Source organism: Gaoshiqia sp. US2 (assembly GCF_059705485.1).
Window position 1 is genome coordinate 5,882,055 of record NZ_AP048550.1, and the last position, 115,343, is coordinate 5,997,397.

Below are 115,343 nucleotides of genomic sequence, written 5' to 3' on the forward strand. Positions count from 1 at the left end.
AGCCGCGAGGCATCAAGCATATGTAAATAATAATAATAGTCTTTATTTTGGAAGGCAGGCCCGGTAACCGACCGGAACATCCCGGGAGCATCCAGTTGATTTAAACCGTACAAAGCGCCGTTTACACACATCACCCGGTTTTGTTCCGGAACTTCGTCCACATTAAAATCGATCTGCATATCAAAGGCATTGATAATTTCTCCCCGCTGAATTTCTTCGGGGAATGCCACCGAGGCTCCATAAACACTGTTGTAAAGAAAGTAGGCCATCGCAATCTCGTTTACCTCCGACAAAGAATTGTATCCGCCCGGTCTCCAGTAATCTTCAAAAAACTGGTTGAGCGCATTGTTAGAAGGAGCAAACAGGCTGTAGGAGGCGTAGGACAGTAATGCGACCGAACGATAATCACCCACCGGCCACTCGTTAGCAATGTTGGGCAGCGGATCGTGGTTATGAAAATAAAGGTCTGTGCCGTTTCCAAAGTCAATAGTCAACTGTGGATCGAATGTATAAGAAGTGTATTGATCATACAATTCCAGGTAGATTGAATAATCAGGACGTTTCTTTAACTCATTATAGATGGTTTCCAACGGCTCAACCACCTGATCAACCAGGTACAGGTAACCATTATCAGCCACAACGCTGTACTCGGTAACACTGGCGTTCGATACATTAAAACCGTCGCCGCCCGTCCAGTCTGAGTTGGGATAGAAATATTCGTAGTTGTAACGGGCATTGATCTTCTTGGTTTCAAAAAGCTTATACGAAAAAACCGGCAGCATCCGTTCGTTGTGGTAAATAGTAATCTCCATCCCATTGGTATCGATGGCCGTAGTGGTCGCATCGTAGCTGCGGGTACGATGTTTATAATACAGACCTGCCATCATTTTCTTTTCTTCTTCGGTTGCACCGTCTCCTTCGAGCGGGCGAAAGTTGACCAGCATATCCTTGTTGTAGGAATAATACATCAGGTGAAAACCAATGATCTTCCGTAATTCATCGGTCGAAAAATCTTCAATAGAAGACTTTCCATTTTCAGAGAGATAAGCAGCGAAGGCGGCATCATTCGGCGCCATAACAGTCACCAGGCTTTTGCCTTCGAGGATGGGTTTGAATCCTGCCAATTCGACGCCTTTCAGAAAAACAGCATAGTCACCCCTGGCTTCCAACACTTCCCAGGCGCTGCCTTTCAGCCATTCAGGAACTTCATAATGCTTATCCATCTGATCCTCACAGGCATTGAATACCAATAAGACTATAAATATCCAATACAGCTTTTTCATGAATTTCATTTTTCGCATAATCATTTAAAATTTGGAGTATTAATTCTACCGCTGGCCGAGCAGAAATACAATGCAGTCGGTGTGGCTTCCCTTATTGGTCGGGTGAAAAGCCGTTGTAAAATTCATCATTGAGTTGTTACAGGAACCTGATTGATAATCATACGTTTCGGAAGGTGATCTTCTGAAGATGGAACAAGACAAGTCGCTTAGAGCTCGTTTGCTTTTCGTTTCGTTTTTCATAAAATTTAGCGTTTATTGGTTGATATTTATCCTATAATCTTCAAATACATTGTCCTACCATCTGCCCAACCACGATTGTAGTTGTGCGCGTAGTTCAGTTAGTTAGCTTAGTTCAGAAGCGGAAAAATTTTGATTAACAAATATAGGAGGCGATCTCTATCCGGATTCCCATAATTTTGTACACAATTTACAGGACAAACTGTTTTTTTGCGGTAAGAAAGAAGGAAAAACGCAATTGACCCGATATCCGATAGTTTATTATTCGATTCAAGGTCAACTCACTGAAGAGATATGGAATATCCATTTATTCTCAAACGGTGGCCACACGCAGATGGCCGCCACGTGTTATTTGGGGTGCGACCACCGGTCTCCCATGCAAATGAATGGCGTAACTTGCGAACCGGCACCCGCAAGAACGGACGTTGATTGCGAATTCGATATACGCGAACCGGCAGGAGTGAATATTCCGCGTGAAGCACAACAGCATAAATCGGGGTGGCATTAGTGTAATGACAAAAACGCAGACACTGACAGGTGATTTATCGCTGCCGTTTTTGGTACTCCGAAGGACTTTCGCCAAAGTGTTTTTTAAAAAGCTTTCTGAAATAATCAGGCTCATTGTATCCAACCTCGTAGGCTACCTCGGCCACGGAAATATCAGGTTTGGAAAATAGTGCGGCAGCCTTTCTCATCCGCACAATGCGTACAAAATCTTTGGGTGAATAACCGGATATCCCCTTCATCTTCTTGTAAAAAACGGTACGTCCGAAGTTGAAATGTCCGAGCAAATTGTCGATGGAAAACTCTGGATCGGCCATATTTTCTTCAACCAGTCTAACCACCTTCGAAAGAAATTCCTGGTCAGCGGTCGAACCGACCAGCTCACTTGGTTCTGTTTGCAGGTCGCGGCTAAAGCGTTCTCTCAATTGCTTACGCTGCTTGAGGATATTTTCAATCCGCTTTTGAAGATATAACATATTGAAGGGTTTGGTGATGTAATCATCCGCACCTGTTTCGATACCTTCAATTTTATGTTCTTCCAGCGATTTGGCCGTCAGCAGAACAATAGGAATGTGACTGGTGTGAAATTCGCTTTTCAATAATCCGGTCAGTTCAAGTCCGTCCATCTCGGGCATCATGATGTCGCAAATAATCAAGTCGGGATTTTCTTTTTTGGCCAGTTCCAACCCTTCGCGACCATTTGCCCCTTGAAATACCCGGTATTTCAGTCCGAGTTGCGTACTCAGCCAGCTTCGCAAATCCGGATTGTCCTCCACCACCAGCAAGGTCTCTTTTTGTACCATATTGGCCTTGGTGTGAGTTTCGGTCACCTCGGCGCTATCGTCTTCGGCCACGCTGATGTATTGATGGGTATAATCCAAATCGGTTTTGCCCTGCGCAGACTCCGAGATGCTTGTTTCGGCAGCAAGCCAGGGAAGGGTAACACAAAAACAACTACCTTGCCCCACAGCGCTTTCTACCCGGATAGAGCCGTTTTGCAGTTCCACCAGCTCTTTGGTGAGCGAAAGCCCAACGCCGGTACCTGATTCATCTTTCCATTGCGAACCCCCTCCAAAACTGAACCTGTCAAAAATTCGGGGCAGGTCTTGTTCGCGAATACCTTCGCCTTCGTCCTTCACCAAAATATTCAGATTTTTTGCCTTTAGGTCGTCCTCCAGAACCAACTCAATCTGTTTCCCGCTGGCAGTGTGCTTGAAGGCATTGGATAACAAATTGAACACAATCTTTTCGAGTGATTTGTAATCGAGCGAGGCCTCTACCGAATCTGCTTGGTGTGTATACTGGAACCTGATTCCTTTTCTTTCGGCCAAGGGTACAAACGCGAGATAAATTTCATCCAGAAATCGCACCAGGTCATCCGAGTAACGGTTTACTCTGAAAAAACCTTTCTGTATCTTCCGGAAATCCATCAACTGCTCGATCAACTCCAGCAGCCGACGAGTATTACGTTTCACCATCTTCAGTGGCGGGACCACATTTGGCGGCAGGTTTTTATCGGCCAATAAATCCTCTACGGGTCCCAGAATCAGGGCAAGGGGTGTTTTAAACTCGTGAGAGATACTGGTATAGAATTTCAGTTTATCGTCGGCCAACTGCTTTTCAAAAACGACCTCATGCTTCAGGCGGATTCGCTCAAGAATGAAGCGGCGGGCCAAGAGGAAAATACCGATGCCCGCAATCAGGTAAAGCAGGTAGGCCCAGCCTGTTTCCCATGGTGGCGGAGCAATAGTCAGTGCCAGTACCATTTCAGGATTTACCCAAAGTCCGTCGCTGTTTGACGCTTTCATTCTGAAAAGATACTCCCCGGGCAGCAATTCGCGGTATATGGCCTTGTTCAGGTTACCGGAATTGTTCCAGTTTTGTTCATAATCATCGAGTTTAAAGGCATACTGGATTTTTGAAGGTTCTTTAAAGTCGAGGGCGGCAAACTCAAGGGTGATAAAGTTCTCGTTGTATTTTAGCCTGAGTGACTGAACCGAATCGCCAAGGATTCGGCGTGCCGCATTAAGCTTCTGCTGATTCGTTTCTCCGTTAATCAACAGGTTGGTAAGCACTACCGGAACTTGTCTTTCTTCTTTCCGGATGACATGGGGATCAAACCAAACCATATCGGAGATATGCCCGAATAGCAACAATCCTGAAGATGTAAAAATGCCCGGTCCTTCGGAGAAGGAATTCTCTCCCAGTCCATCGGAAGCATAATAATTCTCAAATGTATGCTTGTCAGGATGGTACTTGCATAATCCAAAGTCGGTTCCGATCCACAGGTTTTTGCTGTCATCTTCCACCATGCTCAATACCAGGTTACTACAGAGGCCATCGGCTTGTCTCAGTTGTTCGAAGCGAAATGCACCCTGTTCTGATAAGAGCAACTTATTTATACCTCCGCCATAGGTTCCTACCCAAATATGGCCTTCCGAATCTTCATAAATACAAATGATATCGTTATATGAAATACTGCCATGAACCGAGGTCTTTTCTATTTGCTGAAATTTTTTATTCTCCGTCCAGATATATTCCGACGACAAGAAATTGAGGCCGTTGGCGGTTCCAATCCACATATTCCCCTGCTTATCTTCCAGAAAACAACGCACCCGGTTATCCGATAAGGCATACCTATCGCTCTTATTCTCGAGGTAGTGTAAAATTTGCTGATTCTCCTTCAGGGGATTCAGGATAACATTGACTCCCCCGTGATACAAGGCTACCCACATTTGCCCGCTGCGATCTTCATGCAAATCGAATACGGCATTAAATGACAGGTTCCCGCCTACGTTGGTATTTGAACTCAGGTGTACCGTTTCGAAGGATTTGGGCATCGGCTGACCAGCGGATGGCAAGTTTGTTAAAACATAAATTCCGTCGCCTTTCGTCCCGACCCAAATGTTATGCTGCCGGTCTTCCTCAAAAGCATACACCCCGGTCGAGATTCTTTGACCGGCCAGCAAATTATTCAACTCAAACAACGGTTGCAGTGCCTGATTATAAACGACCACCTCTCCCCGTTTATTCCCGGTCCAAATCCAATTCCGGCTGTCTTCAAAAACGGCTCTGACCTCGCCCTGAAAGTCTGTATTCACGATATGGCTATTCCTGCTTTGAAACTGATTTTGCTGAAGATTGATTTTATTAAGTCCCCGTTTGTAAGTTCCGGTCCACAAGTTCCCGGAGCGATCTTCATAAATTGACAGAACCAGATTGGAAGATAAGCTTCCCGGGTTATTTTCTTCATGCAGATACTGCTCAAAATGGCCGGTTTCACGGTTAAAACGAGAGATGCCTCCCCCGTAAATACCTAACCACAGGTTACCGTTATGATCTTCCAGAAATACCTGTTTTTCACCTTCAAGAATAGCTAGTCTGGTCTCGGGCTGAAGCGGATAATAAGTAAATTCTCTGGTCTCAGGTCGAAACCGGGTTACACCACGTTGATTGGTTACCAACCAAAAATCGTCGTACCGGTCATGATACATTGACGAGATATAGTTGTTGTTCAGCTGGCTGTTCCGAACTACAAGATAAAAATTCTCTCCTCCGCCTTCATCAATCAGCCACATACCGTCCCGGGTGCCAACGCATATCTTCCCCGACTGAGTTCCTTCAATAAAACTGACTCTTCTGTCCCGACTGGCAAAATTGGCATTTTTCCAAAACAGGGAGATTGTATCGTTTTTTAACCGAAAAATTTCACTCCCCTGGCAGCCGATCCAAACGGATTGCCCGTTTTCATATAAGCACAAAACACTATAGTCAGGCTCTGAAAGAAAGGTTTGTATCCGATCCGCTTCCTTTTCCGGCAAACGATCGTCGGGCAAATAACAAAGCCCTGCAAATGTTCCGATCCATACGCCTCCGTTTTTAGCTGATTTCACAAAATTGAGCTTGTCCGAAGGCAAACTGTTCGCTGAATTAAACAGGCTTAATTCAAAATCAGGTGACGTGGGAGAAGAGATAATCCGCGCACAACCGTTTCCGTTCAGGTAAAGCCACATCACCCCGGGAGACGATTCGTACATGAAGTGGATGGTGTTTCCGGCGCTGTTTCGCCCAAGTATCGTTGGAAAATTGAGAAATGTTTCTGTTTTCGGATCAAAGCGATGCGCCTGATCTTCATATGTCATCAGCCAAATATAGCCCAGTCCGTCCTGGTGGATTTCCCGGATTTTGTTGTTGCTGATCGATGTTGTATCTGAGGGGACGTAGTTGAATGTTTTAAATTGTTGCCCGTCGTAACGGCAAAGTCCATTCAATGTTCCAAACCACAAATATCCCTCCTGATCCTGAAAGATCGTACGTACTGAGTTGTTGGCCAGTCCGTTTTCGACAGTAAGTTGCTCAAATACAAAACGATTCTGCCCTCCTGCCAAATAACTAAAAAATAGTATGAAGAAACTCAGATAGTATTTCACACGTCCGCCCGTTTAAATTTATATTTGATCAGTGCAGCTAAATTAGAAATAAATATGAAATGAACATGCAGCATACGAGCAGTAAGCCTCAAGCGATCACATCCGTATAGATACAAAAATAAAAAGCCTTATTTATCAAGAAAGTCTCCGAAAGATGAACTTCGGGAGACTTTCTTCTGCTATTTTTTAACCGGCACGACCGGCATTGCTATGACAAAATGCCGTTCGGCATCACTTTCGGTTATCGGATTACCATCCCGGATTCTGCCATTCAGCTTTCTCCGCAGGTGTCAGCAACTGGCCGTCTTTTCTGACCTGATCAAGGAAGGTCTGCGGAACCGGACGAAGAAGAAACTTTCCGGCTGACACATCTGCCTGAAGCTGCGAAGCCGCGTTATCCAGGTTGAACGGTATCGTCCGTGCATGCAGGGTCTTGGTCCGTGATAAGTCCTCCCAGCGAACGAACTCGCCCATTAACTCGCGGCTTCGTTCGTTCAGGATAAAGTGCACGAATTTTTCGGCTTTTGAGCTGGCGCCGAACACGGAATAAGGAATTCCGGCATCCGAATCGCCATCAAAAGCAGCTTCGGTAATTTCCATTTGGGTTTTGGTTTCGGTGGTAGTGCCTGCCGCAACACCGGTAGATTCGTAATAGGTTCCGCCTTTAAAATACGGGTTGGTTCCATTTGCATTTGGGTTGCGGTTTTCGCCAGCAGCATAACCTGCACGGCGGCGAAGAGTGTTAATGTATTGAACCGCGTTGCCATAATTACCACTGCGCCCGTAGGCTTCGGCAACTATGAGATAAGTTTCGCCAATACGCGCCAAATAACCGTCACGGACACCGTTGATATCATTTTGGTTTCCGGTACGGTGCGGGTCCAGGTATTTATCGAGGCCTGCAAACTGGGTAACATTCAGGTTCGAAGCCTGACCGCCGCCTGCCGCGGTATAATAACGCAACCAGTAGTTTGGATAAGTACAGCTTGCATGTTGGGCTGTGTACCGGGTATCATTCTTGTCATTGATGATAATTTTAATACAGGGCGTTTCTCCTTTGATATAGGTCTGTGTATTTCCGTCGATATCAATCCCGTTTCCCCCGTTGGAACTGATGTATAAGGTCCGGAACGTTTTCCAAAAGCGGGAATCGTTCACCCGGTCAAACACATCGTAAGCATAGTTGGTTGGACGAAGACGCTGGTAAGGACGGCCATACTGAATCACCCGGGTCATCCCGGCAATGTTGTTTTCGTAACGCGGCAGGTAGTAAAGATGTGTACGATTACACAAGCGGTCGAACTTTTCAGGGTTGTTTGAAAATTGCGCGGCCAGCAGAATTTCCGGGTTTCTTTCGGCAGCGCCATCAGGTCCTTCTTCCAGGAAGTTCCAAAAATCGTAGTAATTGTTTGCCAACTGCCGGTTGGTGCCTTCATCCTGGTTAATCACTTTTAAGCCGTATTCAATCGCTTTGGTCAGATCGTTCGATTCGGTAATATCTGCATGTTTCTCACTGGCGCGGAACAGGTAAACTTTCGCCAAAAAATGCCATGCTGTTGCTTTTGAAATCCGCCCGTCGGTAGTTGTGGCCGGAAGCAGCCCGGCGGCTTCAGTCAGGTCTGAAATAATCTGAGCAAATACATCCTGCTTAGTTGCCCGGGTAAACTCATATTCTACCCCTTCGGAAGGAGTTAATTTTAAGGGTACCCCCCCGTATTGATTTACCAGGCGGAAATATAGAAAACCCCTCATAAAATGGGCCTCACCCAAAAAGGTGTTTTGTTTCTGTCCGGACTGAAGGATTACCGGCGACTTGGCGATGAGCATGTTGGCCGTGTTGATATTGCCGTAAATGGCATCCCACCAGTCGGACAGACCTGAAAACAATGGCCTTGGGTCGACAGCGCTCATAGTTGCCGAATAGTCGTTCATGTAGCGATAGTCGGTACCGCCGCCTACCTGAAATTCATCGGTCCCGTAGTTCGACATTGTATAGGCATGTTCTTCGGCAAAGAAGAACCGGAGCGATTGATACAAGGCAACTTCCAGGGCATCCAGACCGGCTTCGGTGTCAAAATAAGCCGTCGTCAGGGAGCTAACCATTTTTTCTTTCAGAAAATCATCGGAGCACGATGGGCTGAATAACAGCATGATTGCGGTAAATAACCCGCTATATAAGATTTTAAACAGTTTATTCATGATAAATTAAGTTTTCGGGTTAATTAAAATGCCAGGTTAATACCAACGACCCAACTTCTGGTAGAAACCGAAGTGGCCCTAAAGTTATTGTTTGCATCGTTTACATAACCGTTTGTGAGGTCGCCATCCAAAAAGTCACATTTGGAATAGATCATAAACGGATTTAATGCCTGAACATAGACTTTTGCCGATGAAATTCCCAGATTGGAGGCCAATCGTTTGGGTAAATGATATCCCAGGCTAATATTCCTCATTTTGATGAACGAACCTTCCTGGTAATTCATCGAACTATAATATAAGGGTTGCCCTCCATTATTGTAATCGGCTTTGGGGTAGGCATTCGTTGGATTGTCGGCCCTCCAGTAATCGATGTTCCGGCTTTGGTACAAACCCTGCATATCGGCAGCGCCTCCGTTCATCAGGAATCCCCAACGGGCATAAATAAAGAAACTCAGTTCAAGCTCTTTATACTGAAACGTGTTGGTCATACCCGCGATCCACTTTGGATTGTATGACCCAAGGACTTTGCGGTCGTTATTGGCATCGATTTTATAGTCATCGTTCAGATCCCTCACTTTCACGTCGCCTGCTTCATAGGTATGCCCGTTCGCATTGTATTTTGCCATTTCGGTGGCATCCGAAGTTTGCCAAATGCCAATCTTCTCGTAATCGTAGGCAACATTGATATCTTCGCCGATAAACCAGAGGTTGGTGATATCGTCTTCTTTCCCTTTTGACAGTTCCTCGATTTTCACCTTGTTGGCAGAAAATGTCAGATCGGTATTCCAGTGAAAATCATCCCGAACCAGGTTCCGGGTATTTAGCGTGATGTCAATACCCCGGTTCGACGTTTTACCAACATTGGCAAAGGTAGATGTATAACCGGTGACCGAAAGGATGCCCATATTCATCAACAAGTCGTTCGTCTTTGATTGGTATAAGTCAATGGCTCCGCCCACACGGTTGTTTACTGCCGAAAAGTCAATCCCGAAGTTGAATTGCGTGGTCTTTTCCCATCCAAGCTCTTTGTTTGCCATCTTCGGCGGATTTTGCAGCATGTAATCAGATGCATAGTATCCTGACTCGTAATTGCTGAAAAACGGGTAAAAGATGTGAGCAATGCCTCCCTGCGTAGCATAAGCATCAATGGCAGCGTTACCGGTTGTACCTACCCCAAAACGAAGTTTTAACTGGTTGATCCAATCGGCATCCTGCATAAATGGCTCCTGTTCCATACGCCATCCGATGGCCGCCGACGGAAAGAAATCCCATTTGTGTCCATCGGCCAATTGCGAAGCGCCGTCCCAACGGCCGGATACAGTCAGCAAATATTTACCGGCAAATCCGTAATTCAATCGCCCCATGTACGATGTCAATGCAGTGCGTCTGTATGTAGAACCTTTGCTCTTCAAATCATTTAACCCAAAAGCATACCAGAGCTGTTCGTCCCATTCCAGGTCTTCAGCTGTCATGGTATATTCTTCGAAGCGTGAATCGGAAGCGGTTTGCAATAAGGTAAGACCGACATCATGCTGCCCGAACGATTTGTCATAATAGATCAAATTATCAAGGGTATACGAGAAGTTTTGGCTGGGCCTTACAGATGTATAATTTACACCGTTGCCGGTCCCTTGCAGGATAGAAGCAGCGGTACGAAAAACGCCCTGACGGTACTGATGGAAATCAGGTCCAAAATTGATCCGGTACTTCAATCCGTCCAACAATTTCAGTTCGGCGAAGAAGCTTCCCAGTGCACGCAGGGTTTTACGCTCATCAATCACATTTTTGTATTCTTCAATCGGGTTGACCACATTGGTAAAACCACCCGGCAAATAAATCCAGTTCCCTTCTGCGTCGTAGGGTTCGGCAAAGGGGTACATTCCCATGGCTGCCGAATAAATCGCCGTAGCAGCGCGCGATCCGGTTCCGGTATAACCGTAATTCTGAATCGCCCACGAACCGGTTATATCGGCTCCCATTTTAAACCAAGGGGTAGGCTGAATTTCAACCCCCACTTTTGCCGAATACCGTTCGTAGTCCTGGCCTTTGTTTGTCCCGGTTTGATCCAGGTAGCCAAAAGAACCGTAGGCTTTCATGGTTTCGGTACCGCCACTGGCACTCAGGGTATGTTCGTTGGTGATTCCGGTGCGGGTGACATAGCCCGCCCAGTCGGTGTTCGGAACCTTACTGGCATCCCAGGTTCCCCCGGCCCATCCTTTTTCGATGTTTGCCCAAGCGGTTGGGTCTCCCGATCCATTGAAAATCTGAAAGTCCTTGTCGCGGTTGGGTTGATCGGGATACTGCCCTGCTTCACGGTAAGCATTTCTCTTGTAGTCGATGTATTGCTCCGAGTTCATATAGTCGGAGTAATCGTGCAGGTTGCTCACGGTGAATGTCCCATTATAGTTTAATGTTGTTCTCCCTGCTTTACCCTTTTTTGTCGTAATCAATACAACACCATTAGCGCCACGGGAGCCATAAATAGCAGTTGCCGAAGCATCTTTCAGAATATTAACCGATTCAATATCCTGGGGGTTAATGGCATCAATACCGCCCGATGACAGGGGAATCCCGTCAACCACATACAAGGGGTCGTTGCTGGCGGTGATTGAGCGGACACCCCGAATCCTCACCGAACCAACCTGGCCCGGCCGTTCGTTGGAAGTAATGTCGACACCGGCCGCCCGGCCCTGCATCCCCTGAATGGCATTGGTTACAGGCATGGCTGTCAGTTCGGCGGCGCCTACGCTAACCACGGCCCCGGTCACGTCGCTTTTCTTTATGGTACCGTAACCAATGGCCACCACTTCTTCAATCCCGATCGCTTCTTCTTCCATAACCACCTGAATATCCGTTCTGCCGTTGACCGCCACTTCCAGCGTTTTCATCCCGACAAACGAAAAAACAAGGATGGCATCCGACGATACATTCAATAACACAAAATTTCCCCTGCCATCGGTAATGGCGCCTCGGGTTGTTCCCTCTACAACCACGGTTACACCGGGGATGGATTCGCCCAAACTATTGGTCACTTTACCTTCTACCCGAATCTCATTCTGTTGCATCACCGTACCTGCCTGGCCGAGGTAGCTAAGCGGGGAAAGTACAATCTGACGGTCCCTGATCAAACAATTGACCTTTTCATCGGCAAACAGTATATCAAGAACCTCCTGAATGTTTCTGCCGGTTACATCAATGCTTACTTTTCGGTCAACATCAATGAGGTCGCCGTTATACAGAAAATAAAAATCACTTTTATCCTCTATGACTTTCAGAACTTCCTTTACCGTTGTATTTTCCATTTTCAGGTCCAGCTGGTTCTTTTGCGAGTAAGTCTTTAGTGCAAATGCCGGTGTGATTAAGATTAGTCCAAAAATTGCCACTAATTTCATCATAATAATAAATTTAACCCAAGGATGATATATTCCATCTGCCTTGAGGCTATTACACAATTTTTTCATAAGTTTGAATGATTTTAGATTAAAAATTAAAAAACAACCGTCACAAACGGTTAATTTTCAGGGTAGTTGGGGAACTACCCTGTTTTTTTAGCTCATCTCTGCTTCATAGGCTTTTCATTTTTTTCCTTTGTCTGGATTTTCGCATTCGGTTTGGCCCGAATAATAATTTGTGCTTTGGTAAAATCGCTGTCCCCGGTAAATTCCCGTTTCACCGAAGTAAATTCAATGGGAGCAGACAGACTGAGAAGTTCCATCACCTGCGACAGGTTCTCATTGGTAAATGTCGCCGTGTAACGATAGGTGTCGAGCGAGTGGTCGGCCAGTAGGATATCAGTATTAAACCACCTGCCGAGTTTTAAGACTACCTCGTGAAAAGGGGTTTCGTTAAAGATCAGTTTCCCCTCTTTCCAGGCAATCACATCGTCAGTATTCACCCTGTTTTTGCTTATTTGATGAAGGTTTTTTTCGAAATTTAGTTGCTCATTGGGCTCGAGAATATACCCCTCTCCGTTTCCTTCCCGGTTGGTTACTTTCACGCTCCCCTCGATCAAAGTTGCTGAAATCCGGCTGTCGTCGCTGTAAGCAGAAAAGTTAAATGCAGTTCCCAAAGCCACAACCTCCATAGCGTCTGACTTTACCACAAAAGGTTTATTCTTATTTGGGAACACCTCAAAATAGGCTTCCCCGTCCAACTCAATAGTGCGGGTATCTCCGGCAAAAACAGAAGGGAATTTGACAACGCTGGCCGTATTCAACCAGACTTTTGTTCCGTCGGGCAGAAGAAGACGGGAACGGACTCCCGGCTGGGTTTTCATTTCCTGGATTACCTGTACCGATGCAAATTCCTGCTTCATTTTTACATTCAGAACATAATGCCATCCCCCGAAAAATAAGGCCGGCAACAGTAAAATTGCCGCAATTCGCTGGATCGCAGTCAGCATCCTGATCTTCCCGGCTTTTCTGATTTGATTGTCAACCGAAATTTTTCCTTCTTTCAGATTGAACCGCTCAAATAATTTCAGGTCGTCCGACAACTTGTTTATTCGAATAATTTGCTCATAAGCGAGTCTGTTTTCATCCACTTTCAACCAGACTTCGGCCCAAGCCTTTTGCTCCTGGTCGGCCTGACCATGTAAACAGGCAAAAACGTAATCGGGTATTTGATCTTTCTCTTTCATTCATGCAACTTTCAATTAAGATGACGGCTAACTGAATGCTGCCCCTAATGAAAAAGCAGAAAAAATTATTTTAGAACCGGCTACTTAAATATAAATAATCGCTGAGGCCGTGCCGAAGTGAGGTAAGTGCCTTACTGATCCGGTATTCCACCGTTTTGACCGAAATATTCTCCTGATCGGCAATTTGCTGGTAACTTAAACCGGTAAAACGGCTGAGAATAAATGTTTCTCTGATTCCATCAGGCAGCCGTTTGATTTCATCGTCAATCCGTTGTTTTAATTCCTGGTCGAGCAACGGAAACTCCGCCAAATCAACTTCAGAAAGGATCGACAACTGCTTATCGGCATAGGCCATGCGTATATTCTGGTAAGACAGGTGGTCGAGACAGCGGTTATGGACCGACCGGATAAAATATGATTTTACACTAAGCCCAATTTCAATGTTTTTCCGGTTCTCCCACAGCCGGACAAAAAAATCCTGAACAATATCTTTTGAAACCGACTCCGAGCCTACAATCTTGATGGCATATACACAAAGTCCCTGGTAATACCGTTCAAAAAAATACTCAAAAGCCCGACTCTGCCCTTCTTTCATTTTTTCGAAGAGGACAAGTTCTTTCAATTTAGTATCGGTTAAATTACCCATTGGCCAGGAAAAGATTACAAAATAGGAAACAATATAAGTATTTCCCGCCATTCCAGGTGCAGACAGTTTTATTTTTTGCCGGGGCCGCTAATTGCCGAAAATTCAAATAATCTACCCTTCCGTTCCATAAATACAATTAAAACAGGCTATTAAAAGCTATTCAACCTATTTTATTTTTAATCTGAACATGGTAACTTGTATGAAAATTCTAAACGCCGGAGTCATGCATTTTCAGTACCTCAACCTAAAAAAAAGTAGGGAGCATTTGCTCTGCAACGAAAAAACAATCCCCTCTTCTCCCGGCAGGCGAAAGTTTATGAAGGCGCTTGGGCTTGGCGCCCTGGCCTGGAACCCGCTGGTCGATTCAATCAAATTGCTGTCGAAAGATGCGTTTGAAATCAAACAACGAAAGCAAAACCTGTTGTTTTACAGGAACAACCAGCTGGCATGGGAAATTTCCGACCGCATTTTCGAAGCCGGATTTTCAACAAGTTTCCGGCAACAGGATGACCATTACTTTATTGAAGCTTCCGGTTTAACATACATCAACACCACGCTGGAACTCTCCGTGCAGGCCGAAATTTACTTTGAGCATGGTTGCTGGCTGATGAAACTCCGTGTCCCGGAACTGAACCTGAGTACCACGCTCGATTTGTTACACTGGCTCGACGGGCATGCAACTATTTATACCGATACGGTACTGAATAAAACAGCGGCACGAATAAACCATGACGACGAAGTAACAATCTCCGGTAATTTTCACCTGCGAATAAACCATCAATGGAAACTTGATCTCGAAGGCAATCAGGCAGTTTCCTTCACCTATCAGTCGCAGCAGCTGCAAACCAGCCACCTGAGTCTGATCCCGGCTGAGTCCGGCGAAAACTCATTCCCCGGACAACCTCTTAAGCGGGGCACATTGCTTCGGTTTGATGAATTTGCCGCATGGGAACGACTGGTCTCAACGCTGAATTCGGAAAAGGATATGCAACTGTCAGCAACCGATAAGCCAACACTGCACCTGTTCATCGGAGATGAACCCCTGATGTGGGTTTCTGAAAAAAAAGGCTGTTTAAGCTTAGTTTCTCATGGCTTTCAGGAAGGAAATTTCACCTTTGATAAATATTTTTTCTTTGCCGAGTATTTAAAAGATGCCAGCCCAAAGATTTACTTTTCGGCCAGCCTGCCCAAAAGCGGGCAATGGCTAAGCAACCAACTGGGGGCATTCAAGTTTGAACCATCGCGCGAAATGCCCGATTTTGAAGCTTTCGGCGCCGGAAATCAACTATACGGCGAAGTTCTTGAGCCAAGGCTTCACGCGTTTAAAGCACATCTTCCCGACGGAACCAGCCTGGGCTCGGTCTATGCCGATTCACCGTCCATCCGCATCAATTCGCAAGAGCCGGTAAAAAGAGTGACAACACCCGCCCGTCAACGGGTGACGGTACCAGCCACAACCACCGATACGAAAAACGAAGAAAAACAGGAGCCTGCAAGCACTCCAACCACGACCCAACCAACCGGTAATATGACCACGGTTCCCCAGGAACCTGTCCGTCCGCAAATAACCAACCAGCCGCAATTGGATATCCAGGTAAACAAGATCCGGTTTCGTCCCAAACGGGCATTGACAGTCAGGGTGCTGCGGCCGGAAGATATGATTCTGCTGGAGTTTGAATTTCACAACTTCAACTACACCAACCGCGGGCAAGCCCCTTTCCTCGAATTGGATGACGCGAAGAAAAACGGCGTGGTTATTATTTATTTTACCAGCCAGCACACCCTCGAAGAAGCCTTTTTCGAGTCGAACCAAATACCCGGAACAGGAACCAACACCGAAGTAGTTTTACCCGCAAAACATTTACGGGCACGTCGCAGCCGCCTGGTTTACGAACTACCGGCCGGACACGGAGGTTTCCCGCTGACCATGAGCGAACTGCTGGACTGGTCGAAATTTAAATTACGGGTGAACCCAAGGGCCTGGATAAAAATTCCACAGATTAGCCGTCTGAAAACACCGGTCTTCTTAACCGGAAGAACCGAGGCCGTCAAAACACCTACAAGCAGCAAGTACCTGGATACTCAATCGAAAGATTATGCCATCAGAATGGTGGAAAGTTCAAAAGTGAAAGCAGGTCAGCGGATGGTTTACCAGGAAGACCAGCTCTCGAAGGTACTGCAACCCGCCGATATGCAAACAGTCCGCCCGGCCTTCAACGTGGAGACCCTAAAGAATGTCAGCCTGAAAGTAGGACCTGTCCCCGAATTTGATACCTCCATTGAGGCCCCTACGCTGATGTATATTTCCCCGAACCAAACCAACGACTTCTTTCACCAAAAGGAATTGCAGTTCAGGGATACCGCCGAAATGAAACTGGTGAGCCAGGACCGGCAAATCATGTCAACCGAATTCCGGGTACTCGATCCACTGTCGACCACGAAAGGACAGGTCGCCGAACTTTGGCACACCACCCTGGGGGTACGGCTGAACGGAGGAAAAGTAAGCCGGTCACTTGGCGACTTCAAAACCATTCGCGCCTTGTGGGCCGACGAAGCCAACGAAAAATATGAAACAGCCCCGCCACTCGGCGAACCGTTCATGGCTTCGCTCGATGCCAGCGACCGGCACATTTTGGTTCACACCACCTCCAACTACGCCATCCCCGGCTACTCGCCCAAAGCAGTGCCGGTAAAAAATCTGATGCTGACCAGCCTGGGCGCTTACCTCGACTGGCATGCTTTTTTTGATGTTCCTTCGCCGGCCGACGATGTGCTTAGTATTATTGAATGGGAACATTTCGCCACACTGGGCCGCGACCACTATGTAAAAGTGGTGCGCGAAGGTTACCTGTTCCCCTTCGGACACCGGGCTGCCCTGGTAAAAGTGACCGAGCGTAAATTTCATCAGCCCACGAAATCGGCGGTTAACCGGCAGCGCATGTATATTGTCATTCTTGAAAAAGAAGTGCTGTACTCGCGCACCGACCCGCAGGGAAAATTCATTGAATTCCCGTTCCAGGCGGTTCGGGTCAATACGACCAAAACGCCCGATATTGATAACCCGGCTGATTCAACCATTATCAATGTGCCTCCTGCCGGCGGTGCGGTAAAGATTTTAAATTTCGCCAACCGTTTCGGAGGAAGCGCCAACACCAGTTACAACTTCTACATCAATGTTGGTAATAAAGGGTTCCCGTTTGACCTGGTTGTGACAGATAAAGAAGGCGCTGAACAGCAAATACGTATGCCCCTGGCCTTTTTGGAAAACCGGGTAGCCCGCAACATCAACCTGATGCAGCAAGTCATTAATCAATACAATCCGAACAAAACCTATAACGAAGTCAGTTTTGCCGGACAGGAGATTGCTTATGCCGAAAGTCTGGTGGATGGCGACACCACGCTTGAAACCGACCTCATGGCTTTCGGTGCCCAGACCTACGCGGCAAGCGGCGTTTCCGACATTAAGTTTCACCCGAAAATGCAGGAGGCTAAGGTTTACCTCAAGCAGGTGGATGAAATGACCGGGGTACGCAAGCTCACCGGGATCGGGCTGGAAGATGACAAAAACGGCGGGATGGTATTTGCCCGCGTGGCTGGCGCTCTGCTCGACTTCTCGGGCGATTCGGGCAAATCGGGCGGATTCCTCTCCCCAAACATCGAGATTACGGCCCTCAGCAAATTGCAGGGACCAGTTGGCGGGGCCATCGACGATATCAAAGACCTGAACTTCCTGCCGGAGAAGTTTTTTAAAGCGCTGGACAGCTTCCCTGCTGCCAAAATTTTTGGCGTCATCAAAATATTTGACCTGTTGGGCGACCTTGACCTGGGCGGGGCTTTCGATGGCTTGATCAATACCATCAACTCCACCAAACAACAAATTGAGGACTTCAAAAATCAAATCCTCTACCTGGAAAACCTGGCCCGCGAGACCAAAGAAAATGTGGACAGCCAAATACAGGACCTTCAGCAACAAATAAAAAACAAGGTAACGGAACTGCTGAATGCCCTGAACGGGAACATGCCCAAAATACCAAACCTGAAGACCTATGTGACCAACGATGCTTTTTATGCCGAGTACAAATGGCAACCCGAATTCAAAAACAGCCCGATTGTCATTATTGAGGATGTGTTGCAGGTGAATGTGGCCGACCGGAATAAGGCGCTCACCATCACCACCAAGTTCGAAAAACCCTTCGATGCATCCAAACCCGCCAAGGTTAACGGTTCGGCCCGTTTCGAAAAATTCGGGATCGACCTGGTACCCTTGCTGGCTGTTAATTTTAATTTCCTGGAATTCAAAACCGGGTCGTCGCAAAAAACCGATGTAAAAGTCGATATCGATAAAGACAAACCCATCGAATTTAAAGGTGCGCTGAGTTTTGTCAACAACCTGCAAAGCATTATCCCCAGCGGCGGTTTTTCGGACGACGGCCCCTTTATCGAGCTGAAACCGACCCAGGTTACTGCCGGCTTCAACATCAGCATTCCCAACGTGGAAGTGGGTATTTGTATGATTTCGAATATGAGCCTGGGTGCGCGGGTTACCCTGCCGTTTACCGGCGCGCCGCTCACGATGGGCTTCAATTTCTGTACACGTGAGAACCCGTTCCTGTTAACCGTCTCCTGTTTCGGCGGCGGCGGTTTCTTCATGATGGTCACCACCCTGCGCGGTTTGCAGTCAATCGAAGCGGCCTTCGAATTTGGAGCAGCCATGTCGCTGAACGTGGGAGTGGCTTCCGGTGGCGTTTCGGCCATGGGCGGCTTCTACTTCAAATTTGAACTGGTGATGCAGGAAGTAAACGGCGAAACCGAAGAAATCGGTTTAACAACACTCACCGGATACCTGCGCATCAACGGACATTTATCCATACTTGGATTGATCAAGGTTTCGTTAGAGTTCTACCTGGCTTTTACCGCCGTGTTCAAGGGCGACAAAGTGGAGAAACTGGAAGGCATTGCCACCCTGAAAGTGAAAGTAGAAGTCCTGTTCTTCAGCAAAACCGTTTCGGTGACTGTTCGTCGCGAACTGAAAGGCGCCGATGCCGATCCGAAGTTTATTGAAATGATTGACCAGGACGACTGGCAGGAATACTGCCTGGCTTTCGCCAGTTAATTTGATACATGTTGAATTTCGAAAAAACAAAGATATGCCACAGGAAATCATATTTACCACGTTGCCGCACCAGCGAACCAAGGTCAACGGTGAAGACATGCTCAAACTTTCGGTTTTCGTTTCCGTCAAACTAAGTACACCGCACGACACGACGCTCGGCGAGTTTGAAGACATTATGGCCTGGCCTCAAAAAGCGCTGAATGCGGGGTTTAAGTTTCGGCTGCAAAACGGCGCCTTGCTCGATGCCCAACTATTGGCAGACCAACTGGATCCGGAACTGTATCAGGTTATTTTCCACAAAGACATCAAAGTGGATGATTTCAAAGAGGAAGAAAATCTCTCTACCCGAAAAATTTATTCCTTCCCGATGAAGCATGTGCAGGATTTTATCCTGAAAACCTACATGCAGGAAGCCGTGATCAATCCCACGCAAAAGGTTACCCCCGAAAAATTTGTCGATGAATTGAACCTGGGCGCTATTTCGCGGATCAAACTCAACCCGCAGACCATCCAACAGGTAAACCAGCCCAGGCGCACAGGCGCCCTGAAGGCACAGAGCCTGATGATGAAGCAGGTGGACACCGACAGGCAGTTGCGGGCCACGATTCAACAAAACAAATTTAAACGTTTTGAGAAGCAGATGGATCCGAAAAACGACTTCACCCAACTACGCCAGTTTCATAAGGTAGACAGGCAGGTAGGGCCGAAACTGCAAATCCAGCTGAAAAAGCCAAGCTTCGAATTCCACGATATTTTGTCTACCATCACCAGTTACCCGCAAATCATGCGAAAACTGGGCATTGTGCTCGACTTCGTCATCCCTTACAACGCATCCATCCCGAACAAAGGAACCATCCAACTGGTTCCCGAAGGATTGGTTTTCGATGAAGAGGGAACCACTGTTTCTATCCCGGCAACAGCCTACGAGATTACCAACCCGGGGTTTTACATTGGCGACAAAAACGACTCCATCTTCAAACAGGGATTTGTAAAAATTAACACCGACAACTTTGCGGTGGTGCAGGTTGACGCCGACGGCACAGCGCTGAAAACATCGAACATGGCCGAAAACAAGGTCCAGGAAATTGCCCGTTTTTACGAGATACGGGCCAACCTGTCGGTCAGCGCCATGCTGAAAGTCAAAGAAATGGAAGAAGTTGAACCGCCAAAGGATGAAGGGCTCCCCTTTATGCGCTCGGCAGGCATTGCCATTACCAAAAACGGGATGGCAGAGCACTTGTTTACGCGGGTGCAAAATAACATTCAGATCAAACAATCCTTCGTCAGCGCTTCTCCCCAGATCATGCAGATGCAGCCTAAAATGCAGATTCAGGGCGTTGTCCCTCAAACCATCCAATTGAAGGTGAAAGCGCCGGTTAAAGTTCTTTATTCAGACGATGTCATCCAGGGATACCAAATGGACATTGCTTACGATGACGATCCAAATAAATGGCATTCGCTACACCAGCGGCAGGATGAATACGTTTGGTACGACGAACAAAACAATCCGCACCCGATTGAAGGCATTCAGCCGGATGAAGGCTGCATCCAACTTGGTCTTGCCGAAGACCCGGAAAACCCCGACGATGTGTTTGTTTCGGAAACCCTCGCACGCTGGGAAGGCTGGAGCCTTTCTGTCCGAAAACCCGGCTATGCCATCAACGATTCTGAAGATTACGAGTTGCAGGAGGGCGAAACCCAAAAGAAAGACTTTGTTTACAAGTCGAAAACACAGGAGGCGCAAAAATATGCCTTCGACCCGGACCTGGATTTCCGCATCAATGCCCATTCAAAAATTGTTGCAGGTACACTGCCGAAACTCCGCTTTGGCAAAGACTACCGCGTACGCATCCGGGCGGTCGACCTGGCCGGAAACAGCGTCCCCTTGCTGAGCCAACCCGAAGCTCCAGGAGAAACCATCCGGTCCAACATCCGTTATATGCGTTACGAACCGCTGGCCAGCCCCATCGTGCTGGTGGGTAACGAACTAAAAGACGGCGAATTTCTGGAAAGCATGGTTATCCGGTCAAACTACGATCAATCGGTTGGCGAATACGAAAACAGCCACCCGGTTGACGGGAAAAAACTGGACGATCATTCGTTGCGCTACCTATTGCCACCCAAAAACAGCCAACAAATAGCCGAAACACACGGGATGTTCGAAAAAGCCTTCGGCAACCCGGATTTGGCAAAAGAGATTTACCAGATCATTACGTCACACGAAGGCCTATATCAGCAAGACGAAAAAAACAAGGAAAAAATTTACAAACCTTCAGAAGTTGAGATTATTTACCTGCCCGACCCAATGGCCGCCGGTGTGGCATTATTTCTGGCAGAAGATTGCGAAACTACCCATACGCAGGAATTCAGCCCGCGTATGTTCAGTTTCTTTTCGAATGATGAACTGACACCGAACCAAACCAACTCGGTTGACAAACCCGAAGACTGGTACCATGCAAAACACCTGCGCATCCGACTCGAAGAGGGCCCGACAGAGGCCAAATGGAATGCCGGCCAAAGGCAACTGACCATTTATCTTCCCAAAGGATTGCGTACCCGGATTAAATTCAGCACATTTTGGAGGGAAAAAGATTTGAAGCAACTTTCGGCCATCTGGGAAATGGTCAAAAAAGCTTCGCCGGGGAACCAGGCTGAGCTGGAAAAGCTGGCTTTCAGCGGCCAGCACTGGATGGTTAGCCCTTCGCGCGAAATGGAACTGGTACACGCTCTGCAGCAACCCCTGGAAGAACCGGTCATTCAAAATTTATTGCCCAACCGCGATTTTTCGGACACCACAGCCGACATCAACATCCGATTCAAAATACATGGCGAAAGCACCGAAAAAGTAGAATTGCAGTCGCGCTGGACTGAACCTATCGATGATGGAATCTCGGTAAAAATAAAAGAACGGCAGGGAACCAACAGCATTTCCGATGTGCTGGTAAACTATCAGGACGAAATTATTACGAAAGGAACCATTCCGGCCCCCGAAGTTCTGGTCAGGCCACAAGTGCAAAACCTGCAGGTAGCGCCAATCAAAAAATTTGAAATGCGTACGAAGGCCGATTTTGAGCGGGACCCGCAACCAGGCGCCGTGCGCTTAAACAACCTGTATAAAACGCAGACCGTTTCGTACCAAAAATTTGAAGTGGAGAAGCAAGCAGCGCCTAAGACCCTGGTTAACCAGGTGAAGTTTGATGTACAGGAATACAAGTTCAGCTTTGTCAAACAAATGATGTTCCGAATCAAAGCGCTTGAACAGCAGTTTAGCGACACCAAACACCGCTGGGTAGATTACCGTCTGGTAGCCGCATCGCGCTACCGCGAGTATTTTGATAAAATACTGGCATCCAACCCCGAGCTCTCAACCACCCGGGAAAGCAGTTGGATGGAACGGGTAAACATTCCCAGCACCGCGCGGCCAAAAGCCCCGGAAATCGATTACATCATCCCGACCTTCGAATGGCGGAAAACCCAAACAGCCGATGCCGTGCGCCATCAACGGGTGGGCGGCGGACTGCGTATTTTCCTGAAACGGCCCTGGTATTCTACCGGCGATGATGAAATGTTAGCTGTCATCCTGCCCGACCGGACAATCAACACCGGCATGTTAGCCATGCGAGCCCCGGGCTATTCCGACTATTACACCAACTGGGGGATCGATCCAATCCTGTATTCCGTGCAACCTGCAGGTTTTTCACCAGCTGACCAGGATTTCCGCATGAACCCCGTGATTGATGATGACCTCCAATACCCCGACCGGAATGCCAAGGCAAAAGCCGTAGCCTACCCGGTTCACTTTGACGAGGACCGCCAAAGCTGGTTCTGCGATCTCAGTATCAATCCCGGCAACATGTATTTCCCCTTTGTAAAACTTGCCCTGGCGCGTTACCAACCCTATTCGGTGAGGAAAGACAATGAGGATGTTTGCCTTTCACCGGTTGTGATGGGACATTTTATCCAGTTGATGCCCGACCGGCAAACCACCATCCGGTTTAAGCGCGACGACCTCAACTCGAAATTCACGGTAACGGTTGAAGGGCCGATTTACAACGACCGCCTGGCCAAGTACGGAAACTATAACTTCCTGCGTATCAGCTTTCAGGATTCGCGGATTGCCCAGCCAATCTTTGGCACGGTAAGCGACGGCACCAACGACAAGGACCTGAACGAGGAGGGTGTTGAAATCCCGATCAACGCCCGGATCATCGAAAACAACCGGTTTAGCATCAGCCGCGAGTTTAATTTACCGAGAAAGTATAAAACAGAAGCCTTCCAGATCGTTATTGAAGAATACGAGCGTGGCCCGAACAAAATAGGCGGCCTGCCTGCCGCGTACCAGAACCGGTTGGAACAGTCGGAAGAAACCGACCGCCTGATTTATGCCGATGTATTTAATATTAACGCCCGGGAGAAATAAAAAGATTGTTTCATTAGCAACCGGTATTCGATCCTTAAAACATTAAAATCCGATGTGTGAAAGAAATCTCACGCATCGGATTTTTGTTGATGGTACAGACGAATCCACTGGCCCCGCGTTAAGCATAAAAAGGAGATCGGTATTCGTATGCCCTTGGGTAATGTCAAAAGAAATTATATAATTTTACAGACAAATTTTTGTGACGTGAGCAAAACTAAACCAATAGGAATAAATTTCGAAACACTGGAAGCGGATTACCTGCCACACGTGTCGGTTGACTGTGTTGTGTTCGGATTTCATGATAACCAACTGAAGGTCCTTCTTTTAAAATCAAGAATGATTGATGAGTGGAGCTTGCCCGGAGGTTTCGTGGCTAAAAATGAAACACTTGAACAGGCAGCTGCGCGTGTATTACAGGAACGTACCGGACTGAGTGAGATTTTCCTGAGCCAGTTTCATGTATTCAGTGATCCCACCCGGGCTAATCCGGCTCTGAAACAAGATAAACTGGAAAAAGCCGGCATCAGCCTGAAAAATTACGAATGGCTTTATCAACGGTTTTTATCGGTTGGTTTTTATGCGCTGGTGGAATTCTCCAAAGTAGAACCTCAACCGGATGTTTTCTCAGACCACTGTGAATGGCACAATATCGACCAGCTTGGTTCGCTGATGATGGACCACCGGCAGATTCTTGAAAAAGCGCTCGTAGCCATGCGACTCCAGCTTCGCTACCAGCCAATCGGCTACAACCTGCTGCCCGGGAAATTTACCATGCCTGAATTACAAAAGCTGTACGAAACCATTTTGGGCAAGGAACTGGACCGCCGGAATTTTCAACGAAAAGTATTAAGTTATAAAATCCTCAAAAGACTGCCCGAACGACGACTGGGTGTGGCTCATAAATCTCCTTATTTATATACGTTTGATATCGAAAATTACAACAGGGCCCTGCAGGACGGATTAAGCGGCGACTGGTAAGCTACTGACATTCTTTTTCTTATAATTCTTTTCCCAAATAAATAACAAAAACGGGGATGTATTTCCAAATAAATTCTACATTTGCGGTGGATTTGGTTCTATGGATCCGGCAACTGCCGGATTCGGATGAAAAGGGAATCCGGTGTAAAACCGGAGCTGTACCCGCAGCTGTAAACCTTGTATAATCTTTCTGAACCCCAGCCACTGTCAGGCAGCTGCCTGACGGGAAGGCATCAGAAAGTAAGGTGAGCCAGAAGACCTGCCAAAGTCCGTAATTTATATGAACAATAGCTTCGGGAATAAAGCTGGTGAAATCTAATCGTGTATTTTTCACAAATTTTATCCTAAGCTCATATTCTGTTTAAAGAAATGAGACGGTTTTTTATTATTGCAGGAATTTTATTCCTCTTCTTGAATGACGCCTCTGCCCAGGAAGAAAGTGTGACCGACACCATCCTGTTGCACGAGGTCACTTCGTATGCTACGGTAAAAAAATACCAGGCAGGGGCAAAAGTCGAATCCATACCAAGCGCCCAAATTGATATTGTACAAGCCACCAGCCTTGATCAGTTATTGATGCGATTTACCCCTATTTACCTGAAATCCAATGCTGGGGGTTTATCTACCATTCGCATCCGCGGAACAGCTCCTGATCATACCTCGGTTAATTTTGGCGGTATTAACATCAACTCCCTGACCTTAGGGCACTCCAACATGTCGAAGGTGCCGGTTTACCTTTTTGACGGACTTGAATTGCAGTACGGCAGTTCATCGGCCGTTAACGGTTCGGGCTCCATTGGCGGTGCGGTCCACCTAGGCTTGCACAACAATTGGACGGATGGCGCCCGGGTTAAAGCAACTGTTTCCGAAGGCTCTTTCGGTGAACAATTGTATGGCACGAAAGTGTTCGTTGGCAACGGCAAGTTCGAGTCGGTTACGCGACTGTATTATTTCATGTTGAAAAACGACTTTAAATTCATTAACCCCTCCGACAATAAGCGCTATACGCAACGCGGCGCCATGATTGAAAACATGGGCTTGATTCAGGAACTGAATTACAAGGTCAACGATAAAGAATGGTTCAAATCCGCCTTGTGGCTTGAACACGACTGGCATCAGATTCAGTTGCTGATGGATGAGGTAAAATCGGATAATGCCCGGCCTGAAATGCTCGATAACAAGCATATTCGTTTTTGGTCGGAGTACGAAAACAGCAAGCATACCTTCAACTACAAGGCTGGTTTTGGTTATGTACACGACATGCAGTTATACAATGCCAACCAAGGTGCGAAAATTGGTACCGACCGGTTGATTGGCGAACTGGAAGGCAACCAGGATTTTGGGGTGAGATTTGGATACAAAGCAGGCGTCAAATACACTTACCTTAAACCCAATGTGTATGCCTACGATAAAGATGTGATTGATTATGAGCAGCAGGCCGACTTCTACCTGTCGGGCTTTTATATGCCGTGGAACAAGCTTAAAATGACTCTAAATCTGCGCCAACAAGTTGTTACCAACTTCGAAGTGCCGTTTACGCCTTCGCTGGGTGCTGAATATCGCTTGTTTTCGGATGAGGTTTCGGTGATGAAACTAACCGGAAGTGTTGGACGAAGCTACCGCATTCCCACCTTTAACGACCGCTTTTGGGCTGTTGTGGGCAACCCCGGCTTGAAGCCCGAAGACGGGATGAACTATGAACTGGGGTGGCAATACCAATTTTGTACAACTGCATTCCAAACCGACTTGAAACTGAACGCTTTTTATCTGGATGTAAAAGATTGGATTGAATGGGCCCCGGCCAGCGGCGGATGGGAACCCTTCAATAAATCGCGGGTTGTTAGCAAAGGGGTTGAAGTATCCTCAAACACAGATGTTTTTATGGATAAGTTTCATTTCAACCTCCGGTTGAATTACAACTTTAACCCAACTGAAATTAAGGATGATGAAAACACTGATTTAATTGGCCGTCAGGTGGTTTATGTTCCCAAACACATAGGCAACGCGTTTCTGAATGTTTTATATGAAAAGTGGAGTGTTTTTGCAGATGGTAACTATACCGGCGAGCGGTTGGCCAATTACTCGGGCAATATTTTCAACCCCAAAGGCGAAATGCTGGACGATTATTTCCTGATGAACTGCGGCTTGTCGCGCAAGCTGAAGTTGAATAACCACCAATTCAACCTAACCTTTGCCATCAATAACCTGCTAAACAAGGCTTATTACAACCAACCGGGTTATGCCATGTGGGGGCGTAGCTTCCGTTTTACTCTTTCAACCGATTTAAATTTTAACAAAAACTAAATAATGAACATCATGAAAAAGTTATTCAAATTACTCCCTTTTTTGTTTTTAACGATAGCTCTTTTTAGCTCCTGTTCTGATGATGATGATAATGGATTATATCCAAGTGAATTAACCAAAGGCGCTTATGTACTAAACTATGGGGGGTACTCACAGAATACCTCTTCGATTACAAAATATGATTACGAGAACGACGAACTGACAGCATTCTACTACCAACAACAAAACGCAGGTAGCAAAATTGGTTCGGCCCCGCAGTACATCTACGAATACGAAGATCGTTTGTACCTGATGAACAACAACCCGGACCGTGTGTTGGTGGTTGACCCGCTTTTTGTGGCACAGGATACCATAACCACTTACATTGAAAAACCCCGTTATTGTGTTGCTAATGGTAATTACCTGTATATTTCGTGCTGGGGCAACGAGTTCGACTATGCCAATGGCGTTCCTGGAAGCTACATCGTTAAATACAACGTGGTTACCAAAACTGTTGAAAAGAAAATCGCTTTGGCCGGCGGGCCGGAAGGCTTGGCTATTGCGAATGGAAAATTGTATATTGCGTTGGGCTACGCTAAAAAGATTGCGGTAATGAACCTGACAACAGAAGCAATTTCGTATATCACGACAGATGCAGTATCAAGCTATTTTGTGAAAGATAAAAGCAATAACCTTTATGTAAGTTTAGTTAGCTCCTGGTCGGACCCTTCAACCGAAACGGGTTTAGGCTATATAAACACCACAACCGATGCAATGACCTTGTATCAACTGGATAATGTAAGCACTTCGTATGCTTCTGTCATGTCATTCAGCAAAGACTATACTAAGTTATATGTGATTGCCGCCGGTTACGATGCCAACTGGAATATGGTTGGTGGCGTCCAGGTATTCAATACAACATCCAAAACTTATGAAACAGAACCACTGGTTCGCGGCCTGACCGGTATCAACGGTGTTTCGGTGAACCCGATTGACGGCAGAACTTATGTATTTGTTAACAAAGGGAGTACGGTAAATGGCGATATGATGATCTACACAACCGACGGTGAACTGGAAACAACAAAAACGGTCGGTTCTGCTCCAGCAATGGCTATCTTCCTTGATTAGTATAAGTTAATTTTCAACTAAAATGGCAACAATAACCTTAGTCACCGGTGGAGCCCGCTCTGGCAAAAGCAGTTTTGCCCAGCAAATGGCCGAAAGCAAAAGCGACCGGCCTGTGTATCTGGCCACGGCCCGCATTTGGGACGAAGATTTTGCCATGCGCGTAAAACGGCACCAGGCCGACCGCGACCAACGCTGGCAAACCGTGGAAGAAGAAACAGTTTTGTCGAAGCATGATTTCGCGGGAAAAACGGTGTTGCTCGACTGTATTACGCTTTGGCTGACCAATTTCTTTCACGCTCACCAGTATGAGCCTGAAAAAACCCTGGCGGCGGCCAAAGCCGAATGGATAAAATTTACCGCCCGGGATATGGACCTGATCGTTGTTACCAACGAACTGGGCATGGGCGTTCATCCCGAAAATGAAATGGCGCGTAAGTTTGCCGATTTGCAGGGCCGGATGAACCAGTTGATCGCCCGGCAAGCCGGTACGGTTTACCTGATGGTTTCAGGCATCCCGGTGAAGATAAAGTAATGAGTAGCGAGTAGCGAGACACGAGTAATCACGACCCGCTACTTATTACTTACGACTTACTACTTACGACTTATTACTTACGACTCAATACTTTTCAAATGACAACTTCATTAACAGACCAACTTCAACGTAAAATCGACCTGAAAACCAAGCCTGCGGGAGCTTTGGGACAGCTCGAAGAAATTGCCCTGCAATTGGGCCTGATTCAGAATACACTTTCTCCCAAACTCGAAAAACCAAGCTTATTGGTTTTTGCTGCCGATCATGGTATTGCCGACGAAGGTGTAAGCCCGTATCCGAAAGAGGTAACCTGGCAAATGGCCATGAATTTTTGTACCGGGGGCGCTGCTGTCAGCGTTTTTTGCCGGCAAAACGGAATTGCCCTGAAAGTGATTGATGCCGGTGTGGATTTCGATTTTCCGGCAGGAAGCCCGATTATTGATGCAAAAATTGCCCGTGGCACCAAAAATATGCTGAATGAACCAGCCATGAGTTTAAGTGAATGCCGCCTGGCCATGAACCGCGGCGCAGGCTATGTCCGTCAGGAAGCTCTGGGTGGTTGTAACACCATTGCCTTTGGCGAAATGGGTATTGGAAACACCTCTCCCTCGTCGTTGTTGATGCACCGGTTTATGAACCTGCCGGTTGAACAATGCACCGGCAAAGGAGCCGGCATGGAAGGTGAAAAACTGGATCACAAAACTGCCATCCTGAAAGCCGTTTCGGAAAAGTACGATCCGCAAACGCCCGAAGAAACGCTGGCTACCTTTGGCGGATTGGAAATAGCCATGATGACGGGGGCTATCCTCGAGGCTAAAAAACTGGATATGGTCATCCTGATCGACGGTTTTATCGCCACGGCAGCCACGCTGACAGCCATTCAGTTTGATGCGGCTGTCCGCGATAACTGCATCTTTTGTCACGCGTCTGAAGAACGCGGTCACCGACTGATGCTGAAACACCTGAATGCAAAACCGGTATTGAGCCTTGACATGCGCCTGGGCGAAGGTTCGGGTGCGGCTGTAGCCTATCCGGTAATCAAAGCCGCCGCTACGTTTATCAATGAGATGGCCAGCTTTGAAGATGCCGGGGTTTCAAATAAGGAGGAAAAAAGTGCAAAGTCCGTGCGTTCATAAGTCCACAAGTTTTTCCGAACTTGAAACTCATATTCATGAAAGAACAAATCAACCTGTTATTGACGGCAGTCATGTTTTACACCCGCATTCCGGTACCGAAGTCGCTGGCTTTCTCCAACGAACGGCTGAACCGTTCAACACGCTACTTTCCGATGATTGGCTGGATTGTCGGGGGGATCGGCGCGGCGGTATTTTACGGGCTGAATCTGTTGCTGCCGTTTCAATTGGCTGTTTTTTTGAGTATGCTGGCTACCATTTTTGTGACCGGCGCTTTCCACGAAGATGGCTTTGCCGACTTTTGCGACGGCTTTGGCGGAGGCTACACCCGCGAAAAGATTTTCACCATCATGAAAGACAGCCGGATTGGCACTTACGGGACCGTCGGCCTGATCGGCATGTTGGGAACCAGGTTTCTGGCGCTGCAAGCCTTTCCTCCCGCAACCATCCCTTTGGTTTTAATTGCCGGTCATGCTCTCAGCCGTCTGATGCCGGTGCTGGTCATTTTTACCGGCACCTATTCGCGCGAAGATGAACTCAGTAAAACCAAACCGATTGGCAAACGCGGAAAAAACTCCGACCTGGTACTGGCTGTTGTCTTCGGACTAGTCCCGTTGGCGTTGTTCCCCTGGCAGTTGATGGCTGTCGCGTTGCCGGCATCGGCGCTGATCACCATTCTTTTCAAAATGTATATTGACCGAAAAATTGGTGGCTATACCGGCGATTGTTTGGGCGCTCTGCAGCAAATAACTGAAGTGGTGTTTTATATCTGTTTGCTGGGGGGTTTTTGAATGTTAAATGGTAACGAACCCGAGTGGATAGGATTTTCATTGGAGGTAATCTGTTAAAAATCCTGAAGCTGGATAATTGATTCTGTACAAATTGTCCCGATTATCCCTATTAACGCTTCAGAGCAAAGGAACAGCCCTATTTAAAATTTAATTATCGTTCGATTTATCTTAAAAATACCTTTGGAACTTGTTATTATTCGCCATACGTCATACACGCGTTGATGTGCCTGCCGGAATTTGCTACGGACAGAGCGACGTACCGCTTGCCGGTTCATATCAGCAGGAGCTTGAACAGCTAAAAGCAAAGCTTGCCGGATTAACCTTTGGCACCGTTTTTTCCAGCCCGCTCATCCGCTGCCGTCGTTTGGCCGAAGATCTGTTTCCCGAAGAGGCGATCGTCTTTGATCACCGGTTGAAGGAACTTAACTTTGGCCAGTGGGAGCTTCAACCATGGGAGCAGATTTATGCGACTTATGAAGGAAAACAATGGATGGACAACTACCTGGATACACCCTGTCCCGGGGGCGAATCTTACCTGGAGTTCCGGCAACGGGTCAGTTCATTCTTAACCGAATTGAAAACGCCACCACCCGGTCAGGTAGCCGTGGTTACCCATGCCGGGGTGATTCGCCTGATAAAATCCATTCTGAAGGATCAATCCATGGACGAGATTTTTACCACTTTTGCACCTGAATATGGCGGTGTTTACGAATTTAAAATCAAATGAAACATCAACAATTAAAGCCGATCCTGTTTGTTGGCACAGGTTCCGATGTAGGCAAGTCGGTGATCAATGCTGCTTTTTGCCGGATCTTCAGACAGGATGGTTATCACCCGGCGCCATTCAAAGCGCAAAACATGTCGCTGAATTCGTATGCCAGCGCCGAAGGACTCGAATTGGGGCGAGCCCAGGCCATGCAAGCCGAAGCCTGCGGCATTCCCTGCCTCAGCGCGATGAACCCGATCTTGCTTAAACCTACCAGTCAACAAAAAGCGCAGGTTATTTTAAACGGCAAACCGCTGGGAGATCAAACAGCGCAGGAGTATTTCATGAAGACCGATCGTGATTTTCTGTTTGCCGAAGCGATGAAAGCCTGGCAGTCACTCAACGAAAAATATAACCCTATTGTGATGGAAGGGGCCGGGAGCATTTCTGAAATCAATCTTTGGGATAAGGATATCACCAACATGCGTGCGGCGCTTGAAACCGGTTCGCCCACCGTCCTGATTGCCGACATTGACCGCGGCGGTGTGTTCGGCAGCGTGTACGGCACCATCAAATTGCTTCCCGATGCAGAGCGAAAACTCATCAAGGGTATTCTCATCAACAAGTTTCGCGGAGATATCAGTTTATTCGAAGAAGGACGCCACATGTTGGAAAAGCTGACCGGAGTGCCGGTTATCGGGGTGGTTCCTTATTTTAACGACATTCATATCGATCAGGAAGACAGTGTGGTCATCGACTACAAACGCGGTGGCGTGAAAGATGGTAACAAGCTAAATGTAGCCGTGGTGCTGCTGCGGCACATGAGCAACTTCACCGATTTTAACATGCTGGAGCGCATGCCCGGCATCAACCTGTATTATTCGGCCAACCCCGAAGAGATTGTCAAGGCCGACATCGTGCTGATTCCCGGTTCGAAGAACACCATTTCAGACCTGGTGTATCTGCGCGAACGTGGGCTGGCCAAGGCAATCATCCAGGCTTCGGAAACCGGAAAAGGCATTTATGGCATATGCGGCGGTTACCAGATATTGGGTGAAGGAATACGAGACCCTGATCATGTGGAGGGCGAAATTGAGGCCATTCCCGGACTTGGTTTACTTCCGGTGACAACGACCCTGACCAAAGAAAAACGAACGGTGCAAACCCGCTTTAAGTTCAGGGATCTGGCCGGAGAGTTTACCGGTTACGAAATTCATATGGGCGAAACGCGTTTGTCCGACGGCGAACCGCTCTGCGAACTGGCCGACGAAACCCGGGACGGCTGTTTTGTTTCGCCCAAACTATGGGGAACCTACCTGCACGGGATATTCGACAACAGCACGGTGGTGGAGAAAATCCTGAAAGCCAATCAATTGCAAGCCAAAGTAGCTGAATTTGATTACGCCGCTTTCAAAGAAGAACAATACGACAAGCTGGCCGCGCATGTGCGTGCGCATGTGGATTTGGAATATGTGTATTCGGTTTTAAAAGAAAAAAAGTAAGAGAGATGAGCGTCATCCCGAACTTGTTTCGGGACCTGCATTATTTGCAAACAGATCCCGAAACAAGTTCGGGATGACTCGTAACTAAAAAGATGGCTTTTATTTATGGACAATTTTTACTTCATCTTACTCCCCCTGTTCATCGGTTTTGCACTCGACTGCCTGCTGGGCGACCCACGCTGGTTGCCACACCCCGTGCGGCTGTTCGGCCGGCTCATCAGTTGGTTTGAAAAGCGCTTTAACCGAGGCAGCTACCGAAAATTGGAAGGAGCCTTCACCTCGGCTTTGCTGGTTGGAGGCAGCTGGTTGTTTCTTCATTTCCTGGTTGATTACATAGAAGCGCAGCCCGCCGTTTTTATCGTTGTGGCCTCGGCCGGTGTTTTCTTCGGTCTGGCCAACCGCAGCCTGATTTACGAGTCGTGGCTGGTGATCCGGGTCCTGGAGCACGATGGGTTGGAAGCCGGGCGCAAACAGCTGAGTTTCATTGTTGGCCGCGATACCACCCAACTGAATGAGCAGCAAATCCGCACAGCCGTGTTGGAAACCATGGCCGAAAACCTCAGCGACGGGGTGATTGCCCCCCTCTTCTACTATGCCCTGGGTGGCATTCCGACGCTTTTTGCCTACAAAATGGCCAGCACCCTCGACTCAATGATTGGCTATAAAAATGAACGGTTTAAAACCTATGGCTGGTTTGCCGCCCGGCTCGACGATCTGCTCAACCTGATTCCGGCTCGCTTAACGGCCTTGCTGATGGTTTTGGTTAGCCTGAGTTGGAGCGGCCTCGCCCATGTTTTTCGCTATGGCCGTCAACATGCCAGTCCCAATGCCGGTTACCCCGAATCTGCGCTGGCCGGCATCCTGAAATGCCGCTTTGGCGGGCCCAACGTGTACCACGGCCAGCTGGTCGAAAAACCCTACATCGGCCATCAGCTGAAAACGATTACTTCCCGCGACTTTTTGATGGCGGCTTATGTGAATACGGCAAGCACGGTGGCGATGGTGGGGGGAATTGTGGTGGTATACTGGTTAATCTGATTTTTTGCCCGATTTATTTGCCCTCAAGCCAGACGGGCTCAAACTTTTCCAACCGATGAAAAATTTGCAAAGATCTGTATTTTGCCGGTCTCAGAAGTTCGGATACCGTTTATTTGCATTTTCTTTGCACCAAAATCGTTATTCATGTCCAATTACTCCCACCTCATATTCGACCTGGATGGTACGCTGATTAACTCAAAAACCGGCTTATACAACTCGCTGAGTTATATGCTCAGGGAAATGCAGCTCGATCCGAAAGGCGCAGCCTGCATCGACCAGATGATTGGCCCGCCCATCCAGGATGGACTGAAGCAGGTACTGGGATTTAACGACAGGCAGGTAGAATTGGGAGTCAGGTTATTCCGCGAATATTACAGTCAAAAAGGTTTATACGAAGGCGAACTTTATCCGGGAATTACCGAACTGCTCGAAGAGTTGCAGGCGCAAGGCAAAAAGCTGTTTATCGCTACTTCAAAAAAAGACCGCTTTGTTGAAACGGTGTTACGCGAGTTTGAACTGGACCGTTACCTGACCGATTTTCAAGGCGCCGGAGACGGCGCTCTTCATACCAAAGCAGAGCTGATTACCCGTTTAATGGACCGGAACCGGTTGACCGCATCGAAACAGATCGTCATGATTGGCGACACCCGCTACGATATTACCGGAGGAAAAGCCAATGAAATCAGCACCATTGGCGTTGGATACGGCTTTGGCAATTCTGCCGAAATCAAATCCCTCCAACCCGACTATTATGTCGAAGATGTTGATGAATTAACCGAATTACTGGCGGTTAAGTATGAATAATCTTCAGCTGTTCGATAAAAAAATCAGAGGCTTCTTTATCTTTTATGTTGGCCAGGCTCCAAAAGCTTTTCGATTGTTTCTCAAGATCGGCAATGATGATTTCCAGGTACTCAACCGAATTAGCCGGAGGCAGAAACTGGCGAATAATATTTTTCAGCAATAAAATGCCCAGCAAAGTCAAAATAGGAATATACCAAGTGAATGAAAAGGCGCCGACGAAAAAGAAAAGGATATTCAGGATCGCGCTGACCATTCGTTTTGTTTTTTCCTTTCTGGGCGTAATGGCCGATTGAAGCCCGTGTACATTGATTGTTTTCATGTAATGGCTGATCCGCTTATTTGCGGATAAACTATCCAGGATATTTTTGGTTGAAGTCAGCTTTAATCCCCAGTATTGGGTTGCATTCCAATAGGCTGATTTGTAGGCAGCAAAAATGCTGAATATGAGTGCCGCGAAAAAGTAAATAATCATGCCCATAATGTATTCTCCATTAGTCAAGGTGATGGTTGTTAAGATCAGTTGTTAAAAATACGAACCGACGAATTTAATAAAAGTCAACCAGAAGAATACATTTGAAACGGTAAATCTGCCGTACAATTGCGGTAAACTGCATTTTTTTGATCCAAAACAGGCCTTGATCTAGTAAGTTGATTCAAACTGCCGTAGAAAACGCACATCATTTTCAAAGAAATGACGGATATCTTTAATCCCGTATTTCAACATAGCAATCCGTTCGATACCCATCCCGAAGGCGAAACCGGTATATTTTTTTGAATCAATTCCGCACAAATCAAGCACATTGGGGTCAACCATGCCGCAGCCCAGAATTTCGAGCCAGCCGGTGTATTTACAAACATTACACCCTTTACCCCCGCAAATGGAGCAGCTCACATCCATCTCGGCCGAGGGTTCGGTAAACGGGAAGTAAGAAGGGCGCAGACGAATTTCGGTCTTCTCGCCAAACAGCTCGCGGGAGAAATAGAGCAAGGTTTGTTTCAGGTCGGCAAACGAAACATTTTCGTCGACATACAAACCCTCAATTTGGTGAAAAATGCAGTGTGCACGGGCCGAAATAGCCTCGTTCCTGAAAACCCGTCCCGGGAAAATGGCCCGGATCGGCGGTTGGATTTTTTCCATCACACGGACCTGAACTCCGGAGGTATGCGTGCGCAACAGCACATCGGGATTCCTTTGGATAAAGAAAGTGTCCTGCATGTCGCGTGCCGGGTGGTCGAGCGGAAAATTCAGCGCTGTGAAATTGTGCCAGTCATCTTCGATTTCAGGTCCTTCGGCCACCGTGAACCCCAACCGGGCAAAAATTTCAATGATTTCATTCCGTACCAGAGACAAAGGATGGCGGGTACCCGGCCGCATGGGCTCAGCCGGCATGCTCAGGTCAAGTCCGCTTGTTCCCTGATCAGCATTTTCAAAGCTTTCTTTCAGTTCGTTAATTTTTTGAAGGGCATACTCCTTTAACTCGTTAATTGCCTGACCGATGGCTTTTTTCTGTTCGTCGGGAACCTGTTTAAAATCGACAAACAACTGGTTTAACAAGCCTTTTTTACTCAGGTATTTAATGCGAAGCTCTTCAACATGTTCTTTGGTTGAAACACTTACCGCCTCAATTTCTTCTTTTAATTGCTTAATCTTTGCTAACATCTTCGAATGCTGTAGAATGGAAGCGCAAAGATAATCATTCGGTTGTAAATACTCAGAAACTGTTTCATTTTTATCGGGTTGTTAACCAACAAAAGCTGATTCATTTCCTTGAAAAATCTCATCTGAATCAGCTTTTACCCAATCTTTCCGCTGGCCTATTTAATGATCCTGATTTTTCGAACCCGGATATCTTCCAGTGGCCGGAAATCACTGTTCACCTCCACCCGGCTGATTTTGTCTGCCACCTCCATTCCTTCGAGCACTTCGCCAAAAATCGTATAAGTCCCGTCGATATGGGGGGCGCCACCAACTGTTTTATACACTTGCCGCTGTTGGGCGGTAAAAGTATGCCCGGTTTCTTTTTCAATATCATCCAGTTCGTGATCGGAATACGTTCTGCCGGTGATCATATAAAACTGGGAGCCATCGGAGCGGAGTTTGCTGTTTCCCCGGTCGGGTTTACGCGGAGAACCGATCATTCCTCGTTTGTGGTAAAACTGTGGAACAATGTGTGCAGGCAGCGTATAACCCGGGCCTTTCCAGCCAACAATATCGCCTTTTTCGGCGTAGCGGGTATCGGCAGCGCCGCTTTGAATACAAAAACCATTGATGACCCGGTGGATCAGCAAACTGTCGAAATAGTTTTCACGGACAAGTGCGATGAAATTGTCCCGGTATTCGGGGGTTTCGTTGAATAACCTGATTTTAATGTCCCCTTTGTCCGTTTCGATCAACAGTCCTTTTATTTTGCTGTTGGCTTCGCTGATTGCTTTATCGCCCGAGGTTTTTAAAGCGCTTAACGGCTGAGGCACAGTTCCTGCCTTTTTCAGCAAACCGGCAATAAAGGTTGAAGGAATGACGAAATGCTGGCTTTCATAATCAACAACCTCCGAATAGCCGATCCCGATGGCCATCCCGGTCGACGAAAAAACCGGGGTTCCGTATGTTTGCGCCCGGAACTGATTGGACACCCGGTAGCGCATGCTTCCGCCAACACGACCGTATTCGTTTACCTGCCCGCGGTGCAGCGGAAGCGCATTCCCCTGTGGCCTGGTAAGGTAAATCGTTTTGGACAGGCTGGACACTTTGTCGGGATGAAGCGGAATTCCTTCGCGTTTTATCCCGTCAACTTTCAGCAATACAAAATCGTTGATCCGGTCTACGGCCAGAAAACCGGCGACCTGGTATTTATTTGTTTCGTCAAGCGGGGTAACCAACGCCTCTGTTGCCCCCAGAATGGGCGATAAACGACAGACCAGTACGTTTGAATCAACAAAAAAAGCCGTTTCGCTTTCCAGTAAACGACCGTTGTCAAAACTTTCGAGTTTGACAATCGACGGAACAAAAGCAAGATAATCAGTCGCCGGTTCTGCCACCTTGTTTTTTTGTTGTTCCGTTTCTCCGTTGGCGTTATTCCTTTTTCCTCCTCCCGAAGAACAGGAAGCCAACAGAAATAATCCCCCTATGATATACACCAGTCTGCTCATTTTATGATTGTTACCCGGATTTTCACATCAGTCAGCGGGCGGTGGTTTTCATCCGTCTTTAGTTGGGCAATCTTATCGATGACTTCAAAACCGGAAATACATTCGCCAAAAATTGTATATTTTCCATCGAGATCGGGATAGCCGCCAACCGTGGTGTACGCTTTCCGTTGTTCTTCGGTAAATTCAAGCACATCCGGATCAAGGCGGTAGCGCGAATCAATATCTTTCTTCACCTGGCTGGCCAGTTTCCGGAATTCCTCTACCTGGTTTTCGGTTTTTAGTTTCTTCAATTTCTCGCGGATGTCGGGGGTATAAATCTGGTCGGTTATTTTCTTTCGGATCGGGCGGTTAACGGCAAGCTCCAGCGTGTCGAGTTCTCCTTCGGTGAATACCTTTCCCTTAATGATGAAAAACTGGGAGATATCTGACTGTTTAAACGGGTTAACCTCGTCGGGTTGGCGCGGAGCACAAAGCGCCCCTTTTTGATGAAAATGCGACCGGATGATCTCATCATCTACCGTATGGTCCGGGTCGCCGTAACCAATCCGCTTTCCCGGGGCAGCATTGCGCGATGACTTTGAACCTCCCTGGATCAGAAAATCCTGAATCACCCGGTAAAACAAGGTACCGTCGTAATAAGCTTCATTGGCCAGTTGGATAAAAGCATCCCGGTGTTTGGGCGTATCATTAAAAAGCCGGAAGCGCATGGTCCCCAGGTTGGTCGAAATTTCGGCGATGCGTTCATCCTGGGCTTTCGCGGGAAAACACAACGCGGTAAACAAACCGACAAATAAGGCAAATACTCTCATCATTTCACAATTTTCACACTCATCTTCAGATCGGCAAGAGGCCTGTTACTCTGGTCGGTTTCCACAGCTGCAATTTTATCGAGCACATCCAGCCCCTCCACCACTTCGCCAAAAACGGTATAACTCATGTCGAGTGAGGGGTATCCCCCGATGGTGGTATACGTTTCGCGTTGTTCCGGACTAAACCGGTACGCTTGCATTTTCCCGGTTTCGGCATTGGCCTCTTCCCTGATTTCGGCAACACGCACTGAAAATTTATCCTGATCACCTGCCTGACGTAACTGGTTCAGTTCATCCTGATATTTTGTAAAAACGCCCCGGACGATTTCCTGTTCTTTTTTCTGGTTAATCTGTAATTCCAAGGTATCCAAAGCCCCTTCGGTAAATACTTTTCCCTGTACAATATAAAATTGTGAGCCGGAAGAGCGTTTTTCGGGATTGACCTGGTCTCCCTGCCGGGCAGCGGCCAGCGCTCCCTTTTTATGAAAAAATACCGGATTGATTTCGGCCTGAATGGTATAGCCGGGATCGCCGGCTCCAAGCCGCTGCCCGGTTTGGGCATTCCTCGAATTCGGATCGCCGCCCTGGATCATAAAGTGATGAATTACACGATGGAAAAGCAGATCGTCGTAAAAACCTTCTCCGGCCAGTTTCAGAAAATTCTCTTTATGCAGGGGCGTTTCATCGTAAAGTTTCACTACAATATTCCCGAAATCGGTTTCAATCCTGACCAGGCTACCATCGGGTTTTTGCCCGGCATTTCCACACGAAAAACTAAAGATTGCTGATAAGAGCAAAGCCATTCCGATATATTTTCCCATAATCTCTTGATTTATCGCAAATATAAACATTCTGTCAGGTTGAAAAACGGTTTCTTTTTATGAATGAAACGAAATATTATGCAATCGCCGGAAAAACAGTAATTTTAACCCATCTATTTTTTAGTGAACGAGGATGAACACCATAATTGTTGATACGAATATCCGCATCGAAGGGATCCGGGTTACACATACTTTCCAGGTTTATCAGGCCATTGATCAGAATCGAGAATTTCTATCGACCTGGCTGCCCTTTGTCAGGCAAACCCGTTCCCAGGATGATACCGAAGCCTTTATCCGGTCGGTTCTGGCTGAGCAGGCAAACCGGAAAGAAGAGGTTTTTGTAGTGTGGTATAACGATTATTTTGCCGGTTTGATTGGTTTAAAAGACACCGATCACCTGAACCAGAAAACAGAAATCGGGTATTGGCTGATTGAAAAGATGACCGGAAAGGGAATCATGACCCGTTGCGTGAAAACCCTGACGGATTATGCGTTCTCCACCATGAAGATGAACCGGGTTCAAATAAAATGCGCCATTGGTAACGATAAAAGTTCGGCGATCCCAAAACGTCTTGGATTTCAGTTTGAGGGTATCGAGCGAGCAGGCGAAAAGCACACAGACCGTTTTCTGGATCTCGAAGTTTACAGTTTATTAAAATTGGAATGGGACAGAAAATAATTTTCACAAATATCAATATGCTGTTTTTTTGGATGATTTTATATCAAAATAACCTATTTTACACCACTAAATAGTTATTTAGAAAATAAACTGAGGTATCTAAGCATAATTCAGTCCGTTAAAACATGTTAATATCCCATGAGCCGACAAACTTTTTATAGGTAGAATCGTTTAATGTTTTGTTCGATTTTTTAATTTTAGCCTGATTTTTATCAACATGAAGGCAGAATTATGTTGAGCACCAAATGAAAGCAACATGGAAAACAAAACAATCAGAAGAACTTTGTATAAAGTTTTAAGGAAAACAGGAGTGCCCAGGGACGAGATTGAACTGGACGCTTCATTTCAGGAAGACCTGAAATTTGATCAGGTTGATTGGGCTTTATTTCTATTTTATCTGGAGAACTCGTTTAATATTGCGATTAAGGATGAAGAAGTTTCCAGACTATACCAGATTAAAGACTCAATTGAACTGGTAGCCGGCAGAGCATGAAGCAGGGTATAAATAGTTTCGTTTACCGGAAGAGGACATTTTTAAAAAGAATGTCCTCTTTTTTTATCCCTGAATCGTATATTTACCCGCATAATTAGGTGAAGCTGCCGCGTACCTATATAAAAGTCCTCATCTTGCTGTTTTTCCTGCTTTTTTTCAATCAAAATCCCAACAAATTGGGATTGTTACAACCGATCGGGCAATCTATTTTTGACCTATCGTTTAATTCATCCTGTCCGGAAAGGATGTTGAGCGTAAGCCATTAACCCGATTTTCAATTCTGTGGCAGCCGGTAATCATCGGCAGTCACGTTAAATTCATGCAACTCATTATGAAGAACGTAATCATTGTCATGCTGTTATTGCCATGCTGTCTTTTTGCCTATCCCGAAAACGACCCGACTACCAGAAAACCGGACACCATGTTGTTTGGCGATGTAAGATCTGTTGACGGGCATATTCCTTTTGCAAGCATTCAAATAAAGGGAACGACCATTGGCACTGCAGCCGACCTCACGGGCCATTTTAAGCTGGTGGCGGCGCCTGTCGGAAAACAAACGGTCATTATTTCGGCAATTGGCTACCGGACACGGGAATATGTAGTTGAACTGATTTCAGGAACCGGCGTCACCTTAATGGCCGAACTGGATCCCGACCAGATTGGCCTGGAGCAGGTGGTTGTATCGGCCAACCGGAGTGAAAAATCGCGCCGGGAAACAGCGACCATCGTGAGCACCATTAGTCCCCGCCTGTTTGAACGCACACAAAGCGTCACCCTGAGCGAAGGCTTGAACTTTACGCCGGGCGTACGGATCGAAAACAATTGCCAGAACTGCGGCTTCACCCAAATACGAATGAACGGGATGGAAGGTCCCTATTCCCAGATCCTGATCAACAGCCGTCCGGTATTCAACGGGCTGGCCGGTGTTTACGGACTCGAGCTGATTCCCGCGAATATGATTGACCGGGTGGAGGTTGTGCGGGGAGGCGGTTCGGCTTTATTTGGAGGAAACGCCATTGCCGGAACCATCAACCTGATTACCAAAGAGCCTGTGAAAAACGTGTTTTCAGTCAATTCATCGGCATCGGTTATCGGGGGAAACGGATTGTCAGACTCCAACCTGACGATGAATGGTTCTGTGATCAGCGATGATTTTCGCACCGGGATGAGTTTTTACGGATTCAAACGCGGCCGCGATCCGTACGATGCCAATAACGACGGATTCTCGGAAATATCGAAAATTGAAAATGCCACTTTAGGCGGAAGTTTGTTTCACCGCATGGGCACACGGGCAAAAATAAGCCTCGACTATTTCTACACCAACGAGTCGCGAAGAGGAGGAAATGCCTTTGACAAGCCCAACCATGAAGCCGATATTTCGGAAGCCGTTGATCACCGGATCAACTCGGTCAACCTCAGTTTCGACAAGTTTATGCGCGAACATGACAAGTTAAGTCTTTATACCGCTTTCCAGTCGGTTGACCGCGGCTCTTATTACGGCGCCAATCACGACCTGTCGGCCTATGGTCATACAAAAGATTTCTCCTTCTCGGGCGGCACCCAATACCATCGTGATGTAGAAAGATTGTTGGTTTCTCCCTCCGAATTAGTCATGGGGTTAGAAATGACCACCAACCGGCTGAAAGACAAGAAACTGGGTTACCTCGACCTGGAAACCATGGAACACACCGGCAATACCCTGATTGCCAATCAACACATCAGCACATACGGCTTTTTCGTTCAGAATGAATGGGTAAGCAATCAACTCCGGTTCGGCATCGGATTCCGCGCCGAACATTACTCGGTTGGTGACGATGAGGAAAACCGCGAAACAGCATCCGGCGATGTTATCAGCCCGCGAGTCAGTTTGCTTTACAACCTGAGCAAGAAAATACAGCTTCGTTCTTCCTTTGCCAAAGGATACCGGGCCCCTCAGATCTTCGACGAGGACCTGCACATCGAAACCTCGGGCGCGCGGCGGGTAACACATGTGAACGACCCTGGCCTGAAACAGGAAAGCTCCAACAGTTTTACCGTTTCGCTCGATTACACCGAAACCTTCGGTAAATACCAAACCCAATTCCTGGCCGAATCGTTTTATACCAAATTAAACGATCCGTTTACCAATATTTACGGAGATCCCGACGACGAAGGAAACGTGATTTACAGCCGCACCAACGCCGAAGACGGCGCCGTGGTAAAAGGAATCAATTTTGAGCTGAACGCCTCCGCCGGCGCCCGGTTTGTGATGCAATCGTCGCTAACGCTGCAACAAAGCAGATACGAATCGCCCCAGGAGTTTGACGAATACCGGTTCTTCCGCACCCCCGAAACTTACGGTTACCTGAGTCTGGCGTACTCCCCCAACCCCCTGTTCCGGGCATCGTTAACCGGGAACTACACCGGAAAGATGCTTGTCCCTTATTTTGAAAATGCTCTTGATCATCCTGAGAACGGGCAGTTAAATAAAACCGATTCTTTTTTTGACCTGGGCGTGAAGTTGTCCCGCGACCTGAAGATCGGCGATGAATTATCCCTGCAACTATACGGCGGGGTAAAAAACATCCTGAACTCATTCCAGGACGATTTTGACTATGGCGACGACCGCGATCCCGGTTATATTTACGGCCCGCTTGCTCCGCGAACCTTCTACCTGGGAGTGAAAATCGGCAACATTTTTTAACCAATTGCTGTAAACAATAATATTTGAACGCCCGCAAAATAATGCTAATTTTGTGGGCGTTATCATATTTCAAAACTATTGCTATGTCAGACCCAGTAGCCGTGAAAAAGAAGTTTTCGTTAGGAAATACCGATAAAGAAAGAAGAAATAACCTGATTGTCATTTTTCTGACAATTATTTTAATCGTTGTGATTGTGCTGCTTTTCATCCAGCGAAACGAGCATAAATCAATTCTCGGGTCGCTGAATGCAGAAAAAGATTTGATTCAGTCGGAACTGAACAGCATGGTTCAAAACTACGATTCGTTAAAAACGGATAACGACACCCTCAACTCCCAATTATTTATCGCCCAGACCAAAGTAAAAGACCTGCTCCTCGAGGTAGGCCAAATTAAAAAGGCCAGTTACGAGCAGATTTCCCGTTATCAGGATGAAGTTGGCTCGCTGCGCCGCATTATGCGTAACTACATCGTTCAGGTTGACTCGCTGAACCGCCGGAATGAACAACTGATGGCTGAAAATGTCCAGGTAAAGCAAGAATACAAGGAAGTGGAGTCACGGAATATTGCACTGGAAAAGGAAAAGCAACAACTTTCCCAAAAAGTGGAACGGGCCGCGATGCTCGAAGCCCTGAACCTGACCGTTACCGGAATCAACAAAAAGGGAACCGAAGTGGCCAGCCGCGACAAAGCCGAGAAGCTGATGATCAGCTTTACCCTAAGCAAAAACATTACCGCCAGGCGAGGAGCCAAAAATATTTATGTACGCATCCTTCGTCCCGACCAAATCTTACTCATCAAATCTAAAAACGATCTTTTTCAGTATGAAGATCTGAGAATCCCGTACTCGGCAATGCGCGAGGTGACTTACGAGGGAAATGAACTGCCGGTAAACATATTCTGGGACCAGGAAGAAGGAGAACCTTTTCTGTCGGGTACGTATACCATTGATATCTTTGCAGATGGAAACAATATCGGTTCAACAACATTCGCGTTCAAAAAGTAAACTATTTTTTTAAGAGCTTATACAAAACCGTCTGCTCACACCGTTTGTTCCTATGAAATGCGCCTTTAAGCGGCCTAAGTTCAATCCAAACATTTGCTCACGATGTTTCGGTTTATCCGATTAAAACATTTAATTGAATTTTAAATTTTGTGTCAAATTTTAAAATGAGAAAACATGAGAACAAGTAGAACCTTTATCGTAGCCCTTTTATCTGTCTTACTGTTAAGCGGATGTGCTTCCATGAACAACGCGCAAAAAGGAGCGGTGATCGGAGCAGCCGGCGGCGGTGTTTTAGGCGCCGTGATCGGGAAAGCCTCGGGCAATACCGCCATGGGAACCGTAATTGGCACTGCCGTTGGTGGAACTACCGGCGCAATTATCGGTAACAAGATGGACAAACAAGCCGAAGCCATTCAGAAATCAGTGCCCGATGCCAAAGTGGAACGGGTTGGCGAAGGCATTATGGTCGAATTCGACAGCAAAGTGCTGTTTGCGCTGAACAGTTTCAACCTGACCAGCGATGCTTCGGCAAACCTGGATAAACTGGTAACGGTTTTAAAAGAATTCCCGGATACCGATATCGAAATCCAGGGACATACCGACAGCAGCGGTTCGGAAGAATACAACCAGAAATTATCTGAACAACGCGCCGGCGCTGTGTCTTCTTATTTGCTGAAAAAAGGAGTTGGCCAAAGCCGCATCACCACCAAAGGATACGGAGAATTAAGCCCGAAATACGACAACGCCACTGAAAGCGGAAGGGCCCAAAACCGCCGGGTTGAATTTGCCATTACCGCCAACGAAAAAATGATTTCCGATGCTAAAGCTGAAGCAGGCGAAAAATAAGATTACCTTCTAAGTGAAAAAATAAAAATCCGGTTTGTTCAGGCAAGCCGGATTTTTATTTTTTTAAACAGACCGGTAAAAACCGTGATATTTTTTAGCTTTTCCGGTTTTCAAAATCCCTACTTTTGGGTTAACCATCAACGAAGAAAGTTATGTGGATGCTTTTTGAAAACCAGTCGAACCTATACCGAAAATACGTCAACATCAAAAACCGCGACACTTATCCATTCTAATCGCCAGTACATTTTACACCCCGATTTTTTCATCCTAAAACCGATTAGAAATGGACTTACCTTTTGCCGAAGATTACAAAATTAAAATGATAGAACCGATCCGCCGGAGTACCCGGGAGGAGCGCGAAGAATGGATAAAAGAAGCCGGTTATAACCTGTTTAACCTGCGAAGCGAACAAGTTTACATCGACTTACTCACCGACAGCGGAACCGGAGCCATGAGCGACCGCCAGTGGGCAGCCCTGATGACCGGTGACGAAAGCTACGCCGGTTCATCATCCTACTATCACCTGAAAGATCAGGTCAGGGAACTTTTCGGATTTGATTACTTTTTACCGGTTCACCAGGGCCGGGCTGCCGAGAATGTTCTGTTTTCTGTTCTGGTAAAAGAAAATGACCTGGTTCCCGGAAATTCGCATTTCGATACCACCAAAGGGCATATTGAGTTCAGAAAGGCGCAGGCCATTGACTGCACCATTGCCGAAGCCTTCGATACCACCAGCCTGCATCCGTTTAAGGGGAATGTCGATTTAAACAAGTTGCAGCTTGTACTTGAAAGTTACCCCCGCGAACAAGTCCCCTTCATCCTGATGACCCTCACCTGCAACAGCTCGGGCGGCCAACCCGTATCGATGGAAAACCTGCGGCAGGTAAAACAACTGGCCGACCAATACCGAATCCCGCTGGTCTTTGATTCGGCGCGTTTTGCCGAGAATGCCTGGTTTATTCAACAACGCGAAGCGGGGTACCGGCAAAAGTCCGTCAAAGAAATTGTGCGCGAAATGTACAGCCTGGCCGACGGAATGACCATGAGCAGCAAAAAAGACGGCTTGGTAAATATTGGCGGGATCCTGGCCATGCACCGCAAAGACTGGTTTGAGCAGGCCACGGTTTTCACCATCATGTACGAAGGCTTTGTGACCTATGGAGGCATGGCCGGCCGCGACATGAATGCCCTGGCCGTTGGACTGGACGAAGTTACCGAAAGCGCCTACCTCGAAAGCCGGATCGGGCAGGTGCAATACCTGTGGAACAAACTGGTTGACGCCGGAATACCGGTGCAGCAACCTGCCGGCGGACATGCCGTGTTTGTTGATGCCCGGCGCTTTTTACCCCATGTGCCCAAAGAAGAATTTGTGGCCCAGGTGTTGGCCGTCGAATTATACCTGGAAGCCGGCGTCAGAGGGGTTGAGGTGGGAACTCTGCTGGCCGACCGGAACCCCAAAACACACGAAAACCGTTACCCGCCTGTTGAGTTCCTGCGGCTGGCCATTCCGCGGCGCAGCTACACCAGTAACCACCTGAACGTGGTGGCAGCCGCGTTAAGGAACATTTACGCCCGACGAAACAAAATTAAACATGGTTTCCGTATCGATTGCGAGGCGCCGGTTATGCGGCACTTCACCATACGCCTGAAACCGATCGGAACATAAACACCAAACCCGGGGAAAGGTCAAAAGCTGCGCTCATTAACCAATTCACCCGAGGCATCGTACTTTTTCCAGGTTCCCGATTTCTCGCCGTTTTTGTAGTACATCTCGTAAATCAGGCGGCCTTCATCGTCCCAGACCGTCCATTTGCCCTCTTTTTTGCCGTTTTTATAATTGGCGACAGCCACTTTCACGGCCTTTTCGTTGTAAGTGATCCAGGTTCCGTCCATCAGGTTCTTCTTGTACGAACGGATTTCGCTTAAGCGCCCGTTCTCAAAATAAACACGGACTTCCCCGTTTTTCAAACCTTTTTTCAGGTTGAGTTTGATTTTCGTGTTCCCGTTGTCAAAATACGTGACATAAGTTCCCGTGTAAGGCTTTGAACCGGCATAATAAACTCCTTCAACCTCAGTGACCTGCTGTGCACGGGCAGCTACGGTAAAAACCAGGAACAAGCCGAAAATCAATATCCATTTTTTCATGAAGACCTCCTCTTCTGTTACGCGTGTTGTTATTGTGTGATCTGGTAAACCAAAAAAAACCGCCTCTGCTCTCAGAAGCGGTTGCCAATCTTAAGTATATGAAATAAAACCCGGGACCTCAATTTGAAGACTTCAAACTAAGATTGACCTGGTTTGTGTCGAGACTTAGCTCAAGTTCTTCAACTGATGTTTTCTCGTATGAAATAAATGATGCTGTCAGATGATACGTTCCCGGCTTTACATCTTCGAAACTGTACTTGCCGTCAAAATCGGTGTAAACCACCTGGTCGGTTCCTTCGAGGCTAACTTTTACGCCAACTAAGGCTTCGCGGGTCATTTGGTCGGTTACTTCTCCGCTGAAGGAAACCAGTTCAGCTTTTTCAGAAGAAGTTTCGTTTTTGTTTTCCTTGTTTCCGGCGCCTGCAAAAGCAACAACGCCCATAAAAAGAATGCTTAATAACGTGTGTTTCATCTTTCTGTTGATTTTATAACAAAGAAAGATGGTTCGGGTTACGCCTGAGTTACAGAACCATTAAAATTTGATTAAAGTAATCCGGTCAAAACCTCCAGTTAGCCGTTATGGCCGTTCCCAGCGACTGGAGCCTGACCCGGGCATACCCGATATCATTCAGCGGGATTTTCAGATAAGGTTGAAAACTAATGCTCAGTTTCGAATTTAACCGCCGCTCATAGTTTGCCTGCAAATTGATTACGCTCAGCCAATGCTGGTTTTCGTTAATCAAACGAAGGTCATCCAATTCCGCTCCGTTCCGGTAAGCATAGTTGAACCGGTAATCTTCCCTCAGCATCAGATAGGATGATATTCCCGTACCCAGGCTGATGGTGGTTTTTTGCCTGTCAATCACCGTATAATTGAGGTTGAGGGGAATGTCAAGCACACGGCAATCGGCATCAACGGATTGGGGGTCATGCCCCGACGAACCATCACCCGGATTATAAGAGCTGCTAAAGGCGGTTTCGTACAGTTTTTTAGCGTAAAGCGCGCCGGTGCTGACACTCCATCTTTCTGTCAGTCCAAAGGTTAGCAAAAGGCCAAAATCGCTGCCCATTTGTCCGTCATTCAGGTTGTCGACCCCATTATAAGCCGGAGCCACCAGAAGGCTCAGGGCCAGCAAACGATGCTTCTGCCCGGTCTTTTCGGGCTGAACCGGCACTTCGGGTGACGGAACTTCCCGGATCTCGTCGGACCTTTTACCGGGCAGCGCAGGTTGCCGGTCAACTTGTTCGTCCGAAACAATTGGCTGTTCATCTGAATGAACGGGATCTGAGGGAGAACGAGGTTGACTTTCAGGGACGGTGGTTTTTACAGGCAACCCGGCTCCTGTTTCCGTACCGCTTGTCGGCCGGTCAATTTCCCGACTTACTTTTTCCGCCGGCTTTTCGGCAAGAGCCTGTTCAGCAGAAGGTTGAGGAGCAATCCGGTTTAACCCGACGGATACGGAATGATCGGCACGGCTGTCGCTTTCCGCTTTGTCCTGATCTTTGGACGAGAGCAGCGGTTGAGATTCTTCTTCCGGTATTTCCCGGTCGTTAGGCTCAATTTCGGTGTGTTGGACGGGTGGGGCTTGCTTTTCAGGCCAGATCCACCACACCGAAAAGGCCAGCAACAGAATTGCCGCGACTCCGCCAAGCGGTTTTAGCCAGAAAACCGCTTGTTTCTTTCCGGCATGCCGGTCCAGCCGTTGTTCCAGCTTGGCCCAATCGCTTTCCCGAAAAGCAACCGGGTCCGCTTCCCGGGTTAGCCCTTCCCTGAACAATTCGTCGATCTGTTTACTCTCGTTTTTCATGCTTACCCCATTTTGCGCGAAATATCCTCCCGATAGCGCCTGATTCGCCTGGTCTGACTTTATTTTTTGATATTATTAGCATAATCATAGAATACGGACGGGTTAACATCTGTTGCAGTTTCTGACGGGCCTTATGCAGGTTCGACCGCGATGTTCCGGCGCTGATGCCAACCATTTGGGCGATTTCGTCGTGCGAATAACCGTCAACGGCATACAGGTTAAAAACAATACGGTATGCCGGCGGAAGACGTTGAATGATAGCAAGTAAATCGTCGTATTCAAGTTTATGCTCAATGGTGGTCTGATTTAAAGCATCGTCGGTTTTTTCCAACCGGCCCATCTGCGACCATTTTAAGTTTGCCCGGTAGTAATCAATGGATGCATGATAGATAATTTTGCCCAGCCATGCCTTAAACGGCCACTGATCATCGTATTTTTCGATGTTTGTGAAAGCCTTAAAAAAACCTTCATTCAAAATCTCGGAAGCTTCGTCCCTGTTTTCGGCAAAACGTAAACAAATTTTCATAGCAAACCCATATAACCTTTGATAGAGCAATTTCTGACTCTGCCGGTCATGTTTCCTACATCCATCGATCAGTTTCTTTAACTCTTTTTCTGCCATTTAAGGAACTACAATCTGATATTATCGATTATACTGGTTTTTGCTGTGATTATGCTCAGGTTCTCCAAAAATTTAAAACAATAGTTGTTTCAATTAGTTCTGCATTCGGTCCAATATCCTGAAGGTCCGGGTAATGCTAAACCCCCATCGAAAACCTCCCTTCCCCCACGAACTGCTGGTAGCCGGAATAAACTGGTTTTCCAGGATGGCGGTAGAATTCATAAAACTGAGGTTGAACACGTGCCCTCCGGTTTCAATTTCAAGGCCGGCGCCCAGGGGATTATAAAAGCGAAAATCCTTTTCTATGCGGAAATAGTCTTTACTCGACTGGCTGCGGAAACTGAGAAAATAGTCGATCACTACAGCCATCCGGGGGCTGACTTTCATCCGCCCTCCAATTCCCAGGGCAAACAGGTTGTTCATATCCATATAGCTGACATAATTCCTCCTGAGATAGGTTGGCGACAAAGCCAGCGACAGGTTGTCGCTGAATTTCCGGGCAATGATCATTTGCGCCAGGTAGCTCATCCGGTCGTCGAACTTCTGAAAGTTGGCATCTGATGTGCTCAGGTCGTGCTTTTCGGTGGCCGAAACGACGCTGTTGCCAAAGAGGGTGACCGAAAAGGGCATCCGGTCGTTGCCCGTTTGCCGCAGTAAGCGGTATTTAGTATGGATGTAAAAGAGTTGGTTTTGGTCGGTGCTCGTGCCGTTGGACGCCCCTTTCGCCCGGCCAAACCCGGCGCTCAGCCTGTCAGATATGCCGTAATCAAAGCCAATCAGGATGTCGGTGGAATTATCGAGGCCAAAAAAACTTTTAGTCCCCCCAAAATCCCCGGCAATATCGCCGAAACGATGCATGACAACAAACAGCAAGTCGTGTTTATGGATCGTTTCGTTGGATTGTCCGTTAATTATCCGCGGCGACTTAAACGTTGCGATGACCGGCAGGTCCCTTTCCCTGGCCAGGGAATCGCCGAACAACCGGCCCAGGTCGTCCTGCGCGGTCGCCGGTATCGTACTGATACCGATAATTAAAGATAAAATAAAAGTGCATCTCATGTGTTTATTGTTTTTGTTCCTGTGAGGGTGTAAGGCAATTTTCACCTGCTTTGATTTGAAGCAGGGTGATAACTGGCCGAAACCGTCACTTCCACCACTTCGGCAATGTTTTTGATTACCAGGCGGGGTATTTTTATTTGATGGTCGGCCAGCCTGACCGGGAAAGTGGCATTTGCAGTGACTTTTCCACCTGTTATCTTCAGTTGACCTTTCACCGTGTAGTTTCTGGTCACGTTATGAATGGTGAGATCGCCCTGTACGGTGATCGGGAAAGCGCCATCAGTTGAAAGGTCAACATCTTCATTTAAAAAACCTCTGAATTCGGCATACGGATATTTGCTGCTTTCCATATAATTCTCATTAAAGTGCTCCTGCATTAACCTCTTTTCAAATTCAAATGAACGGATCGCCACCCTGAAATAAACCGATTTTGAGCCAAAGTCCAGTCCAGATACGCCGTCGTTGCTTAGCGCTGTAATATCCTCTATCGGAGCGCTGGAGAAAAAGCGTAGAGTCACATCGTGCGAAGTCACGATTTGCGCCGAGGTGATCCCAATTGTCGCTGCAGACAAGATAGCGGTTACCCATGCTTTCATCGATTACTCTTTCAAATTTCAGTTTAGGGGTGCACAGTTTTTTATCCAGACGTCCAACGAATCCCGGATGGCTTTCGGAAGGGGAGCATTTCCCTGTGGCATGTCTGCGCCATCCTGGATCACCCGGGCAAAAAAAGTATTTCCGCCGGTATAGACCTTTACGCCATTGTAATTGGTGAAATCGCCCGGACCTGCAGAATTACCGGTATGGTGGCACGAAATACAATATTTGTCGAGAATGACTTTTACGTAGTTGTTATAAGTGACATTCATGTCCGGAAATTGGGGGGTACAACCTGCCGGCCCCGGGTCGTCGGGCATTTCAGTTGCCTCGTTCTTACAGCCAAACATAAAGGCGGCCCCGGCAATCAAAAATAAAATCATTCTTTTCTTCATGTGGTTATTGTTTAGAGGAATTCCCCGGCCTCGGGGTCAAACCAGCCGGGGCCGCCAGTAATTCCGTGGTTAATATCCTCCGGGATTGGGCGACGGGTTCGGGCTGCTGCTCTTGTTTAAGCGCGCGATAACCTCTCCCCCGGGATAATCCTGGGTATGAATCTGTGCATAAATTTTGCCGACAGTCAAATCGCTGGCCTGTTGGGCATTTAAAGTAACCTTTCCCGACACCGTCCCTCCTGTTCCCGTCGGAAATCCTTCAATTCCGGCCATCACTGGCCCATTGTTGTGGAAGTGCATGTTAACCGCATCTGACCCTAAACCAGTCCAGGTGAATGAATAAGACAGTTCAAGGGTGTTAGGGTCAAAAGTTGCTGTAGCAGTACCCGTGGCTGATGTCACCACTTCATCCGACGACTTGACAAAGGTGCCTGAGTAATTAACCTTTGCGGGCAGTTTCTCATCATCGTCATCATCTTTACACGACGAGAACCCGACAAAGGCCAAAAGAACCATGAAAACCGCCACTTGCAGTTTACGGTTCAGAAAATGGATTTTTGTTTTCATAACTTTTAAATTTAACACGTTAATAAAAGATTAACAGACCTTTTTCTCTGTTTTATTTCTCCGGTTGGTGGCCATTCTTATTAAGAGATACGGAACGAAAATCAGGAATGCTGCCTGCGAAGAATATTTTTTTGAGAACATACCGATCTGATTGAAATCGTATTCATTCAGGAAGTATTCCATCAGTCATTCAAAAAATAGGGAATTCTCCTTACCTCAGGGGCGCAAACAGCAACGAACTTTGTATCAGTAATTTATTAATCATTTAAAATGAGAGGATCATGAAAAAAACAAGTGTATTTTTATTGGCAGTATTTTTCTTTTCTGCATTTGTAAGTTTAACAACAGGATGGACGCTTCATCCGGGCTCAGGTAAAAAGCTTTACATCGATGTGCATCATTTAGGGAAAGGGAATGTTACCTTGAACTTGCTAAAAACGCTGACTCATTAAAGGTAGAATCACTTTCACTTTTAGACAAAATAGTGGTTCTGGTTGTAAGACAAAGTGTTTCTAAAGAGAACATTTTAAAATTTGATGGTACAGCTTTACTCATTCATACGATTAATAACGGAATGATTGATAAAAGCAGTATGGGGAGTTTTACAATTGGAGACATAACAGTTGATAACAATTTTGCCAAAGGACAAATAATCGCTTACGGAACAGAATCACCTTTTTCTTTAAACTTTTATAAAGAAGACGGACAATGGAAATATGACTTGACATCTTCATTTCCAATTGCGATTCTGGTCCTTCAGAAATTGGTAAAAGAATTAGGTAAAAAAGATTCATTGATACAATATTTAGTGCAGAAACAGAAAATACACCAGGTCAAAATGTTTGGAGACCGATTAAATAAAGTAAAAAACGTAATTCATTAATTTCAATTACATTGAGCCTGTTGTGCATACTTATAATTACCTTGATAAATATTAAAATGACAAATCAATATTTATCATCGGACGGAAAAACACAAGCGCTATTCGGGATAGTCGAAACACTTAGTTACTCGTATAAATATTGGTTTGTTGGATTAAGTTTAGGTTCAATTATCACTTCGATACTTGGCAAAAGAAAAAATGAAGGTAAACGGATTTTTTGGATTTCCATGAGCTTGGATCCAATTTCATTGATAATAATATTTACTCCAGTCTGGAAACTGATATTCTGATAAGTGACATTAAAAAATTAATGGCCCTGTAATAAATTAGGACCCTGAGCGCTGCGCAGCGCCCGGTCTGCCGGTTCGATGATTGAACTACACCGCTCTGAAAAGCCCAATTTGCAATACTTTTTCATAATTTTGTGCCGGGAATTAAAAATATCTGAATGAAAAGCCTGGTCGTCTTATTTCTTGCCTTTTCCACTTTTAACGTTGTATTCTCCCAAAACAAGGTGAATTTCGAAGTTACAGATAATTTGCAGAACCCGCTGCCGGGTGCAAATATCGTTGTCAGGGGAACCGCAACGGGCACCGTGACCAATGAAGAAGGAAAAGCTCAATTTGCCAATCTTCCCGACGGAAAAACGGTGATTGAAATTTCTTTTATCGGTTTTGAGAAAAAGCGCCTGATCCTTAATTTCCCTGCTGACCATAACAAAACGATTAAGGTTGAATTAGAGGAAGGGGAAGAACTGGAGGAAATCGTGATTGCAACGACCCGTTCGTCGCGAACGATTGAAGACGTCCCCACCCGGATTGAAGCCATAACCGGAGAAGAACTGGGCGAAAAAGCCGCCATGAATTCGAGCAACATCGGGATGCTTTTGCGGGAAACAACCGGGGTGCAAATGCAGCAAACTTCTTTAAGCTCAGGAAATATCAGCATTAAAATACAGGGCCTTGACGGGCGTTACACTCAAATATTAAAAGATGGATTTCCACTCTACGGCGGTTTTGCCGGCGGATTGTCCATTATGCAAATTCCCCCGCTTGATTTAAGACAGGTCGAGCTGATTAAGGGGAGCAGTTCGACTTTATATGGAGGCGGGGCAATTGCCGGCCTGGTAAACCTACTGTCGATTGTCCCCAAAGAAGAGCCCGAACTAAGCGCCATGCTTAGCCAAACCAGTGCGTTGGGCTCAACAGCGAATGTGTTCTACGCTCAAAAGTATGCGAAAACAGGAATGACCATCTATGGTTCGGCTTATAAGCAGCTTGCCTATGACCCGGATGATGATGGTTTTTCTAATATTCCGGACGTGAAATCTTTCAGTATAACCCCAAAATTCTATTATGATATCAGCAAAAATTCAGAGTTGAATTTTGGGCTGAGCGCCACCTTTGATGACCGCACCGGGGGCGACATGGAGGTAATTAAGAACCGTGCGGATAACGATCATGTTTTTACCGAGAAAAATACGTCCGAAAGGTATTCAACCCAGCTGATGTTTCGAAACACTAAAGACGAACGCACGATAAGCCTAAAAAACAGCCTCAGCTACTTTAACCGTGACCTGACAATTCCCGCTTATCAATTTAAAGGAAACCAGCTTTCGGGTTTTTCCGAATTGCTTTATGCCATTCATAAAAAAGACAAACCAGACTGGCAGTTTGGCGCAAACCACTACTACGAACGGTTTCGCGAAGAAGGTATCCTGACGGATTGGGACCGCAGTTACACTTACAACACATTCGGGGCCTTTATTCAGAACACCACCGGTTTAAATTCAGCCTTAACGCTTGAAAGCGGGTTCAGAACCGATTATGACCTGGATTACGGAGCCTTTTTCCTTCCCCGGGCTGCTTTGCTTTTTAAGGCAGGTAAAAAGCTTACAACGCGTATCGGAGGGGGCATGGGGTATAAACTACCTTCTGTTTTTACCGAAGATGCTGAACGTTTGTATTACCGGAACATTTTACCCCTGATAACCGGCGGGTTAAACCCGGAAACATCCGTCGGCGGAAATTTTGATCTGAACTACAAAACCGTGTTCTTCGACAAACTGACTTTCTCAATTAATCAGCTGTTTTATGTAACTCAATTAAAAAATGCCCTGGTGCTGCGGGAAGGCGACCCCGGCAATGCGTATTATTATGAAAATGCTGGTGGAGATATTTTAAGTTCAGGATTCGAAACAAACATAAAATTAACCTGTGGCAATTTTAAATGGTATCTCAACTATGCTTTGGTTAGTACCGAACTTAAGTATGACAATATTAATATACAAAAGCCGCTTATTCCAAAACACAATGCCGGAACCGCTTTAATGTACGAGAAAGACGAAAAATGGTCGATAGGGTATGAACTGTACTATATCGGTTGGCAATTCGACGAACTGTACCGTAAAAAAACCGACTACTGGGTGACGGGTTTCATGGTGATGAGGCATTTCGAAAGAATATCGGTTTTCATCAATTTCGAGAATTTTACCAACACCATTCAATCCAGGTACGAGCCGTTGGTCCTGCCTCCGTACAACCATCCGGAATTCCCCGAAATCTGGGCTCCTTCCGACGGGTTTGTTTTTACCGGAGGTGTAAAGTTTCAACTGTTTTAGCCCCCGGAATAAGCGTAAATTGGCAATTTATGCCAGTGGGTGAAACTTTTTTATATTAGCCACTTTATCCAACTAAAAAGTTCCGGCCCAACATGACCGGAACTTTACAAATTTACGGGAATTGAAGCCTCTTACAACTTCAATGTTTTAGTATTCTTTCAAATTAGGTTAGAATGATGTAAAGCCGGTCCAGGCAAATACAGACGTGTTGGCGCCGGTGTTTGCCCCGCCAATCGTGATATTTGCGGTACCTTTGCTTTCGGTTGTAAATGTTAATGTGTTGGTAACATTTATTGTTGAATTTGGATTACCGGCGCCAGCGTTGTCGGTCAAATCAATCAGGTCGGTTACAGTGCCGCTTCCTTTTATCAGGCAGTTGGTGATAGTGGCTTTCGCGCCGCGACGAATTTTTAACCCATCCTGCATTTCATAGCCCGAATTGTTTACAATTGTGATGTTCGTCATGGTAAAATCAGATTGTCCCACATGGTCGGCTCCAAGGCCGTCAAAGTTACCATCGGCTTCCACGCCGCGCGGGTCAGATTCGGTACTGGCATAACCAGCTAACCAAATGCCATAAGCATTGTCCAACGTACCCTTCCAGCCCTGGGTCACGTCAAACATATCATCGTCTGAATTAACCACCAACAGGTTTTTCACGTTTACGGTTCCGCCGAAAAATTCGATCCCGTCGTCTCCGCTATAGGGAATATAGACATTTTCGATAACCGTACCATTTCCAACGGCATTCAGCGTCAGCCCGTTATGTTCAACATTTGCACTTGAGCGGGCCCCGGTGTAAGCAATAATCACATATTTTAAAATACCTGAATTGTCGGCAGCGTCAGTGCCTCCGTATTTGTAGGCGTTATCAACTTCGGTGGTGCCTTCGGTCCCGGCAGTAGCCCCCGAAATTGGCGCATATCCGTTAATGATCAATCCGCCCCAGTCGGTTGAAGCAGGCACCGATGCAGCAGAGGTAAACATAATCGGCTTTTCAGCAGTTCCTTCGGCCATAATTTTAGCGCCGCGTTCAATTAAAATGTATTGGTCAAACCCTTTTTTGGCTTTGATGACCGTACCGGCAGGAATGGTTAAAGTAGCGCCTGACTTTACATGCACAGAACCTTCCAGCGAATACTCAACAGAAGCATCAAGTGTTTTGTTAGCGGTGATATCACCCTTAAGAACATGATCAACTACTTCGATCGGATCATCATCTTTATCATTACAAGCGGTAAAAAACAAGGTTGCCAAAGCAACGGCATAAAGTAATTTTTTCATTTTTTTCTGAATTAAAATGTTACGTGTTATTAATGGTTAAATTTTTCATGTGCATTTTTACAGTTCATAGGAAATCCCGAAGCTGATGAAAATGCCTTTTTTATAAGAACTCAGAACAACAGGCCCGCCATCTGTGCCGTTTGCCTGTCGGGTAAGACGAAAATCAGGATCCAGCAGGTTTTTACCTTTCAGCTTAAGCTCCCAGTGTTTGTTCAATTTTGCCGTCGAAACAAAATCAAGCGTGACGACTCCGTCTTCATAAATATCCTGATAGCCGTTGGCTCCGATGGTATAAATCCGGTCGCTGTAATAATTTAAAACCGCTGAGTTGATCAACGAAAAACCATTTTTCTTGACCTGATAAGTTAAATCGGTATTGACAATCACAGGAGCCGCCCCTTCCAGTTCAGAAGTTCTGTTGGTGAAACTTAAATCGCTCCGTAAGGTGACATCAGTCAGGATATAAGAACCATTGAAGCCGGCCGACAATTTTGTTTCGTTGTTGTCATTTCCCCGGTTGGTTTTAAAAATATTTTTCCTGATTTCCAGTTCAGCCCCGTTAATCGTCGCGTTGTCAGCAATATTCTCGTAGGTAAGAAAACCCCCGGCGCTCGCTATTTCAACCCGCGAAATCGGGTCGCTGATAAACTTGGAGAAGCCGGTCAGTGAAATCAGCTCATCGGACGACAAATAATAGTCGTATTTCAAATCCAGGTTATAATTGACAGACGCTTTCAGGTTGAGATTGCCCTGAGATTTAAAACTAACGTCGATATACCGGAAAGGAGAAATTTCTTTATCCTGAGGCAAGGTGTAAGTACGGCTGGCCCCCAAGCGGAATAAGCTTTTTTCAGTCAGGTCGTATTTCAAATTAAGGCTCGGAAGAAGGTACAACTCGTCAATGGATACCGTTCCGACACTCCCCCCGCGATTGACATTATAATCCACGTCCAGGTTCACCTGGTCCACGGCCATTCCGGCAACCCCGGTCAATTTTTCATGAAAACGGTAAACGAGTTCGCCAAATACGCTGTTAATAAATTTCTCAACCTGATATTCATCCCGGTTTCTGTCTAAAAGAAATTTACCATCAGCATAATCGGAAACGCTTGTTCCAAGGTTCTCGTGGTTGAAGTAGTCATCAAGAGTCACCTGACCAACAGGAAAACGTTGGGGAGTCGTAAAACTATGATCATATTCAATGGCTTCAAAATTCCGTTTCACATAACTGCCCGAATAGCCGGCCGTAAAAGAATACCCGCCCGAAAAGTCATGTCCAAGGGCTAACCTTGCATGCAAACCATTTTCCGAGAGTTCGGAAAAATAACGCTGGTGCCTGCCGGTGCTTCCCGTTGGCCTCAGTTGCCCGTCGCCCAGATCCGACAGGTAATTCATCCGCCGGTCCGGCTCGGCGCCCTGCACAAAGTTATAAGACAAGCCCGCATCCAGTTTCCAGCTTTCAGACAGCTCCCATTTCGACAATAACTGGTTCACAATAACCCAGTTGTCGTTGATTTGCTGCCTCCTTAGCAAGCCGGTTTCATCCGGAGAATCCTGAAAGGCGTCATTTTGCTTTCCGAAATATTCTCCAACATATTGTTTATTGGTATGAACATACAAGCCGTTAAAAGAAAGGCTGTTGTTTTTAAAATGATAATCGGCGTTTACCAATCCCAAGTAGGACGAAACCTGGTTATATTTATTATAGTCCAAATCCTGAACTATTGTCCCGGTGGTACCGGTATTTCGGGCAAGTCCTTTCTGGTAGTTGAAATCGGTGGAATATGATCCGGTAACAACAAAGCTGAAAGGATTTTTATTTGCCCCGACAGAAAACCGCTTGCCGCCGGAAACTACAAATCCCCGGTTTAATAATGGCGAACTTTGTTCGGACGGGTCGAGTGAATTATGAAAACGATATTGAGACAAGTCGGTCGGTCCCGGAGTTTTGCCGGCAAAACCAAAAGAGTTTACACCATCTGCTTTCAGAAACTTTTTGCCGATGGTTTGGTCATTCAGCCCCACCGAAAGCTCAACCGTGAATTCTGATTCGCCTGTGAGTTCTTTTGATGCGATGTTAATTTCCGCTCCGCCTACATCACCGGGAGCGCCGGCTCCAAAAACTTTATTTACCCCCACCGAGCGGATCATTTCAGAAGAAAACATATCGAGCGAAATGTTCTTGTACTCGGGGTCTTCCGAAGGAACCGGAAACCCATTCAAGGTGGTAATGTTGTAACGGTCGCCTAATCCCCTGACAAATACATTCTTAACGCCTTCCTGTTTCGAAATACCCGAAATTTTGGTAACCGCCCCTTCCGCATCGCTAACCCCCTTGCGGGAAATTTCCTGCGCGCCAATACCCTGGGTGGCCAAAATTGAGTTCTTCTGTTCAAGAAGCAGGATACTCTCTGATTCGCGGTTTACCTTGGCAACCACCTTCACATCGCCAAGTTCAACGGTCGATTCTCCGAGCTCAATGTTTAACGTAAGGGTATTTCCCTCGGTAACTTTTACATTTTCAACATATTCTGTCTCGTAAGAGATAAACGAACAACGGACTTTGTAAGTCCCCTGACTGACATTGTTCAAAATAAACATGCCGTCAAAATCAGTAATTGTCCCGGTTGTGGTTCCTTCGAGCAGAATTGTTGCTCCAACTAATGGCTCTTTTGTTTTTTTATCTTTAACCAAGCCTTTCAGCGTACCTTTTTGCGCCGTTGCTGCGAACGAAACGGCGACAAAAAAATAGAAGCATAGTAACTTTTTAATTCCCATAAATCTGTTTTGTTTTCCATCGCGATTGATGACAATACGAAGTACGGGCAATCGGATTACACCCTGATTAAACTTCATTTACGCTTGTGTTACATTGTGGTAACAAAACGATTATTCCGGAAATTCGGAAAACGGGCATATCTAATTGATATAAAAAAAGTTCCCGGACCTGATCGGGGTCCGGGAACCTTATTTCTGTGCTGTTAAAAAATGATTGCGCCGGGCTATTCCTTGGCGAGCGAGAAGAGAAATTCGAGGCCGCCTCCTGCCCGGTTCCTGACCGAGATTTCGCCCTTGTGCAGGTGAACGGCATTTTTTACAATAGACAATCCCAGCCCGGTTCCGCCGCTATCGCGGGTTCGGCCTTGGTCGATGCGGTAAAAGCGTTCGAAAATCCGGGGCAAATGCTCTTCGGGGATACCTTTCCCGGTATCGGAATAACTAAAATAGTAGAACTTCTCATCTTCGAGGTACTGACGGATATAGACAGAGACGTTCTCGCCGGCATAGTTGATGGTGTTCTCCATAAAGTTTTGGAAAATCGACGACAACAGGCTGTCGTTTCCGTAAACACTCACCTTCTCGTCGATGGAAAGCTGAACAAGAATATTCTTCCCGTTTAAGCGCGATTCGAGGTTTTCAATCACATCTTTCACCAGCGGACGCAGTTTGTGTCTTTTAAACTCGAATAGGTCGCCGGCATCTTCAATGTTGTTCAACAGCGAGATATCGTTGAGCAGGTCATTCAGCCGTTCGCTTTGCAAAAATGCCCGTTCAATAAAATAATTCAGTTTTTCGACAGGCAGGTTTTTGTTGTTCAGCATGGTTTCGAGGTAACCTTTGATCGACGAAAGCGGTGTTTTCAGCTCGTGCGCGATGTTCGAAGTCAGTTGCTGTTTCAGCAGACGCCGTTTCTCTGGCCGGGTCACATCTTCAATCAGCACTTCAAAACTTTTATCGGCAAAAACAATCCCCTGCACCTTAAAATACATTTCATTTTTGTCGATCATGATTTGCACATGCGGCAGGTTCTTCTGGCTGATGATCACGTCCGTCTTCAGGTATTTATCAATCTTCGCGATCAGGGGTTTAAATTCTTCGATTTCAAACAAAGCATCGGCCGAAATGGTCGAATGCTCCGAAATCAGGTTAATGTATTGAATAAAATGGCTGTTGGCCAGGATCTTTTCTTTTTTGGCCGAGAAAAAGGCAATTCCTTCATTCAGGGCATACAGGTGGTTCAGCAAACGTTCTTTCTCTGCTGTCAAGTCGTCTTTGGCGTGCTTAAGCCGATCGTAAATATGGACGATCTGGCGGCGGATATCGCCAAACTCCGAATCGGGGAAACTGAGGTTGGGATCGATATCTTCTTCTTTTCCAGCCCTGACTGCAAAATCGCGAAGTTTGGTAATGAATTCTCCCAGGCGGCGCGTGACCAGGTGCAGCATGAGCCACATGATCAGGAACAGGGCAATCATAAAAAAGATAAACAGCCGTTCGGTTTTCAGAAAATTCCTGATCTCAATATCGTAAACCACGGCGCAGCGAACGAAATAATCATCAAAATAGCGGGCATAATAGTAAAAGTCCTGCCCGGTAGAGGCCGAATGGCGAATGTTGCCGCCTTTGCCTGAATAAAGGGCTTTCTGAATTTCGGGACGGAAGAGGTGATTTTCCATTCCGGCAAGATCAGCCACAAAATTGTCGTAAACCACTTGTCCTTTTTTATCAATCACCGTTATCCGGGTATTCGCTTCCGGGATCAGGTAAAGGATCGAATCTACCTGCTGAAAACCGCCTGTTTCTTCGAGCTGATGGTAATCAATAAACCGGTGGGTGATTTCAACGATATTTTCCAGCGAGTTTTCCAACTGGACCGTGCGGTACCTTTTTTCACGGTTATACTGAAAGATCAGGATCAGGATGGTGAAGAAGGTAAAGGCGGTGAAAAAGTAAATAAAAATTCGCTGCTGGTAGGTTTTTCGCTTTAACACGGGATTGAATTTTAGCTGTTTACTACTTATTTTTCAAAACAATAACCGTAACCCGACCTGCCAATAACGGCGGTGCCATAATCGCCTATTTTCTTTCGCAGGCGGGCAATGTTTACATCCACGTTTCGCTCGGTCACAATCACATCGTTGCTCCATACGCGGTCGAGAATCTCCTGGCGGCTAATAAACCGTCCCTGGTTTTTCATTAATAAAACGAGAATTTCATATTCTTTCCGGGTCAGGTTTACCGGTTCATCATCAATGGTCACCAGCTTCCGCGTATGATCGATTTTAAGCCCGTTACTTTGGATAATCGCCGAGGACCGTGAAACCGGCATTCCGCGTTTAAGCACGGCGCGGATCCGCACGGTCACTTCTTTGATGGAAAAAGGCTTGACGATGTAATCATCGCCCCCGACATTGAAGCCGGTAAGCAGGTCGTTCTCCGAATCTTTGGCCGTCAGAAAGATAATCGGGACATCCAGTTCCCGTTCTTTTCTGATCATATCGGCCATTTTGTAACCCGACATTCCCCCCATCATCACATCCAGCAAAATGAGGTGATAACTTTCCAGCGGTTTGGTGAGCGCCTCTTCGGCCGAGCTGGCTACATCGATCTCAAAACCCTCGCTTGCCAGGTTGAACTGCAGGATTTCGCGCAGGTCCTGCTCATCGTCAACAACTAATATCCGGGGTATAAAGTCCATTTTACTCTTCGAGTTTATGGTGTCTGATATCTTTTCCGTCGATTGAATAAATTGCCGCCTCCGCGATGTTCGTGGCATAATCGCCAATTCGCTCCAGGTTCGACATCATTTCTTTGATCGTGATAATGCTGGTCAGCAAATGCTTGTTCTTTTCAGCCGAATCGGCTTTATTAACCAGTTTCTTCAGCATTTTATTGTTGATCTCGTCCATAATCGTGTCGTTCTTAATAGTCCAGATCGCCAGTTCCCGGTCGTCGTTGGTAAACGACAACACCGCTTTGCGAACCATTTTGGCGCTGAGTACGGCTGTATTGGTCAGTACTTCATGGAAACTGTAATAAATTTCGGGCGTTTTAATTTTCTGAAGGAATTCGGTAATGTTGATCACCAAATCGCCAATCCGCTCCAGATTAAGCAGAATGCGGTAGCAGGCAAAAATGCGTCTCAAATCGGAAGCAACCGGCTTGTGTAGAACAATGACGTTCACAATTTTATCGCTAAGCTTTACCTCCATTTTGTCAATCTCTTTTTCATTTTTCTTGATGAAGGATAAGGCCTCATCCGGGATCTTCAGCTCGCGTGAAGTAACAAAGTGCTCCATGTAATCCACCTGTTCGAACACCGTGTTGGTCAGTTTTTCGAATTCAACCAGGATTTCCTGTATCGCGTCGTCTTTTTTTATGCTCATAATCTGTTCATTTTAATTTAAAACCATCAGCTACCTGTTAGCCAAACTTACCGGTAAGATATTGTTCGGTTCTGGGGTCTTTGGGGTTGGTAAACATGTTTTTTGTTTTACCGTATTCAACTAACTCTCCAAGATACATAAATAATGAGTAATCTGAAATTCTGGCAGCCTGCGACATATTGTGGGTTACCAGGATGATGGTGTAATGTTCTTTCAGGGTGACCAGTAAGTCCTCAATCTTTGAAGTGGCAATGGGATCGAGGGCCGATGTGGGTTCGTCCATCAGGATGATTTCGGGCCCGAAAGCCAGCGCCCGCGCAATGCAAAGCCGTTGCTGCTGCCCGCCCGAGAGAAAGGTTCCCTTTTTGTGAAGCGAATCTTTTACCTCGTTCCACAGGGCCACATTGGTTAACGAACGTTCCACCACCTGGTCTTTCTCGCTCTTTTTCAGCCTGATCCCGTTCAGCTTGTACCCGGCAATCACATTGTCGTAGATGCTCATGGTCGGAAAGGGGTTGGGCCGTTGAAAAACCATGCCCATTTGCCGCCTCAGCTTGATGGCTGGCATATCGTAAATGTTTTGGTCGTGCATCAACACCTGCCCGGTGGTGCTAATGTTTTCGTACAATTCGTGCATACGGTTCAGGGCACGGAGCAGGGTGCTTTTACCGCAACCCGACGGGCCCATAATGGCCGTAACGGTATTCTTGCGGATATCCACCGTTACGTTTTTCACCGCCATGTTTTTATCGTAGGCCACCGAAAGGTTTCTTACGGATAACGCCGGATTCTTAATTTCAGCTATGGTACTTATCGTGTTCATGTTTATTTTCTTTTGGCCGCAAATTGTTTGGCAATGATGTTCAGCGCCAGAACGATGCCCATCAGCAACAGGGAGGAACTCCAGATCAGGTCGATCATATTCGGATCGTTGTAAAACTCCCAGATTAACAAGGGGATGGCGCTGGTTGGCTTGCTGATATCCAGGTTTATCGTTGTACTACCCAGGGCGGTGAGCATCAGGGGGGCGGTTTCGCCCATGATCCTTGAAATGCCGAGCAAAATACCGGTGAGCAGTCCGCTCAAACCGGTTGGTATCAACACCCTCAGAATGACCTTATAATAAGGTGTTCCCAGCGCCAAAGCTGCTTCTTTCAGGGTATCCGGGATCATTTTCAGGGTTTCTTCGGTCGAACGCACAATCATGGGCAACATCATGATTGCCAGAGAAACACTGCCGGCCAGGGCCGAAAAGCCCATTGTAATGTACTTCACGACCCAGAGGTAAGAAATCAAACCCAGCACGATGGAAGGAACACCCTGAAGAATATCGGCGATATTCCGGGTCAGGTTGGCCATCAGTTTTCCCTGGTTCTCGTACAAATAAATTCCGGTTAAAACGCCTGCCGGAATGGCAATCACCGAGGCCAGTACAATCATGATCAGCGTTCCGGTAACCCCGTTGGCAATTCCGCCGGGGATTCTTTCGCCGTTGGCAACCGCCGTCATGGCCGCAAAGGTATCGGGCGTATTTTCAATCAGAAAATTCAGGCTGATTTGCCGGTAGCCTTTCACGATCAGTTTTGAAATGATCAGGATAATCGGCGAAATCGTGACGATTGAAAAGAAAATGACCATCGCCAAAACGAGCTTGTCTTTCCGGATCCGGTATGATGAATGGTCTGTATTCATTCCTGTTAAGTCATTTTTTTAATGATTAGTTTACCCACCGCATTCACGATGCCGGTAATCAGAAAGAGCAGCAAGCCGATGGCGATCAGCGAACTGAGTTTCAATCCGTCGGCCTCGCCAAACTGGTTGGCAATTACGCTGGCCATGGTATTGCCGGTGGCAAACAGACTATCCGGCACCTTATTGGTATTCCCGATCAGCATGGTTACCGCCATCGTTTCGCCCAGAGCCCGTCCGAAAGCCAGAATATAACCGGCAATAATGCCTGATCGGGCGTTTGGAATGGTCACGGTTTGAATCACCTCCAGCCGGGTGGCCCCGAGCGAGTATGCCGCTTCTTTCAGGTCGTTTGGCACCATCGCGATGATCTCGTTGCTGAGCGATGTGGCATAGGGTATAATCATCACGGCCAAAATCAGGCTAGCCGTAAAAATCCCAAAACCCTGACCGCCGAAGCCCATGCTGACAAGGAGCGGACGGAGCACATAGAAACCCCACAGCCCGTAAACAATCGACGGGATGCCGGCCAGCAGGTCAACCAGCAGGCTCAACAAGCGGGCCACCCGCGTCCCTCTGAAATATTCGCCCAAAAACAAGGAGGTGGAGAACGAAAGCGGTAAACAAATCAACAGGGCAGCCAGTGAGGTAATCAGGGTTCCTGCAATAAAAGGTAAGGCGCCGTACGACTCTCTGCCGCTTGTTGGGTCCCAGTCGCCCGAAACAATAAACTTCAGGCCAAATGTTTTAAAGGCCGGAATTGAACCTCCCGCAAGCGAATACACCATGCCGCCTGCCAACAGCACAATCAATACGGAAACGGACAGTAAAACGGCTTTGGTGATCTTATCGCTGTTCATGGATTGGGTGTAAGTGTTTTGAAATTTTATTCACCGGGCAGCGTTGACTTACCCGGTGAAATATTCAATGCAATCAGTTTATTGTTGTAAAAGCGGTTTTCCGTTGTAGGTAATGGTCCGCAGAATTGCTTTGGCTTTTGTCACCGTGGCATCGGGCAGAGGCGCGTAATGGACTTTCTCGGCGTCGGCCTGCGCTTTTTCGCTCACCACCCAATCCAGTAATTTCACCGTTTCGCGGGCCTGGGCTTCAGTCCGCTTGCCATAAGCCTGTTCTTTGTAGAGGATAATCCAGGTAAACCCGCTGATCGGATACGACTCCGGATCGGCTGAATTGGTGAGCATCACGCGGGTATCTTCGGGGATTTCGCCCTTCGCAGCGGCGCTGATACTGGCAATGGTGGGCAAAACATAGGCTCCGCTGCTGTTCTCCACTTTTGCCGTCTGTATTTTTTGTGCGAAAGCAAATTCGGAACCGATATAACCGATAGCTCCCTGGGTTTGGCTGATGGTTCCGGCCACGCCCGGGTTTCCTTTGGCTCCCATACCAACCGGCCAGTTTAGCGACTTGCCGGCTCCTACCTGATCGGCCCACCGTTGAGATATTTTGCTCATGAAATCACTGAAAATCTGAGTAGTTCCGCTACCGTCGGAGCGAACAACCACCAGGATGTTGATGTCAGGCAAACTGACACCCGGGTTATTTGCCCTGATCTGCGGATCGTTCCATTTGGTAATTTCACCCATAAAGATTTTTTCCAGCAAGCTGTTCGATAATTTCAACCCGTCAATACCGGGCAGGTTGTAGGCCATCACGACAGCCCCCAGGCAGGTGGGAATATGAACAACTTCGCCGGGCATTTCGGCCAAATCATTGTCTTCGAGGTAACCGTCGGTGGCACCAAAATCAACCACCTTGTCTTTTAAACTGCGGATACCGCCTCCCGAACCAACTCCGCCGTAGGTAACCGGGATATTGGTTTCGGCAGTGTAATTCTTAAAAACCAGGTTGTAGTAGGGTAAGGGAAAAGTGGCGCCGGCAGCAGTAATACTTACCTTGGCGGAACCTTCGGCCTGTTGGGTTTTTTTGGATGAATTCTGGCAGGCGCTGAATATAGCGACAGCCAAAACAAAGGATAAGATAATTCTCATGGCTATTAATTTTTTTTGGTTAAAATTTAAATTCACAATTTAAAATGAAGGTAGAACTAAATTCCTGGCTACTGCTTGCCGGGTTCCATCCCTGAAAGTTAGGCGCAATCTTTACCCCTTTCACGGGTGCATATTCAACACCGGCGATAAACAGCTCGCCGTTTTTTGAAAGATTCCATTTTTCTGTTTCGCCGGTCAGGGTGTTCGAGTTCAGCTTATCGTAACGGCCAAACACCTTTACTTTTTTCGAAGCTTTCACCGTTGCATAAAAAGAAGTCCCGTACAAATCGTGGTCATCTTTAAAACTCTGATTAAACTGTTGGTTATATTCGGCACCAAGCGAAAAGCGCTCCTCCTGATACCCCAAAAAAGTTGTAACTGAAGAAAGCGTATGCTCTTTCGCGCTAAAATCGTAATAAACCCGGCCGGTAAGCTTTTTAACCGGGCTTATGGTAAGACCAAAACCGGCGCGCAAAACGCTGTCGGACTGGAGTTTTTTGTAGCCCTCGCCGTTAGCGACAATCACATCGGCGCTGATAAAATCGGAAAATTTATACGCTGCACTGATTCCCAGGTCGGCGCTCGAATTAAATTTATACTCGTCCTGAAACGATTTCGCCAGATACCGATACCCCCATGCATCTTCCTGCACTTTAAACTGGGTGGTCGGTATCAAACCGAAATTCACCGAAAATTTATCCAGTTTATAGGTAGCAAAAGCATTTTTCACATAAGCCGTCATTTGCAGGCCGCCGACTCCCGGGTCGCCAATATCGATGGTTGCTTTGGCCGAAAAATTCTTGCTGAACTGGTAGTCGTAACCCAGGTAGAGCCGGCTCAGCTCGAAAGCCGAAACCGATTCGCCGTCTGAAACGGTGGTGTGGTAATTACTGAAAATTGTCATAAATGGTTTTCCACCCGGTTTAAACTCTTCTGTTGTTTGAGAATGGCCCAATAATGTCATGCACAGCATGACCAATGTCAATACACTAATGCGTTTCATATACTTAAGATGTTAAATTACGTTTATTTCAAGTGACTGAAATTCCCCGCAAATGAATACTGAAATCGTTACAGCGCCATTAATAAATGATTACAATTCGGTTAATTTACTAATTATTCATTAAATCTGTGCCATACAGATCGGGTTTTTATACTCTGTTTCAAAATGTTACAAATATTTCAAAACGATTACATCCTGTTTTTTCAAATATTCTCTATCTTGTGGGGTCTATCAATTAAATAGTCTGTATAGTCTGTTTGGTAGAAAAATGTACAACAACATCTCAAAGCTAACAAATCATGATTAAGAAAAACTTAAGATTTTCGGGATTACTCGTGATCATCCTGCTTGTATTGACCGGGGTTTTAAAAGCCGAAGTGAAATTACCGGCCATTTTTGGTGACCACATGGTGTTGCAACAGCAAAGCGATGCCGCCATTTGGGGAAAAACAGGCCCGGGCAAGGCGGTCAGAGTGCAAACTTCATGGGATAAAAAAACCTATTCCACCCAGGCCGATTCGCAGGGAAACTGGAAAGTAAAGGTGAAGACTCCCGCAGCAGGAGGTCCGTTCAATATAAACATCTCCGACGGGCAATCACTGACACTGAAGGATGTTTTAATTGGCGAAGTTTGGATTTGTTCAGGACAATCGAACATGCAAATGCAGATGAAAGGTTACCGGAACCAGCCTGTTCTGGGAGCCAACGAAGCCATTGCCACCTCAGCCAATCCGTCCATCAGGTTATTTACCGTGGAACGGGTTAAAAACCTTGAACGGCAAACTGATTTTACCGGCGAATGGCAGACTTGCGAGCCGGAACATGTTGCCGAATTTAGCGCCACCGCTTATTTTTTCGGAAAGATGGTGCAGGAAGCGCTGGGTGTTCCTGTTGGACTCATCTGCTCGAGCTGGGGCGGCACCCGTATCGAACCCTGGATGAGTGAAAACGGGTTTGACAAATACGATTGGGTTAGCCTGCCCGATAAACAACAACAGGGCGACTTTTCGCAGCAAACGCCCACCGTGTTGTTTAATGCCATGATTGCCCCGATGGTTGGCTATGGCATTCGCGGCGGATTGTGGTACCAGGGAGAGTCGAACCGAAACGAGCCTGCACAATACGAAAAACTGATGGCCGGCTTGGTTGAAAACTGGCGCGCAGAATGGGGAATCGGCGAATTCCCGTTTTACTACGTGCAAATTGCCCCCTTCGACTACGGGAAAAACGGATTAAACTCGGCCTACCTGCGCGAAGCCCAACTGAAAGCCTCAACAGCCATTCCCAACATGGGTATGGCTTGTTTGATGGACTGCGGCGAAAAAGACAATATTCACCCGGCCGATAAAAAGGCCGCCGGGCAACGATTGGCCTACCTGGCGCTGGCTAACACCTACGGCAAAAATGGCATTGAATACTCCGGGCCGGAGCTGAAAGAGATGGCAATTGACGGCAGCCTCGTGAAGCTGACTTTCAACCACGCCCGCAATGGGTTGACCACATTCGGCAAAGAATTGGTCAATTTTGAAGTCGCCGGAGAAAACAAGCAATTTTATCCTGCCCGTGCCTTTATTACCGGCGAAGGAATCACCCTGATCTCGGAGCGGGTGCAGAAACCGGTTGCCGTCCGCTACGCGTTTAAAGATTTTGTAGTGGGCGAGTTGTATAATACCGAAGGACTTCCCGCCTCGTCGTTCCGAACAGATGATTGGGAGATGAAATAACGCCAGGATAATCTTAACCGGAAAACGAAAGCAGCAGAGGCGTAAAAATGATCAACGCTTTTGCTGCTTCTTTTTTTTAGAACCTAATATGAAAAAACCGCCTTTGCGTACAAAAGCGGTTTCGGTATATGGGGTAAGTTGCCGATCTGCAGGGCAGTACTGCAACTTACGGAAGCGCGCCAACATGAGTTGGCACGACTGTTTTTATTTCCAGCGTAGTCATGCTGAACTTGTTTCAGCATCTGTGTCTAATTTCTGCAGACCCTGATCCGGCAATTGCCGGACAGGGTGACTCCCGTTTCCGGGGTAGTTTACCGCACTTCCGATCCATTTTTCACCTTGTTCACCGGCGAGACAAACTTCAGCGATCCGTCGGCATCTTCAGCCATCAGAATCATGCCCTGCGACATAATTCCTCGTAACTCGCGCGGTTCTAGGTTTACCAAAATAGAAACCTGTTGCCCGATAATTTCTTCCGGCTTGTAATACTCGGCAATTCCCGACACCACGGTTCGTTGGTCCATGCCGGTATCAATTTTCAGTTTCAGCAGTTTTTTGGTTTTTGGCACGGCTTCGGCTTCCAAAATCGTTCCGGTGCGGATGTCCATTTTCATGAAATCGTCGAACGAACAGTTTTCTTTGGCCGGTTTGGCCGTTACCTGGGCGGCTTCATTGGCTTTTTTGGTAGCCTGTAGTTTTCGAACCTGCGCCTCAATGGCGTTGTCTTCAATCTTTTCGAACAGCAATTCCGGCTGGTTGATTCGGTGTCCGACAGCCAGCAGATCGGTGCGGCCCAGTTCGCTCCAGTCGAGCTTCCCGAGATTAAGAAAACCACGCAGCCTCTCCATACTGAAAGGCAAAAAAGGTTCGAGCATGATGGTCAGGTTAGCCGTAATCTGAAGAGCAACATTCATCACCGTTTTTACCCGGTCAGGATCAGTTTTCACGACCTTCCAGGGCTCTTCGTCGGCCAGGTATTTGTTGCCCAGGCGGGCCAGGTCCATCGCCAGTTTCAATGCCTCGCGGAAACGGTAACTGTCCAGGCTTTTTTCTACTTCTGCTTTCAGCTTCCCGATCTCTGCCAAGGTTTGTTTGTCAGTCCCGTTCAGTTCTCCCAAAACCGGAACTTCTCCTTCGTAATAATTCCGGGTCAGCACCAGGGCGCGGTTTACAAAGTTGCCCAGGATGGCTACCAGTTCATTGTTATTCCGAGTCTGGAAGTCCTTCCAGGTGAAATCGTTGTCTTTGGTCTCAGGGGCATTGGCTGTCAGGGTATATTTCAGCACATCTTCCTTGCCCGGAAACTCATCCAGGTACTCGTGCAGCCAGACCGCCCAGTTGCGCGAGGTTGATATTTTATCGCCTTCGAGGTTGAGGAACTCGTTGGCCGGGACGTTCTCAGGCAAAATATAGCTTCCCTCAGCCTTTAGCATGGCCGGGAAAATGATACAGTGAAAAACGATGTTGTCTTTGCCGATGAAGTGCACCATTTTACACTCGGGGTCTTTCCAGTATTTCTCCCAGTCGGGAGTCAGTTCTTTGGTGGCCGAAATGTAGCCGATAGGCGCATCGAACCAAACGTACAGCACTTTACCGTCGGCGCCGTCAACCGGAACCGGAACGCCCCAATCGAGGTCGCGGGTAACCGCTCGTGGCTGCAGGCCGCTGTCGATCCAGCTTTTGCATTGCCCGTACACATTGGTTTTCCATTCTTTGTGCCCTTCCAGTATCCATTCCCGCAACCAGGGTTCGTATTCGTCGAGCGGCAGATACCAGTGTTTGGTTTCTTTCAGCACGGGCGTGTTACCACTGATCATCGATTTCGGGCTGATCAGGTCGGTCGGGCTGAGCGAGGTGCCGCAACTTTCGCACTGATCGCCGTATGCTTTTTCAAACCCGCATTTTGGGCAGGTTCCCACAATGTAGCGATCGGCCAGGAATTGTTTGTTATCCTCGTCGTAATACTGTTCCGATGTTTGTTCAACAAACTTGCCGTCGTCGTATAATTTTTTGAAAAATTCCGAAGCCGTTTCGTGGTGCACCCTGGCGCTGGTACGCGAATACACGTCGAACGAGATACCAAAGCGGGCAAACGAATCTTTAATGATGGAATGGTACTTGTCAACCACATCCTGCGGTGTTACCCCTTCGTTTTTGGCTTTCAGGGTGATGGGAACGCCATGCTCATCCGATCCGCCGATGAACAGCACATCTTCATGCTTTAAACGAAGGTAACGGGCGTAAATATCGGCCGGTACGTATACTCCGGCCAAATGGCCAATGTGAACCGGCCCGTTGGCATACGGAAGCGCGGAAGTGATTAACGTACGTTTATACTGGCTCATTTTATACAGATTTTCAGTGATTTCAGTATTTGATTTTTTGTGGGCAACAAAGATAGTTGTTTTTTTATGCTTTCCCTATCCCTGAAATCGCGATACGGGTAAAAAATCGACCGCCTGTTTGCTTGATAATTGAATGATTCTGTGTTAACTTGATTCTTTTTTAATCACTCATCATCAAAAATTCAATTTATGAGTTTAATGAAAGAATTTAAGGCTTTTGCGATGCGCGGAAACGTGGTCGACATGGCCGTTGGTATCATTATTGGCGGCGCTTTCGGAAAGATTGTCGCTTCCTTTGTAAACGACGTGCTGATGCCTCCGATTGGTCTGCTACTGGGAGGCGTCGATTTTAAAGATCTGAAAATCGTACTCCGCGACGATGTGCTGAACGAAGCAGGTGAACTTGTTACCAAGGGGGCAACCCTGCTTTACGGCAACTTCATTCAAACAACCATCGACTTTCTGATCATCGCCTTTGCCATTTTTATGATGATTAAAGCGATGAACCGCATGAAGAAAAAAGAAGAAGAACAACCAGTGCCTGCACCTGAACCTCCTGCGCCTACCAAAGACCAGGAACTGCTGGCCGAAATCCGCGACTTACTGAAAAAGTAGCGGCTAATCATGCAATAGCAAAAGCATTCCTGTTAACGGGGGTGCTTTTGCTACGCAATACTTCTTTGAACACCGCTTTGATCAGTTAAAAGTTATTCTTGGAAAAGTAAAATCGAATTCAGAACTCAGTCAAGAAGAAAAAGATCTTATCGACAAAATATTACTCGAACGATTTGTTGAGCATCCACAAAAGGTCATTGGAATATTTTTAAACGACTCCCGTCGTCGGGATTTCCAATACATCTCTTGGTTTCGCCCCGAGCGGTTTTGGTTCCCAACTACGTACCGTTTTGTTTCAAAACCCGCTGCGCCTCTGTAATCCACTCAATGCTCCATTCAACATATTCTTTCTGACTCGAAAAACTGTCCCATCCCGGCTTATTGATATTATAAGGAGGATCGGCAAATATTAAATCAATTGAGTTCGAGTCAAGCTGTTTTAGATACTTGATTGCATCGTAATTGTACAATTCCCCAAAATCAGTCTTTAAGAACGGTTTAATCGCCTCTTCCGTTTTCAGTTTCGTTCGGTATTGAAGCTCAGGTTGCATTTCATCCGGATCCCGTTCCAAGTCATGTTTCTTTTTCGTTAAGAAACAGTTAAAATTAAGTGATGCTTAATTTATTAATCATTGCTTAATTATATTTGCAGCGTTCGATATCAGATATCTCTTTCGGCATCAGTCGATCGTGACTGTGTACAGGGATATCACGAGAAATAAATTTTAAAATCAGATAGATGGAAAATTTGGTTGTTACCTGTGTGCAAAAAGGGATTACCCTTCCGGCGGAACTTGAAGATATCCTGAAAAACGGTAAAAGCATGACTGTTTTTAACAGCACGGATGAGCTGGCTGTAGCTGCTACCGGTGGTGTAGCGAATCATGAATTTGTTGTGTCGTACGAAACAGAAGGACTGGGTGTAATCTCCGAAGCGATTGTACACCGGGTGAGAAATGGTATTTCGGCCAATTACACCGATCCGTACATGCGGCGGCGCGACCCCGACACGATGGCCATTGCCGATGATCAACCCTCGGATAAAGAGCGCTTTGCCGACAAATACAACTATGCTTTTGATGATTTGCGCAGCTTAACGTTCGACTGGTTGAAAGAGCAAGACCTGGCCATGTTCTTTTTCTTTGCCGGACGCGATGGCATTGGCGCCGGCGGAGTGGCTGTTGCTCCGACCAATGCTGCCTTTTTTGCTATGGGCCTGTCCATGCTGCAGCAAATCATTCCGATTGACGAGCTTCCTCATGGGTTCGAAATAAAATCGGTCATTTATGTTGCCCCCCCATTTCGGCATACGCATTTTAACGGCAAACAAGTGGTGGTACACAATCGACTGGAGCAGGTACACGAGATGTTTTCGTACAACCTGTACCCTGGCCCAAGCGCGAAAAAAGGATTATACGGCGTTCTGCTGAGCCAGGGCGAAAAGGAAAACTGGGTGACAACCCACTGCAGCACCGTGCAGGTAGTGAGCCCTTACGACAACATCACTACCTTCATGCACGAAGGCGCCAGCGGCGGAGGGAAAAGCGAAATGCTCCAGCACATCGTGCGCGAACAGAACGGGCAAATCCTGATCGGTGAAAACACAAAAACCGGCGAACGAAGGCTGATCAACATTCCCTTGTTTTGCACATTCAACCCGGTAACCGACGACATGGCTCTGTGTCATCCGTCCATTCAAAAGAAAAATGGCCGGCTAAGGGTCCTCGATGCCGAGAATGCCTGGTTTATTCGTGTTGACTCCATTAATCAATACGGCGACGACCCGTTCCTCGAGAAAATTACCCTGAACCCGCCCAAACCGCTTTTATTCCTGAACATCGACACCACCCCGGGATCAACCGCCCTGGTCTGGGACCATATTGAAGACGCCCCCGGAAAAAAATGCCCAAACCCCCGGGTTATTTTGCCACGCGAAATTGTTCCGGGAGTAATGAATAAACCGGTTTCGGTTGATGTTCGCAGCTTTGGGGTACGTACCCCACCCTGCTCGGCCGAGGCGCCCTCATACGGTATCCTTGGCTTATTCCACCTGCTGCCGCCGGCGCTGGCCTGGTTGTGGCGGCTGGTTTCGCCCCGCGGACACGCCAACCCCAGCATTGTGAGCAGCGGAGGTATGGAAAGCGAAGGTGTTGGCTCTTACTGGCCGTTTGCCACCGGACAAATGGTTCATCATGCCAACATGTTGCTCGACCAGATTGCAACCACCCCGAGGGTTCGTTACACCTTGACCCCCAACCAGTACGTGGGTGTGTGGAAAGTTGGGTTCAAACCTCAGTTACTCATGCGCGAATACCTGACCCGCCGGGGCGACGCCCAACTGCGACCCGATCAGTACCAGCCGGCAAGATCGTCGCTGCTGGGCTACGAGTTAAATTACCTGACCATTGAAGGAGCAAAGATTCCTTCGCGTTTCTTGCAGGTTTATCGTCAACCCGAGGTAGGCGAAGAAGGCTACGACGCGGGACACCGCATCCTCATGGAGTTCTTCAAAAGTGAAATAAAGAAATATGACACCCCGGCCTTGTCGCCTTTGGGAAAACGGATCATCGAGGCCTGTCTGAACGATGCAACCGTGGAAGACTACGCTTCGCTGCTGGGCAGATAAAAACCTATGAAACGAATGGTATTGACAGGGCCTGTATCCGTCATGATATTTCTGGGGGGTATTTATGCGTGGAGTATGTTTGTACCTCCATTGCAAAATGGATACGGGCTCACAGCAGCTCAAACACAATGGGTCTTTGGGACGGTTATCGCCTCGTTCACCACCGCGATGGTCGGCGCCGACAAATTACTCAAAAGAATTGGCTTCAGGGGAATGATTCTGGCAGCAGGCACGCTGTTTGCCGCAGGATATGTGCTGGCATCCCATCCGGCAGGTCGTTTTGAAACCATTTTTATTGGTATTGGTCTGTTAAGCGGTAACCTGAAATTAATCGGAGAAGGCGCTTATGCCGACCGGCAATTGTTATTGGCCATCGTGTTGTTTTCGCTGGCAAACTTCAGCGGACGTCTTGCTTGGGGGTGGGTCAGCGACCGGTTTTCAACATTCGTCTTGTTGTCGATCGCTTTGGTAGCGCAGGGATTGTCTACCTTTCTCCTGGGACACTTCCGTTTTCCTGTCGCCCTGTTTTACCTGTTGGTGATGACCACTGGCCTGGGCTTCGGCGCCAACTTTGTACTTTTTGCCCGCGAAACAGCGCACGAGTTTGGGATTCACCGGCTGGGTAAAATCTATCCCTTCATTTTCCTGGGCTACGGCCTGGCGGGAATTTTTGGTCCGGTTACCGGCGGCGAGTTGTTCGACCGCTTTCAAAACTTCAGTCTGTCAGGTTCCATTTCACTGGCTGCAAGTATTCTGGCTTTGGGAGCATTCAGACTACAGCTGGTGTTGGTGAAAAAGAGAAACGAATTAAACGCAGTCGAAACCCGGCTTTAAAAAAGGAAGCTGGAATTCAGCGAAAAAAATTTAAACATAAGAATTATGAAACGCTTAGGCGAACGAATAAAAAAGAAACGCGAGACGCTTCATCTTCAATTGAACGATCTGGCAAAACGGGTAGGAATCAGCGCCAGCGCATTATCGCAGATCGAAAAAGCCAAGGCTTTTCCCACGATCGTGACCCTTAAAAACATTGCCGACAGCCTTCACACCACGGTGGGCGATTTGATTGGCGAAAATGAAATGCTTTCGCAAAACCCGCTGATCACTTCCGACGAAAGAAAATTTGTTAAGAAGAATACGGCCGGGAGCGAACTTTTCCTGCTTTCGCACCACGATCCGCTCAAGCAGATGGAAACCTACCTGATCCGATTTAAAGCAGCATCCGATATTTCAGAGTTATTTGCTTCCAGCGCCGGGCAGGTATTTTGCCACGTGTTGAAGGGCGTTTTCGCTTTTCATCTGGATGACGAAATATACACCTTAAATCCCGGCGACAGCTTCTACTTCAACACCGTATTGGAGCACCAGGTAAAACTGATTGGAGGAGAACAGGGCGAATTGTTGTGGATAGTTACTCCTCCCAATGCCTGACATTATTTTCAGGAAAGCGTATTTTCACCGGCCGGAAATCATTTGTATCTTGCCTTTTATAAACAAGCAAGTCATGACCGGATTTAACAATGGTGTTTTTCAGGAACTTTCGGAGATCAGCATTCCCGTGACCAGCCTTTCGGTAAACCGGGGATACGGAGCGTTTGAGTTTTTTGAAGTTATCCGTCGTAAAGCTTTCTTCGGTGACCGCCATTTTGCCCGTTTTACAAACACGCTGAACATTCTGAAGTTAAAAACCGAGTTTCAGGAACGTCTGCCGGAGATTATCGCGGCGTTAATCAGCTACAACCAGGCCGATGATTTTTACATCAAGCTGTTTGCCTTGCCACATACGCCATGTACCGACGGCTTTTACCGGGCGGCGCTGTATATCTTCCCTGCTCGGATGCCACTTTTCGAAACCTCGTTGTACGAAGAGGGAGCCAGCCTGATTACGAAAAATTTTCAGCGCTTTTTACCCGAAGCCAAATCGACCAATTACCTGGCCGGGCAATACTGGATGGACGAACTGACTGATAACCGGGTGGTGGACATCCTTTACCACAACGGAAAAACAGTTCAGGAAAGTTCGCGCGGAAATTTGTTTGCCGTAAAAGAAGGAAAAGTAATCACTCCTGACAAACACATCCTGAAAGGCGTTACACGTAGTTTGGCGCTCGAAATTCTGAAGGAGCAACAAATCCCTCATGCCGAAACGGACCTCGGCCTGGAAGCGCTGTTTTCGTCCGACGAAGTATTCCTGTCGAGCACCACCAAACACATTCTACCGATAACGCGGATTGACGACTCGGTTATTGGCAACGGAAAGCCCGGCGTGATCAGCCAAAAGATCATGACTGAATTTCAACGGATAAAGGAACAATTCACCTAAAAACAGGGCATAAAAAACCCGGCATTTCAGCCGGGTCTGATTTATTTGTTTTGCAACGATTATAAGCCAAACCGTTGTTTTATCTGCCCGATATAATCCAGTTTTTCCCAGGTGAAAAGTTCTACTTCTTTTTCAACTTTTCCCCAATAAGGAGATTCAAATAGTTTCACCACTGTTTGGGGTGTACGCCCCATGTGCCCGTAAGCCGCTGTTTCGCGGTAAATCGGGTTCCTCAGTTTTAAGCGCGCTTCGATAGCGGCCGGGCGCAAGTCGAACAATTCCTTTACCTGTTGTGCAATGGAGCCATCGTCCAGCGTTACTTTCGCGGTGCCGTAGGTATTTACAAAGATACCCACCGGATGCGCCACACCAATGGCATAAGCCAGTTGAACCAACACTTCGTCGGCCACACCTGCTGCCACCAGGTTTTTGGCAATATGGCGGGCAGCATAGGCTGCCGAGCGGTCTACTTTCGACGGATCTTTCCCCGAGAAGGCACCGCCACCGTGCGCGCCTTTGCCGCCGTAAGTATCCACAATAATTTTCCGTCCGGTGAGCCCGGTATCGCCATGAGGCCCGCCGATAACAAATTTGCCGGTTGGGTTCACATGGTAAGTTATATCCTGACCAAACAAGGCTTTCACCCGCTCAGGTAGTTGGGCAATGACACGGGGCATAAGAATTTGAATGACATCGGCCTTAATCTTTGCCAGCATGGGCTCATCGGCGTCAAACTCATCGTGCTGGGTCGAAACCACGATGGTATCTACCCGCTTGGGCGAGTTATCGTCGTTATATTCAATGGTAACCTGCGATTTGGAGTCTGGCCGCAGGTAAGCCATCTCGTTCCCCTCGCGCCGTATCCGCGCCAACTCCATCAGAATCCGGTGCGACAGCTCGAGCGGAAGCGGCATATAATCGTCGGTTTCCTTACAGGCATAGCCAAACATCATACCCTGATCGCCGGCGCCCTGTTCCATTTTATCCACCTTGTCAACTCCCCGGTTAATGTCGGGGCTTTGTTCGTGAATAGCTGTCAATACCCCGCACGAATCACCATCAAAACGATAAGCGGCCTTTGTATAACCAATCTCGTTAATCACTTTACGGGCAGTTTCCTGCACATCAACGTATGTTTTCGATTTCACTTCGCCGGCCAACACCACCTGCCCGGTGGTCACCAGCGTTTCAATGGCCACTTTTGACTCGGGGTCAAAGGCCAAAAATTCATCCAGCAACGCATCCGAAATCTGATCTGAAACTTTATCCGGATGTCCTTCAGATACCGATTCACTTGTAAATAAATAGCTCATACTTCAATTTGTAAAATTAAACACCCACCGCAATCAATCCAGTTGATTATCAGCAAATAAAAGTATGTGGAGGAGATTGAATTGAATTGAAAAATCAAAGCGATTACTTTAGCATTTTTTTTATGTGGTTGCAATCAATCTCAAATCTGTCCACAAATTACGATGCAAAAATAATATCTTTTTTGAGGATTCAAAACAGTAAAAATCAGAACATTTAAAAAAGGATCTCAATTTTATCTTATCCTTCTGTTTCTAAAATAAAAACATTGTGATAAATTAGACGGACATTTATCATCGGCTTTTTATTTGCCATGATTTAACCAAATTACCAACTATTTAAACAAACAACAGCTATGAAAAAGATCGTCCTGTTCGCCTTCATGGCGATGATCAGCACAAACTTATTTTCGCAGATGGAAAAAGGGAGCCTTACTTTTCTTTTGGATGGGCATTATATGAAAACCAGCTCGTCAGCCGGCGTAAGCACCAACTACACCGCCACCGACGGCGATTATGTCAGTTTTGCCCCGTCCGTAGCCTACGGCCTGACCAACCACCTGACTATTGGCATTGGAGTAGATTATGAACGCGACAAGGAAGAACGATACAACCATCTTTATTTCAACCATTTTGCTCAGGCCGAAATGATGCATATCAAATCAAAGGCCCTTCTTCCGTCGCTTTACCTGGGCTACCATCATCCGCTAACTAACAAGCTGTTTATTGGTTCAACCATGAAATTCAGTTACGGAGAAGTCAAAACGTCCTACCAAACCACCTATGCCGGTGTGGAAGAATTGACTGTCATTGATGAGTTGAACGAAGCGCCGAATATCTATGTCAGATCCATTGAATCGGAAACAAAAACAGATTATTTTCGTGTCAGGCTGTACCCGGAACTGACTTATTTTTTAAGCGAACGTTTTGGTCTGCTACTGGGGCTGGGTGGTATTGAATACTCCCTGCACGACTGGGAACAAGATACTTCAAGCTGGCAGGTCAATTTTAACCCGTCGTACTGGAGGCTGGGCTTTAAGCTGAACCTGTAAAAATCTATACCCGTACCGGTTTATCAAATCGTTCAACCTGCAACTTTCCCGGGAAGACATTCCGTGGTTATGAATTTGAATTTTGGGTCAGCTCCCGAAAGATACTTTCGAGACTGGCCTGTTTTTCGTTTAAGGTAAGGATGATTAACCCGTTATCAACTGCAAAGCGAAAAAGCGCGGGCCGGAGGTCGTCGCCATCGATGGCCGTAACGAGAAATGACCTATCGCCAAGCTGATCGACAGCTCTCACCGAAAGCTGCCTGCTGATGAGTGATGTATCGACAGTTGTACTGAACTCGACAAACACCTGCTGCCCCGACAGCAAGTTCCCGGCTTTTACCTGTTCAACCGGCCCGTCGGCAATCAACCTGCCCTGGTTGATAATGATTACCCGGGTGCAGATGGCTTCCACTTCCTGCATGATGTGCGTGGAAAAAAGCACTGTCTTCTGACGGCTGATTTCACGGATGAGCGAACGAATCTCTTCGAGTTGATTCGGGTCCAGCCCGGTCGTCGGCTCATCCAGAATCAGAATCGACGGATCGTGAATCAACGCCTGGGCCAGCCCTACCCGCTGCCGGTAGCCTTTCGAAAGCGCTTTGATCTTTTTATGCCCTTCGGGGCCAAGACCGGTTTTTTGCATCACCTCCTCCACTTTCTTACGTTTCTCCGAAAGATGATAAAATCCCGCGATAAGCGTCAGGTATTCCCGGATGTACAAATCGGTATAAAGCGGATTGTGCTCGGGGAGATAACCAACTTCCATCCTGATCTGATGATTTTCGGGAGTAACCTGCTGACCGTTTATAAAAACAGAGCCATGATCGGGAGCCAGGTACCCCGTTATAATTTTCATCAGGGTTGATTTTCCTGCGCCATTCGGCCCCAGGAAACCAACCAACTCGCCACTCCTGAGCTCAACGTTAAGCTCGTCGATCGCTTTTTGCTTTCCGTAAAATTTCGAAATACCTTGAATCTGAACAGACATGTCTCGTGTTTGATGTTCAAAAATAAAGAAAACCGGCGTACGACAAGGGATTTCATGCCGTAAAATTATTTTTGAGAGAAAGCGACGAAGCAAAAGTTGCATTTATTTTGGATAGCGACTAACAAAGAAGAACCAAAGCGATATCCGATCTGATTTATTTTGGTATTTTCAGCGCGCTGAAAAAAACATGACTATCCTCATTTTATCTGTCTAAATCAGTTTAAATTAGGGGCAGGCATTTTTTATTCGTTAACTTTAATTTAACTTTGTGGCTCTTCTAAAATTGCTTGACGGAAATGGAAGATCGGAACTTTAATTACATAAAAGATTTGACCAGGTACCAACGCCAACAAACATCCAGTGTTCAGATTGGTAAAGTGCCTATTGGAAGCGCTTACCCGATTCGGATTCAGTCCATGACCGACACCGACTCCAAGGATACCGAGGCTACGGTTGAGCAAATCATACGGATCATAAAAGCAGGCGCCGACTATGTTCGGGTGACGGTGAAAGGAGTTAATGATGCGGAAAACCTGAGAAATATTAAGCGCGAGCTGGTGGCACGGGGATACGAAACGCCTTTGATCGCCGATATTCATTTTAACCCGAAACTGGCTGAAATTGCTGCAAAATACATTTCCAAGGTACGCATAAACCCGGGAAATTTTTACGATAAGCGGGCCCGCTTCGAACAGCATTTATACACCGACGAGGAATATAAAGAAGAACTGATCCGGATCGAAGAACAGTTTATCCCATTTCTGGAAGTTCTGAAGCAAACCAACACCGCGCTGCGAATCGGCGCGAACCAGGGTTCGCTGTCCGACCGGATCATGAGCCGTTACGGCGATACGCCTGCCGGCATCTCCGAATCGGTTATGGAATTCCTGCGCATCTGCAAAAAAGTCGACTATAAAAATGTGGTGATTTCCATCAAGTCGAGCAATACCCGTATGATGGTGTATACCGTTCGCCTGTTAAACAAACGGATGCGGCTGGAAGATATGGAATTCCCGCTGCACCTGGGCGTAACTGAAGCGGGAGAAGGGGAAGACGGCCGGATCAAATCGGCCGTTGGCATCGGGGCCCTGCTGGCTGACGGAATTGGCGATACCATCCGCGTTTCGTTAACCGAAAATCCGGAAAAAGAAATTCCCGTAGCCCGGAAAATGATCGACCACATTAAAACCTACCAAAACCACGAACCCATTAAAGCGCCCCTGTTCGCACAAACAAATCCCTTTGAGTACGAACGCCGTTCGGTGCGGCCGGTCATGAATATGGGCGGAAAACAGGTTCCCGTGGTTGTAGCCGACCTGCGTAACCGGAACCTCTCGGAAGTGTTGCCCATGCGCGGCAAACAAATCCCCGAATATTTTCTGAAGAAAGACCATATTCTCGATATCGAGGGAAATTCATACCCGATCCTCGACCTGGAGGAATACCTGTTCGGCGGAAGTCATTGGGGACAAATGAAATTTATCCGGACCAATAAAATGGAATTCGACCGTTTTATGTCCGAAAACCCCGAAATTATTACCAAACTGAAGCAAACCCGTAAAACGGTCCTTATTCTTGAGAGTTTTAACAAGAATCCGCTGGCTGAATTACGCGCTTTCTTTATGGCGCTGGAATCGCATATCTGGAAAGTGCCTGTCATTATTTTAAGAAGTTACAAAGAAAACCGGCTCGAAGATTTGCAAATAAAAGCATCCGTCGACCTGGGAGGTTTACTCATCGACGGTTACGGCGACGGCATTTGCATCACCAACGACAGCGACAACATCACCTTTACCGACCTGAAAGACCTGAGTTTCTCAGTTTTACAGGCAAGCCGCATGCGCGTGACCAAAACCGAATTTATTTCCTGTCCCGGTTGTGGCCGCACCTTGTTCGACCTGCACGAAACCACCCTGAAAATAAAGGCGCACTTCAAACACCTGAGCCATCTTAAAATCGGCGTTATGGGCTGCGTAGTGAACGGGCCGGGTGAAATGGGCGACGTAGACTACGGTTTTGTTGGCGCCGGACCGGGCAAAATAAATCTTTACAAAGGGCAATCGCTGAAAAAAAGGCATATCCCCTTCGAAAATGCGGTTTACGAACTGGAAAGCCTCATCAAAGAAAACGGCGACTGGAAAGAACCGGAAGATCATTCCTGAATTTTTAATTCCGCCCTCGGGTGATGAAAATCTGATTCAAAAAAAAAAAGCTGTGGCCCCTGACCAGCAGCTTTTACAAACAGTTACATTGCTCCTTCAATTGGCAGAAATCCGGAGCCACTGAAGCCAGGGAGGTGTCCCGACGGGACAGCGTCTTTACCCCGAAAACTTCGGTTACCGGCAGGTCTTCTGGCTTACCCGATTCCAAACACCTTCCCGTCCGTCAGTTGACGGACAGTGGCATAACATCCGGAATCATTTAGCGGGTTTACAGCTGCGGGGACAGCTCCTGTTTTTCACAGGATTCCCTTTTCATTCGAACTGAATAACAGGATCGAAACCGGTAACATGAGTGCAATAATACGGATATTTTCACCACCCGAAGTTAAGCCGAACTTAAATTTTTAATTCTTTTTAAGAGAAATTTGCCCTTCTATCGGCCCGATAATCCTAACTTTGGCAAAAATGAAATTATTCGCGTCATGAAAATAAATCTGCTCCTCATCTTTATCTGCCTCCTGATTTTAGGCTTATCATGCAAGGAAAAAGGCTACCCTAAACCCAAAGATCTGATTGGCGAGAAAAAGATGGTAGACATTCTTTATGATATTCATATGTACGACGCCATCGATGATAAGTATAAATATCAGCGGTTCGACAGCCTTAAAATCGACTCCAAACAACTTTATCAAACCATTTTGAATAAACACCAGCTAACGGATTCGTTGCTGGCCCAATCGCTTATTTATTATTCGTCGCGGCCAAAGGTTTATGAAAAAATTTACGGGAAAGTGATTGAACGGTTCAATTTGCAACAGGAAGAAATGAAGAAGCTCGAAAATATAAATGTAATAGAGCCTTAAGCCGCTGCATCGCCGATACCCGAATCAGTACAAGAGCCTGTTTCCTGTCAAAAGTGAATCCAAACCTTGCATTTAATCAGGTGAAAAAATTTGCAGCCCATATTGTTTTCCCGGTCAATAGCCCTCCAATAAACAAAGGCATTGTTGAAGTTGACCGGGACGGAACCATCAGCCGGCTCATCGTGCCGGAGGACGGACTGCGGGAAATGGCCGGTATGGAGTTTCATAACGGAATTATCTGCCCGGCATTTGTCAATTTGTTTGAACGGATGGAATTGCCCGATTTTTTTTCGCATTTCCCCGAACTAAAAGAATTTGAATTCCTGGTCCCTGCAAAACGCCCCGACGACCGGGATATCCTGAACTGGATGAAGTCCATTCAGTTGCAAAGCGCTGCCTTCACCCTCGAAGAACTGATTTACCTTTTTACCCTGAAGTCGGCCCGGATTGCCGGCCTGCAAAACGAACGGGGAACGCTCGATTCCGGCAAAAAGCCCGGACTGCTGCTCATCAGCCAGATGGATTACCGCAATTTGCAACTGAGTGAAAACAGCCGGTTGAAAAGACTGATATAATCCGTATTTTTGCCCGAAAGTTTAAAAAATGTCCACCTTCCTGTTTGATAAGATTATTTTTGGCCCGGTAAAAAGCCGCCGGTTGGGCGTCTCGCTGGGTATAAACCTGCTTCCTGTTGACCGTAAAATCTGTTCGTTCGACTGTATTTATTGCGAATGCGGCTGGACGCCCCGCAAGCGGGAAAAGAAATCGACGCTGCCGGGCAGAGATGAAGTTGCTGAAAAACTGGAAGGACAGTTACAATTAATGCGCGCCTCCGACGAACTCCCGCATGTGATCACCTTTGCCGGGAACGGGGAACCAACACTTCATCCTGATTTTCCGGGGATCATTGACGATACCATCCGTTTACGCAACCAATATGCCCCGGATTGCCGCATCGCCGTGCTGTCGAATGCCACCATGATTCATCGTGAGCCGGTATTTCAGGCCCTGCTTAAGGTGGAAGACAATATTCTGAAACTTGATTCGGCTCTGCCCGAAACCGTTGAATTGCTTGACTGTCCGATCGGACATTTCAAACTGGATGAAGTCATCAGTAACCTGAAACGTTTCGGCCGGCAAGCCACTATTCAAACCCTGTTTATCCGGGGAGAATTTAAGAGCCGCCAAATTGACAATACCAGCGAAGAGGAACTCTCGGCCTGGCTGAAAGCGCTGGAATACATCGGCCCGAGGCAGGTGATGATCTATACAATCGACCGCGACACTCCCGCCCAGGGACTGGTAAAGATTCCCCTGGACGAACTCAACCGCATTGCCGCGCGTGTGCGTCAGGCCGGTTTTGACGTGCAGGTTTCGGGTTAATTTAAGCTTGTCCGGGTCCATTCGGTTGAACGCCCCAACCATTTGATGCCCACCACGTAGCCTTTCAGGTATAACTGATCTGTTTGACCGGTAAACCAGCCATAACAATCGTAGGTTTTACCCGATTTCGGATCGTAGATTCGTCCGCCCTGCCATTCTTTTTTCTGTGCATCGTAAGTTAATCCCGATAAAATCTGCATTCCGATCAGGGAGCGGTTGCGTAAGGTAACGTCCGGATTTTTGTCGTCATTCGGAGCCTGCCCGTTTTCGTATTTCTCGGGAATCATGTACACAATCGTGCCACAAAATTTGCCGTCTTTTTCAACGATTTCAATTTTCGAGGTCTTTTCATCATTCCACCAAATACCGGTAATGCTCCCGGCAGTTTGAGCGGTGGCTGTATTCAGCCATAAACCAAACAGAAAAAGGATCAGAATTTTCTTCATAAAATGAGTATAACGGGTTATTACCGGCTAAATATAGTAAGATTCCGGATTGAAAAACCAGGAGGTGATTAACTTTAAATCAATGGCTTACTGATAACACACGAGCGAAACATAATCGACCACTTTATCGGCAGGACGAACTTCACCCGAGTTTCCCCGTTGCAATACGCGGATCTCCGGATGCGGGGCCACCATCCGGGCATAGGCCACCAGCGTCATCACCGGGCCGTATCCGCAGGCCGAAACCTTGTATTCTTTCACAGCATGAAAAATACCGGCTGTATCCAGTTTCAGAATCCGGTCAATCACATGCTGGTCTTTTTCGTAGCCGGTTGCAGCTGTTTCATAGTGCGAGAAATCTGACGAAGCAATCAGCACGATTTTCCGTCCCGTTTTCTTTTGTGCCTGATGTATCCGTTTGGCAAGTAAACCGGCGCTCTCAACAGTCTGGCTGTTCATGGTAATCATCACCACCCGAAACGGTTCCCGAAGAAAAAACTGTAACAGCGGGAGCTGAACTTCGCCTGAATGTTCGAGGGCATGAGCTGATTCATTAGCCGGAATATCCAGCGCCTCATTAAACTCCCGGTCTATCTCAGCTTTTCCGAGCGGCGTTTCCCAGAAACCGGACAGACTGCAATTAAACTGACCAGATCCGTAACCCGTATGATTGGGATTGACAATAATCACCGTGTCCACCTGTTGATGGCTTTGCTGAAGAAGGGCATAAAAATAAACAGCATGATAAGCAGAATAAACATAACCGGCATGGGGTACAATGCCCCCAATCAGCTGATTGTTTGCCAGTTCGAACTGGATTTGGTTTTTCCCGGCCTCAAAAGCATGTTGAATGAACTGGGTTAAGGCCGTTTTTGATTTGGGGTAGAATGTACCGGCAAAAACGGGCTCACGAATGGGTGTTCTCATAATTCATGTATTTTATTTCGTGTAATGCACAGTTTAAACAGTGTCCTTCTGCGTCCAGTCCGGTCACAGCTGTCAGGTAAAAATTACGCTCGATCAGCTTACGCCCGCAAGCCGAACAAAAGGTATCGGCATGGTCGCCTGCAGGCAGGTTACCCGCATATACATGGTGCAGGTAATTTTTCGCCACATCGTATAAGCGAAACAGGATCTCAGCAGGCGTCGGTGGCAAACTCAGCCGGTATGCCGGAAAATACGCAGAAAGGTGCAGAACCGTTGATTTTCCGGTTTCTCCGGATATCCACCGGCACATCTCGCCGAACACCGTTTCATTGTCGTTCAGTCCCGGGATCAGCAAATTGGTCAGTTCCAAATGCGAACCGGCTCGACTGATCCGACGGATCGTTTTCAGCACCGGGTCAAGCGTTCCCTTGCAATACGCCCGGTAAAACTTTCCGTCAAATGCCTTCAGATCAATATTAAAGGCATCCATGTACGGCAACAACCGGTCCAGCGGTTCGGGCTGAATGTACCCGTTGCTGATCATGGCAGTCACCAGCCCGGCCTTTTTAGCCAGGACAGCCGACCTCAGCATAAATTCGTAATTCACTACCGGTTCGTTGTACGTGAAAGCAATTCCCAGGTTGTGCCCGGTAAACAAGGCTGCCTCCACCAGCTTTTCAGGGGTAACGCAAGTTTGTTCATCCGTGGAAACCATCGTTTGTGAAAGATGGTGATTCTGACAAAATTGGCAGTGAAAATTACAGCCGTTTGTTCCAACCGATAAAATTTTTCCTCCCGGGTAAAAATGGTATAAAGGTTTTTTCTCAACCGGATCGAGCCTGATGGCGGCAAGCTTGCCGTAAACCTCCGAAATCAGCCGGCCCTGCACATTCTTTCTGACAAGGCAATCACCATACGCATTCTCTGCAATACGGCATTGCCTTGGGCATAACTGACATTTCACGGCATGGTCGTTCAGGCGGATATAAAAATCGGTTTCGTACAAAGTCATTGAGTACTTTCCTTTCCGTTGCATACTTGCCTATACGAGTAATCCGGATAAAGGGTATTTTTAATGACGGACGCGATGGGGACAATGGCTGTTCTCCCTGATAAAAATCCTGTTCTTTCCGGGCTTTCTGCTTTATGTTTGTGATCAAAAATCAGTTGGATGAAAACCTGGTTAATCATACTGATACTTTCGATCCCGACGCTGCATGGTTTATCGCAGGAGCAGAAATTCACCCTCGAAGCCGAGCTGCTTTTTCACAGCCGGCATCTTTGGCGTGGCATGCAGTTTGGCAACAGCCCCACGGCTGAGCCATCAGTCACCCTGGGTAAAGGACGGTTTTCGTTTAACCTGTGGGCTGCCAAAACCTTCGACGATTCGTATGCTGAAATCGATCTGATTCCCTCGTTCCGGCTTAACGGGATGGAAATCAGCTTGATGGATTATTACAACCCGGTACCCGGGACAGACAATCATTTTTTTAACTTAAAAGACGGGCAACACCGGCATTCCACAGAACTGGTGATCAGCCTTGAGCGAACAGAGAAGTGGCCGGTACGCAGTTTGGCAGGCGTCTTCTTTTTTGGAGATCAGAATCCCGACACCGGTAAACCATATTATTCAACCTATGCCGAATTGGCCTGCCCGTTTCGCGCCTTAAGTTTGCAGGTTGAACCCGCCGTTGGATTAACAACCCACAAAGGATACTATGCCGATGAATTTGCCGTCATCAACACCGGCATTAAAGTCAAAAAAGAATTCCGGATTAGTCAGTCGTTGACTGTTCCCCTCCGGCTTTCGGCAGTCCACAATCCTTATCAGGACAAGCTGTTTTTCTCAGTGGCAGGCGGCATCAGGCTGCCATAAACCAAAGCCAGGCCTGCGGAAAAATTCATTTGTCTGTAATGATTTTATTAACAATCTTACCTATCCATTGTTAGTGCAAAGGAAACCAAACCTGCGGGGAAGCAGGCAGGACCATCTTTCTGTAAATATTATTTGACTGATCATTCAATACTTAACGGGTGATGAAGAAATTTAAACGGATACACACAATCGCATGGCTGACATTTTTTGCTATGTTAGCTGCTATGACAGCTTACAGCCAGAAAAGCCGGGAAGAAATTCCGGATAAACATAAATGGAACATGACTGACCTCTTTGCATCGGACGAAGCATGGCGCGAGGCCGTAAATGAATTGACCGTACGCATGGATCAGGTGGAACAGTTTAAAGGAACCCTGACTGGCTCGGCCGGAAACCTGTTGAGAGCGCTGCAATTTAACAGCGAAATTTCAAAAGAAGCGTCGAAAATTTATTTGTACGCCGGCATGAACTCGGACCTTGACACCCGAAACATGAAATACAACGGCATGAAGCAGGAATTGCAGCAACTGTTTTCAACCTTTGGATCAAAAGCAGCCTATATGGAACCTGAAATTCTGACTACCGACTGGTCAACCATCGAACGGTTCATAAAGGAAGAGCCCAAACTCGAAATGTACCGCATGGCCTTGGAAAATATGTTCCGCACGAAAGCCCATTCGTTAAGTGAAAAAGAAGAACGGATCATGGCGCTTGCCGGCATGGTGACTTCGGTCCCGCAGGCCGTGTACGGAACTTTTTCGAACGCCGAAATGCCCCGCCCCGAAGTGACGCTCTCGAGCGGTGAAACCATCGAAATCGGCAGCGCCGAATACAACCGTTTCCGGGCAGCCGCGAACCGCGACGACCGCCAACTCGTTTTCGAAACGTATTGGGCCAACTACGACAAGTTTAAAGCCAGCTACGGCGAAATGCTCTATGGAAGCGTAAAAACCCATATTTTTAATGCCCGCGCCCGCCATTACCAATCGTCGCTTGATGCAGCGCTTTACCCGAATAACATCCCGGTGGAGGTGTACCATTCACTGGTTGACAACGTGAATAAAAACCTGCCGGCTTTTTACCGTTACCTGGATATCAAAAAACGGCTGATGGGACTGGATACCTTAAAATACCTCGATTTGTACGCGCCGTCGGTAAAAGATGTCGATTTAACTTATTCGTACGACGAAGCTGCCCGGATTATGCTGGAGTCGCTAAAGCCGCTTGGCAAGGAGTATGTAAACACCGTGAAAAAAGCCATCGACGGAGGGTGGATTGACGTATACCCCACGCCGGCCAAACGTTCGGGGGCCTATTCCAATGGTTCTTTTTACGATGGTCATCCTTTCATTTTACTGAACTACACCGATCTTTACGACGACGTGAGCACCCTGACCCACGAACTGGGACATACCATGCACAGCTACTTCTCAAATAAAACCCAACCCTACCCCACTTCCCGCTATGTGACCTTCGTGGCCGAAGTGGCGTCGACCTTTAACGAAGTATTGTTGTTTAATTACATGATTGACCGGGTGAAAGACGACGATATAAAACTTTCTATCCTGATGAACTGGCTCGACCGCTTTAAAGGAACCCTGTTCCGCCAAACCCAGTTTGCCGAGTTTGAGCTGAAAATCCATGAGGAAGCCGAAAAAGGAAAGCCGCTTACCGGAGACACCTTTTCCGAAATATATACCGACATTGTAAACCGGTATTACGGCCACGACCAGGGCATTTGCCATGTCGACGATTATATCCGAATGGAATGGGCTTTTGTCCCGCACTTCTTCTACAACTTCTATGTATACCAGTACAGTACCTCGTTCACCGCATCGATATCGCTGGCCGAGAAGGTCATGAGCGGCGACCGGGAAGCCCTGAAAAAATACCTGGCCTTCCTGTCATCCGGCGGTTCGGATTACCCGATTGAACTGTTGAAGAAAGCCGGCGTGGACATGACGACTTCCGAGCCGTTTGAAAAAACCATCGCTTCGATGAATAAGGTCATGGACGAAATTGAAAAGATCCTGGATAAACGAAAGTAACCTGGCGCCTAAGCTCCAACCTGTCAAACTAAAAGTGCGGTTTGCTTCCGGTCTCCGGCCTCCGTTAATCGGTATTCAGCAATCAGTGATCCTTCGGGTATAAATATCTTTCTGTTTGCCTTGCCTTGCGTAGCACATGAAGCCCGACCGCTTTTTGCCATGCCGGTGGCTGCGCCTTTATCATTGTTTGCCAACCTGACCCCAGGGTGTCTCCGGGGAAAGCCCGACCCAGCCTTCCCAATCTCCTCAATCTTTTCAATCCCGTTAACCCTCTGCGTTAAAAAGTGGCTGAGTACCAAAGTAAATGGCGACTTTCTCAGAACCCTGGCATTTGTTAATTGGTCATTGGAGCTTGCAGCTAAAAAGTACCTGAGTAAAACCGTAACGGAATACTGGTACTGAATACTGGTACTTTTTAGCTCCATGCTCCATGCCGGATTTCCGCCTTATTTCGTGTGGGTTAAAATCAATCTTTCAGTCCGCTGCGTTCCAGCAGGGCATTGATGGTTGGTTCCTGTCCGCGAAAGCGTTTGTAAAGAACCATCGGATGCTCGCTTCCGCCTTTTTCAAGAATATGAGTCCGGAAAGCATCGGCTGTTTTTTTATCGAAGATCCCGTTTGCCTTAAAAACCGAGAAGGCATCGGCGTCGAGCACTTCGGCCCATTTGTAACTGTAGTAACCGGCATCGTACCCCCCGGCAAAAATATGCGAAAATGAGGTGCTCATCAGCAATCCATCTACCGGATCGAACAATTCGGTGGGCTGCATAGCTTTTGTCTCGAAGGCGGTAATGCTTTCTTTCAGGGGAGCTTCGAGCGAATAGTAAGCCAGATCGAGTATCCCAAAGCTTAACTGGCGTTCAGACAAATAACCGGCCTGAAAGTTTTTGGCAGCGACCAGTTTATGAATTAAGTCTTCCGGTAATTTCTCACCGGTTTCATAATGGGTGGCAAAACGGTCGAGCCATTCTTTTTCGTAAGCCCAGTTTTCGTGCATCTGTGACGGAAGTTCTACAAAGTCCCAAAATACGTTGGTGCCTGAAGTTCCGCTGTACCGGCACTGGCTGAGCATGCCGTGCAGGGCATGGCCAAACTCGTGCAGGAAGGTGGTTACTTCATCAAACGTGAGCAGCGACGGCCGGGTGTCAGTGGGTTTGGTAAAGCTGGTGACAATGCTGACATGCGGCCGGATATTTAGACCATCTTCCATATACTGGTCGTGGTAATCTGTCATCCAGGCGCCCGACCGTTTCCCCTCGCGGGGGAAGAAGTCCAGGTAAAGCACCGAAATGAATTCTTCTTTTGTGTTATACACCTCGTAAGCTTTTACATCCGGATGATAGACGTCAATGGCATTATTCTCTTTCAGTTCAAGCCCGTAAAGTTCGCGGGCCAGGTCGAACACGCCGTTAATCACGTTTTCGAGTTTGAAGTAGGGTTTCACTTCCTCTTCATTAAAACCATAACGGGCGTTTTTCAGTTTTTCGGAATAGTAAGTCCAGTCCCAACGCTGAATTTTTCCTTTAAAACCGGTTTCTTCGGCGAACGCCTGAACTTCGGCAAATTCTTTTTCAGCAAAGGGGCGCGAAGCCACATGTAACTCGTTCATAAATTCGGTTACCCGCTCCGGCGTTTCGGCCATCCGGCGGTTCAATTTAAAAGCAGCATGGTTGGGATAACCCAGCAGTTTGGCTTTTTCCAGGTTCAGGGCCACCAGTTTTTTGATGATCTCTTTATTATCGTACTCGTTATCCTGGTTTCCTTTACTGCCGAACGCCCGGAACATTTTCTCACGAAGTTCGCGGTTATCGGCATATTTCATAAAAGGGACGTAACTGGGGTATTGCAGGGTAAATACCCAGCCTTCCTTGTTTTTTTCTTTTGCCGTTAAAGCCGCCGCTTCGCGGGCAAAGTCGGGTAATCCCGACAAGTCGGCTTCGCTGGTGATGTGTAGTTCAAAAGCATTGGTTTCGGCCAGCACGTTTTGCTGAAACTGTAAGCCAATCTTACTCAGCTCCGTAGTGATTTCGCGGTAACGTACTTTTTGCTCCGGGTTCAGGTTTGCGCCGTTCCGCACAAAACTCTGGTAGGTATTTTCGAGCAGGGTTTGCTGTTCAGCATTTAAGCCCAGCCTGTCTTTTTGCTCATAAACCGCGTTTACCCGTGCAAACAAGTCTTCATTCAGGCTGATGTCGTTACTGAACTCCGACAACATCGGAGCCGCTTCCTGAGCAATTTGCTGCATCTCGTCGTTGGTTTCGGCCGAGTTCAGGTTAAAAAAGATTTTGCGGATGATCCCCAGACGCTGGGCGCCCCGGTCCATGGCTTCAATGGTATTTTTAAAATCAGGAGCCTGCGGATTTTCGATTACCGCCTGAATTTCAGCTTTTGCCTCAGCAATGGACGCTTCGAAAGCCGGCAGGTAATGTTCGTTCTTTATCAGGGAAAAAGGAGCCGTTTGATACGCGGTGTGAAATGGTTCCAATAAGGGATTTTTCTTCGTCTCTGCTTGTGTTGTCATCATCGTTGTCATCAGTATTAGGGCCATGAACACCCTGTAATTTGTTTTCATCTCCTTGTTTTTAAGTTTTCAGTCTGTTTTCAGGATATGTTTCCATATACCTCAGAATATTACAGAAAACTCTTAAAATGGTTCACCGGTTCTATTTTTTCTTCTTCTTTTTCTTCTCCACCGACCATCCGAATTTACCGATTGGATCGCCCATTTTGAAATAGTGACCGTGCACATAACAAACAGGATCGGACTTTTTCAGGCTGAAGGCGCCGGTTTCCGGATCAATAAAACGATCGTCGGCCATCACGTTCACCACTTCCGAGATAAACATGTCGTGTGTTCCAAGCCGAATAATTTCTTTCACCTTACACTCGATACTGACAGGCGCTTCGGCGATAACGGGCGCTTTAACAATACTGGCCGGGATAGGTGTCAGCCCCGTTTCTTTCCACTTATCGAACTTGGCCCCCGAACGAACGCCGCACCAGTCGGTCGCCCTGGCCAACTCTTCGGTGGTGAGATTGATGACGTACTCGCCGGTGCGTTTGATAATTTCATACGAGTGCCGCGACGGACGGACCGAAATGTAACACATGGGCGGATCGCTGCAAATCGTTCCAGTCCAGGCAACGGTTAGCAGGTTATATTCTTCGGGTGTTTCGCCGCAGCTGACCAATACGGCCGGCAGCGGGTAAATCATGGTTCCGGGTTTCCAGTTTATTTTTGTCATTTCAGGATATCAGTTTCGGGCAGCAGGTATCTGCAGATATACCCCGCCGCAATTTTTATCTGCCGCAAAGGTAGAAAAATGAAAGTGGATACAGAACTGAATGAAAAACGGGTTTGGGGTCAGGAAAAAGATTGTTCACAAAAACTATTCTTCAGAGAAACCCAGTTCGGCCGCAGCCTGCCTTAAAAAATCGCGGGTATAATAATCGTCGTCAACCACCCGCCCGTCCCAGACCACCAAATCGAGGTCGATGCAGCGCGGCCCGAATTTAGGCTGGCTCCGATCGCGGCCCAGGCGGTCTTCCACCTGCTTCAGGTAGCGCTTGAAGTCGTCGATGGGTAAATCGGTTTCGAGCTTTACCGCCCCGTTTACAAACCAAGGCTGATCGGTGATCCCGATCGGTTTTGTTTTAATGAGTTTCGAAATGCCCAACAGGGTGGTTTCCTGTTTCAGGATAGCCAACATGCGTGAGATATGTTCATCCGGTTTGATGTTTGACCCGATACCGATAAGGGCGGTATGCTTGTTTTCGCCATTCATGCCGGTGACCTGCTTGCTTCCATTTCGAACGATACCGATTCAGCAAAACGCAGGGCATGGGGTTTGTCCACCTCAACCTTTGCCCAAACAACACGTTCGTCTTCCATAATCATATCCAGCAGGTTTTTAGTCAGCACTTCCAGCAATTTAAACCGCCCGTCCTGAACAAAACCGATAATTTTCTTGGTGATGGTTTTATAATCGTAAATTCCCTCCGGTTCGTCCGACAGCAAAGCCTCTTCGGGAATGACTGCCTCGATTTCGAGGTTAATCACCACATCCTGCTTGTTGACCAGTTCATCGGGATTAAACCCGATGTAGGTACGAATGAGCAGATTTTTGATACGAATTTTCGCCATCTTTTCTTTTAAAAAATTTATCCAAGATTTTCGCCTCCATCGCAGAACAACAACTGCCCGGTGAGGAGTTCATTATCTAAAATATAATCCAGGCTTTTCAGAATAGAATCCACTCCGGCCGGTTTTTTCATCGGAATATGTTTTGCCAGGTTGAGCAAGTACGCCTCATCCTGGTCTTCGGGAGGAAGCGTAACCCCCGGCGCAATAGCATTCACCCGGATTTCGGGAGCAAACTCCAGGGCAGCCATTTTGGTGAGTTCCCAAAGCGCCTTTTTCGACAGGCTGTAAGCGGCATGGTCCGACTTGCTGCTGGTAATGCGGGTATCGAGCATATTGATGATCAGCCCCGACTCAACCAGCCGCCCAAACTCTCGGATCAGTAAAAACGGAGCACGGTAGTTAATCATCATCTGGCGGTCGAGCAGATCAAAATGAGTTTGCGTGATTTTACCTTCCTCAAAAATGGAGGCATTGTTAATGAGCAAGTTGAGTTCGCCGAAAACCCGGATCACTTCGGGAATCAATCCTTCCACGGCAAAGGGATTTTGCAGGTTCGACTGGAAAAGCACAAAAGTTTGAAACTCGTACTTTTTCTGAAGTTCTGCCAGTAACTTCTCCGCATTCTTTCCTGAATTGTTAAAATGCAGTGCTAGGTTCCAGCCACGTTCAGCGAGGTGGAGCGCCATTTCACGGCCAATTCGTTTTGCAGATCCCGTTATTAATGCTGTTTTTTCCAAGATGGTATATTTTTCAGTTTAAGCGAACAAATTTATACACGAATAAAAAAGATAACCATTTTAAGTTAATTTCTTTCTATACCTAAACGGCTATTTTCACAATCAGTTCATTTTCGGCCACCAAAATAACTTAAAAAACATTTCACAAAAGAAAAATGAGCCTCGGTGAAACCAATTTCCCCGTATTCTCGAAATAACAGATAGAAATCCGTTCATTCTAAAACATACCGTCATGGAAGATAAATTAATCACCATCGCCCTGTTGCCTTACTCAAAAGCTGAAATTTTACGTTCGCTTTTGGAAGCTGAAGGGATTGACTGCACCCTGGAAAACATCAACCTAATTCAGGGGGCCGTAGCCACGGGAGTGAAAGTCCGTATTTATGAAAAGGACATCAAAAATGCCTACCCTATTTTAGATCAGATGCTGGGAAAGGTGACCAAGATTAAGCAAAAATCAGAAAATACCATTCTCGTCCCGGTCGATTTTTCCAGCTATTCATTTAAAGCAGCGCTGATGGCTTTTGAAATTGCCCAAAAGCTGAAATCGAAGCTCATTTTCTACCATGTCATTCAACAACCCGATTTCTTTTCCATGCCATATTCGGATGTAGTTGCTTTTAACTCGGGTTTGTACGAGCATTTGAAAGAACAGGAACAGCTTGCCAATAAGCAATTTAAAACCTTCCTGGAAAAACTGACCGATTACATTGGAGCCAACACCTGGAAAAGTATCAAATCGGAACATATGATCAAGATGGGATACCCCGAAGACGATATCCTGTATTTTACCGACAAACATCCGCCGCGGCTGATCGTGATGGGGATTAAGGGCCCGTCGGAAGAAAACCTGGATATCATGGGAAGCACCACGGCCGGCGTCATTTACAAATCGAACGTTCCCGTGCTGGTCATCCCCGAAAAAGCCGCCCTGCTGAACCTGGCCTCTATGAAAAAAGTGGTTTACGCGACCAATTTTGATGAAAAGGATTTTGTTTCCATCAACAAACTGCTGGGCTTGCTGAAACCCTTTGACGTGCAGATTTCGTGCCTGCATATTGGCCGGGCCGACGAAAAAGAATGGAACGAGGCCCGGCTCGAAAGCATGAGCCAGATCCTCAAGCAAAATTACCCGGACTCCCGGTTTGATTTTACCATCATCCACGGAGATGATATTTTAACCGAACTGGAAGAATACATTGACAAACACGAGATTGATATTCTCTCGCTGACAACCCACAAGCGGAATATGATCACCCGGATTTTTAACCCGAGCATTGCCCGCAAGATGGTTTTTCACGTGAAAACACCGCTATTGGTATTTCACTCGTAATAAGCAGATTAACCGAATTATTTAAAGCTGGCCAGTTTACTCAGGTACTTCCCGATAATATCGAATTCCAGGTTCACCACCGAACCTTCGCGGAAGGTGTGGAAGTTTGTGGCTTGATAGGTATAAGGGATGATCGCCACCTGGAACGAATTGTTTTTCGAGTTGACTACCGTCAGGCTGACGCCGTTTACGGTAACCGAGCCTTTTTCGACAGTCATGTAGCCTTGTTGCGCTTTGGCTTGGTCGAATTCGTATTCAAAAGTGAAATACCAGCTTCCATCGGCTTCTTCCACTTTTTTACATACGGCAGTCTGGTCGACATGTCCCTGCACAATGTGCCCGTCCAGGCGCCCGTTCATCATCATGCTGCGCTCCAGGTTTACTTTCGATCCCACTTCCAGGTAGCCCAGGTTCGACTTCAGGATGGTTTCTTTAATCGCGGTCACCACATAGGTTTTAGCCTCCCTGTCAATTTTGACCACCGTCAGGCAAACCCCGTTGTGCGACAAACTCTGGTCAATTTTCAATTCGTCAACAAATGAACAGGTCAGGGTAAAATGATAATTTTCCTGTTCCCGCTCAATGGCTTTCACCACACCGTATTCTTCAACAATTCCTGAAAACATGCTATTTCGTTTTAATTTGATGCGAATTTACCGAATTCCGCCTAATCGCGAAAATTTGCGATGAAAACATTCCTGCCTTAATCCAAATGAAAAGCTGCAGGATGATCCATCAGGCTGATAGTTTCCCAGGATCGTTCCATCCTGAAGATGCTTCGCTTTTGATGAATCGTTATCTTTGCCCGTGTTCATTTATAAACCCCGGAGGCTGGATGCCTGCAAGGGCGTTTTTTTGAACAACAGCAAAGGCAGTTTGTTGCTCAGTAGCTTTTAAAATAAACAGACATGAGAGTGGTTATTCAACGGGTATCTCAGGCGTCGGTAACAATCAACCAGCGGGTAAAATCGGCTATTGCCGGGGGAATGTTGATCTTGCTTGGTATTGAAGATGCCGACACCGCAGAGGACATTGATTGGCTGGTGAAAAAAATCAGTCAGTTGCGTATTTTTAACAACGATGAAGGCGTGATGAACCGATCGGTGACGGAGGCAGGCGGAGAAGCCCTCGTGATTAGCCAGTTTACCTTGCACGCCAGTACCAAAAAAGGCAACCGCCCTTCCTATATCCGGGCTTCAAAACCCGATTACGCGGTACCCCTGTACGAGCTGTTTATCCGGGAACTTTCCGAAAAACTCGGGAACGAGGTCGGCAGCGGCGAATTTGGGGCCGACATGAAGGTGGCTTTGGTCAACGACGGGCCGGTAACGATTATCATCGATACAAAGAATAAAGAGTTTTAGTATTCTGCTTAACTTGAATTCCGTAACTTCGTATAAAAAACAGGACATAACTATTTTACAAATGAAACAGACTGAAAATCTACCTGTTTCTTTTCCGCAGGCTCAGCAAATGGTGGACAACTGGATAAAAACCATCGGCGTTCGTTATTTTAGCGAGCTGACCAACCTGGCCGTATTGACCGAAGAAGTGGGCGAACTGGCGCGATTGATGGCACGGAAGTACGGAGACCAGTCATTCAAAAAGTCGGACGAGGAAAAGGAGCTGGCTGATGAAATGGCCGATGTGCTTTGGGTGCTCATTTGCCTCGCAAACCAAACAGGTGTTGATTTAAACGAGGCATTCCTGAAAAACATGGAAAAGAAAACGAACCGGGACAAAGACCGGCACCAGAATAATGCGAAACTAAAATAGAAAGCTATGACAATCCAGGCAGAGTTGGCAGCAATAAGAGCAAAGGCCGAATTGAACAAGACGAGGGAGATGCAGCAACTGGCATTTTCGTGCATTGATCTGACTACCCTGAATTCAACAGACACGATCAGCCAGGTAAAAGCCTTTACCGAACGGGTAAACGATTTTGCCAATGACTATCCGACACTTCCCAATGTGGCAGCCATTTGTGTTTATCCGAATATGGTCTTCACGGTGAATGAGACCTTAAATGTGGAACAGGTTAAAATCGTCTCGGTAGCAGGTGGTTTTCCGGCGTCGATGACCTTTATCGAAATGAAAGTGAAAGAAGCGCGCATGGCTGTTGATTTCGGGGCCGACGAGATCGACATGGTCCTCCCGCTGTGGGCTTTTATGGACGGGAATAAGCTTATTTGCCGCGAGGAGATTGCCACGGTTAAGGAAGCAATTGGCGACGCTCACCTCAAGGTCATCCTCGAAAGCGGCATACTGGCAGAGCCTGAGAAAATTTATCACGCGGCCATGTTGTCGATGGAATCCGGAGCCGATTTCATTAAAACATCTACCGGGAAAACGAACCCGGCGGCCACTCCCGAAGCAGCTATTGTGATGTGCCATGCCATCAAAGAATTTTGGATGAAAACCGGGAAGAAGGTTGGCTTTAAGCCGGCCGGCGGAATTTCGGCAAGCCAGGACGCCATTTTGTACCTCACGATTGTTAAAGAAGTCCTGGGCGAAGAATGGTTGTCACCCGAATTGTTCCGGATCGGGGCAAGCCGTTTAGCCAACAACCTGCTCAGTGAATTTTGGGCTGAAGAAGTGAAATATTTTTAACTGTTTTATAGGACCGTACATGGAAAATTCAATGAATGACATCTTTAAAAAGATTGGTACCACTCAAACCCTGAGTCAGAAGATCGAACGGAATATTGAGCGTGCAATCCGCGAGAAAAAGCTTCCGATCGGATCGAAACTGCCCTCTGAACGGGAATTGTGCGAAATGTTTGCCGTGAGCCGGACTGCTCTTCGCGAAGCCTTACGCCGGCTTAGCGCCCGGGGACTGATCCAGATTAAAAAAGGAAGCGGCATGGTGGTCACCAAAATCAATATGAAAGATGCCATTGACTCGTTGAATTTATATTACGACTTAAAGTTTGATGTGAACCTGATCAGCCAGATTATTGAGTTGCGGCTCGCTTTTGAACCGGAGATTGCAAAAATGGCCGCCCAAAACCGGACCGAAGACGATTTGAAAGGACTGGAAGCCAACCTGATTGAATTTTCGAAATGCGACCCGGACAATACCCAACTCGAATCGGACATCGATAACCGGTTTCACCTGGGAGTGGCCCGTGCAACAGGCAATCCGTTCGTGATTGTCACCATGGAACCGGTGCACAACCTGCTGCCGCGTATGAGAAACTATATTTATGCCAATATTGAAGGAGAAAAGGAAATTACCTTGGGGTATCATAAAGAAATTGTGAATGCCATTCGCGAGCAGGACGCCGAACGCGCCTACGATAAGATGCAGGCCCACCTGGACCGGAACATGCAGGTGTATAATAAATTTCTCAGAAATACCTGACGGGACTGTTAAGGCGGGGTTTGTTGGTCCGCCTTTCCGTTTTCCTTTTACCTTATTCCCGGCAACTCGTGCTTCTTACTCTTTTTCATTTCGTGCGGCATGCAGCACCTTATTCACCGATCCGTGCAAAAGCAACAGGCGGTGGGCTTTCGCTTCGTCGTATCCCAGCTCTTCCATAATCATCCGGGTTCCCCGCATGATGAGTTTTTGGTTAGTCAGCTGCATATTCACCATTTTGTTTCCACTCACACGCCCCAGTTTAATCATCAGGGAAGTGGTAATCATGTTCAGGATCATCTTCTGGGAAGTGCCGGCTTTCATCCGGGTGCTTCCCGATACAAATTCAGGACCGACAATCGCTTCAATCGCTACATCCACACAGCGCGCCAACTCGGTATTCGGGTTGTTACAGATACAACCGGTGAGCATGCCATGCCCGCGGGCCCGCTTAACCGTACCGATTACGTAGGGAGTCCTTCCTGATGCAGCAATACCAATCACTGTGTCCAACTCTGTCACCTGAAATCTTTGTAACTCCTGCCATCCCAGCTCTTCGTCGTCCTCAGCCGATTCAACTGCTTTGCGGATGGCCTTATCCCCGCCGGCAATCAAGCCGATCACCAGATCGTAACCCACACCATAGGTCGGCGGAATTTCAGAAGCATCGAGTATGCCCAGCCGGCCGCTGGTACCTGCCCCGATGTAGAACAACCGTCCTCCCTTCTCCATGCGTTCGAAAACCCGTTCAACGAGCAGTTCAATCTGAGGGATCGTCCGGTGAACAGCCGGCAGGATCTTTTTATCTTCTTCGTGGATGTTCTCAAGCAACTGCCTGACCGACATCTCCTCCAGGTTGTTGTACAATGAATCTGCTTCTGTAATATTTGTCAGGATCATGTTGATTTGACTTAATGTTGACTTTTATGATATGCCAGTAAACCGGCAATTGGTTCTTTTAATATGATTGGATGGCTAAACCCGTATGCCTCCGTCTGCGAAATAATGATGTCTCTGAAATGGTAGGCTACCGAGCCGGCAAATCCAATGGGATAACCGGTTATTTCAGGCAGCCTGAGTACATTACGGTCAAAAAATTCACGGAAACTTCCTTCGACCATATTCACACAGTAAGGTTCGTGCATGTGTGCCGAGAGAAATGGGGCAAAGCCGGCAAGATATTTATTGGGACGTTCCATCCGGTAAACCCGGTTGAGAATGTCAAGCTGATCGGGAGAAAACTCCTGCTCAAAAAGAAGGCGTAAAGCCGGAGGCATCACCTGTTTGAAGTAATCTCCGAGAAGCTTTTTCCCAAGCGCTGCTCCGCTGCATTCATCGCCAAGGATGAAACCCAGGGGCGGTACTTTTTTTGTAATTTGAATTCCGTCGTAAAAACAGGCATTCGATCCGGTTCCGAGAATGCAGGCAATTCCGGCTTCGCGGCCAAACAAGGCCCGTGAAGCGCCCAGGACATCCGAATGGGTTTCAACGCTGGCCCGGGGAAACAAACGGCTAAATGCGTTCTTCAACACATTCCCTTTTTCCTGATCCACCACGCCTGCTCCGTAGAAGAAAATCTCGTCCACATCACTGCCGGTCTCCGGTAAAATCTTTTCCTGCAATTCCCCGAAAATATCTTCGCTGGTGCGGAAAAATGGGTTCATCCCCCTCGTCTGGAATGAGCTGATTTCACTTGTATGACCGATCAGCCTCCAGTCGGCCTTTGTGGAACCACTGTCTGCAATTAATCTCTTCATGGGGCAAAGATAAATAATTTTATTTCAGAAATCAGCAAAGTTATAAGATGTATTACAAGTTTTGTTTTTATAATTTTAATCCGTTAACTTTGGCAGTAGTCGGAATCGAAATCTGCGTAAACCGTTCCTGTCATTCAACTAAATTTCATGCTTATGATTTGCCGGATACTCATGCTGTTTATTCTTTTTTTTCCTGGCCATCTTTTTGCCTCCGGGGTGATCCGGATTAACCAGTTAGGTTACTTTCCTGATGCGCAAAAGGTAGCGGTTTTCCTGAGCAGCGAGCAGGTACCGGCCGGGCATTTTCAACTCGTAAATTGTCTTTCTGGAGAAAAGGTATTTGAAGCCGTCCCCGAAAAAAGCGATGCCTCGGTTTGGGGCATGCAAACGGCTTACCGCCTTGATTTTTCATCTTTCAACGAATCCGGAGGTTTTTATCTTCAACTCGGGGATGCAGTCTCGCCTTCGTTCCGGGTTGACTGGGATGTGTATGAAGGAACGGCTGATTTCCCACTGCATTATATGCGACAGCAGCGTTGCGGGTTTAATCCGTTTCTGAATGATTCCTGCCACCTGCACGACGGCATCATCGTTGATCACCCGACCCGATCGGGCGAGCAGATCGATGTGACGGGAGGTTGGCACGATGCCAGTGATTATCTGCAGTACGTAACCACTTCGGCCAATGCCGTTTACCAGATGCTGTTTGCCTGGGAACGGAATGCAGAAGTTTTTGGAGATCAATTTCAGGCCAACGGCTTGCCCGGTAGTAATGGTCTTCCGGATATCCTGGATGAAGCCCGCTGGGGACTGGAATGGCTGCTCAAAATGAACCCGGACAAGAATGAAATGTATAACCAGATTGCCGACGACCGTGACCACCGGGGTTACCGCCTGCCTGTAGGCGACACGGTGACCTATGGCTTGGGGAAAGCGCGGCCTGTTTATTTTGTAAGCGGAAAACCGCAAGGTTTGGGGAAACATAAAAACCGGTCAACCGGGGCGGCTTCCACAGCTGCCAAGTACGCTTCCGCTTTTGCCCTGGGCGCGCATTTGTTCCGTCCGGTCGATCCTGAATTCGCTCAAAAAATGGCCGTAAAAGCCCGGGAAGCCTGGGATTTTGCCTTGTCAGACCCGGGCGTGTGCCAAACTGCCTGTATGGTTTCACCTTATTTCTACGAAGAAGATAATTACGTAGACGACATGCAGCTGGCAGCAGCTTCGCTGTTCCTCGAAAGTGGCGGGAAACCGTTTGAACAGCAGGCCGGATACTGGGGAGAACTGGAGCCGGTGACTCCCTGGATGGAGTTACAACGCGCCCGTCACTATCAATACTACCCCTTTATCAATTTGGGGCATGTATGGCTGGCGCAATCCGAAGATACGCTTATTGCAAACCAATTCGCGGCTTTCATGAAACAAGGATTGGAGAATATCCGTCGTGCCGCAGCCAGCGACCCCTTCCGCATTGGTATCCCCTTTCAGTGGTGCTCGAATAACCTGGTTGTTGCCGCGGCCACGCAGGCCCGCCTTTACCGTCAGATTACCGGAGATGAAAGTTATCTGGAGGAAGAATCGGCGCTCACCGACTGGCTGTTTGGCTGCAATCCGTGGGGAACGAGCATGATTTGCGGACTTCCCTCAGGCGGCGATTATCCTGAACGGCCCCATTCGGCCATCACCTACCTGTTGCACCAAACGACAACCGGGGGACTGGTGGATGGGCCTGTCTACAAAAATATTTACGAAAACCTGCGGGGCATTCATTTATTCGAAGAAGATAAGTATGCAGCCTTTCAGTCGGGAAAGGCAGTGTATCACGACGATATGGGTGATTATTCATCGAACGAACCGACAATGGATGGCACAGCCAGCCTGAGCTACCTGCTTTCGTCGCTCGAAAAGGAAGGGCGGGGAGCAACTGCGCGGCAACCTGTTGTTAAAGACAGCCAGGGCGCCGTTGTCCGGATGGATACTTCTGCAAACAAGGTTTATCTGATCTTTTCGGCGCACGATTTAAATGACGGGGGCCCGTTTATCCGGAAGTCCCTGAAGAAAAATAAGGTGAAAGCTTCATTTTTCTTTACCGGCGAATTTTATGCCGACCCCGAAAACCAGCCTCTCATAAAACAACTGATTGACGACGGCCACTTTCTGGGAGCCCATTCCGGCAGCCACCTGTTATATGCCGACTGGAACAAACGCGATTCATTGCTTGTCGACCGGGAACAGTTTGAAGCAGATTTACAGGTAAATTATCAAAAAATGGCAGCGCATGGGATTGATATCCGTCAAGTCGGTTTATTTTTGCCACCTTACGAGTGGTACAACAAGGTGGTGGTCAACTGGGCGCATCAACTGGGACTGACGGTGGTTAATTTCACTCCGGGGATCCGGACCAATGCCGATTATACCACGCCCGACATGCCCAACTATCAATCATCGGAAGCCATTTTCGGCAGCCTGAAAAAATTTGAACAGCATGATCCAAACGGCTTAAACGGATGCCTGATCCTGATCCATGCCGGGACCCATCCGGCGCGAACAGATAAGTTCTATCACCGGTTGAATGAACTGATTAGCTATTTGAAAAAGAAGGGATATCAGCCGGATCGTCTTGCAGGGTAAAGATAAAAGAAGGGTTGATTAATAATTTTCGACAGACTATGAGCACCTTACTGATTTTCATCATTATTTTTCTCTTTTTTACCCTGCTGATGGGGGTATCTTACTTTTCGTCAAAAAATGCAACTAACGAAACTTTTTTCACCGGCAACCGGCGTTCGCCCTGGTACCTTGTCGCCTTTGGAATGATCGGTTCGACCATCTCGGGGGTCACCTTTATTTCGGTTCCCGGCGAAGTTGGAAATACCGCATGGACGTATTTACAGTTCCTGCTGGGAAACTTTATCGGATACTGGGTGATTGCCCTGGTGCTGATTCCCTTGTATTACAAGCTGAACCTGGTTTCTATTTATACCTACCTCGACCAGCGTTTTGGTATCCGTTCGTACAAAACCGGAGCCTTCTTTTTTCTGGTATCTCAAACCATCGGGGCCTCATTTAGGTTGTACCTGGCCGCTGGCGTTTTGCAGATTGCCTTTTTTGACGCCTTGGGAATACCCTTCTGGCTGACTGTTTTTTTGACCTTGCTGCTGATTTGGGTATACACATTCCGGGCCGGCATCAAAACCGTGGTGTGGACCGATTCTCTGCAAACATTTTTTATTCTGGGCGCTATTGGTGTAACCATCTGGGTGATTTCAAGGCAGCTTAACCTGGGAATCGGAGAGATGATCGCTACGGTAAGTGATCATCCGTTCAGCCGGATTTTTGACTGGAACTGGCAATCGAAAACCAACTTTGTCAAACAATTTGCCGCCGGGTTGGGAATTGTTATCGTGTTGAACGGGCTGGATCAAAATATGATGCAGAAAAATCTCACCTGCAAAACCCGGCAGGATGCCCAAAAGAATATTTTCTGGTTTAGCTTCGCCTTCATTATTGCCAACCTGTTTTTTCTTTGCCTGGGGGTGTTGCTGTATTATTTTGCTCAACAAAAAGGAATTAGCCTGCCCGGCAGGAGCGACGACTTGTACCCGATGCTGGCGATGCAGCATTTCGGAACGCTCGCCGGAGCCCTGTTTCTGCTGGGAATCCTGTCTGCCGCTTACTCCAGCGCCGACTCGGCCTTAACTGCCCTGACCACTTCTTTTTGTATCGACTTACTGAACCTGAAAGCTGATTCTCCCAAAAGTAAACCAATCCGTTTTAAAGTCCATATCGGCTTTACCCTGGTGATGTTTCTGGTGATTGTTTTGTTTAGAATCATCAACAACGACAGTGTTGTGACCGCTGTTTTCCGCGTTGCCGGCTATACATACGGACCTTTACTGGGCCTCTTTGCCTTTGGCATCCTGATGAAGCAGCAGGTAAAAGACCGTTTCGTGCCTTATATTTGTTTGCTTTCGCCGGCGCTGAGTTATCTGATCGCTTCCAATTCCAAAAGCTGGCTGGGCGGCTACGAATTCGGGTTTGAGTTGCTGTTGATGAACGGCCTGATCACATTTATTGGACTGCTGATCTTAACGAAAAGAAACAAAATACAAAACCCATGACCGGAATCCTGTTATTTTAATCTTACGACTAATTACTGACGCCTTCTTTTTTATGACAAAACTCTTTTCCATCGTATTGATTTTGACTGCTTCGGTGAATATGAGCCGGGCTCAGTTTGATCCCGAAAAATTTATGGAGCATCCCTGGGTCGATTCGGTCTATCATTCGCTGACTCCTGATCAGCGGATTGCCCAGTTGATTTGGGTTTATGCTGCTGCAAACCACGATGTCGACGCTCAGTTCAAACTGGCTGAACAAATCAAAAAATATAACCTGGGGGGAGTTATTTTTTTCTCCGGCGATCCTGAGAAACAGGCACGGCTGACCAATCTTTACCAATCGGCCGCCCGGACCCCGCTGTTTATTGTGATGGACGCCGAATGGGGAGTGGGAATGCGCCTTCCGGGAGTCATTTCTCTTCCGTACCAAATGATGATGGGAGCTTCGGGCAAGCCGGAACTGATAAAACAGGCAGCTGCCGAAATGGCCCGCCAGATGAAACGTTTAGGAGTACAGGTGAGCCTTGGCCCCGTAGCCGATATCAATACCGAGCCGTTGAACCCGATCATCGGCCTGCGTTCGTTTGGCGAGTCGCCTCAGCAGGTAACCGCCTGCGCCCTTGCTTATATGCAGGGACTTCAGGAAAACGGGATTATGGCTGTAGCAAAACATTTTCCGGGACACGGCGATACCCGAACCGATTCGCACCTGACTTTACCTCAGGTGCCCTGGTCGCGCGAGCGGCTTGACTCCACCGAACTGTATCCTTTTCGCCGGTTGGCAGAACACGGGATTGCCGGCCTGATGACCGCCCACCTGAATGTCCCGGTTCTGGATCCGCAAAAAGAAATCCCCGCCAGCTTGTCGTCCAAAATTATTCAGGGAATTATCCGCGACGAATGGCAATACCGGGGACTGGTTATGACCGATGCCATGAACATGGCCGGAGCGCTCTCGTTTGGCAAAGCCGGCGAAATTGAGGTGTTGGCGCTGAAAGCCGGCAATGATGTGGTGGAATTTCCGAAGGACCCGGAACTGTCGATCGCTGCAATTAAAAAAGCATTGGAAGGTAACGATCTTACCTGGGAAGAGATCAACCGGAAATGCCGGCGGGTACTGGCTGCCAAATATTGGGCCGGACTACACAAACTGAAACCTGTTGAATTACCGCATCTGACAGAAAATCTTAACGCGCCACCAGTTGAACTGGCCAAACGCCGGATGATTGAAGCTTCGTTAACCCTACTGGAGAACACGGATGAATTGATTCCCCTAAAAAGGCTGGATACCTTAAAAATTGCCTGTTTGTCGGTTGGCAGCGAGTCGCTGACTCCCTTTCAGCGAATGCTGGCCAATTATGCCCGGACGACTCATTTTAATCTTCCTGAAAATTTCCAGGATGACGAACTTAACCGGCTGAAAGTTCAGCTGAATGATTATAACCTGGTGATTGCCGGTTTACATCTATACGAAAGCAAAGGGCGTAAATCCATGCAGGTAGGAAACTTACAGCGGTTAAAACCGGAACGCCCTTACGGGGTAACTGATGGTGTGGAAGCGTTGCTGGACTATCTTGCCCACGAGAAAACGGCCATTGAAGTCTTCTTTTCGAGCCCGTATGCCTTGACAGAAGTTCAGAACTTCGGGAAACCTGCCAGCCTGATTATGGCTTTCCAGAATGATTCCCTGGTTCAGGAACTGGCGGCCCAGTTGGTTTTTGGCGGAATCGGGGCCTTCGGTACACTACCGGTTAGCCTGGGAGGTTATTATGCCATTGGCGACGGACTGGTCATCGACCAGCCGGTCCGTTTGAAATATACCATCCCGGAAGAGGCCGGAATAAGCTCATCCCGTATTACAACGCGTATCGATTCCATCGTGGAAGACGCGCTTCATCAAAAAGCGTTCCCCGGATGCCAGGTATTTGTAGCCAAAGACGGTAAGGTTATCTTTCAGAAGGCCTACGGATATCATACCTTTGAACAGCGGGTTCCGGTCAGGATCGACGATCTGTACGATTTGGCGTCGGTGACGAAAGTCAGCGGGGGCTTACCCGGTATACTGAAGTTATACGACGAGGGGAAGATCGCGCTGGATGAGCCGGCAGCTAACTATTTTCCCGACTGGAAGAAGCGGCTTTTTCATCCGTCAGATAAACATGATATCACCCTTCGCGAACTGTATGCCCATCAGTCTGGGCTGGTTCCATTTATCGGTTTTTGGAGAAAGACGCTGAAGAACGGCCGGTTGTCGCCGGGTTGGTACACGCCCCGGTCCGATGAAAACCATCGTCTTTGTGTAGCGCCCGGCATGTACCTCAACAACCGCTTCCCAAAGATTGTCAACCGTGAGATCAGAAAAACTCCTTTAAAAAACCGTGGTCATTACGTGTACAGTGATTTACCGCTGGTTATTACACCGCAAATTGTGGAGCAGGTTTCAGGGGTTGATTTTAACAGCTATCTGGAGCATCATTTCTACCGCCCGCTTGGCGCCGACGCATTAACATACAATCCGCTGGATCGTTTTTCCCGCGACCGGATTGTTCCGACCGAAGACGACCGGTATTATCGTTTTCAGTTGCTACAGGGAACCGTTCACGACGAATCAGCTGCCGTACTGGGAGGAATCTCGGGAAACGCCGGCCTTTTTGCTTCGGCCAATGATCTCGCCAAACTGATGCAACTCTATCTTCAATCGGGAACTTACGGAGGAGAGCATTATGTGAGTGAGGCTACGATGAAAGAATTTACACGGGCTCAGTTTCCCGAAAACAATAACCGGCGGGGACTTGTATTCGACAAACCCCTGCTGAACAATGCGGAAGCCGAGATGCGGGAGAGCTATCCCTGCCCCGGGGCCAGTCCCGAAAGTTTTGGGCATTCCGGCTTTACCGGAACCTTTGTCTGGATTGATCCGGCCCATCAACTCAGTTATATTTTTCTCAGTAACCGGGTTTATCCCTCCCGCGACAATAACAAACTGGGAAAGTTGAATGTACGCACAAATATTCTTCAGGTGCTGTATGATGAAATAAATGCAAAAAAAAATAAAGGTGATCGGATAAACTTCACTCAATGCCCCTGAGATAAAACAATAAGCTCCGGCACAGGAGATCAACCGGTCACATTCCAACGTAAAAAACGCCGAGAAATGTCATACTTCTTTCTTTCGGTTTATCCTATTTTTGATTCTATCGCCACAATAGCAAGATAACGAGACAATTGTAAGATTTATTTGATCCGGAAACTAACCTTTATTCTTTTCACTTTATTTTACAGGAGACCACTCGTAACGAACATGTTAATAAATATCAAAAAAATAACTTGTAATACATCTTACTAATTAAAATTATTTCATAACTTAGATGCTGTATTCATTTTAAGATGAACTCTGGAACAACGGTTTGTATGTTGGAATGTAGTTAAAATGAAATAGATGTATGACATATGTTGGTCATACGTGCAATTCCATTCTTACGGATATTTATTTTGATTAAACTTTTCACTTTTCAAAATCTCTCTACTATGAAAAAAGGGTTATTGCTTATTTTGTTATGGTGCCTGATCGTTCCACCGGTGATGGCACAAAAGCGGACTATTTCCGGGCTTGTTACGGAAAAGTCGACAAACGAACCGCTCCCGGGAGTGACAGTCATCGAAAAGGGGACCTCCAATGGTACAGTCACCAATCTCGATGGCGAGTTTAATCTCTCTGTGAATGTAGGCGCTACCTTGCAATTTAGTTTTATAGGGATGCTAACTCAGGACGTTGTGGTAGGCAACCTTTCGATGGTACATGTCGCGCTTGAGTCGGTTGTTTCGCAGGTTGACGAGATTGTAGTGGTAGGCTACGGTACGCAAAAGAAGGCCAACCTGACGGGGGCCGTTGCGTCGGTCGACACAAAAGTTCTGGAAGCCAGACCCATCGCAGACGTTGGCCGCGGACTTCAGGGAACAACGGCCGGGCTTAATGTTGTGATCCCAAGCGGCGAAATCGGATCAGACCCGATTCTGAAGATTCGGGGGCAGTTAGCATCACTTAGGGGAGGATCATCTCCGTTAATTTTGCTGGACAATGTAGAGATCCCTTCAATACAAATGGTAAATCCGGATGATATTGAGTCTATATCCATTTTAAAAGACGCAGCTTCTGCCTCTATCTACGGAGCAAAGGCCGCCTTTGGAGTCGTACTGATAACGACCAAAAAAGGAGCTAAAACCGAAAGTATCAACGTTTCATATTCCGGAAATTTATCGTTTCAGAATATTTCCAAGAAAATGGAGATGGGACGGCTTGATGCTCTGGAATACACGCTTCATGCTTTTGAACGTGTAGGCGGCACATCGGCCGGTGCATTCTGGCATGTTACCCGTGAAGGTTATGAAAAAGCTAAAACATGGCAGGAGAAATGGGGAGATGTTGTGAAACCCAATGACCCCATGTTATATGGCCGCGATTGGTACGTGGATGCAAACAACCGGAAAATCGGGTTACGGACCTATGACCCCTATGATTATATGATCAAAGAGTGGACCCCCACCCAAACACATAACCTGTCGGTGAACGGGAAGAACGGAAAAACTGACTACAATATAAGTTTTGGATATCTGGATCAATCGGGTATTATCAAACCGGCCAAACATGATGATTTCAAACGTTATAACGGAGCAATCCGTCTGGTAACAGAAGTTAACAGCCGGCTTAAGGTTCATGCGGGAACGATGTATTCCAAGCGGTTAAAAAGATACCCGTATGCGACCAATTCAACAACTGCCGATCCTTGGTTATACCTGTATCGCTGGGGACCAACCTATCCAATGACGACAGAAGACGGCGATCCTCTCCGGAGTCCCGTGTCTGAGATGGAACAGGCCAATACCGCATTTCAGGAAACCAATTATACGAGTCTGAACGGAGGGTTTACCATCACACCGCTTAAGGACTGGAATATCAATTTCGATTATACACATGCAAATCAGGAATATATCAATAAAAGACCTGGAACACGTTTTACCTCCCGAAATACATGGACAGCTGCTATTCCGAAGAATGATGAAAATGGCAACCGGATTTATGTCAATGACTCCGGTGAAATTGTATCTTCAACAACCGCAGGAGCTATGCCTGCTTATCAGTTAAATATGGAAACGTATACCGCAGTGGGAGCCAACCCGGACCATGTATATCGTTACGCCGGGAACAGCCAGCGAAATACGCTAACCATAAACACCACATACGACTTGAATATCAATGATATACATCAGTTCAATTTGATGATGGGTATAAACAGGGTTGGCTATGAAGGTGCTTACAATTGGTCCCAGATTACTCAGTTAATTGATTACGGGAACCCTCAGTTTGATTTGGCCACAGGAACTCAAACAGCAAGCGGTGGTGAATATTGGGAGTCTCAGTTAGGTTTCTTTGGACGCATCAACTATAATTAGTGTCTCTAAGAAAACCTGCAATAATTTATAGATCAACAATATAGTATTGATATCTTTTTTGAATCTTTTGGGTTAATTGTTTTGATAAGTTGATTATAGTGCAGATATTCAGGGTATTATTACATGAGGATAGGATATTTTGACCACTTGACAAAAAAAGATTGAACCATGAGAAAAAGATTCGAACAACAATTGGGGTTAGGGCAATTGCCAATCGAAGCTACTTATATTAATCCCAAAAGCAAGAATGCTTTAGATCAACTTTTAGCAGCGTTGAAGGCGATCTATTGCAACAAGAAATACAACGAAGAGATATTCAGTATTTTGGAAGATCATATCAATTCCGGGAAGAAAAATACGGGAAGGACAGGAATGGACCTATGGAGTATTTTTGTTTTGGCCCAGGTTCGCTTGTGTTTGAATTTAAGTTATGATGTGTTGCACGATCAGGCAAACAACCACCACAATATGCGGTGTTTGATGGGCGTAGAAAAGGGCTTTGGTTTTGAACGTATCGAGTTTGAATACCAGAATATTTATGACAATGTCGCCCTGCTTAGCGATGAAATGGTTTGGGAATTAAACAAGGTAATCCTGGATTTTGGGCATGGAGAGGTGTTTAAAAAAAAAGAACATACAGCATTGCGCTTAAAATCAGATAGTTTTGTTGTTGAAAGCAATGTTCATTTCCCCACAGACTACAACCTGTTGTGGGACTGTGCCCGAAAATGCATCGGCACCGTTTCAAGGATAATGAACAAACATAAGGATATTGGAGGTTGGCGCAAGATCGGCAATTGGCGTACAGAGTTGAAAAAGTTGATGCGCAATTTGGGCCATGCCAACCGTTCAGGAGGCAAAAACAAGAAAGAAAAAGTAGTTGCCGCGGCCGAAGAATACCTCAATAAATCAAGGTTATTGCTCAAAAAACTAAACGAAGAAAAGTCCGGTTTCCCGCTAACGGACATGGGCGATCTGGTATTGATCATTACGTTGGAGCACTACATGGAACTTCTTGAAAAGCATATTGACCTGGTCGACAGGCGTATATTAAAAGGCGAAACCATTCCGCATGAAGAAAAGATGTTTTCGGTATTTGAAACCTACACCGAGTGGATTACAAAAGGGAAGATGAACCCCAGTGTTGAACTGGGCAAAAAACTGAACATCACCACCGACCAGTGGGGGCTGATCGTGGATTACCAAATAATGGAACAACAACAAGACCGGGACATTGTTATCGAAATGGCCGACAGGATTTTAACAGAACATAAAGTCGCATCGTGGAGCTTCGACAAAGGCTACTGGTTAAAAGAAAACAAGGAAACCCTTCAGTTGGAAGTTGACCAGGTTATCATCCCCAAACTTGGGAAGCGCAACAAAAAAGAGAAAAAGGAAGAACGCAGCAGGTCATTTAAAAAACTGAAAAACAAGCACAGCGCGATCGAATCAAACATCAACGAATTGGAACACCGGGGGCTCGACCGTTGTCCCGACCGGAGTTATGCGCATTTTAAAAAGTACATCGGGTTGGGCGTGTGCGCCTACAACCTCAAGAAAATTGGGAAACAAATCCTGAAGTTGGAGCGTGAAGCGCTTGAAGCGCCCACCAAGCAGATTAGGAAAGCTGCTTAGTAAAATCGGTTCAAGGAAAAAACATGAAAATTAAACATGAAAGGGAGAATTATGCCTGGAAACTAAAAAATTACACCGAAAACCCAATTTTCGGTGGCGAAAATTACGGCAACCAATTAATAGGCTAAAAAATTTAGTGGTAGTAACCGAAAAAACAAGCCGATTACATATAATTATGTACACCTTTCGAAAAAAACGGGTAGTTTTCTTAAAGACACTAATTATAAAGAAAAATATTTATTGGAGGCCAATCTAAGGTACGACGGGACTTCAAAGTTCCCGTCAGATCTCCAATGGCGGTGGTTCCCTTCTTTTTCGGCCGGTTGGCGTGTAAACGAAGAACCGTGGATGGAATGGGCCAAACCAGCACTGAGCGCCTTAAAATTTAGGGGTTCCTGGGGAACAATCGGCGATCAAACTGTTCCCAACAACCTGTACGTCTCTATGATGAGCGGTTCATACAACAACTGGATCATATCCAATGCGAAACTATATCAGTTTAGCACACCGAGTGCGGTTTCACCATCCGTTACCTGGCAGGATATTACCACGCTTAACCTGGGGTTTGATACCCGATTTTTTGACAATGAATTTGGAATAACCTTCGACTGGTTTAAACGTGACACCGAAAATATGATAGTCCCGCAAGAGGGTATACCTGTCACTTATGGCGCAGTAGCTCCTCAAAGTAACTATGGATCATTGAGGACAAAGGGCGTCGAAGTTCAGTTTGACTATAACCATCGCTTTCAAAATGGTTTAGGAATTAATCTCGTGGCCACTTTTGCCGATACCCGGACCCGGATTACGGCCTATGGCACCACGAATAGTATTGACTCCTGGTATGTAGGCAAAACCTACGGTGAAATCTGGGGTTATGAAACTGACCGGTTATATCAAAAAGATGACTTTGAATATGGTACAGATGGCAAGTTAATTACGGTAACTTCTGCTGATGGCTATACCGTAAATAAATTATCCAATTCGGATGCAGCTACTCAAGGCAGACTACAGTCCGGAAACTTCAGATTTGGACCTGGTGATGTTAAGTTCAAGGATTTAAACGGCGACGGTGTCATCAATCCGGGGAACAGACTGGTAAAGAATGCAAACGGAGAACCCGACTACGGTGACTTAAAGGTCATTGGAAACTCGACTCCGCGGTACGAATATGGCTTCCGCGCGGGCGCCGATTATAAAGGCTTTGACGTTTCTGTTTTTATACAAGGTGTAGGAAAACGTGAGGTTTGGGGTGACGGGTTCCTGGCCATTCCGGGTTATAATTCGGCCGACGGCGCCATGCCCCAGGCAATAGCCGGTGATTTCTGGAAAGAAGACCGGACCGATGCGTTCTACCCCGCTCCCTACAACATGGCCGGAAGTAGCACGACCTTAAATATGCAGGTCCAGTCCAGGTATTTGCTTAACATGGCCTATCTCAGGATTAAAAACATCACAGTGGGTTATACCTTGCCTGATGAGGTTTCAAAGAAGATTTATGTTGACAGATTCCGTATTTACGCGGCTCTGGAGAACTTCTTTACATTCGACCATCTTCGTGATCTTCCTATTGATCCGGAAGAGATTGCAGGTTACTCCATGTGGAACGACACGAACTATAACCTGAGCCGAACGGGTGTTGGTGTTCCAACTTTCAAGAGCGCCTCAGTTGGTATTCAGTTAAATTTTTAAACTAAAAAAATTATGAAAAAATATTTGTCAATCATACTATTTGCCGTTGCGCTTGTTTTTGGTGGATGTGACGACTTTCTCGACAGGCCGTCGCTGACACAGATGAGCGATGACACCTACTGGACAAACGAAAATAACCTCCGCTTGTTTGCCAATGGATTTTATTCCAATTACTTCGTAGGTTACAATGCAACTTGGGGAGTTGATTATGCACCTCTTCGGGGATACTATTTTTCTGATGATGTAACCTCTTCCGGAAAGCAAACCGGCTTTGAAACCCAAGCGCCCGCTTCCAGGGCGTCAACTTCAGAAACAGCAGGGTGGCTGACAACTTATGCGGGGCCCACCTGGAATTTTGTCTGGGTGCGAAAATCAAATTTATTTCTCGAACGGATCGAAGCCATGAAAGATGTTCACCTCGCCACCGGAGAATATCAGCATTGGAGTGCCGTAGCCCGTTTCTTCAGAGGATACGAGTACAGCCGGTTGGTTAGTGTGTTCGGCGACGTACCTTATTATGACCGAACCCATGAGGAATATGAACTTGATCAGCTATACAAAGACAGGGACAACAGAACCTTAGTCATGGATAAGGTGTACGATGATTTTGTCTATGTTCTTGCCAATATGCGCACATCCGACGGCAACGCACAATATCTGAACAAGTATATCGCGGCAGCCTTTATTTCGCGTTTTATGTTGTTCGAAGGCACCTGGCAAAAATATCATCT

The 115,343-nt window shown here is 47.0% G+C and carries 92 protein-coding genes and 2 riboswitches (2 of these 94 cut by a window edge); of the genes, 46 read left to right on the plus strand and 46 right to left on the minus strand.

The features are described from left to right. From AC6H3C_RS23580 to AC6H3C_RS23610, 7 genes are all read right to left on the minus strand, one after another. A protein-coding gene (locus AC6H3C_RS23580; RefSeq protein ID WP_497518103.1) for a fasciclin domain-containing protein crosses the window boundary here: on the minus strand, positions 1 to 1,283 show its 5' portion. 949 nt of this gene lie to the left of the window's left edge; only the first 1,283 of its 2,232 coding nucleotides appear in the window; its start codon is at positions 1,281 to 1,283; its stop codon lies off the left edge, out of view. Positions 1,284 to 1,328: 45 nt separating this feature from the next. Further along, a complete protein-coding gene (locus tag AC6H3C_RS23585; RefSeq protein ID WP_497518104.1) occupies positions 1,329 to 1,523 on the minus strand; it encodes a hypothetical protein in 195 nt (64 codons plus the stop codon). Between the two features lie 539 nt (positions 1,524 to 2,062). Then, entirely contained in the window at positions 2,063 to 6,454 is a 4,392-nt protein-coding gene (locus AC6H3C_RS23590) for a hybrid sensor histidine kinase/response regulator transcription factor (RefSeq protein ID WP_497518106.1), read from the minus strand. A 249-nt stretch (positions 6,455 to 6,703) separates the two neighbouring features. After that, positions 6,704 to 8,653: a RagB/SusD family nutrient uptake outer membrane protein gene (locus AC6H3C_RS23595; RefSeq protein WP_497518107.1), complete on the minus strand. Its 1,950-nt coding sequence runs from the start codon at positions 8,651 to 8,653 to the stop codon at positions 6,704 to 6,706. 23 nt (positions 8,654 to 8,676) lie between these two features. Continuing rightward, the gene (locus tag AC6H3C_RS23600; protein WP_497518108.1) at positions 8,677 to 12,048 is read right to left on the minus strand and encodes a TonB-dependent receptor; all 3,372 of its coding nucleotides are present in this window, start codon (positions 12,046 to 12,048) and stop codon (positions 8,677 to 8,679) included. A 158-nt stretch (positions 12,049 to 12,206) separates the two neighbouring features. Next, the gene (locus AC6H3C_RS23605; RefSeq protein WP_497518110.1) at positions 12,207 to 13,292 is read right to left on the minus strand and encodes a FecR family protein; all 1,086 of its coding nucleotides are present in this window, start codon (positions 13,290 to 13,292) and stop codon (positions 12,207 to 12,209) included. A gap of 70 nt (positions 13,293 to 13,362) precedes the next feature. Beyond that, positions 13,363 to 13,989 carry an RNA polymerase sigma-70 factor gene (locus AC6H3C_RS23610; RefSeq protein ID WP_497518112.1) on the minus strand — a complete coding sequence of 209 codons (627 nt, stop codon included), beginning with the start codon at positions 13,987 to 13,989 and terminating at the stop codon, positions 13,363 to 13,365. Positions 13,990 to 14,137: 148 nt separating this feature from the next. On the opposite strand from AC6H3C_RS23610, the gene AC6H3C_RS23615 reads away from it, so the two are divergent. The 12 genes from AC6H3C_RS23615 to AC6H3C_RS23670 all read left to right on the plus strand — a co-directional run bounded on the left by AC6H3C_RS23615 (position 14,138) and on the right by AC6H3C_RS23670 (position 34,366). Continuing rightward, positions 14,138 to 19,051: a hypothetical protein gene (locus tag AC6H3C_RS23615; RefSeq protein WP_497518113.1), complete on the plus strand. Its 4,914-nt coding sequence runs from the start codon at positions 14,138 to 14,140 to the stop codon at positions 19,049 to 19,051. A 34-nt stretch (positions 19,052 to 19,085) separates the two neighbouring features. Further along, the gene (locus AC6H3C_RS23620; RefSeq protein ID WP_497518114.1) at positions 19,086 to 23,471 is read left to right on the plus strand and encodes a hypothetical protein; all 4,386 of its coding nucleotides are present in this window, start codon (positions 19,086 to 19,088) and stop codon (positions 23,469 to 23,471) included. A 204-nt stretch (positions 23,472 to 23,675) separates the two neighbouring features. Next, entirely contained in the window at positions 23,676 to 24,449 is a 774-nt protein-coding gene (locus AC6H3C_RS23625; protein WP_497518115.1) for an NUDIX hydrolase, read from the plus strand. A gap of 76 nt (positions 24,450 to 24,525) precedes the next feature. After that, positions 24,526 to 24,730: riboswitch (cobalamin riboswitch) on the plus strand. A gap of 88 nt (positions 24,731 to 24,818) precedes the next feature. Next, a complete protein-coding gene (locus AC6H3C_RS23630) occupies positions 24,819 to 26,753 on the plus strand; it encodes a TonB-dependent receptor (RefSeq protein WP_497518116.1) in 1,935 nt (644 codons plus the stop codon). Positions 26,754 to 26,765: 12 nt separating this feature from the next. Next, positions 26,766 to 27,860 (plus strand): DUF5074 domain-containing protein, encoded by a 1,095-nt coding sequence (locus tag AC6H3C_RS23635; protein WP_497518117.1) that lies wholly within the window; start codon positions 26,766 to 26,768, stop codon positions 27,858 to 27,860. A 22-nt stretch (positions 27,861 to 27,882) separates the two neighbouring features. Then, the gene (cobU, locus tag AC6H3C_RS23640) at positions 27,883 to 28,392 is read left to right on the plus strand and encodes a bifunctional adenosylcobinamide kinase/adenosylcobinamide-phosphate guanylyltransferase (protein ID WP_497518118.1); all 510 of its coding nucleotides are present in this window, start codon (positions 27,883 to 27,885) and stop codon (positions 28,390 to 28,392) included. Between the two features lie 98 nt (positions 28,393 to 28,490). Continuing rightward, positions 28,491 to 29,528: a nicotinate-nucleotide--dimethylbenzimidazole phosphoribosyltransferase gene (gene cobT / locus AC6H3C_RS23645; RefSeq protein WP_497518119.1), complete on the plus strand. Its 1,038-nt coding sequence runs from the start codon at positions 28,491 to 28,493 to the stop codon at positions 29,526 to 29,528. 35 nt (positions 29,529 to 29,563) lie between these two features. Continuing rightward, positions 29,564 to 30,316, plus strand: a complete 753-nt coding sequence (locus tag AC6H3C_RS23650; RefSeq protein ID WP_497518120.1) for an adenosylcobinamide-GDP ribazoletransferase — start codon at positions 29,564 to 29,566, stop codon at positions 30,314 to 30,316. A 187-nt stretch (positions 30,317 to 30,503) separates the two neighbouring features. Next, positions 30,504 to 31,043 (plus strand): alpha-ribazole phosphatase, encoded by a 540-nt coding sequence (gene cobC, locus AC6H3C_RS23655; protein ID WP_497518121.1) that lies wholly within the window; start codon positions 30,504 to 30,506, stop codon positions 31,041 to 31,043. Then, on the plus strand, positions 31,040 to 32,524 hold the full coding sequence (locus AC6H3C_RS23660; protein ID WP_497518123.1) for a cobyric acid synthase: 1,485 nt from the start codon (positions 31,040 to 31,042) through the stop codon (positions 32,522 to 32,524). The genes cobC and AC6H3C_RS23660 overlap by 4 nt, the downstream gene beginning before the upstream one ends. A gap of 105 nt (positions 32,525 to 32,629) precedes the next feature. Further along, entirely contained in the window at positions 32,630 to 33,562 is a 933-nt protein-coding gene (cbiB, locus tag AC6H3C_RS23665) for an adenosylcobinamide-phosphate synthase CbiB (RefSeq protein WP_497518124.1), read from the plus strand. Between the two features lie 144 nt (positions 33,563 to 33,706). Further along, a complete protein-coding gene (locus tag AC6H3C_RS23670; RefSeq protein ID WP_497518126.1) occupies positions 33,707 to 34,366 on the plus strand; it encodes an HAD hydrolase-like protein in 660 nt (219 codons plus the stop codon). On the opposite strand, the gene AC6H3C_RS23675 is transcribed toward AC6H3C_RS23670, so the two are convergent. The 5 genes from AC6H3C_RS23675 to AC6H3C_RS23695 form a co-directional block, all read right to left on the minus strand. After that, the gene (locus tag AC6H3C_RS23675) at positions 34,353 to 34,865 is read right to left on the minus strand and encodes a hypothetical protein (RefSeq protein ID WP_497518127.1); all 513 of its coding nucleotides are present in this window, start codon (positions 34,863 to 34,865) and stop codon (positions 34,353 to 34,355) included. The genes AC6H3C_RS23670 and AC6H3C_RS23675 overlap by 14 nt on opposite strands. A gap of 141 nt (positions 34,866 to 35,006) precedes the next feature. Beyond that, positions 35,007 to 36,026 (minus strand): phenylalanine--tRNA ligase subunit alpha, encoded by a 1,020-nt coding sequence (pheS, locus tag AC6H3C_RS23680; RefSeq protein ID WP_497518128.1) that lies wholly within the window; start codon positions 36,024 to 36,026, stop codon positions 35,007 to 35,009. Positions 36,027 to 36,181: 155 nt separating this feature from the next. Next, entirely contained in the window at positions 36,182 to 37,513 is a 1,332-nt protein-coding gene (locus tag AC6H3C_RS23685; protein ID WP_497518130.1) for a peptidylprolyl isomerase, read from the minus strand. After that, the gene (locus tag AC6H3C_RS23690; RefSeq protein ID WP_497518131.1) at positions 37,510 to 38,325 is read right to left on the minus strand and encodes a peptidylprolyl isomerase; all 816 of its coding nucleotides are present in this window, start codon (positions 38,323 to 38,325) and stop codon (positions 37,510 to 37,512) included. The genes AC6H3C_RS23685 and AC6H3C_RS23690 overlap by 4 nt, the downstream gene beginning before the upstream one ends. Next, entirely contained in the window at positions 38,322 to 39,143 is an 822-nt protein-coding gene (locus tag AC6H3C_RS23695; protein WP_497518132.1) for a peptidylprolyl isomerase, read from the minus strand. The genes AC6H3C_RS23690 and AC6H3C_RS23695 overlap by 4 nt, the downstream gene beginning before the upstream one ends. A gap of 133 nt (positions 39,144 to 39,276) precedes the next feature. On the opposite strand from AC6H3C_RS23695, the gene AC6H3C_RS23700 reads away from it, so the two are divergent. The 6 genes from AC6H3C_RS23700 (at position 39,277) to tnaA (ending at position 46,514) form a co-directional block, all read left to right on the plus strand. After that, positions 39,277 to 39,822: a GNAT family N-acetyltransferase gene (locus AC6H3C_RS23700; RefSeq protein ID WP_497518133.1), complete on the plus strand. Its 546-nt coding sequence runs from the start codon at positions 39,277 to 39,279 to the stop codon at positions 39,820 to 39,822. Positions 39,823 to 40,078: 256 nt separating this feature from the next. Continuing rightward, on the plus strand, positions 40,079 to 40,315 hold the full coding sequence (locus tag AC6H3C_RS23705) for an acyl carrier protein (RefSeq protein WP_497518135.1): 237 nt from the start codon (positions 40,079 to 40,081) through the stop codon (positions 40,313 to 40,315). A gap of 331 nt (positions 40,316 to 40,646) precedes the next feature. Then, positions 40,647 to 42,998: a TonB-dependent receptor gene (locus AC6H3C_RS23710; RefSeq protein ID WP_497518136.1), complete on the plus strand. Its 2,352-nt coding sequence runs from the start codon at positions 40,647 to 40,649 to the stop codon at positions 42,996 to 42,998. A gap of 83 nt (positions 42,999 to 43,081) precedes the next feature. Next, positions 43,082 to 44,002, plus strand: coding sequence for a DUF8429 coiled-coil domain-containing protein (locus tag AC6H3C_RS23715; RefSeq protein ID WP_497518137.1), 921 nt, complete (start codon positions 43,082 to 43,084; stop codon positions 44,000 to 44,002). 174 nt (positions 44,003 to 44,176) lie between these two features. Next, on the plus strand, positions 44,177 to 44,848 hold the full coding sequence (locus AC6H3C_RS23720; protein ID WP_497518138.1) for a YiaD family glycine zipper/OmpA-like lipoprotein: 672 nt from the start codon (positions 44,177 to 44,179) through the stop codon (positions 44,846 to 44,848). Positions 44,849 to 45,131: 283 nt separating this feature from the next. Then, entirely contained in the window at positions 45,132 to 46,514 is a 1,383-nt protein-coding gene (tnaA, locus tag AC6H3C_RS23725) for a tryptophanase TnaA (protein ID WP_497518139.1), read from the plus strand. Between the two features lie 20 nt (positions 46,515 to 46,534). Here tnaA and AC6H3C_RS23730 read toward each other — a convergent pair whose 3' ends face one another. The 8 genes from AC6H3C_RS23730 to AC6H3C_RS23765 form a co-directional block, all read right to left on the minus strand. After that, positions 46,535 to 46,993, minus strand: coding sequence for a toxin-antitoxin system YwqK family antitoxin (locus AC6H3C_RS23730; RefSeq protein WP_497518140.1), 459 nt, complete (start codon positions 46,991 to 46,993; stop codon positions 46,535 to 46,537). Between the two features lie 118 nt (positions 46,994 to 47,111). Then, positions 47,112 to 47,465 (minus strand): carboxypeptidase-like regulatory domain-containing protein, encoded by a 354-nt coding sequence (locus tag AC6H3C_RS23735; protein ID WP_497518141.1) that lies wholly within the window; start codon positions 47,463 to 47,465, stop codon positions 47,112 to 47,114. Between the two features lie 85 nt (positions 47,466 to 47,550). Beyond that, on the minus strand, positions 47,551 to 48,801 hold the full coding sequence (locus AC6H3C_RS23740; RefSeq protein ID WP_497518143.1) for a hypothetical protein: 1,251 nt from the start codon (positions 48,799 to 48,801) through the stop codon (positions 47,551 to 47,553). Further along, positions 48,785 to 49,423, minus strand: a complete 639-nt coding sequence (locus tag AC6H3C_RS23745) for an RNA polymerase sigma factor (protein WP_497518144.1) — start codon at positions 49,421 to 49,423, stop codon at positions 48,785 to 48,787. Before AC6H3C_RS23745 ends, AC6H3C_RS23740 begins: the two co-directional genes overlap by 17 nt. Positions 49,424 to 49,516: 93 nt before the next feature. After that, positions 49,517 to 50,482, minus strand: a complete 966-nt coding sequence (locus AC6H3C_RS23750) for a DUF5777 family beta-barrel protein (protein WP_497518145.1) — start codon at positions 50,480 to 50,482, stop codon at positions 49,517 to 49,519. A gap of 41 nt (positions 50,483 to 50,523) precedes the next feature. Next, a complete protein-coding gene (locus tag AC6H3C_RS23755) occupies positions 50,524 to 51,078 on the minus strand; it encodes a YceI family protein (protein WP_497518146.1) in 555 nt (184 codons plus the stop codon). An 18-nt stretch (positions 51,079 to 51,096) separates the two neighbouring features. Beyond that, positions 51,097 to 51,474: a c-type cytochrome gene (locus AC6H3C_RS23760; protein ID WP_497518147.1), complete on the minus strand. Its 378-nt coding sequence runs from the start codon at positions 51,472 to 51,474 to the stop codon at positions 51,097 to 51,099. A gap of 69 nt (positions 51,475 to 51,543) precedes the next feature. Beyond that, the gene (locus tag AC6H3C_RS23765; protein ID WP_497518148.1) at positions 51,544 to 52,041 is read right to left on the minus strand and encodes a CHRD domain-containing protein; all 498 of its coding nucleotides are present in this window, start codon (positions 52,039 to 52,041) and stop codon (positions 51,544 to 51,546) included. Positions 52,042 to 52,322: 281 nt separating this feature from the next. Between AC6H3C_RS23765 and AC6H3C_RS23770 the strand changes: the two genes are divergently transcribed. From AC6H3C_RS23770 to AC6H3C_RS23780, 3 genes are all read left to right on the plus strand, one after another. After that, positions 52,323 to 52,493, plus strand: coding sequence for a hypothetical protein (locus AC6H3C_RS23770; protein WP_497518150.1), 171 nt, complete (start codon positions 52,323 to 52,325; stop codon positions 52,491 to 52,493). 32 nt (positions 52,494 to 52,525) lie between these two features. Beyond that, positions 52,526 to 52,924 carry a hypothetical protein gene (locus AC6H3C_RS23775; RefSeq protein WP_497518152.1) on the plus strand — a complete coding sequence of 133 codons (399 nt, stop codon included), beginning with the start codon at positions 52,526 to 52,528 and terminating at the stop codon, positions 52,922 to 52,924. 448 nt (positions 52,925 to 53,372) lie between these two features. Beyond that, positions 53,373 to 55,544: a TonB-dependent receptor gene (locus AC6H3C_RS23780; protein ID WP_497518153.1), complete on the plus strand. Its 2,172-nt coding sequence runs from the start codon at positions 53,373 to 53,375 to the stop codon at positions 55,542 to 55,544. Between the two features lie 168 nt (positions 55,545 to 55,712). On the opposite strand, the gene AC6H3C_RS23785 is transcribed toward AC6H3C_RS23780, so the two are convergent. The 10 genes from AC6H3C_RS23785 to AC6H3C_RS23830 form a co-directional block, all read right to left on the minus strand. Next, positions 55,713 to 56,828, minus strand: coding sequence for a beta-helix domain-containing protein (locus tag AC6H3C_RS23785; RefSeq protein ID WP_497518155.1), 1,116 nt, complete (start codon positions 56,826 to 56,828; stop codon positions 55,713 to 55,715). Positions 56,829 to 56,885: 57 nt separating this feature from the next. After that, the gene (locus AC6H3C_RS23790; RefSeq protein ID WP_497518156.1) at positions 56,886 to 59,606 is read right to left on the minus strand and encodes a TonB-dependent receptor; all 2,721 of its coding nucleotides are present in this window, start codon (positions 59,604 to 59,606) and stop codon (positions 56,886 to 56,888) included. A 224-nt stretch (positions 59,607 to 59,830) separates the two neighbouring features. Then, positions 59,831 to 61,600: a two-component system sensor histidine kinase PhoR gene (phoR, locus tag AC6H3C_RS23795; RefSeq protein ID WP_497518158.1), complete on the minus strand. Its 1,770-nt coding sequence runs from the start codon at positions 61,598 to 61,600 to the stop codon at positions 59,831 to 59,833. Positions 61,601 to 61,626: 26 nt separating this feature from the next. Beyond that, positions 61,627 to 62,307 (minus strand): two-component system response regulator PhoB, encoded by a 681-nt coding sequence (phoB, locus tag AC6H3C_RS23800; protein WP_497518159.1) that lies wholly within the window; start codon positions 62,305 to 62,307, stop codon positions 61,627 to 61,629. Between the two features lies 1 nt (position 62,308). Continuing rightward, on the minus strand, positions 62,309 to 62,995 hold the full coding sequence (locus tag AC6H3C_RS23805) for a phosphate signaling complex PhoU family protein (RefSeq protein WP_497518160.1): 687 nt from the start codon (positions 62,993 to 62,995) through the stop codon (positions 62,309 to 62,311). Between the two features lie 37 nt (positions 62,996 to 63,032). Next, positions 63,033 to 63,818: a phosphate ABC transporter ATP-binding protein PstB gene (gene pstB, locus AC6H3C_RS23810; RefSeq protein ID WP_497518161.1), complete on the minus strand. Its 786-nt coding sequence runs from the start codon at positions 63,816 to 63,818 to the stop codon at positions 63,033 to 63,035. A gap of 2 nt (positions 63,819 to 63,820) precedes the next feature. Then, positions 63,821 to 64,687, minus strand: a complete 867-nt coding sequence (gene pstA, locus AC6H3C_RS23815; RefSeq protein ID WP_497518162.1) for a phosphate ABC transporter permease PstA — start codon at positions 64,685 to 64,687, stop codon at positions 63,821 to 63,823. A gap of 5 nt (positions 64,688 to 64,692) precedes the next feature. After that, on the minus strand, positions 64,693 to 65,544 hold the full coding sequence (gene pstC, locus AC6H3C_RS23820; RefSeq protein ID WP_497518163.1) for a phosphate ABC transporter permease subunit PstC: 852 nt from the start codon (positions 65,542 to 65,544) through the stop codon (positions 64,693 to 64,695). A 78-nt stretch (positions 65,545 to 65,622) separates the two neighbouring features. Further along, positions 65,623 to 66,693: a phosphate ABC transporter substrate-binding protein PstS gene (gene pstS / locus AC6H3C_RS23825; protein ID WP_497518165.1), complete on the minus strand. Its 1,071-nt coding sequence runs from the start codon at positions 66,691 to 66,693 to the stop codon at positions 65,623 to 65,625. 19 nt (positions 66,694 to 66,712) lie between these two features. Next, positions 66,713 to 67,696 (minus strand): porin, encoded by a 984-nt coding sequence (locus AC6H3C_RS23830; protein ID WP_497518166.1) that lies wholly within the window; start codon positions 67,694 to 67,696, stop codon positions 66,713 to 66,715. 299 nt (positions 67,697 to 67,995) lie between these two features. Between AC6H3C_RS23830 and AC6H3C_RS23835 the strand changes: the two genes are divergently transcribed. Further along, positions 67,996 to 69,420, plus strand: a complete 1,425-nt coding sequence (locus tag AC6H3C_RS23835; RefSeq protein WP_497518167.1) for a sialate O-acetylesterase — start codon at positions 67,996 to 67,998, stop codon at positions 69,418 to 69,420. 311 nt (positions 69,421 to 69,731) lie between these two features. Here AC6H3C_RS23835 and metG read toward each other — a convergent pair whose 3' ends face one another. Further along, on the minus strand, positions 69,732 to 71,765 hold the full coding sequence (metG, locus tag AC6H3C_RS23840; protein WP_497518169.1) for a methionine--tRNA ligase: 2,034 nt from the start codon (positions 71,763 to 71,765) through the stop codon (positions 69,732 to 69,734). Positions 71,766 to 71,954: 189 nt separating this feature from the next. On the opposite strand from metG, the gene mscL reads away from it, so the two are divergent. Beyond that, positions 71,955 to 72,380 carry a large-conductance mechanosensitive channel protein MscL gene (gene mscL, locus AC6H3C_RS23845; protein WP_497518171.1) on the plus strand — a complete coding sequence of 142 codons (426 nt, stop codon included), beginning with the start codon at positions 71,955 to 71,957 and terminating at the stop codon, positions 72,378 to 72,380. Positions 72,381 to 72,658: 278 nt separating this feature from the next. Here the strand turns inward: mscL and AC6H3C_RS23850 are convergent, their stop codons facing one another. Beyond that, the gene (locus AC6H3C_RS23850) at positions 72,659 to 72,952 is read right to left on the minus strand and encodes a DNA methyltransferase (protein WP_497518173.1); all 294 of its coding nucleotides are present in this window, start codon (positions 72,950 to 72,952) and stop codon (positions 72,659 to 72,661) included. A gap of 167 nt (positions 72,953 to 73,119) precedes the next feature. Here AC6H3C_RS23850 and AC6H3C_RS23855 point away from each other — a divergent pair, with 167 nt between their 5' ends. From AC6H3C_RS23855 to AC6H3C_RS23870, 4 genes are all read left to right on the plus strand, one after another. Continuing rightward, entirely contained in the window at positions 73,120 to 75,006 is a 1,887-nt protein-coding gene (locus AC6H3C_RS23855; protein WP_497518175.1) for a DUF4914 family protein, read from the plus strand. 6 nt (positions 75,007 to 75,012) lie between these two features. Then, a complete protein-coding gene (locus AC6H3C_RS23860) occupies positions 75,013 to 75,840 on the plus strand; it encodes an MFS transporter (RefSeq protein WP_497518176.1) in 828 nt (275 codons plus the stop codon). A 45-nt stretch (positions 75,841 to 75,885) separates the two neighbouring features. Next, positions 75,886 to 76,437, plus strand: coding sequence for a helix-turn-helix domain-containing protein (locus AC6H3C_RS23865; RefSeq protein ID WP_497518177.1), 552 nt, complete (start codon positions 75,886 to 75,888; stop codon positions 76,435 to 76,437). Positions 76,438 to 76,510: 73 nt separating this feature from the next. Further along, positions 76,511 to 77,329 (plus strand): aminotransferase class IV, encoded by an 819-nt coding sequence (locus AC6H3C_RS23870; protein WP_497518179.1) that lies wholly within the window; start codon positions 76,511 to 76,513, stop codon positions 77,327 to 77,329. A gap of 59 nt (positions 77,330 to 77,388) precedes the next feature. Here AC6H3C_RS23870 and metK read toward each other — a convergent pair whose 3' ends face one another. After that, on the minus strand, positions 77,389 to 78,642 hold the full coding sequence (metK, locus tag AC6H3C_RS23875; protein WP_497518181.1) for a methionine adenosyltransferase: 1,254 nt from the start codon (positions 78,640 to 78,642) through the stop codon (positions 77,389 to 77,391). Positions 78,643 to 78,995: 353 nt separating this feature from the next. Between metK and AC6H3C_RS23880 the strand changes: the two genes are divergently transcribed. Then, positions 78,996 to 79,691, plus strand: a complete 696-nt coding sequence (locus AC6H3C_RS23880; RefSeq protein WP_497518182.1) for a hypothetical protein — start codon at positions 78,996 to 78,998, stop codon at positions 79,689 to 79,691. Positions 79,692 to 79,758: 67 nt separating this feature from the next. On the opposite strand, the gene gldA is transcribed toward AC6H3C_RS23880, so the two are convergent. Beyond that, positions 79,759 to 80,679, minus strand: coding sequence for a gliding motility-associated ABC transporter ATP-binding subunit GldA (gene gldA, locus AC6H3C_RS23885; RefSeq protein WP_497518184.1), 921 nt, complete (start codon positions 80,677 to 80,679; stop codon positions 79,759 to 79,761). Positions 80,680 to 80,975: 296 nt separating this feature from the next. On the opposite strand from gldA, the gene ispG reads away from it, so the two are divergent. From ispG to AC6H3C_RS23905, 4 genes are all read left to right on the plus strand, one after another. Then, a complete protein-coding gene (gene ispG, locus AC6H3C_RS23890) occupies positions 80,976 to 82,841 on the plus strand; it encodes a (E)-4-hydroxy-3-methylbut-2-enyl-diphosphate synthase (RefSeq protein ID WP_497518186.1) in 1,866 nt (621 codons plus the stop codon). 162 nt (positions 82,842 to 83,003) lie between these two features. Then, a riboswitch (cobalamin riboswitch) is annotated at positions 83,004 to 83,201 on the minus strand. Positions 83,202 to 83,323: 122 nt separating this feature from the next. Continuing rightward, positions 83,324 to 83,704 (plus strand): DUF4296 domain-containing protein, encoded by a 381-nt coding sequence (locus tag AC6H3C_RS23895; RefSeq protein ID WP_497518188.1) that lies wholly within the window; start codon positions 83,324 to 83,326, stop codon positions 83,702 to 83,704. Positions 83,705 to 83,784: 80 nt separating this feature from the next. Further along, complete coding sequence (locus tag AC6H3C_RS23900; protein ID WP_497518190.1) at positions 83,785 to 84,279, plus strand: hypothetical protein; 495 nt, start codon at positions 83,785 to 83,787, stop codon at positions 84,277 to 84,279. A 28-nt stretch (positions 84,280 to 84,307) separates the two neighbouring features. Next, positions 84,308 to 85,087 carry a radical SAM protein gene (locus AC6H3C_RS23905; protein WP_497518191.1) on the plus strand — a complete coding sequence of 260 codons (780 nt, stop codon included), beginning with the start codon at positions 84,308 to 84,310 and terminating at the stop codon, positions 85,085 to 85,087. On the opposite strand, the gene AC6H3C_RS23910 is transcribed toward AC6H3C_RS23905, so the two are convergent. The 3 genes from AC6H3C_RS23910 to amrS all read right to left on the minus strand — a co-directional run bounded on the left by AC6H3C_RS23910 (position 85,084) and on the right by amrS (position 87,496). Continuing rightward, a complete protein-coding gene (locus AC6H3C_RS23910; RefSeq protein ID WP_497518193.1) occupies positions 85,084 to 85,533 on the minus strand; it encodes a DUF2147 domain-containing protein in 450 nt (149 codons plus the stop codon). The two genes, AC6H3C_RS23905 and AC6H3C_RS23910, sit on opposite strands and share 4 nt — an antisense overlap. Before the next feature lie 87 nt (positions 85,534 to 85,620). Then, positions 85,621 to 86,460: an AmmeMemoRadiSam system protein B gene (amrB, locus tag AC6H3C_RS23915; protein ID WP_497518195.1), complete on the minus strand. Its 840-nt coding sequence runs from the start codon at positions 86,458 to 86,460 to the stop codon at positions 85,621 to 85,623. After that, on the minus strand, positions 86,441 to 87,496 hold the full coding sequence (amrS, locus tag AC6H3C_RS23920; protein ID WP_497518196.1) for an AmmeMemoRadiSam system radical SAM enzyme: 1,056 nt from the start codon (positions 87,494 to 87,496) through the stop codon (positions 86,441 to 86,443). Before amrS ends, amrB begins: the two co-directional genes overlap by 20 nt. Before the next feature lie 135 nt (positions 87,497 to 87,631). On the opposite strand from amrS, the gene AC6H3C_RS23925 reads away from it, so the two are divergent. Then, on the plus strand, positions 87,632 to 88,336 hold the full coding sequence (locus AC6H3C_RS23925) for a hypothetical protein (protein ID WP_497518197.1): 705 nt from the start codon (positions 87,632 to 87,634) through the stop codon (positions 88,334 to 88,336). Positions 88,337 to 88,497: 161 nt separating this feature from the next. Beyond that, positions 88,498 to 90,384, plus strand: a complete 1,887-nt coding sequence (pepF, locus tag AC6H3C_RS23930; protein ID WP_497518198.1) for an oligoendopeptidase F — start codon at positions 88,498 to 88,500, stop codon at positions 90,382 to 90,384. Positions 90,385 to 90,407: 23 nt separating this feature from the next. Here pepF and AC6H3C_RS23935 read toward each other — a convergent pair whose 3' ends face one another. From AC6H3C_RS23935 to AC6H3C_RS23960, 6 genes are all read right to left on the minus strand, one after another. After that, positions 90,408 to 90,809: a hypothetical protein gene (locus AC6H3C_RS23935; protein ID WP_497518200.1), complete on the minus strand. Its 402-nt coding sequence runs from the start codon at positions 90,807 to 90,809 to the stop codon at positions 90,408 to 90,410. A gap of 41 nt (positions 90,810 to 90,850) precedes the next feature. Next, on the minus strand, positions 90,851 to 92,956 hold the full coding sequence (locus AC6H3C_RS23940; protein ID WP_497518202.1) for a M3 family metallopeptidase: 2,106 nt from the start codon (positions 92,954 to 92,956) through the stop codon (positions 90,851 to 90,853). A gap of 91 nt (positions 92,957 to 93,047) precedes the next feature. Beyond that, positions 93,048 to 93,629: a flavin reductase family protein gene (locus AC6H3C_RS23945; protein WP_497518204.1), complete on the minus strand. Its 582-nt coding sequence runs from the start codon at positions 93,627 to 93,629 to the stop codon at positions 93,048 to 93,050. 144 nt (positions 93,630 to 93,773) lie between these two features. Further along, the gene (folK, locus tag AC6H3C_RS23950; protein WP_497518206.1) at positions 93,774 to 94,169 is read right to left on the minus strand and encodes a 2-amino-4-hydroxy-6-hydroxymethyldihydropteridine diphosphokinase; all 396 of its coding nucleotides are present in this window, start codon (positions 94,167 to 94,169) and stop codon (positions 93,774 to 93,776) included. Continuing rightward, positions 94,166 to 94,528 carry a dihydroneopterin aldolase gene (locus AC6H3C_RS23955; protein WP_497518207.1) on the minus strand — a complete coding sequence of 121 codons (363 nt, stop codon included), beginning with the start codon at positions 94,526 to 94,528 and terminating at the stop codon, positions 94,166 to 94,168. The genes folK and AC6H3C_RS23955 overlap by 4 nt, the downstream gene beginning before the upstream one ends. Positions 94,529 to 94,545: 17 nt before the next feature. Next, a complete protein-coding gene (locus tag AC6H3C_RS23960) occupies positions 94,546 to 95,265 on the minus strand; it encodes an SDR family NAD(P)-dependent oxidoreductase (RefSeq protein WP_497518209.1) in 720 nt (239 codons plus the stop codon). 232 nt (positions 95,266 to 95,497) lie between these two features. Between AC6H3C_RS23960 and AC6H3C_RS23965 the strand changes: the two genes are divergently transcribed. Beyond that, entirely contained in the window at positions 95,498 to 96,598 is a 1,101-nt protein-coding gene (locus AC6H3C_RS23965; RefSeq protein WP_497518210.1) for a universal stress protein, read from the plus strand. Between the two features lie 17 nt (positions 96,599 to 96,615). Here the strand turns inward: AC6H3C_RS23965 and AC6H3C_RS23970 are convergent, their stop codons facing one another. Next, on the minus strand, positions 96,616 to 97,224 hold the full coding sequence (locus AC6H3C_RS23970) for a riboflavin synthase (protein ID WP_497518211.1): 609 nt from the start codon (positions 97,222 to 97,224) through the stop codon (positions 96,616 to 96,618). Positions 97,225 to 97,506: 282 nt separating this feature from the next. Between AC6H3C_RS23970 and dtd the strand changes: the two genes are divergently transcribed. The 4 genes from dtd (at position 97,507) to AC6H3C_RS23990 (ending at position 99,962) form a co-directional block, all read left to right on the plus strand. Next, positions 97,507 to 97,962, plus strand: coding sequence for a D-aminoacyl-tRNA deacylase (dtd, locus tag AC6H3C_RS23975; protein WP_497518212.1), 456 nt, complete (start codon positions 97,507 to 97,509; stop codon positions 97,960 to 97,962). A gap of 61 nt (positions 97,963 to 98,023) precedes the next feature. After that, the gene (locus AC6H3C_RS23980; protein WP_497518214.1) at positions 98,024 to 98,374 is read left to right on the plus strand and encodes a nucleotide pyrophosphohydrolase; all 351 of its coding nucleotides are present in this window, start codon (positions 98,024 to 98,026) and stop codon (positions 98,372 to 98,374) included. A 6-nt stretch (positions 98,375 to 98,380) separates the two neighbouring features. After that, a complete protein-coding gene (gene deoC, locus AC6H3C_RS23985; RefSeq protein WP_497518215.1) occupies positions 98,381 to 99,208 on the plus strand; it encodes a deoxyribose-phosphate aldolase in 828 nt (275 codons plus the stop codon). A gap of 19 nt (positions 99,209 to 99,227) precedes the next feature. After that, the gene (locus AC6H3C_RS23990; protein WP_497518216.1) at positions 99,228 to 99,962 is read left to right on the plus strand and encodes a FadR/GntR family transcriptional regulator; all 735 of its coding nucleotides are present in this window, start codon (positions 99,228 to 99,230) and stop codon (positions 99,960 to 99,962) included. A 75-nt stretch (positions 99,963 to 100,037) separates the two neighbouring features. Here the strand turns inward: AC6H3C_RS23990 and AC6H3C_RS23995 are convergent, their stop codons facing one another. Further along, the gene (locus tag AC6H3C_RS23995) at positions 100,038 to 100,859 is read right to left on the minus strand and encodes an N-acetylmuramic acid 6-phosphate etherase (RefSeq protein ID WP_497518218.1); all 822 of its coding nucleotides are present in this window, start codon (positions 100,857 to 100,859) and stop codon (positions 100,038 to 100,040) included. Positions 100,860 to 100,870: 11 nt separating this feature from the next. Beyond that, positions 100,871 to 101,716 (minus strand): ATPase, encoded by an 846-nt coding sequence (locus AC6H3C_RS24000; RefSeq protein WP_497518219.1) that lies wholly within the window; start codon positions 101,714 to 101,716, stop codon positions 100,871 to 100,873. 153 nt (positions 101,717 to 101,869) lie between these two features. On the opposite strand from AC6H3C_RS24000, the gene AC6H3C_RS24005 reads away from it, so the two are divergent. The 7 genes from AC6H3C_RS24005 to AC6H3C_RS24035 all read left to right on the plus strand — a co-directional run. Next, entirely contained in the window at positions 101,870 to 104,344 is a 2,475-nt protein-coding gene (locus tag AC6H3C_RS24005; protein WP_497518221.1) for a glycoside hydrolase family 9 protein, read from the plus strand. Between the two features lie 38 nt (positions 104,345 to 104,382). Next, the gene (locus AC6H3C_RS24010; RefSeq protein ID WP_497518222.1) at positions 104,383 to 105,834 is read left to right on the plus strand and encodes a sodium:solute symporter; all 1,452 of its coding nucleotides are present in this window, start codon (positions 104,383 to 104,385) and stop codon (positions 105,832 to 105,834) included. Positions 105,835 to 105,886: 52 nt separating this feature from the next. After that, positions 105,887 to 108,922: a serine hydrolase domain-containing protein gene (locus tag AC6H3C_RS24015; protein WP_497518223.1), complete on the plus strand. Its 3,036-nt coding sequence runs from the start codon at positions 105,887 to 105,889 to the stop codon at positions 108,920 to 108,922. 440 nt (positions 108,923 to 109,362) lie between these two features. Then, positions 109,363 to 111,285 (plus strand): SusC/RagA family TonB-linked outer membrane protein, encoded by a 1,923-nt coding sequence (locus tag AC6H3C_RS24020; RefSeq protein WP_497518224.1) that lies wholly within the window; start codon positions 109,363 to 109,365, stop codon positions 111,283 to 111,285. A gap of 168 nt (positions 111,286 to 111,453) precedes the next feature. After that, positions 111,454 to 112,920 (plus strand): ISNCY family transposase, encoded by a 1,467-nt coding sequence (locus AC6H3C_RS24025; protein WP_497516513.1) that lies wholly within the window; start codon positions 111,454 to 111,456, stop codon positions 112,918 to 112,920. A gap of 162 nt (positions 112,921 to 113,082) precedes the next feature. Further along, the gene (locus AC6H3C_RS24030) at positions 113,083 to 114,612 is read left to right on the plus strand and encodes a TonB-dependent receptor domain-containing protein (RefSeq protein ID WP_497521292.1); all 1,530 of its coding nucleotides are present in this window, start codon (positions 113,083 to 113,085) and stop codon (positions 114,610 to 114,612) included. 12 nt (positions 114,613 to 114,624) lie between these two features. Next, positions 114,625 to 115,343, plus strand: partial view of a RagB/SusD family nutrient uptake outer membrane protein gene (locus AC6H3C_RS24035; protein WP_497518226.1) — the start only. The gene runs 1,114 nt beyond the window's last position; the window shows 719 of its 1,833 coding nt (coding positions 1-719); it begins with the start codon at positions 114,625 to 114,627; the stop codon falls past the right edge of the window.

Coding starts and splice junctions, on each gene's coding strand:
- AC6H3C_RS23990 (WP_497518216.1), top strand. CDS start 99,228: ATGGAAAATTCAATGAATGACATCTTTAAAAAGATTGGTACCACTCAA.
- AC6H3C_RS23695 (WP_497518132.1), bottom strand. CDS start 39,143: ATGGGAAAATATATCGGAATGGCTTTGCTCTTATCAGCAATCTTTAGT.
- AC6H3C_RS23730 (WP_497518140.1), bottom strand. CDS start 46,993: ATGAAAAAATGGATATTGATTTTCGGCTTGTTCCTGGTTTTTACCGTA.
- AC6H3C_RS23955 (WP_497518207.1), bottom strand. CDS start 94,528: ATGGCGAAAATTCGTATCAAAAATCTGCTCATTCGTACCTACATCGGG.
- AC6H3C_RS23895 (WP_497518188.1), top strand. CDS start 83,324: ATGAAAATAAATCTGCTCCTCATCTTTATCTGCCTCCTGATTTTAGGC.
- AC6H3C_RS23690 (WP_497518131.1), bottom strand. CDS start 38,325: ATGATGAGAGTATTTGCCTTATTTGTCGGTTTGTTTACCGCGTTGTGT.
- AC6H3C_RS23805 (WP_497518160.1), bottom strand. CDS start 62,995: ATGAGCATAAAAAAAGACGACGCGATACAGGAAATCCTGGTTGAATTC.
- AC6H3C_RS23935 (WP_497518200.1), bottom strand. CDS start 90,809: ATGGAGCTAAAAAGTACCAGTATTCAGTACCAGTATTCCGTTACGGTT.
- AC6H3C_RS23710 (WP_497518136.1), top strand. CDS start 40,647: ATGAAGAACGTAATCATTGTCATGCTGTTATTGCCATGCTGTCTTTTT.
- AC6H3C_RS23905 (WP_497518191.1), top strand. CDS start 84,308: ATGTCCACCTTCCTGTTTGATAAGATTATTTTTGGCCCGGTAAAAAGC.
- deoC (WP_497518215.1), top strand. CDS start 98,381: ATGACAATCCAGGCAGAGTTGGCAGCAATAAGAGCAAAGGCCGAATTG.
- mscL (WP_497518171.1), top strand. CDS start 71,955: ATGAGTTTAATGAAAGAATTTAAGGCTTTTGCGATGCGCGGAAACGTG.
- AC6H3C_RS23670 (WP_497518126.1), top strand. CDS start 33,707: ATGTCCAATTACTCCCACCTCATATTCGACCTGGATGGTACGCTGATT.
- pstA (WP_497518162.1), bottom strand. CDS start 64,687: ATGAATACAGACCATTCATCATACCGGATCCGGAAAGACAAGCTCGTT.
- AC6H3C_RS23610 (WP_497518112.1), bottom strand. CDS start 13,989: ATGGCGGGAAATACTTATATTGTTTCCTATTTTGTAATCTTTTCCTGG.
- AC6H3C_RS23615 (WP_497518113.1), top strand. CDS start 14,138: ATGAAAATTCTAAACGCCGGAGTCATGCATTTTCAGTACCTCAACCTA.
- AC6H3C_RS23755 (WP_497518146.1), bottom strand. CDS start 51,078: ATGAAAGCATGGGTAACCGCTATCTTGTCTGCAGCGACAATTGGGATC.
- AC6H3C_RS23835 (WP_497518167.1), top strand. CDS start 67,996: ATGATTAAGAAAAACTTAAGATTTTCGGGATTACTCGTGATCATCCTG.
- cobU (WP_497518118.1), top strand. CDS start 27,883: ATGGCAACAATAACCTTAGTCACCGGTGGAGCCCGCTCTGGCAAAAGC.
- AC6H3C_RS23635 (WP_497518117.1), top strand. CDS start 26,766: ATGAAAAAGTTATTCAAATTACTCCCTTTTTTGTTTTTAACGATAGCT.
- AC6H3C_RS23855 (WP_497518175.1), top strand. CDS start 73,120: ATGGAAAATTTGGTTGTTACCTGTGTGCAAAAAGGGATTACCCTTCCG.
- AC6H3C_RS23790 (WP_497518156.1), bottom strand. CDS start 59,606: ATGGGAATTAAAAAGTTACTATGCTTCTATTTTTTTGTCGCCGTTTCG.
- AC6H3C_RS23600 (WP_497518108.1), bottom strand. CDS start 12,048: ATGATGAAATTAGTGGCAATTTTTGGACTAATCTTAATCACACCGGCA.
- folK (WP_497518206.1), bottom strand. CDS start 94,169: ATGAATGGCGAAAACAAGCATACCGCCCTTATCGGTATCGGGTCAAAC.
- ispG (WP_497518186.1), top strand. CDS start 80,976: ATGGAAGATCGGAACTTTAATTACATAAAAGATTTGACCAGGTACCAA.
- amrS (WP_497518196.1), bottom strand. CDS start 87,496: ATGCAACGGAAAGGAAAGTACTCAATGACTTTGTACGAAACCGATTTT.
- pstS (WP_497518165.1), bottom strand. CDS start 66,693: ATGAGAATTATCTTATCCTTTGTTTTGGCTGTCGCTATATTCAGCGCC.
- AC6H3C_RS23910 (WP_497518193.1), bottom strand. CDS start 85,533: ATGAAGAAAATTCTGATCCTTTTTCTGTTTGGTTTATGGCTGAATACA.
- AC6H3C_RS23965 (WP_497518210.1), top strand. CDS start 95,498: ATGGAAGATAAATTAATCACCATCGCCCTGTTGCCTTACTCAAAAGCT.
- cbiB (WP_497518124.1), top strand. CDS start 32,630: ATGGACAATTTTTACTTCATCTTACTCCCCCTGTTCATCGGTTTTGCA.
- AC6H3C_RS23970 (WP_497518211.1), bottom strand. CDS start 97,224: ATGTTTTCAGGAATTGTTGAAGAATACGGTGTGGTGAAAGCCATTGAG.
- phoB (WP_497518159.1), bottom strand. CDS start 62,307: ATGGACTTTATACCCCGGATATTAGTTGTTGACGATGAGCAGGACCTG.
- AC6H3C_RS23760 (WP_497518147.1), bottom strand. CDS start 51,474: ATGAAGAAAAGAATGATTTTATTTTTGATTGCCGGGGCCGCCTTTATG.
- AC6H3C_RS23980 (WP_497518214.1), top strand. CDS start 98,024: ATGAAACAGACTGAAAATCTACCTGTTTCTTTTCCGCAGGCTCAGCAA.
- AC6H3C_RS24025 (WP_497516513.1), top strand. CDS start 111,454: ATGAGAAAAAGATTCGAACAACAATTGGGGTTAGGGCAATTGCCAATC.
- AC6H3C_RS23705 (WP_497518135.1), top strand. CDS start 40,079: ATGGAAAACAAAACAATCAGAAGAACTTTGTATAAAGTTTTAAGGAAA.
- AC6H3C_RS23745 (WP_497518144.1), bottom strand. CDS start 49,423: ATGGCAGAAAAAGAGTTAAAGAAACTGATCGATGGATGTAGGAAACAT.
- AC6H3C_RS23715 (WP_497518137.1), top strand. CDS start 43,082: ATGTCAGACCCAGTAGCCGTGAAAAAGAAGTTTTCGTTAGGAAATACC.
- AC6H3C_RS23740 (WP_497518143.1), bottom strand. CDS start 48,801: ATGAAAAACGAGAGTAAACAGATCGACGAATTGTTCAGGGAAGGGCTA.
- AC6H3C_RS24000 (WP_497518219.1), bottom strand. CDS start 101,716: ATGAAGAGATTAATTGCAGACAGTGGTTCCACAAAGGCCGACTGGAGG.
- AC6H3C_RS23750 (WP_497518145.1), bottom strand. CDS start 50,482: ATGAGATGCACTTTTATTTTATCTTTAATTATCGGTATCAGTACGATA.
- AC6H3C_RS23860 (WP_497518176.1), top strand. CDS start 75,013: ATGAAACGAATGGTATTGACAGGGCCTGTATCCGTCATGATATTTCTG.
- tnaA (WP_497518139.1), top strand. CDS start 45,132: ATGGACTTACCTTTTGCCGAAGATTACAAAATTAAAATGATAGAACCG.
- AC6H3C_RS23620 (WP_497518114.1), top strand. CDS start 19,086: ATGCCACAGGAAATCATATTTACCACGTTGCCGCACCAGCGAACCAAG.
- gldA (WP_497518184.1), bottom strand. CDS start 80,679: ATGTCTGTTCAGATTCAAGGTATTTCGAAATTTTACGGAAAGCAAAAA.
- AC6H3C_RS23770 (WP_497518150.1), top strand. CDS start 52,323: ATGAAAAAAACAAGTGTATTTTTATTGGCAGTATTTTTCTTTTCTGCA.
- AC6H3C_RS24015 (WP_497518223.1), top strand. CDS start 105,887: ATGACAAAACTCTTTTCCATCGTATTGATTTTGACTGCTTCGGTGAAT.
- cobT (WP_497518119.1), top strand. CDS start 28,491: ATGACAACTTCATTAACAGACCAACTTCAACGTAAAATCGACCTGAAA.
- AC6H3C_RS23925 (WP_497518197.1), top strand. CDS start 87,632: ATGAAAACCTGGTTAATCATACTGATACTTTCGATCCCGACGCTGCAT.
- AC6H3C_RS23685 (WP_497518130.1), bottom strand. CDS start 37,513: ATGAGCAGACTGGTGTATATCATAGGGGGATTATTTCTGTTGGCTTCC.
- metK (WP_497518181.1), bottom strand. CDS start 78,642: ATGAGCTATTTATTTACAAGTGAATCGGTATCTGAAGGACATCCGGAT.
- AC6H3C_RS24020 (WP_497518224.1), top strand. CDS start 109,363: ATGAAAAAAGGGTTATTGCTTATTTTGTTATGGTGCCTGATCGTTCCA.
- amrB (WP_497518195.1), bottom strand. CDS start 86,460: ATGAGAACACCCATTCGTGAGCCCGTTTTTGCCGGTACATTCTACCCC.
- AC6H3C_RS23945 (WP_497518204.1), bottom strand. CDS start 93,629: ATGACAAAAATAAACTGGAAACCCGGAACCATGATTTACCCGCTGCCG.
- pstB (WP_497518161.1), bottom strand. CDS start 63,818: ATGAACACGATAAGTACCATAGCTGAAATTAAGAATCCGGCGTTATCC.
- AC6H3C_RS23630 (WP_497518116.1), top strand. CDS start 24,819: ATGAGACGGTTTTTTATTATTGCAGGAATTTTATTCCTCTTCTTGAAT.
- AC6H3C_RS23995 (WP_497518218.1), bottom strand. CDS start 100,859: ATGATCCTGACAAATATTACAGAAGCAGATTCATTGTACAACAACCTG.
- AC6H3C_RS23605 (WP_497518110.1), bottom strand. CDS start 13,292: ATGAAAGAGAAAGATCAAATACCCGATTACGTTTTTGCCTGTTTACAT.
- AC6H3C_RS24010 (WP_497518222.1), top strand. CDS start 104,383: ATGAGCACCTTACTGATTTTCATCATTATTTTTCTCTTTTTTACCCTG.
- AC6H3C_RS23830 (WP_497518166.1), bottom strand. CDS start 67,696: ATGAAACGCATTAGTGTATTGACATTGGTCATGCTGTGCATGACATTA.
- metG (WP_497518169.1), bottom strand. CDS start 71,765: ATGAGCCAGTATAAACGTACGTTAATCACTTCCGCGCTTCCGTATGCC.
- AC6H3C_RS23880 (WP_497518182.1), top strand. CDS start 78,996: ATGAAAAAGATCGTCCTGTTCGCCTTCATGGCGATGATCAGCACAAAC.
- AC6H3C_RS24005 (WP_497518221.1), top strand. CDS start 101,870: ATGATTTGCCGGATACTCATGCTGTTTATTCTTTTTTTTCCTGGCCAT.
- pepF (WP_497518198.1), top strand. CDS start 88,498: ATGAAGAAATTTAAACGGATACACACAATCGCATGGCTGACATTTTTT.
- pheS (WP_497518128.1), bottom strand. CDS start 36,026: ATGTTAGCAAAGATTAAGCAATTAAAAGAAGAAATTGAGGCGGTAAGT.
- AC6H3C_RS23650 (WP_497518120.1), top strand. CDS start 29,564: ATGAAAGAACAAATCAACCTGTTATTGACGGCAGTCATGTTTTACACC.
- AC6H3C_RS23720 (WP_497518138.1), top strand. CDS start 44,177: ATGAGAACAAGTAGAACCTTTATCGTAGCCCTTTTATCTGTCTTACTG.
- dtd (WP_497518212.1), top strand. CDS start 97,507: ATGAGAGTGGTTATTCAACGGGTATCTCAGGCGTCGGTAACAATCAAC.
- AC6H3C_RS23700 (WP_497518133.1), top strand. CDS start 39,277: ATGAACACCATAATTGTTGATACGAATATCCGCATCGAAGGGATCCGG.
- AC6H3C_RS23595 (WP_497518107.1), bottom strand. CDS start 8,653: ATGAATAAACTGTTTAAAATCTTATATAGCGGGTTATTTACCGCAATC.
- AC6H3C_RS23735 (WP_497518141.1), bottom strand. CDS start 47,465: ATGAAACACACGTTATTAAGCATTCTTTTTATGGGCGTTGTTGCTTTT.
- AC6H3C_RS23765 (WP_497518148.1), bottom strand. CDS start 52,041: ATGAAAACAAAAATCCATTTTCTGAACCGTAAACTGCAAGTGGCGGTT.
- AC6H3C_RS23785 (WP_497518155.1), bottom strand. CDS start 56,828: ATGAAAAAATTACTTTATGCCGTTGCTTTGGCAACCTTGTTTTTTACC.
- AC6H3C_RS23660 (WP_497518123.1), top strand. CDS start 31,040: ATGAAACATCAACAATTAAAGCCGATCCTGTTTGTTGGCACAGGTTCC.
- AC6H3C_RS23870 (WP_497518179.1), top strand. CDS start 76,511: ATGACCGGATTTAACAATGGTGTTTTTCAGGAACTTTCGGAGATCAGC.
- AC6H3C_RS23585 (WP_497518104.1), bottom strand. CDS start 1,523: ATGAAAAACGAAACGAAAAGCAAACGAGCTCTAAGCGACTTGTCTTGT.
- AC6H3C_RS23780 (WP_497518153.1), top strand. CDS start 53,373: ATGAAAAGCCTGGTCGTCTTATTTCTTGCCTTTTCCACTTTTAACGTT.
- AC6H3C_RS23865 (WP_497518177.1), top strand. CDS start 75,886: ATGAAACGCTTAGGCGAACGAATAAAAAAGAAACGCGAGACGCTTCAT.
- pstC (WP_497518163.1), bottom strand. CDS start 65,544: ATGAACAGCGATAAGATCACCAAAGCCGTTTTACTGTCCGTTTCCGTA.
- AC6H3C_RS23940 (WP_497518202.1), bottom strand. CDS start 92,956: ATGAAAACAAATTACAGGGTGTTCATGGCCCTAATACTGATGACAACG.